The organism is Bradyrhizobium sp. I1.14.4 (genome assembly GCF_050435825.1).
Classification (GTDB): domain Bacteria; phylum Pseudomonadota; class Alphaproteobacteria; order Rhizobiales; family Xanthobacteraceae; genus Bradyrhizobium.
In genome coordinates this window covers 220,984-320,228 of record NZ_JBNDLA010000008.1, presented here as the reverse complement: position 1 = coordinate 320,228, position 99,245 = coordinate 220,984, and the positions used below count along the sequence as shown (strand labels likewise).

At 63.6% G+C, this 99,245-nt stretch carries 103 protein-coding genes, 2 tRNA genes, 2 pseudogenes and 1 riboswitch (1 of these 108 running past the window's edge); of the genes and pseudogenes, 66 read left to right on the top strand and 41 right to left on the bottom strand.

The features are described 5' to 3' along the window. Positions 1-116: 116 nt before the first annotated feature. A complete protein-coding gene (locus tag ABIB78_RS19360; RefSeq protein WP_429027399.1) occupies positions 117-464 on the bottom strand; it encodes a cupin domain-containing protein in 348 nt (115 codons plus the stop codon). Positions 465-717: 253 nt separating this feature from the next. On the opposite strand from ABIB78_RS19360, the gene ABIB78_RS19355 reads away from it, so the two are divergent. Then, the gene (locus tag ABIB78_RS19355; protein ID WP_429027397.1) at positions 718-1,011 is read left to right on the top strand and encodes a twin-arginine translocation signal domain-containing protein; all 294 of its coding nucleotides are present in this window, start codon (positions 718-720) and stop codon (positions 1,009-1,011) included. A 69-nt stretch (positions 1,012-1,080) separates the two neighbouring features. Here ABIB78_RS19355 and ABIB78_RS19350 read toward each other — a convergent pair whose 3' ends face one another. Beyond that, positions 1,081-1,347 carry a GCG_CRPN prefix-to-repeats domain-containing protein gene (locus ABIB78_RS19350; protein WP_194460875.1) on the bottom strand — a complete coding sequence of 89 codons (267 nt, stop codon included), beginning with the start codon at positions 1,345-1,347 and terminating at the stop codon, positions 1,081-1,083. A 321-nt stretch (positions 1,348-1,668) separates the two neighbouring features. Beyond that, on the bottom strand, positions 1,669-2,364 hold the full coding sequence (locus tag ABIB78_RS19345; protein WP_429027395.1) for an ArsR/SmtB family transcription factor: 696 nt from the start codon (positions 2,362-2,364) through the stop codon (positions 1,669-1,671). A 130-nt stretch (positions 2,365-2,494) separates the two neighbouring features. On the opposite strand from ABIB78_RS19345, the gene ABIB78_RS19340 reads away from it, so the two are divergent. The 3 genes from ABIB78_RS19340 (at position 2,495) to ABIB78_RS19330 (ending at position 4,154) form a co-directional block, all read left to right on the top strand. Beyond that, positions 2,495-2,803, top strand: a complete 309-nt coding sequence (locus ABIB78_RS19340) for an NIPSNAP family protein (RefSeq protein ID WP_429027392.1) — start codon at positions 2,495-2,497, stop codon at positions 2,801-2,803. Between the two features lie 31 nt (positions 2,804-2,834). Then, positions 2,835-3,185 (top strand): antibiotic biosynthesis monooxygenase family protein, encoded by a 351-nt coding sequence (locus tag ABIB78_RS19335; RefSeq protein WP_429027390.1) that lies wholly within the window; start codon positions 2,835-2,837, stop codon positions 3,183-3,185. A gap of 150 nt (positions 3,186-3,335) precedes the next feature. Next, positions 3,336-4,154: an isocitrate lyase/PEP mutase family protein gene (locus tag ABIB78_RS19330; protein WP_429027387.1), complete on the top strand. Its 819-nt coding sequence runs from the start codon at positions 3,336-3,338 to the stop codon at positions 4,152-4,154. 64 nt (positions 4,155-4,218) lie between these two features. Here the strand turns inward: ABIB78_RS19330 and ABIB78_RS19325 are convergent, their stop codons facing one another. Next, positions 4,219-4,647: a hypothetical protein gene (locus ABIB78_RS19325; protein ID WP_429027385.1), complete on the bottom strand. Its 429-nt coding sequence runs from the start codon at positions 4,645-4,647 to the stop codon at positions 4,219-4,221. Between the two features lie 145 nt (positions 4,648-4,792). Here ABIB78_RS19325 and ABIB78_RS19320 point away from each other — a divergent pair, with 145 nt between their 5' ends. Beyond that, positions 4,793-5,434, top strand: a complete 642-nt coding sequence (locus ABIB78_RS19320) for a trimeric intracellular cation channel family protein (protein ID WP_429027383.1) — start codon at positions 4,793-4,795, stop codon at positions 5,432-5,434. A 4-nt stretch (positions 5,435-5,438) separates the two neighbouring features. On the opposite strand, the gene ABIB78_RS19315 is transcribed toward ABIB78_RS19320, so the two are convergent. Then, entirely contained in the window at positions 5,439-6,665 is a 1,227-nt protein-coding gene (locus ABIB78_RS19315; RefSeq protein ID WP_429027380.1) for a cytochrome c, read from the bottom strand. Positions 6,666-6,899: 234 nt separating this feature from the next. Between ABIB78_RS19315 and ABIB78_RS19310 the strand changes: the two genes are divergently transcribed. The 10 genes from ABIB78_RS19310 (at position 6,900) to ABIB78_RS19265 (ending at position 21,298) form a co-directional block, all read left to right on the top strand. Further along, positions 6,900-10,394: an indolepyruvate ferredoxin oxidoreductase family protein gene (locus tag ABIB78_RS19310; protein WP_429027378.1), complete on the top strand. Its 3,495-nt coding sequence runs from the start codon at positions 6,900-6,902 to the stop codon at positions 10,392-10,394. Positions 10,395-10,672: 278 nt separating this feature from the next. Continuing rightward, entirely contained in the window at positions 10,673-11,830 is a 1,158-nt protein-coding gene (locus tag ABIB78_RS19305) for a thiolase domain-containing protein (protein WP_429027376.1), read from the top strand. After that, a complete protein-coding gene (locus tag ABIB78_RS19300) occupies positions 11,830-12,219 on the top strand; it encodes a Zn-ribbon domain-containing OB-fold protein (protein ID WP_429027374.1) in 390 nt (129 codons plus the stop codon). Before ABIB78_RS19305 ends, ABIB78_RS19300 begins: the two co-directional genes overlap by 1 nt. Before the next feature lie 204 nt (positions 12,220-12,423). Continuing rightward, positions 12,424-13,284 (top strand): MaoC/PaaZ C-terminal domain-containing protein, encoded by an 861-nt coding sequence (locus ABIB78_RS19295; protein WP_429027371.1) that lies wholly within the window; start codon positions 12,424-12,426, stop codon positions 13,282-13,284. 190 nt (positions 13,285-13,474) lie between these two features. Beyond that, positions 13,475-14,353 (top strand): SDR family oxidoreductase, encoded by an 879-nt coding sequence (locus ABIB78_RS19290; RefSeq protein ID WP_429027369.1) that lies wholly within the window; start codon positions 13,475-13,477, stop codon positions 14,351-14,353. 155 nt (positions 14,354-14,508) lie between these two features. Continuing rightward, a complete protein-coding gene (locus ABIB78_RS19285; RefSeq protein WP_429027367.1) occupies positions 14,509-15,468 on the top strand; it encodes a dihydrodipicolinate synthase family protein in 960 nt (319 codons plus the stop codon). Continuing rightward, a complete protein-coding gene (locus ABIB78_RS19280; RefSeq protein WP_429027365.1) occupies positions 15,468-16,268 on the top strand; it encodes an NUDIX hydrolase in 801 nt (266 codons plus the stop codon). Before ABIB78_RS19285 ends, ABIB78_RS19280 begins: the two co-directional genes overlap by 1 nt. 184 nt (positions 16,269-16,452) lie before the next feature. After that, positions 16,453-17,364, top strand: a complete 912-nt coding sequence (locus ABIB78_RS19275; protein ID WP_429027363.1) for a DMT family transporter — start codon at positions 16,453-16,455, stop codon at positions 17,362-17,364. 137 nt (positions 17,365-17,501) lie between these two features. Then, positions 17,502-18,473, top strand: a complete 972-nt coding sequence (locus ABIB78_RS19270; RefSeq protein ID WP_429027361.1) for a Bug family tripartite tricarboxylate transporter substrate binding protein — start codon at positions 17,502-17,504, stop codon at positions 18,471-18,473. A gap of 143 nt (positions 18,474-18,616) precedes the next feature. After that, complete coding sequence (locus ABIB78_RS19265; protein ID WP_429027360.1) at positions 18,617-21,298, top strand: PAS domain S-box protein; 2,682 nt, start codon at positions 18,617-18,619, stop codon at positions 21,296-21,298. A 34-nt stretch (positions 21,299-21,332) separates the two neighbouring features. On the opposite strand, the gene ABIB78_RS19260 is transcribed toward ABIB78_RS19265, so the two are convergent. Next, positions 21,333-21,650, bottom strand: coding sequence for a PAS domain-containing protein (locus ABIB78_RS19260; protein ID WP_429027358.1), 318 nt, complete (start codon positions 21,648-21,650; stop codon positions 21,333-21,335). A 45-nt stretch (positions 21,651-21,695) separates the two neighbouring features. After that, positions 21,696-22,046, bottom strand: a complete 351-nt coding sequence (locus tag ABIB78_RS19255; RefSeq protein ID WP_429027355.1) for a GrlR family regulatory protein — start codon at positions 22,044-22,046, stop codon at positions 21,696-21,698. Positions 22,047-22,362: 316 nt separating this feature from the next. Here ABIB78_RS19255 and ABIB78_RS19250 point away from each other — a divergent pair, with 316 nt between their 5' ends. After that, positions 22,363-22,713 carry a hypothetical protein gene (locus ABIB78_RS19250; protein WP_429027354.1) on the top strand — a complete coding sequence of 117 codons (351 nt, stop codon included), beginning with the start codon at positions 22,363-22,365 and terminating at the stop codon, positions 22,711-22,713. 16 nt (positions 22,714-22,729) lie between these two features. Here ABIB78_RS19250 and ABIB78_RS19245 read toward each other — a convergent pair whose 3' ends face one another. Further along, positions 22,730-23,113 (bottom strand): VOC family protein, encoded by a 384-nt coding sequence (locus tag ABIB78_RS19245; RefSeq protein ID WP_429027426.1) that lies wholly within the window; start codon positions 23,111-23,113, stop codon positions 22,730-22,732. Between the two features lie 267 nt (positions 23,114-23,380). Between ABIB78_RS19245 and ABIB78_RS19240 the strand changes: the two genes are divergently transcribed. Next, a complete protein-coding gene (locus ABIB78_RS19240; RefSeq protein WP_429027352.1) occupies positions 23,381-24,010 on the top strand; it encodes a hypothetical protein in 630 nt (209 codons plus the stop codon). 217 nt (positions 24,011-24,227) lie between these two features. Then, positions 24,228-24,776, top strand: coding sequence for a hypothetical protein (locus ABIB78_RS19235; RefSeq protein ID WP_429027351.1), 549 nt, complete (start codon positions 24,228-24,230; stop codon positions 24,774-24,776). A 159-nt stretch (positions 24,777-24,935) separates the two neighbouring features. Here the strand turns inward: ABIB78_RS19235 and ABIB78_RS19230 are convergent, their stop codons facing one another. Further along, positions 24,936-25,355, bottom strand: a complete 420-nt coding sequence (locus ABIB78_RS19230) for a hypothetical protein (RefSeq protein ID WP_429027349.1) — start codon at positions 25,353-25,355, stop codon at positions 24,936-24,938. A 213-nt stretch (positions 25,356-25,568) separates the two neighbouring features. Beyond that, positions 25,569-25,648, top strand: a riboswitch (ZMP/ZTP riboswitch). Positions 25,649-25,663: 15 nt separating this feature from the next. Between ABIB78_RS19230 and ABIB78_RS19225 the strand changes: the two genes are divergently transcribed. The 5 genes from ABIB78_RS19225 (at position 25,664) to ABIB78_RS19205 (ending at position 28,307) form a co-directional block, all read left to right on the top strand. Beyond that, on the top strand, positions 25,664-26,524 hold the full coding sequence (locus ABIB78_RS19225) for a bifunctional 5,10-methylenetetrahydrofolate dehydrogenase/5,10-methenyltetrahydrofolate cyclohydrolase (protein ID WP_429027346.1): 861 nt from the start codon (positions 25,664-25,666) through the stop codon (positions 26,522-26,524). Positions 26,525-26,658: 134 nt separating this feature from the next. Beyond that, on the top strand, positions 26,659-27,111 hold the full coding sequence (locus tag ABIB78_RS19220; protein ID WP_429027344.1) for a MaoC/PaaZ C-terminal domain-containing protein: 453 nt from the start codon (positions 26,659-26,661) through the stop codon (positions 27,109-27,111). A gap of 25 nt (positions 27,112-27,136) precedes the next feature. Next, positions 27,137-27,259 carry a hypothetical protein gene (locus ABIB78_RS19215; RefSeq protein ID WP_429027342.1) on the top strand — a complete coding sequence of 41 codons (123 nt, stop codon included), beginning with the start codon at positions 27,137-27,139 and terminating at the stop codon, positions 27,257-27,259. 236 nt (positions 27,260-27,495) lie between these two features. Next, positions 27,496-27,789 carry a hypothetical protein gene (locus tag ABIB78_RS19210; protein WP_016846480.1) on the top strand — a complete coding sequence of 98 codons (294 nt, stop codon included), beginning with the start codon at positions 27,496-27,498 and terminating at the stop codon, positions 27,787-27,789. Between the two features lie 146 nt (positions 27,790-27,935). Next, entirely contained in the window at positions 27,936-28,307 is a 372-nt protein-coding gene (locus ABIB78_RS19205) for a hypothetical protein (protein ID WP_429027341.1), read from the top strand. Between the two features lie 24 nt (positions 28,308-28,331). Here ABIB78_RS19205 and ABIB78_RS19200 read toward each other — a convergent pair whose 3' ends face one another. Further along, positions 28,332-29,468: an alkane 1-monooxygenase gene (locus ABIB78_RS19200; RefSeq protein WP_429027339.1), complete on the bottom strand. Its 1,137-nt coding sequence runs from the start codon at positions 29,466-29,468 to the stop codon at positions 28,332-28,334. A 195-nt stretch (positions 29,469-29,663) separates the two neighbouring features. On the opposite strand from ABIB78_RS19200, the gene ABIB78_RS19195 reads away from it, so the two are divergent. Both ABIB78_RS19195 and ABIB78_RS19190 read left to right on the top strand, forming a co-directional pair. After that, a complete protein-coding gene (locus ABIB78_RS19195) occupies positions 29,664-30,638 on the top strand; it encodes an AraC family transcriptional regulator ligand-binding domain-containing protein (RefSeq protein WP_429027337.1) in 975 nt (324 codons plus the stop codon). A gap of 365 nt (positions 30,639-31,003) precedes the next feature. Beyond that, positions 31,004-33,898, top strand: a complete 2,895-nt coding sequence (locus tag ABIB78_RS19190) for a G8 domain-containing protein (protein ID WP_429027424.1) — start codon at positions 31,004-31,006, stop codon at positions 33,896-33,898. Between the two features lie 994 nt (positions 33,899-34,892). On the opposite strand, the gene ABIB78_RS19185 is transcribed toward ABIB78_RS19190, so the two are convergent. Next, positions 34,893-36,101 (bottom strand): tyrosine-type recombinase/integrase, encoded by a 1,209-nt coding sequence (locus ABIB78_RS19185; protein WP_429027336.1) that lies wholly within the window; start codon positions 36,099-36,101, stop codon positions 34,893-34,895. Beyond that, positions 36,085-36,540 carry a hypothetical protein gene (locus tag ABIB78_RS19180; protein WP_429027334.1) on the bottom strand — a complete coding sequence of 152 codons (456 nt, stop codon included), beginning with the start codon at positions 36,538-36,540 and terminating at the stop codon, positions 36,085-36,087. Before ABIB78_RS19180 ends, ABIB78_RS19185 begins: the two co-directional genes overlap by 17 nt. Positions 36,541-36,659: 119 nt before the next feature. Here ABIB78_RS19180 and ABIB78_RS19175 point away from each other — a divergent pair, with 119 nt between their 5' ends. Then, a complete protein-coding gene (locus tag ABIB78_RS19175; protein WP_429027333.1) occupies positions 36,660-36,857 on the top strand; it encodes a hypothetical protein in 198 nt (65 codons plus the stop codon). Between the two features lie 118 nt (positions 36,858-36,975). Here ABIB78_RS19175 and ABIB78_RS19170 read toward each other — a convergent pair whose 3' ends face one another. Continuing rightward, complete coding sequence (locus ABIB78_RS19170; RefSeq protein WP_429027330.1) at positions 36,976-37,281, bottom strand: hypothetical protein; 306 nt, start codon at positions 37,279-37,281, stop codon at positions 36,976-36,978. Positions 37,282-37,328: 47 nt separating this feature from the next. On the opposite strand from ABIB78_RS19170, the gene ABIB78_RS19165 reads away from it, so the two are divergent. From ABIB78_RS19165 to ABIB78_RS19120, 10 genes are all read left to right on the top strand, one after another. Beyond that, positions 37,329-38,759 (top strand): AAA family ATPase, encoded by a 1,431-nt coding sequence (locus ABIB78_RS19165; RefSeq protein ID WP_429027329.1) that lies wholly within the window; start codon positions 37,329-37,331, stop codon positions 38,757-38,759. Between the two features lie 176 nt (positions 38,760-38,935). After that, the gene (locus ABIB78_RS19160; protein WP_429027422.1) at positions 38,936-40,159 is read left to right on the top strand and encodes an IS701 family transposase; all 1,224 of its coding nucleotides are present in this window, start codon (positions 38,936-38,938) and stop codon (positions 40,157-40,159) included. Positions 40,160-40,485: 326 nt separating this feature from the next. Then, the gene (locus ABIB78_RS19155) at positions 40,486-40,680 is read left to right on the top strand and encodes a hypothetical protein (RefSeq protein WP_429027328.1); all 195 of its coding nucleotides are present in this window, start codon (positions 40,486-40,488) and stop codon (positions 40,678-40,680) included. Further along, positions 40,677-41,018: a hypothetical protein gene (locus tag ABIB78_RS19150; RefSeq protein ID WP_429027327.1), complete on the top strand. Its 342-nt coding sequence runs from the start codon at positions 40,677-40,679 to the stop codon at positions 41,016-41,018. Before ABIB78_RS19155 ends, ABIB78_RS19150 begins: the two co-directional genes overlap by 4 nt. A 311-nt stretch (positions 41,019-41,329) precedes the next feature. Then, a complete protein-coding gene (locus ABIB78_RS19145) occupies positions 41,330-42,289 on the top strand; it encodes a hypothetical protein (RefSeq protein ID WP_429027325.1) in 960 nt (319 codons plus the stop codon). Positions 42,290-42,554: 265 nt separating this feature from the next. Further along, positions 42,555-43,073 (top strand): hypothetical protein, encoded by a 519-nt coding sequence (locus tag ABIB78_RS19140; RefSeq protein ID WP_429027323.1) that lies wholly within the window; start codon positions 42,555-42,557, stop codon positions 43,071-43,073. A gap of 124 nt (positions 43,074-43,197) precedes the next feature. After that, the gene (locus tag ABIB78_RS19135; protein WP_429027321.1) at positions 43,198-43,941 is read left to right on the top strand and encodes a hypothetical protein; all 744 of its coding nucleotides are present in this window, start codon (positions 43,198-43,200) and stop codon (positions 43,939-43,941) included. Then, positions 43,934-46,492: a hypothetical protein gene (locus ABIB78_RS19130; protein ID WP_429027319.1), complete on the top strand. Its 2,559-nt coding sequence runs from the start codon at positions 43,934-43,936 to the stop codon at positions 46,490-46,492. The genes ABIB78_RS19135 and ABIB78_RS19130 overlap by 8 nt, the downstream gene beginning before the upstream one ends. After that, positions 46,492-46,893: a hypothetical protein gene (locus tag ABIB78_RS19125; RefSeq protein ID WP_429027316.1), complete on the top strand. Its 402-nt coding sequence runs from the start codon at positions 46,492-46,494 to the stop codon at positions 46,891-46,893. Before ABIB78_RS19130 ends, ABIB78_RS19125 begins: the two co-directional genes overlap by 1 nt. Next, positions 46,874-48,427: a hypothetical protein gene (locus ABIB78_RS19120; RefSeq protein ID WP_429027313.1), complete on the top strand. Its 1,554-nt coding sequence runs from the start codon at positions 46,874-46,876 to the stop codon at positions 48,425-48,427. The genes ABIB78_RS19125 and ABIB78_RS19120 overlap by 20 nt, the downstream gene beginning before the upstream one ends. A gap of 272 nt (positions 48,428-48,699) precedes the next feature. Here the strand turns inward: ABIB78_RS19120 and ABIB78_RS19115 are convergent, their stop codons facing one another. Then, positions 48,700-49,053 carry a hypothetical protein gene (locus tag ABIB78_RS19115; RefSeq protein WP_429027311.1) on the bottom strand — a complete coding sequence of 118 codons (354 nt, stop codon included), beginning with the start codon at positions 49,051-49,053 and terminating at the stop codon, positions 48,700-48,702. Between the two features lie 869 nt (positions 49,054-49,922). Between ABIB78_RS19115 and ABIB78_RS19110 the strand changes: the two genes are divergently transcribed. Then, on the top strand, positions 49,923-50,180 hold the full coding sequence (locus tag ABIB78_RS19110; RefSeq protein ID WP_429027309.1) for a hypothetical protein: 258 nt from the start codon (positions 49,923-49,925) through the stop codon (positions 50,178-50,180). Between the two features lie 368 nt (positions 50,181-50,548). Here the strand turns inward: ABIB78_RS19110 and ABIB78_RS19105 are convergent, their stop codons facing one another. Both ABIB78_RS19105 and ABIB78_RS19100 read right to left on the bottom strand, forming a co-directional pair. Then, positions 50,549-50,803 (bottom strand): hypothetical protein, encoded by a 255-nt coding sequence (locus tag ABIB78_RS19105; protein ID WP_429027307.1) that lies wholly within the window; start codon positions 50,801-50,803, stop codon positions 50,549-50,551. A 317-nt stretch (positions 50,804-51,120) separates the two neighbouring features. Next, the gene (locus ABIB78_RS19100) at positions 51,121-51,534 is read right to left on the bottom strand and encodes a hypothetical protein (protein WP_429027304.1); all 414 of its coding nucleotides are present in this window, start codon (positions 51,532-51,534) and stop codon (positions 51,121-51,123) included. Positions 51,535-51,768: 234 nt separating this feature from the next. On the opposite strand from ABIB78_RS19100, the gene ABIB78_RS19095 reads away from it, so the two are divergent. Beyond that, positions 51,769-52,371, top strand: coding sequence for a DUF433 domain-containing protein (locus tag ABIB78_RS19095; protein ID WP_429027302.1), 603 nt, complete (start codon positions 51,769-51,771; stop codon positions 52,369-52,371). Positions 52,372-52,390: 19 nt separating this feature from the next. Further along, a complete protein-coding gene (locus ABIB78_RS19090) occupies positions 52,391-52,774 on the top strand; it encodes a DUF5615 family PIN-like protein (RefSeq protein ID WP_429027300.1) in 384 nt (127 codons plus the stop codon). 15 nt (positions 52,775-52,789) lie between these two features. Here the strand turns inward: ABIB78_RS19090 and ABIB78_RS19085 are convergent, their stop codons facing one another. Next, positions 52,790-53,275, bottom strand: coding sequence for a PH domain-containing protein (locus ABIB78_RS19085; RefSeq protein WP_429027299.1), 486 nt, complete (start codon positions 53,273-53,275; stop codon positions 52,790-52,792). A 159-nt stretch (positions 53,276-53,434) separates the two neighbouring features. On the opposite strand from ABIB78_RS19085, the gene ABIB78_RS19080 reads away from it, so the two are divergent. Further along, positions 53,435-54,187 (top strand): hypothetical protein, encoded by a 753-nt coding sequence (locus tag ABIB78_RS19080; protein WP_429027297.1) that lies wholly within the window; start codon positions 53,435-53,437, stop codon positions 54,185-54,187. Position 54,188: 1 nt separating this feature from the next. On the opposite strand, the gene ABIB78_RS19075 is transcribed toward ABIB78_RS19080, so the two are convergent. Then, on the bottom strand, positions 54,189-54,620 hold the full coding sequence (locus ABIB78_RS19075) for a hypothetical protein (RefSeq protein WP_429027295.1): 432 nt from the start codon (positions 54,618-54,620) through the stop codon (positions 54,189-54,191). A gap of 609 nt (positions 54,621-55,229) precedes the next feature. Between ABIB78_RS19075 and ABIB78_RS19070 the strand changes: the two genes are divergently transcribed. The 3 genes from ABIB78_RS19070 to ABIB78_RS19060 all read left to right on the top strand — a co-directional run bounded on the left by ABIB78_RS19070 (position 55,230) and on the right by ABIB78_RS19060 (position 56,286). Further along, a complete protein-coding gene (locus tag ABIB78_RS19070) occupies positions 55,230-55,682 on the top strand; it encodes a hypothetical protein (RefSeq protein WP_429027293.1) in 453 nt (150 codons plus the stop codon). Further along, positions 55,679-55,957, top strand: a complete 279-nt coding sequence (locus ABIB78_RS19065) for a hypothetical protein (protein WP_429027291.1) — start codon at positions 55,679-55,681, stop codon at positions 55,955-55,957. The genes ABIB78_RS19070 and ABIB78_RS19065 overlap by 4 nt, the downstream gene beginning before the upstream one ends. 125 nt (positions 55,958-56,082) lie before the next feature. Beyond that, positions 56,083-56,286 carry a cold-shock protein gene (locus ABIB78_RS19060; protein WP_429027289.1) on the top strand — a complete coding sequence of 68 codons (204 nt, stop codon included), beginning with the start codon at positions 56,083-56,085 and terminating at the stop codon, positions 56,284-56,286. 446 nt (positions 56,287-56,732) lie between these two features. Here the strand turns inward: ABIB78_RS19060 and ABIB78_RS19055 are convergent. Next, a tRNA-Arg gene (locus ABIB78_RS19055) sits at positions 56,733-56,809 on the bottom strand. 85 nt (positions 56,810-56,894) lie between these two features. Further along, positions 56,895-57,179 (bottom strand): hypothetical protein, encoded by a 285-nt coding sequence (locus ABIB78_RS19050; protein WP_429027288.1) that lies wholly within the window; start codon positions 57,177-57,179, stop codon positions 56,895-56,897. A gap of 212 nt (positions 57,180-57,391) precedes the next feature. On the opposite strand from ABIB78_RS19050, the gene ABIB78_RS19045 reads away from it, so the two are divergent. After that, positions 57,392-57,838 (top strand): hypothetical protein, encoded by a 447-nt coding sequence (locus ABIB78_RS19045; protein ID WP_429027286.1) that lies wholly within the window; start codon positions 57,392-57,394, stop codon positions 57,836-57,838. 33 nt (positions 57,839-57,871) lie between these two features. Here the strand turns inward: ABIB78_RS19045 and ABIB78_RS19040 are convergent, their stop codons facing one another. Further along, positions 57,872-60,154: a cation:proton antiporter gene (locus ABIB78_RS19040; RefSeq protein WP_429027284.1), complete on the bottom strand. Its 2,283-nt coding sequence runs from the start codon at positions 60,152-60,154 to the stop codon at positions 57,872-57,874. 232 nt (positions 60,155-60,386) lie between these two features. On the opposite strand from ABIB78_RS19040, the gene ABIB78_RS19035 reads away from it, so the two are divergent. Then, positions 60,387-60,509: a hypothetical protein gene (locus ABIB78_RS19035; protein WP_274613371.1), complete on the top strand. Its 123-nt coding sequence runs from the start codon at positions 60,387-60,389 to the stop codon at positions 60,507-60,509. Between the two features lie 387 nt (positions 60,510-60,896). Here the strand turns inward: ABIB78_RS19035 and ABIB78_RS19030 are convergent, their stop codons facing one another. The 3 genes from ABIB78_RS19030 to ABIB78_RS19020 form a co-directional block, all read right to left on the bottom strand. Then, positions 60,897-61,199, bottom strand: a complete 303-nt coding sequence (locus tag ABIB78_RS19030; RefSeq protein WP_429027282.1) for a plasmid stabilization protein — start codon at positions 61,197-61,199, stop codon at positions 60,897-60,899. A gap of 20 nt (positions 61,200-61,219) precedes the next feature. Continuing rightward, positions 61,220-61,438, bottom strand: a complete 219-nt coding sequence (locus ABIB78_RS19025; protein ID WP_429027280.1) for a hypothetical protein — start codon at positions 61,436-61,438, stop codon at positions 61,220-61,222. A gap of 82 nt (positions 61,439-61,520) precedes the next feature. Further along, a complete protein-coding gene (locus tag ABIB78_RS19020) occupies positions 61,521-61,748 on the bottom strand; it encodes a hypothetical protein (protein WP_429027278.1) in 228 nt (75 codons plus the stop codon). A gap of 159 nt (positions 61,749-61,907) precedes the next feature. On the opposite strand from ABIB78_RS19020, the gene ABIB78_RS19015 reads away from it, so the two are divergent. Next, positions 61,908-62,213 (top strand): hypothetical protein, encoded by a 306-nt coding sequence (locus tag ABIB78_RS19015; RefSeq protein ID WP_429027275.1) that lies wholly within the window; start codon positions 61,908-61,910, stop codon positions 62,211-62,213. Between the two features lie 366 nt (positions 62,214-62,579). Then, positions 62,580-63,143, top strand: coding sequence for a hypothetical protein (locus ABIB78_RS19010; protein WP_429027273.1), 564 nt, complete (start codon positions 62,580-62,582; stop codon positions 63,141-63,143). Positions 63,144-63,257: 114 nt separating this feature from the next. Here the strand turns inward: ABIB78_RS19010 and ABIB78_RS19005 are convergent. From ABIB78_RS19005 to ABIB78_RS18985, 5 genes and pseudogenes are all read right to left on the bottom strand, one after another. Next, a pseudogene (locus ABIB78_RS19005) lies at positions 63,258-63,533 on the bottom strand (L-2-amino-thiazoline-4-carboxylic acid hydrolase); the annotation flags it as partial. A gap of 173 nt (positions 63,534-63,706) precedes the next feature. After that, a complete protein-coding gene (locus tag ABIB78_RS19000; RefSeq protein WP_429027421.1) occupies positions 63,707-64,852 on the bottom strand; it encodes a radical SAM protein in 1,146 nt (381 codons plus the stop codon). Positions 64,853-64,984: 132 nt separating this feature from the next. Then, positions 64,985-65,212 (bottom strand): annotated as a pseudogene (locus tag ABIB78_RS18995) (SPASM domain-containing protein); the annotation flags it as partial. A 383-nt stretch (positions 65,213-65,595) separates the two neighbouring features. After that, positions 65,596-66,498 (bottom strand): GNAT family N-acetyltransferase, encoded by a 903-nt coding sequence (locus ABIB78_RS18990; protein WP_429027270.1) that lies wholly within the window; start codon positions 66,496-66,498, stop codon positions 65,596-65,598. A gap of 30 nt (positions 66,499-66,528) precedes the next feature. After that, positions 66,529-67,725, bottom strand: coding sequence for an acyl-CoA dehydrogenase family protein (locus ABIB78_RS18985; RefSeq protein ID WP_429027268.1), 1,197 nt, complete (start codon positions 67,723-67,725; stop codon positions 66,529-66,531). Between ABIB78_RS18985 and ABIB78_RS18980 the strand changes: the two genes are divergently transcribed. Both ABIB78_RS18980 and ABIB78_RS18975 read left to right on the top strand, forming a co-directional pair. After that, positions 67,708-69,387, top strand: coding sequence for a winged helix-turn-helix domain-containing tetratricopeptide repeat protein (locus ABIB78_RS18980; protein WP_429027266.1), 1,680 nt, complete (start codon positions 67,708-67,710; stop codon positions 69,385-69,387). The two genes, ABIB78_RS18985 and ABIB78_RS18980, sit on opposite strands and share 18 nt — an antisense overlap. Before the next feature lie 330 nt (positions 69,388-69,717). After that, a complete protein-coding gene (locus tag ABIB78_RS18975; RefSeq protein ID WP_429027265.1) occupies positions 69,718-70,590 on the top strand; it encodes a DMT family transporter in 873 nt (290 codons plus the stop codon). A 171-nt stretch (positions 70,591-70,761) separates the two neighbouring features. Here ABIB78_RS18975 and ABIB78_RS18970 read toward each other — a convergent pair whose 3' ends face one another. Further along, positions 70,762-71,421 carry a peroxiredoxin gene (locus ABIB78_RS18970; RefSeq protein WP_429027263.1) on the bottom strand — a complete coding sequence of 220 codons (660 nt, stop codon included), beginning with the start codon at positions 71,419-71,421 and terminating at the stop codon, positions 70,762-70,764. A 376-nt stretch (positions 71,422-71,797) separates the two neighbouring features. Here ABIB78_RS18970 and ABIB78_RS18965 point away from each other — a divergent pair, with 376 nt between their 5' ends. Further along, a complete protein-coding gene (locus ABIB78_RS18965) occupies positions 71,798-72,379 on the top strand; it encodes a hypothetical protein (RefSeq protein WP_429027260.1) in 582 nt (193 codons plus the stop codon). Between the two features lie 60 nt (positions 72,380-72,439). Here ABIB78_RS18965 and ABIB78_RS18960 read toward each other — a convergent pair whose 3' ends face one another. The 5 genes from ABIB78_RS18960 to ABIB78_RS18940 form a co-directional block, all read right to left on the bottom strand. Then, the gene (locus tag ABIB78_RS18960; RefSeq protein ID WP_429027258.1) at positions 72,440-74,281 is read right to left on the bottom strand and encodes an alkaline phosphatase family protein; all 1,842 of its coding nucleotides are present in this window, start codon (positions 74,279-74,281) and stop codon (positions 72,440-72,442) included. A 138-nt stretch (positions 74,282-74,419) separates the two neighbouring features. Continuing rightward, positions 74,420-77,644 (bottom strand): efflux RND transporter permease subunit, encoded by a 3,225-nt coding sequence (locus tag ABIB78_RS18955; RefSeq protein WP_429027255.1) that lies wholly within the window; start codon positions 77,642-77,644, stop codon positions 74,420-74,422. Further along, positions 77,637-78,860 carry an efflux RND transporter periplasmic adaptor subunit gene (locus ABIB78_RS18950; RefSeq protein WP_429027253.1) on the bottom strand — a complete coding sequence of 408 codons (1,224 nt, stop codon included), beginning with the start codon at positions 78,858-78,860 and terminating at the stop codon, positions 77,637-77,639. The genes ABIB78_RS18955 and ABIB78_RS18950 overlap by 8 nt, the downstream gene beginning before the upstream one ends. Positions 78,861-78,973: 113 nt before the next feature. Then, a complete protein-coding gene (locus tag ABIB78_RS18945) occupies positions 78,974-79,342 on the bottom strand; it encodes a hypothetical protein (RefSeq protein WP_429027251.1) in 369 nt (122 codons plus the stop codon). 74 nt (positions 79,343-79,416) lie between these two features. After that, a complete protein-coding gene (locus ABIB78_RS18940; protein ID WP_429027250.1) occupies positions 79,417-79,644 on the bottom strand; it encodes a hypothetical protein in 228 nt (75 codons plus the stop codon). A gap of 216 nt (positions 79,645-79,860) precedes the next feature. Between ABIB78_RS18940 and ABIB78_RS18935 the strand changes: the two genes are divergently transcribed. The 4 genes from ABIB78_RS18935 to ABIB78_RS18920 all read left to right on the top strand — a co-directional run bounded on the left by ABIB78_RS18935 (position 79,861) and on the right by ABIB78_RS18920 (position 84,163). Next, positions 79,861-80,397 carry a hypothetical protein gene (locus ABIB78_RS18935; protein ID WP_429027248.1) on the top strand — a complete coding sequence of 179 codons (537 nt, stop codon included), beginning with the start codon at positions 79,861-79,863 and terminating at the stop codon, positions 80,395-80,397. A 116-nt stretch (positions 80,398-80,513) separates the two neighbouring features. Beyond that, entirely contained in the window at positions 80,514-83,225 is a 2,712-nt protein-coding gene (locus ABIB78_RS18930) for a bifunctional diguanylate cyclase/phosphodiesterase (RefSeq protein WP_429027245.1), read from the top strand. A 76-nt stretch (positions 83,226-83,301) separates the two neighbouring features. Next, positions 83,302-83,748 carry a PPC domain-containing DNA-binding protein gene (locus ABIB78_RS18925; RefSeq protein WP_429027243.1) on the top strand — a complete coding sequence of 149 codons (447 nt, stop codon included), beginning with the start codon at positions 83,302-83,304 and terminating at the stop codon, positions 83,746-83,748. A 118-nt stretch (positions 83,749-83,866) separates the two neighbouring features. Next, a complete protein-coding gene (locus ABIB78_RS18920) occupies positions 83,867-84,163 on the top strand; it encodes a septal ring lytic transglycosylase RlpA family protein (RefSeq protein ID WP_429027241.1) in 297 nt (98 codons plus the stop codon). A gap of 19 nt (positions 84,164-84,182) precedes the next feature. Here the strand turns inward: ABIB78_RS18920 and ABIB78_RS18915 are convergent, their stop codons facing one another. Together ABIB78_RS18915 and ABIB78_RS18910 are read right to left on the bottom strand one after the other, a co-directional pair. Next, positions 84,183-86,651 (bottom strand): PAS domain-containing protein, encoded by a 2,469-nt coding sequence (locus ABIB78_RS18915; RefSeq protein ID WP_429027239.1) that lies wholly within the window; start codon positions 86,649-86,651, stop codon positions 84,183-84,185. Between the two features lie 79 nt (positions 86,652-86,730). Further along, entirely contained in the window at positions 86,731-87,510 is a 780-nt protein-coding gene (locus ABIB78_RS18910; RefSeq protein ID WP_429027237.1) for a thermonuclease family protein, read from the bottom strand. Between the two features lie 328 nt (positions 87,511-87,838). Between ABIB78_RS18910 and ABIB78_RS18905 the strand changes: the two genes are divergently transcribed. From ABIB78_RS18905 to ABIB78_RS18890, 4 genes are all read left to right on the top strand, one after another. Beyond that, positions 87,839-88,045: a hypothetical protein gene (locus ABIB78_RS18905; RefSeq protein WP_429027419.1), complete on the top strand. Its 207-nt coding sequence runs from the start codon at positions 87,839-87,841 to the stop codon at positions 88,043-88,045. A gap of 160 nt (positions 88,046-88,205) precedes the next feature. Then, positions 88,206-90,221 (top strand): acetyl-CoA carboxylase biotin carboxylase subunit, encoded by a 2,016-nt coding sequence (locus ABIB78_RS18900; RefSeq protein WP_429027235.1) that lies wholly within the window; start codon positions 88,206-88,208, stop codon positions 90,219-90,221. A 108-nt stretch (positions 90,222-90,329) separates the two neighbouring features. Further along, positions 90,330-91,196 (top strand): isocitrate lyase/PEP mutase family protein, encoded by an 867-nt coding sequence (locus ABIB78_RS18895; RefSeq protein ID WP_429027233.1) that lies wholly within the window; start codon positions 90,330-90,332, stop codon positions 91,194-91,196. Further along, on the top strand, positions 91,193-91,492 hold the full coding sequence (locus ABIB78_RS18890) for an acylphosphatase (protein ID WP_429027232.1): 300 nt from the start codon (positions 91,193-91,195) through the stop codon (positions 91,490-91,492). Before ABIB78_RS18895 ends, ABIB78_RS18890 begins: the two co-directional genes overlap by 4 nt. Before the next feature lie 9 nt (positions 91,493-91,501). Here ABIB78_RS18890 and ABIB78_RS18885 read toward each other — a convergent pair whose 3' ends face one another. Next, on the bottom strand, positions 91,502-92,314 hold the full coding sequence (locus tag ABIB78_RS18885; protein WP_429027230.1) for a class I SAM-dependent methyltransferase: 813 nt from the start codon (positions 92,312-92,314) through the stop codon (positions 91,502-91,504). A 245-nt stretch (positions 92,315-92,559) separates the two neighbouring features. On the opposite strand from ABIB78_RS18885, the gene ABIB78_RS18880 reads away from it, so the two are divergent. The 4 genes from ABIB78_RS18880 to ABIB78_RS18865 are packed head-to-tail and all read left to right on the top strand — an operon-like array spanning position 92,560 to position 95,681. Then, a complete protein-coding gene (locus ABIB78_RS18880; RefSeq protein ID WP_429027228.1) occupies positions 92,560-93,117 on the top strand; it encodes a GbsR/MarR family transcriptional regulator in 558 nt (185 codons plus the stop codon). Between the two features lie 26 nt (positions 93,118-93,143). Beyond that, positions 93,144-93,809, top strand: coding sequence for a DUF4166 domain-containing protein (locus ABIB78_RS18875; RefSeq protein WP_429027226.1), 666 nt, complete (start codon positions 93,144-93,146; stop codon positions 93,807-93,809). Next, complete coding sequence (locus tag ABIB78_RS18870) at positions 93,806-95,245, top strand: TIGR01777 family oxidoreductase (protein WP_429027224.1); 1,440 nt, start codon at positions 93,806-93,808, stop codon at positions 95,243-95,245. The genes ABIB78_RS18875 and ABIB78_RS18870 overlap by 4 nt, the downstream gene beginning before the upstream one ends. A gap of 10 nt (positions 95,246-95,255) precedes the next feature. Next, positions 95,256-95,681, top strand: coding sequence for a hypothetical protein (locus tag ABIB78_RS18865; protein ID WP_429027223.1), 426 nt, complete (start codon positions 95,256-95,258; stop codon positions 95,679-95,681). A gap of 19 nt (positions 95,682-95,700) precedes the next feature. On the opposite strand, the gene ABIB78_RS18860 is transcribed toward ABIB78_RS18865, so the two are convergent. Further along, positions 95,701-96,558, bottom strand: a complete 858-nt coding sequence (locus tag ABIB78_RS18860; RefSeq protein WP_429027417.1) for a LysR family transcriptional regulator — start codon at positions 96,556-96,558, stop codon at positions 95,701-95,703. Positions 96,559-96,673: 115 nt separating this feature from the next. Here ABIB78_RS18860 and ABIB78_RS18855 point away from each other — a divergent pair, with 115 nt between their 5' ends. Continuing rightward, positions 96,674-97,099, top strand: a complete 426-nt coding sequence (locus ABIB78_RS18855; protein ID WP_429027221.1) for a tautomerase family protein — start codon at positions 96,674-96,676, stop codon at positions 97,097-97,099. 3 nt (positions 97,100-97,102) lie between these two features. Here the strand turns inward: ABIB78_RS18855 and lipB are convergent, their stop codons facing one another. After that, positions 97,103-97,831, bottom strand: a complete 729-nt coding sequence (gene lipB, locus ABIB78_RS18850; RefSeq protein WP_429027219.1) for a lipoyl(octanoyl) transferase LipB — start codon at positions 97,829-97,831, stop codon at positions 97,103-97,105. A 61-nt stretch (positions 97,832-97,892) separates the two neighbouring features. On the opposite strand from lipB, the gene ABIB78_RS18845 reads away from it, so the two are divergent. The 3 genes from ABIB78_RS18845 (at position 97,893) to ABIB78_RS18835 (ending at position 98,757) form a co-directional block, all read left to right on the top strand. Next, complete coding sequence (locus tag ABIB78_RS18845; protein ID WP_429027217.1) at positions 97,893-98,138, top strand: FliM/FliN family flagellar motor switch protein; 246 nt, start codon at positions 97,893-97,895, stop codon at positions 98,136-98,138. A gap of 91 nt (positions 98,139-98,229) precedes the next feature. Beyond that, positions 98,230-98,314 (top strand) — tRNA-Leu (locus ABIB78_RS18840). A 212-nt stretch (positions 98,315-98,526) separates the two neighbouring features. Continuing rightward, positions 98,527-98,757 (top strand): hypothetical protein, encoded by a 231-nt coding sequence (locus ABIB78_RS18835; protein WP_429027215.1) that lies wholly within the window; start codon positions 98,527-98,529, stop codon positions 98,755-98,757. Between the two features lie 8 nt (positions 98,758-98,765). Here ABIB78_RS18835 and ABIB78_RS18830 read toward each other — a convergent pair whose 3' ends face one another. Further along, on the bottom strand, positions 98,766-99,245 hold the 3' portion of the coding sequence (locus ABIB78_RS18830) for a polysaccharide deacetylase family protein (protein ID WP_429027213.1). Its footprint extends 891 nt past the window's final position; the window shows 480 of its 1,371 coding nt (coding positions 892-1,371); the start codon falls outside the window, past its right edge; it ends in the stop codon at positions 98,766-98,768.

Below are 99,245 nucleotides of genomic sequence, written 5' to 3'. Positions count from 1 at the left end.
GCCGGACATATGGATGCAAGCGATCCGATCTACTCAAAAAGCTCTTGTGCCACGGGGGCCGTCCACATATGGGTCCCTGCTTTCGCAGGGACGACGAGCGGAGAAAGCGCGCACCCTCACTGCGCCAGCGGAACGTAGTCGTATTCGCCGACGCCTTGCAGGATCAAAAAAGTCAGCGACGTCGTGCCGGCGTTGGTAACGAGGTGAGGCCGGGTTGGCCTGACGGCGTAGACCTCGCCTGGCTTCAGGTTCACTTCCTGCTTCGGCTCCTGCAGGAACAGCCGCATCTGGCCTTCCAGCACATAGAACGTGTCGGAGATGTTGCTGTGGGTGTGCCACGTCACCTTCTGGGTCGGCGAGAGTTGCAGCTCCATGATGCGGAAGCCAGGGCGGGCGGCGTGCTGGGCGCGGCGCTCGACTTCGTAGAGGTGGCTGGCATCCTTGATCGGTTGTCCTGGCTTCACGGCGGCCTCCCGGAGATGTTCTTGTGGTGCGATGCTAGTCCTGTTCCCTCCCGTGAGACATCGGCGGAATTGGCATGACGGCCAGAATGCAGCAGCGTACGCAGGAGCGTAGGGCAGCCGCGACGCGTCGAATTTCCTGAAACGTGAACGCGCGGTTCAGCGAGCGTTCAGGTCGCTGCGAAAAAACTGGCTGACGCAGTTGGTCCAACTCAGCAACGCAGTTGGTCCAACTCAGCAACAAAAGGAAACTCTCATGGAACGCCGGGATTTTCTGAAGATGGCCTTCGGTGTCGCCGCTGGCGCCACGTTCGCAGCGACGGCCCAGGCGGCGCCGCTCGCGCCGCTTCCCCTCAACCAGGATGCACGGTCGCCGGTGGCCCCCGATGCGCATCCGGCCGTCACCACGGGCGACGAGGTCGGCCACCTGAAGCCCGAGCAGGTGCGCTGGCATTACGGTCACCGGGGCTGGCATCATCGGCACTGGCACCGCAGGCATTGGGGCTGGCGGCGTCGCCATTGGCGTCGTCATCACTGGCGCCGCTGGTGATAACAACTCCGGGCCGAAAAAGAAAAACCCCGCGCGAGGCGGGGTTTTGTTTTGAAGGATCAGCCGCGATCAGATCGGGCGGCAGCGGCCGTAGCGCCAGGCAAAACCGTAAGGGCAGGCGCGAACGCGCGGCGCCACCACGACGGGGCGCTCGACCACGACCGGCGGGCGCACGACAACGGCGCCCGGAGCGACGACGACGGCGCCGCGATTCCTGACGCAGCCGCCATAGGGCCCGCGATGCCAGCCGGGTCCGCAACCGCCGGCAGCATCAGCGGCGCTGATGCCGGCGAACGCGGTCGTCACCAAAACGGCTGCTGCAAAAAGATACTTCATGTCTTCTCCTTTTTATTTGGGCCGCGCTGCGGCACCGCAACAAACTTTCGTCTACCGATTCGCCCGGCCGGATCATTGCAGAAGCCGTGCCCGATGTCGCCGACCGTAATGTTGCGGCCTGAATGCGACATGAATGTTGCAGGTCGCAGCAGGTCGCAGCTGCGTCAGGGCGCTGCAAGCAGGCGCAGCATCAATTCGAAATATTTCGCTGGCGAGCAGGGAGGAGCGCACCGTGGCGAAGGGCGCGAAAATGTATCGGAGCGCGAGGCAAGTAAGAGGGTTCGCGAATGACCGCGCCGGGGCTGACTGGAAGCCGCGATTTTACTCGCCTGCGCCGAACAACGCTGCGAACCGCTTCTCGCCGTGTCGAGAGAAATTGACCACGCGGCTTCCGGGCGTCGCGTCGCGCGCGGCCCATTTCAATTCCGTGAAGCGGCCCATCATGGCAGCGCCCAGCGTGCCGGCGAGATGGTGCCGCCGCTCGCTCCAGTCGAGGCAGGCCTTGCACACCGGACGGCGCGGATGCGTCAGCGCATCGGCGTCGATCTGCAGCTCTTCGGCCATGAAACGCTTGCCTTCGCCGGTCAGCTCGATCGCCTGCTTGCTCTGGCGGACCAGCTTCTGCCGCTTCATGCTGTCGAGCATCTGCACGCCGAGATCGCCGGCGAGATGGTCGTAGCAGATGCGGGCGCGGCGCAGCGCCGGATCCTTCGGCCCGGTGCGCACGCGCATATGGCCGGCGCGGGCGGCGATCCCCTGCAGTCCTTCGAGCACATCGGCGACGTCGGGATCGCTGAGGCGATAGTAGCGGTGGCGCCCTTGCTTCTCTGGCTCGATCAGGCCGCCGGCCTCGAGCTTGGCGAGATGCGAGCTCGCCGTCTGCGGCGTGATGCCGGCCTCCTGTGCGAGCTCGCTCGCGGTCAGCGCTCGGCCGGTCATCAGCGCGGTCAGCATGTTGCAGCGTGCGGGATCGCCGACCAGAGCGGCGATCCGGGAGATGTCGGGTCCTGCTTTCATAGTTCGATGATAGCCGAAGCATCGAGGTCGGGCAAGCGGGTAGTATGCGTGAAGTAGGATCGTCGCTCCGGCGCAAGTTGCTTTGCAATTTTGTCGCGAGCTCGCAGTCGCGGCGAACAAGGAGGCCCAAATGACCGTCACCGTCTTCATCCGCTACCAGCTCGACCCGTTCAAGCGCGCGATGTTCGAGGAGTATTCGAGGAACTGGCTCTCGATCATCCCGCGCTGCGGCGGCGATCTCATCGGCTACTGGATGCCGCACGAAGGCACCAACAACATCGCCTTCGCGCTGATCTCGTTCGAAAACCTTGCCGCCTACGAGGCCTATCGCGCACGGCTGCGCCAGGACAAAGAGGGCATGGCGAACTTCAACTTCGCGGAAGAAAACCGTCTCATCCTCGCCGAGGAACGAACCTTTCTGCGCAAGGTCGAGCTATAATGGCTCCACAACATAATTTGCGGAGGCACCCATGATCGCCGTGATCTTCGAAGTCTGGCCGAAGCCGGAGCACCGGCAGCTCTATTTCGACCTTGCCGCCGAGCTGAAGCCGATCCTGCAGGAGATCGACGGCTTCATCTCGGTCGAGCGGTTCGAGAGCATCACCGAGAAGGGCAAGTTCGTGTCGCTGTCATTCTTCCGCGACGAGACCGCTGTAGAAGCCTGGCGCAACACGATCGAGCACCGCCGCACACAGGCCAAGGGCCGCGCGCGGATCTTCGAGAATTATCGGCTGCGCGTTGCGAGCGTGATCCGTGACTACGGCCTGAACGAACGCGATCAGGCGCCGAAAGATAGTCGCGCGGTCCATGAGCCGCATTGAAGCGTTTTCAAGCGAAGTGGATACCGGTTCGCGTGAAGAAAACGTCTCAAGACGAGAATCCAGAGCTTTGGTTTAATCAGAACCAAAGCTCTAGCAGCGCGAATTGCGCGTGCCTATCTCTGCGCGGCCAATGATTTTAGGGAGCGTCCAATGCCACTGCCAACTGCTGACAAACGCGCCGCCTTCAAGAAGCTGCACGAGAGCGGATGCTTTATCATTCCGAACCCGTTCGATGCCGGCAGCGCCCGCGCCCTGCAACATCTCGGCTTCAAGGCGCTGGCGTCGACCAGCGCGGGCTTCGCCTGGACCATCGCCAAGGCCGACAACCGCGTCACCGTCGACGACGTCTGCGACCACCTGACCGCGGTATGCGCGGCGGTCGATATTCCCGTCAATGCGGACTATGAGGGCGGCTTCGCGATCGAGCCCGAGAAGGTTGCGGTCAATGTCGCGCGCGGTATCAAGACAGGCGTCGCAGGGCTCTCGATCGAGGACTCCACGGGAGACGCAGCCAATCCGCTGTTCGAGCACAAGCTCGCGGTCGAGCGCATCAGGGCGGCGCGCAAGGCAATCGATGCCGACAACAGCGGCGTGCTGCTGACCGGCCGCTGCGAGGCGTTCCTGTGGGGCAAGCAGGACCTCAATCTGGTGATCGAGCGGCTGCAGGCCTATTCGGACGCCGGGGCCGACGTGCTCTATGCGCCCGGTATCAAGACAAGGGAGGAGATCTCGGCGGTCGTGAAGGCGGTGGCGCCGAAGCCGGTCAATCTCCTGATCGGCGGTGCGTCCGAGCTGACGCTGCAAGCGGTCGCCGACCTCGGCGTGCGCCGGATCAGCGTCGGCGGCGCGCTGGCGCGGATGGCCTGGACCGGCGTCATGAAGGCGGCGAAGGAGATGGCCGAGAAGGGCACCTTCACCGAATTCGCCGATGGCTATCCCGGCGGCGAGCTCAACAAGATGTTCAAGTAGACCTCACAAAAAAGCACCGGGCCGCTGGGGCCCGGTGCTCGCGCCTGGTCAGGTTCGTCAGTCGTTACTTCGAATTCTCGGCCGGCGGGGCGGCCGGCTTGTTCATGTCTGACTTGTTCATGTCAGACGGGGGGGTCGACGGGTTGGCCGGCGCCGCCCCCGTGGTCATGCCGGGTTGGCTGTTCGGCTTCGGCGTCACGTCCCGCATGCCCGGAGGGGCCCCGGCCGGATTGGTCGGCTGCGTCTGCGCGGTCTGCGCCGACGGCGTCGTGCCCGCCTCGTGCACCGACGTGTTGTTCAACCCGTAGAACAGCGCGCCGAGCACCACGGCAACCGCGACTGCGAACATGGCGATCTTGGTGGTGCTGGCCGGTCCGTCCCGGAGTTCCGGATCGGGCTGCAGCTCGTTGTCCAGGCTGTTGAAGCGCGCCTGACGGCGCATTTCGTCTTCGGTCAGGTTGGCGCGATACGGATCGTCAGGGTTGTAAGCCATAGCAAAGTTCCTCCGTTAGCACCTCAAAGCTAATCGTAGGGGACAATAGCTGGCGCGTGAGGATGTTCCGCGCCAATGTTGCAACCTGTTCATGCGGGAACCGCCGATTCCTTAGGTTCCAAACCTGTTCCATGAGGCCTTTTCAATGTGGACCATGCCGCCCACCGATTCGGTGCTGCACGTGCTCTCGTTCATCGCCGTTGCGGCGCAGTCGATGACGGCGGCGCTGGCGGCCGGCAGACGCAGCATGGATTGGGCCGGCGTCTGCATGCTCGGTGCGATCACCGCGCTCGGCGGCGGCACCATCCGCGACGTGCTGCTCGGGCATTATCCGCTGCTCTGGATCGCGCAGCCGATCTACCTTGCGATCGCCGCGGCTGGCGCCTTCGCCACCATCCTGCTGGCGCGGCTGGTGCACCGGCTCAACCTCGCATTCTTGGTGCTGGATGCGATCGGACTTGTGGTGTTCACGATGGCCGGCTGCGACGTGGCCTGGCAGGTCGACGCCTCGCTGCCGATCGTGATCGTCGCCGGCATGATCACCGGCTGCGCCGGCGGCGTGCTGCGCGACATCCTCTGCAACGAGGTGCCGCTGCTGTTTCGCAGCGAACTCTACGCCAGCGTCTCCGTAGTGACCGGACTGTTCTATGCGACTGCCTTCGGGCTGAACCTCAACCCACCGATCTGGACCGTGCTGACCTTCGCACTCGGCCTGAGCTTCCGACTGCTCGCGATCCGCTACAAATGGGAGATGCCGAAATTCGTGTTCAGCGGCGGGGAGCGGTGAGCCGCTATTTCGCCGTCCGCGCCTTCGCGACCTCATCCGCCGTCACGGCCGGTGCCGCATTGCCCCAGGCATTGCGGATGTAGGTCGCGACGTCGGCGACCTCCTGGTCGCTGAGCTTCGGATAGGCCGGCATCGAGCCCGCGTTCGGCGCGCGCGGCGTGGTCACGGTCTGCGCGCCGTCGAGAATGACGCGCAGCGTGCTCGCTGGATTGGCCGATTGCAGATTGGCGTTGCCGGGCAGCGGCGGATAGATCCGCGGCGCGCCCGAGCCGTCGAGCTCATGGCAGGCGACGCAGGCGCCGCGATAGATGTGCTCGCCGTTGCTCATCTGCGCGGGCGAGGGAGGGGCGACCTGCGGCTCCGGCGCGCCGGCGGGCAGGCTCTTCAGATAGACCGCGATCGCGTGCACGTCGGTGTCGCTCATCTTCGCGGTCGAATTGACCACCACCTCCGACATCAATGGGCCAGCATGGCTGTGCCCGTTACGGCCGCTCTGCAGATATTCAGCGATGTCGCCGGCGCTCCAGGACTTCAGCCCGCTGCGCTCGGCGCCATCGAGCCTCGGTGCGAACATGCCCTGCACCAAGTTGCCGCCGAACGCCCGGTCGCGTCTGTCGGCGCCGAACGCGTTCTTCGGCGTATGGCAGGCGCCGCAGTGGGCGAGGGCCTCGACGAGATAGCGCCCGCGATTCCATTCAGTGCCCTTGCTCTGGTCCGGCTGGATGATGCCAGGCGCAAAGAACAGGGCGTTCCAGGCGCGCATCAGCACGCGATAGTTCAGCGGCCAGCGCAGCTCCGGCGGCGGCGCCTTGTTGCTGACCGGCGCAAGCGTCGCGAGATAGGCGCGGATCGCCAGGATGTCGTCGCGGATCAGTCTTGTGAAATAGGGGTAGGGGAAGGCGGGATAATAATGCGCACCGCTCGGGGAGACGCCGCTACGCAGCGCGCGGAGGAAATCGTCGTCGCTCCAGCCGCCGATGCCGGCATCGCGGTCAGGGGTGAGGTTCGGCGAGAACAACGCGCCGAACGGCGTGTCGATTCGCTTGCCCCCGGCGAAGGGCTTTGCCGGGTCGGCCGTGTGGCAGCTCGCGCAGTCGCCGGCGATCGCGAGCGCCTTGCCGCGGGTGACAACGTCGTCGGTTGGGGCAGCGGCGCATTCGCGGGCCGCGAACGCACCGCACAACAGCAGGGGGACCAGAATCGCATCGGTCGCTCGACGTTGTCGCAGCATCCATTCACCTTCCGGTCCACAAGACGCGTTACGCCATTTCGCCGCGGGCCTGTCTTGCGACAGAAACCGAAACGGCCCTGCAATATTCCCGGCACGAAGTTGCGATTTTCGAGCGACGGGCCTTGTCGCCCAGAATTGTGCTGCGCGGGCCGAAAAATCCGACATAGACTGGTTCTAACAAGCTCGGATGACCAGCTAAAAGCAAGTCGTCGCGACCAGCGCAAAGAGGGCTAAATGGGAATCAACCAAGGGCCTATCAGCCTCGACCAGAAATACACCCAGGGCACCGGCCACGTCTTCATGACCGGGATCCAGGCGCTGGTCCGCCTGCCCATGGCGCAGATCAGACGCGACCGCGCCGCAGGCCTCAACACGGCGGGCTTCATCTCCGGCTATCGCGGTTCCCCCCTCGGCGGCTACGACCAGCAGCTGTTCGCCGCCCGCAAGCATCTCGAGCAGTACAACATCAAATTCCAGCCCGGCGTGAACGAGGACCTGGCCGCGACTGCGATCTGGGGCTCGCAGCAGCTCGCCCTCTCGCCCGGCGCCAAATATGATGGCGCGGTCGGCATCTGGTACGGTAAGGGCCCCGGCGTCGACCGCTGCGGCGACGTGTTCCGCCATGGCAATGCCGCGGGCTCCGCCAGGCATGGCGGCGTGCTCTGCCTTGCCGGCGACGACCACGGCGCAAAATCCTCCACCGTCCCGCATCAGTCCGATCACGCTTTCATCTCCGCGCTGATGCCCTACCTCTACCCCTCCAGCATCCATGAAATGATCGAGATGGGCCTGTTGGGTATCGCGATGTCGCGCTACTCCGGCTGCTGGGTCGGCATGAAGGTGATCACCGAGACGGTCGAGACCACGGCCGAGATCGACCTCACCGACGAGATGACGCCGTTCGTGATCCCGACCGATTTCGAGCTGCCGCCGGGCGGGCTGAACATCCGCTGGCCCGACGACCGTTTCGAGCAGGACCGCCGGTTGCAGGACTACAAGGGCTTTGCCGCGATCGCCTTTGCCCGCGCCAACAAGGTCAACCGCATCACCATGGATTCGCCGAACGCGCGCTACGGCATCATGGCTTCCGGCAAGAGCTACGAGGACATCCGCCAGGCGCTGCGCGAGCTCGGCATCACGCCGGAGATCGCCGCCAAGATCGGCATCCGCCTCTACAAGATCGGCATGCCCTGGCCGCTGGAGCCGGAAGGCGTCCGCAACTTCGCGGTCGGCCTCGAGGAAATCTTTATCGTCGAGGAGCGCCGCGAGATCGTCGAGAACCAGGTCAAGCAGGAGCTGTTCAACTGGCGCGACGACGTGCGTCCGCGCATCGTCGGCAAGATGGACGATCACGACAAGCGCTTCCTGACCTTCGCCGCCGAGCTCAGCGTGGCTTCGCTTGCGAGCTCGCTCACCGAACGGCTGCTTCGACTTAATCTCAATCCTGAAATCGCCGAAATGCTGCGCGCCAAGGCCGACTGGTTCAACGGCCGCCAGTCGTCGCAGATGCAGGCGACGGCACCCGTCAGCCGCACGCCGTATTTCTGCTCGGGCTGCCCGCACAACACCTCGACCAAGGTGCCGGAAGGCAGCCGGGCGCTCGGCGGCATCGGCTGCCACTTCATGGCGCTGTGGATGAACCGATCGACCGAGACCTTCACCCATATGGGCGGCGAGGGCGTGCCGTGGGTCGGCATCGCGCCGTTCACCAACGAGAACCACATCTTCGCCAATCTCGGCGACGGGACTTATTTCCACTCCGGCATTCTCGCGATCCGCCAGTCGATCGCCTCCAAAGCCAACATCACCTACAAGATCCTTTACAACGACGCCGTCGCCATGACCGGCGGCCAGCACCACGACGGCGATCTCTCGCCGCAGCAGATCACTTTCCAGCTCCACGCCGAAGGCATCCGCGAAATCTATTTGGTCTCGGAAAATCCGGGTTCTTATCCGGCCGATACCATCGCGCCCGGCGTCAAGCTGTTCCATCGCGACGAGCTCGAAAACGTCCAGAAGATGTGCCGCGACACCAAGGGCACGTCGGCGATCGTGTTCGTACAGACCTGCGCCGCCGAAAAGCGACGCCGCCGCAAGCGCGGCCTGATGGAGGATCCGGCGCGCCGCGTGCTGATCAATCCTGCGGTCTGCGAAGGCTGCGGCGACTGCTCGGTGCAGTCGAACTGCATCTCGGTCGAGCCGCTGGAGACGGAATTGGGGCGCAAGCGCACCATCAACCAGTCGACCTGCAACAAGGACTATTCCTGCGTGAAGGGTTTTTGCCCGTCCTTCGTCACGGTCGATGGCGGAACCCTCAAGCGTCGCGCGCCCACCGAGCTCGGCGATATCGGCGTCTTGCCGGAGCCGGCGTCGAAGCCGGCACTCGACCGGCCCTACAACATCGCGGTCGGCGGCGTCGGCGGCACCGGCGTGCTGACCATCGGCGCGCTGCTCGGCATGGCCGCGCATATCGAGGGCAAGGCCTCGATGATCCTCGACATGTCCGGCCTTGCGCAGAAGGGCGGCGCAGTGCTCAGCCATGTCCGGCTCTCCGAGCACACCGCCGACGTCACCTGCTCGCGCATCGTGACCGGCACGGCCGATCTCGTCCTTGCGGCCGACGAAGTCGTTGCGGTCTCAAAGGACACCATCACGCTGTGCGATGCGAGCCGCACCGTCGGCATCATCAACAGCCACATCATCCCGACCGCGGACTTCATCCTCGACCGCGACTTCAACTTCCAGAGCCGCAAGGTCAACAGCGTGCTGGAGACCGAGCTGCGCAAGGACTCCGCCTTCTTCGACTTCACCAAGCCGGCTGAAGCGCTGCTCGGCGACAGCATCGCCACCAACATCATGATGATGGGCTTTGCCTATCAGCGCGGGCTGCTGCCGCTGTCGGCCGAGGCGATCCAGCAGGCGATCGAGGTCAACGGCGTCTCGATCAAGATGAACACGCAGGCGTTCCAGCTCGGGCGTCTGGCCGCCGCCGATCCGACACGGCTCGCCGCGATGATGAAGGGGCAGGATGACGACGTCGCGCCGGTCAAGTCGCTGGATGCGATGTCGCTCGACGAGATCATCACCCATCGCATGACGCTTCTGACCGGCTATCAGAACGCGCGTCTGGCAAAACGCTACCGCAAGCTGGTCGATCAGGTCCGCGAGGCCTCCACCAAGGGCGGCCATGGCGAGGCGCTGCCGCGCGCGGTCGCGATCAACTACGCCAAGCTGCTCGCCTACAAGGACGAGTACGAGGTGGCGCGGCTGTTCACCGACGGCCGCTTCGAAAAGCAGTTGCGCGACCAGTTCGAGGGTGACTTCAAGTTCAGCTTCAATCTCGCGCCGCCGATCCTCGGCGGCGGGCTCGATGCGCAGGGTCGTCCGAAGAAGCGTGCCTTCGGTTCGTGGATGATGTCGGCCTTCAAGGTGCTGGCGAGATTCCGCTTCCTGCGCGGCACGCCGCTCGACATCTTCGGCTACAACGCCGATCGCAAGCTCGAGCGTGATCTGATTGCGGGCTACGAGAAGGATGTCGCGACGGTGCTGGCTCTTCTCTCGCCGCTCAATCACGACATCGCGGTCGAATTGCTGTCGCTGCCAGATCGCATCCGCGGCTACGGTCCGGTGAAGGAGAAGGCGATCAGCGAGGCAAAAGTTCGCTACGCGCAACTCGCCACCGACCTCGCCAACCCGCCGCCCGCGCCGCGGCAACTGGCGGCGGAGTAAGTCTAGCTACATATTCAGTGTCGTCCCGGGCAAGCGAAGCGTGACCCGGGACCCATAACCACAGGGTCGTGTTGTTAGATCGAACTGTGGCCCCAGCGTTGCGCAGAGACGAACATCGGTGGTTATAGGTCCAGGCCTTTGCCGGGACGACATCTCTTTTGGGGCACGCACATTGCGCGCTCGCCGCAGTCTCGCCTGACGGAATATTTCCGCGCTTGCCAAGGTCGCGCCGTCGGTTCAGAAAAACGCTGGAGCCAGGAACGCCAGCGGAGAAAGATTTGACCATCAAGGGCAAGGCCTACATTGCCGGGATCTACGAACATCCCACCCGGCACGCACCCGATAAATCAACAGCACAGCTTCACGCCGAGGTCGCCAAGGGCGCGATCGAGGATGCCGGGCTTACCAAGGACGACATTGACGGCTATTTCTGCGCCGGCGACGCGCCGGGCGGGCTGTGGCCGATGGTCGACTATCTCGGCCTCAACACCAAGAAGCTGCGTCACATCGACTCCACCGAGACCGGCGGCTGTTCCTATCTGATCCATCTCGGCCACGCCGCCGAGGCGATCGCCGCGGGCAAATGCTCGGTCGCGCTGATCACGCTGGCGGGCAAGCCGCGCACCGGCCCGATGCCGCCGCGCGCATCCGGCGCCGAGGCAGATTTCGAATCCGCTTACGGGGCTACCACGCATAATGCCTACGGCATGTGTGCCATGCGCCATATGCACGACTACGGCACCACCTCCGAGCAGCTCGCCTGGATCAAGGTCGCGGCCTCGCATCACGCGCAATACAATCCGCATGCGATGCTGAAGGAGGTCGTCACGGTCGAGGACGTACTGAACTCGCCGATGATCTCCGATCCGCTGCACCGGATGGATTGCTGCGTCGTCACCGACGGCGGCGGCGCGATGATCGTCACCACGCCGGAGATCGCCAGGAGCCTGAAGAAGCCGCTGGTGCGGCTGATCGGCCATGGCGAGGCGGCGAAGGGCCCGCGCGGCGGCAAGGACCTTGACCTGACTTATTCGGCCGGCGTGTGGTCCGGCCCGCGCGCCTTCGAGGAGGCGGGCGTGACGCCGAAGGATATCAAATACGCCTCGATCTATGACAGCTTCACCATCACCGTGCTGATGCAGCTCGAGGATCTCGGCTTCTGCAAGAAGGGCGAGGGTGGCAAGTTCGTCGCCGACGGCAATCTGATCTCGGGCGTCGGCAAGCTGCCGTTCAATACCGATGGCGGCGGCCTGTGCAGCAACCATCCTGTCAATCGCGGCGGCATGACGAAAATCCTCGAGGCGGTGCGCCAGTTGCGCGGCGAGGCGCATCCGAAGGTGCAGGTGAAGAACTGCGATCTCGCGATTGCCCACGGCACCGGCGGTCTGCTCGGCGTTCGCCACGCCGCCTCAACCTGCATTCTGGAGCGTGCGTGATGTCTGAAGCGAAGAAGTACAATGCCCCGGTGACCAATCCGGAGACAGCCCAGTTCTGGGAAGCGGCGAAGGCGGGCAAGTTCATGATCAAACGCTGCACCACCTGCGGCGAGGCGCATTACTTCCCGCGCGCGATCTGCCCGTTCTGCTTCTCCGACAAGACGGTGTGGGAGGAGTCGAGCGGCGAGGCCACGGTCTACACCTACAGCCTGATGCGCAAATCGCCGACCGGCCCCTATGCGATCGCCTATGTGACGCTGAAGGAAGGTCCGTCGCTGCAGACCAACATCGTCGATTGCGATCTGGAGCAGGTGAAGATCGGCCAGAAGGTCAAGGTGGTGTGGAAGCCGACCGACGGCGCCCCGCTGCCGTTCTTCACGCCGGCGTAAGAAGTATCTTTCCCCCTTGCGGGGGAAGGTGGCAGCCGAAGGCTGCCGGAAGAGGGGTGTCTCTCCACGAATAGAGTCTTTCCGCGGAGGCAACCCCTCTCCCAAGTGAGCTTGTTGCGCGACCGGTGCAGCCCTCTCCCGCAAGGGGAGAGGGCACAATGACGGGCAGCGCCGAAGAAAGAACAGTTCGGGGAGAAAACAACAATGCCAATCGTGTACGAACAGCTGATGGCCCTGAAGAATCTCGGCCAGAAATACAGCTACACCGATCGCGACGTGATGCTCTATGCCTATGGCATCGGCCTCGGCGCCGATCCGATGGACGAGAAGGAGCTCGCCTTCGTCAACGAGGGCGTGCTGACGCCGCGCCCGCTCAGGGTGGTGCCGACCTTCGCGTCGGTCGCGGCCTGGGGCGCCGGTCCCGGCGAGATGAACCTGAACCGCGTGATGGTGGTCGACGGCGAGCGCGACATCACCTTCCACAAGCCGTTCGCGACCGCAGCCCACATCACGGCCGACTCGACCGTGCTCGACGTGTTCGACAAGGGCAAGGACAAGGGCGCGGTGATCCGCCACCAGACCGTGCTGAAGGACGAAAAGGGCGATAAGCTCGCCACCCTGGTCGCCTCGCGCTTCGCCCGCGGCGATGGCGGTTTCGGCGGACCGTCCGACGGCCAGCCCGAGCCGCACAAGGTGCCGGAGCGCGCACCCGACAAGATCGTCGACATCACGACGCGGCCCGACCAGGCGCTGGTCTACCGGCTCTGTGGTGACCGCAATCCGCTGCACTCCGATCCCGAGTTCGCCAGGAAGGCCGGCTTCCCGCGGCCGATCCTGCACGGCATGTGCACCTACGGCATCACGTGCCGCGGCGTGCTGCAGACCTATGCCGACTACGATCCGTCCGCCTTCAAGCAGCACGTGGCGCGGTTCTCCTCGCCGGTGTTTCCCGGCGAGACCGTGACCATGGAGCTGTGGAAGGACGGCAATGTGGTGTCGTTCGAGGCCAAGGTGAAATCGCGCGGCGTCACCGTGATCAAGAGCGGCAAGACGGTGCTGGCGTAAGCGGCGAGGGCGGTGCGCTCCCTCGCCCCGCTCTTGCGGGAGAGGGTTGGGGTGAGGGGCTCTCACCGCGAACTGCGACAGTGGTGAGACCTGTACCTCCTCACCCGGATCGCATCTGGCGATGCGATCCGCACCTCTCCCCGCAAGCGGGGCGAGGTGAACAAGAAAGAACAACAACGGAGAAACGACCATGGGATTACTCGACGGCAAGGTGGCGCTGATCACAGGCGCCGGCGGCGGACTTGGCGAAGCCTACGCAAAGCTGTTTGCGCGCGAGGGCGCGGCGGTGGTGGTCAACGATCTCGGCGGCCCGCGCGATGGCTCGGGCTCGGACAAGTCGATGGCCGACAAGGTGGTCGACGCGATCAAGGCGGAAGGCGGCCGTGCGGTCGCCAACGGCGCCGACATCTCGACCTTGGCCGGCGGCCAGTCGGTATTCGATGATGCCATCAAGCATTTCGGCCGCGCCGACATCCTGGTCAACAACGCCGGCATCCTGCTCGACGAGACCTTCCACAAGGCCAAGGAAGCCAACTGGGACAGGGTGATCAAGGTGCATCTGAAGGGCACCTTCTGCTGCACCCAGCCGGTGTTCAAATGGATGCGCGACAATGGCGGCGGCGTCATCGTCAACACCTCCTCGACCTCGGGCCTGATCGGCAATTTCGGCCAGACCAATTACGGCGCCGCCAAGGGCGGCATCTGGGGCCTCTCCAACGTGCTGGCGATCGAGGGCCGCAAGTACAACATCCGGATCTGGACCCTGGCGCCCGGCGCGCTGACCCGCATGACCGCGGACCTGCCGCGCTACAAGGAGAATCCCGGTGCGGCGCTCGGACCGGACGGCATCGCACCGGCCGTGCTCTACATGGTCAGCGACTTGTCGGGCGACCAGACCGGCAAGGTTCTCGGCGTCTCGGGCCCGCGCGGCGTCCGCGAGATGCGGATGATGGAAATGCAGGGCTGGAAGCCGCCATTTACCGGGTGGAAGGCCGAGGACATCGCCACCCACGCCAAGGAGATCTTCTTCTCCGAGGAGCAGATCAAGATGGGCGCGCGGCGGTTTTAGATGATAAACGTCGTTCCGGGGCGATGCGCAGCATCGAATCCCAATGCGCAATTGCGCATTGTGGAACTTCGAGAATCCCCGGTGCGCGATTGCGCACCTGAGGTCCGATGCTGACGTATCGCCCCGGAATGACGGACGAGAGGATAGACCCGCCCATGACAAAACTCACCGCCCAGGCCGCAGGAACCTTTGCGATCGCGCCGACCCCGTTCCACGACGACGGCCGCATCGACGAGGCATCGATCGATCGGCTGACCGATTTCTACACCGAGGTCGGCTGCGACGGCGTCACGGTGCTGGGCATTCTGGGCGAGGCGCCGAAGCTCGATGCCGCAGAGGCGGAGCAGGTCGCGCTGCGCTTCGTCAAGCGAGCTAAAAAGCTGCAGGTGATCGTCGGCGTCTCGGCGCCGGGCTTTGCGACGATGCGCTCGCTGGCGAAGAAGTCGATGGACGCGGGCGCCGCCGGCGTCATGATCGCGCCGCCGCCGCATCTGCGCACCGACGACCAGATCATTGGCTATTTCAAGCAGGCGCAGGAAGCGATCGGCGACGATATTCCCTGGGTGCTGCAGGACTATCCGCTGACGCTGACGGTGGTGTTCACGCCCGCCGTGATCCGCAAGATCGTGATGGATTCGCCGTCCTGCGTGATGCTCAAGCACGAGGACTGGCCGGGCCTGGAGAAGATTTCGACGCTGCGCAACTTCCAGAAGGACGGCTCGCTGCGGCCGCTGTCGATCCTGGTCGGCAATGGCGGCTTGTTCCTCGATTTCGAGATGGAGCGCGGCGCCGACGGCGCGATGACGGGCTATGCGTTCCCCGAGCTCCTGATCGACGTTGTCAAGCTGTCCAAGGCCGGCAAGCGCGATGCCGCTCATGATCTGTTCGACGCGCATTTGCCGCTGATCCGCTACGAGCAACAGCCGGGCGTCGGCCTCACCGTGCGCAAATACGTGCTGCAGAAGCGCGGCATCATCTCCTCCAGCGCGCAGCGCAAGCCAGGGGCGGTGATCACGCCGCAGGCGAGGGTGGAGGTCGACTATCTGCTCTCCCGCGTCGCGCGCGTCGACCGCCGCGCCAATCTGCAACCGCAATCCAGCGCAGCAGGCCAGTGATGACCGAGATCGTTGCCCCGCGCCTTGCGTCGACCGTGCTGTTGCTGCGTGACGGCACATCATCGGGTGAGATTGAAGTCTTCATGATGGTCCGCCATCACCAGATCGAGTTCAACTCGGGTGCGCTGGTGTTTCCGGGCGGCAGCGTCGACAAGAACGACAAGGAGATCGCGGCCAATCCCGCGCTCTATTCGGGCGCGCAAGCGCTCGACGGCGACGCGCTCGGCTTCCGCATCGCGGCGATCCGCGAGACCTTCGAGGAGAGCGGCATCCTGCTGGCACGGTCGCAGGGGGCGACGGATCTGGTCGACGCCAAGCGTGCGAACGAGATCGCGACCGCACACCGCGCGGCCTTGAACGAAGGCAAGATCACCTTCCACAAGGTGCTCACCGACAACGGCATGGTGCTGGCGCTCGACGAGCTCGTGCCCTATGCGCACTGGATCACGCCGGAGGGCATGCCGAAGCGCTTTGACACCTGGTTCTTCCTGGCCGCGGCGCCGCCCGAGCAACTCGGCGCCCACGATGGCAAGGAATCGACCGACTCGATCTGGGTGTCGACGCGCGAGGCACTGGAAGGCGGCGAAACCGGCCGCTTCAAGCTGCCGTTCCCGACCACGCGCAACCTGATCAGGCTCGGCAAGCAGCCGAATGTCGGTGCCGCGCTCGCCGACAGCAAGGGCAAGTCGATCGTGGCCGTGATGCCTGTGATGACCAAGACCGCCACCGGCCGCCAGCTCCGCATCCCCAAGGAAGCGGGCTACGACGGCGAGGTGTTCGAAGTCGGGGCGATGGGGTAGTTCCGCCATCCTAAGAGATCGAGAGGGCATGACGCACGGCGGCGCAACACACTCGATGTCGTCCCGGCGAAGGCCGGGACGACGATGGGAAAGAGAATCGCCCCTCCATATTTCGGCCTATATCGAAATATCATCACTTCCGGCGATGTAGTTTCGTCTCAATCATCGAGACGGAATCCCTGCCATGACCGCCACGACGCCGCACCAGCCGAACATTGGCTTTGAGCTGGCTCTGCTGCTCGCGCTCGCCGCCCTCTGGGGCGGCTCCTACACCTTCATCAAGCTTGGCGTCGCGACCATCCCGCCGATCACGCTGATCGCGGCGCGCACTGCGATCGCAGGGCTGCTGCTGCTTGTCATCATGCGCATGCGCGGCGTGACGATGCCGACGGATGGCGCGACCTGGCGCCGCTTCATCTTCCAGGCCGGCCTCAACAGCGTGATCCCGTGGACGCTGATCGCCTGGGGTGAGCGCTTCGTCGATGCCGGGCTCGCCACCATCCTCAATTCGGCCTCGCCGATCTTCACCTTCCTGTTTGCCGCCGCGATCACCCGACATGAGGCCGCGAGCCCGCGAAAGCTGTTCGGGGTGATCGCTGGCATGGCCGGCATCTGCCTGATCGTCGGCGTCGACGCGTTCCGCGATCTCGGGGAGGGGATCGTGGCCGAGGTCGCGATCGTGGCCGCCACGATCTGCTACGCCTGCGCCGCGATCTTCAGCCGCGGCTTCAAGGGGCTCGATCCGATGGCGCCGGCCGCCGGTTCGCTGATCGCGGGCGCCGCGATCCTGATTCCGCTCAGCCTCGCCGTCGAACGGCCCTGGACGCTGTCGCCGTCGACCAGCTCGCTGCTCGCATTGCTGGCACTGGCCGTGTTCTCGACCGCGATCGCGTTCGTGATCTACTTCCGCCTGATCCAGACCCTCGGTTCGGTCGGCACCACCGCGCAGGCTTACTTGCGGGTGCCGATCGGGGTTGCGCTCAGCGTGACCTTCCTTGGCGAACGGCTGAGCCCGACGGCGTGGATCGGCCTCGCCGGTGTCGTGATCGGCGTCGCCGCGATGACGATTCCGGCCCGAAGGATCTCTACGGCCTGAGGTCATCGCCGCGATGACAATCCCAGCGCCGAAGACCGCAACCGCCCGAAGTTTCGCCTGCCGAAACCGGCGCCTTGCTGCCGCCGGGCAAGCCCGGCATCCTGTCGGCAACGAGATCACAGGGCGGGAACAGGACGATGCCGCGGCGGATCAGCCTCATTGCGGGTGTGTGCGTGGCGTTGCTGGCGATGGCCGACGTGGTGTGCGCGCAGGACTTCCCGAGCCGGCCGATCCGCATCGTCATTCCCTATGCGCCGGGCAGTGTCGCCGACGTGTTCGCGCGCATCATCGCGCAGGACATGCAGGAGCGGTGGAAGGGCACGATCGTCGTCGAGGCCAAGTCCGGCGCCAACGGATCGATCGCGGCCGAGGAGGTCGCCCGTGCCGCCCCCGACGGCTACACGTGGCTGCTGGTGACGACCTTCTTCACTGCAAGCCCGGCGCTGAACACGCAGCTGCGCTGGGATCCGGTCAAGGACTTCGTGCCGGTCGGGCAGATCTGTCTCGCCCCGAACTTCTTCATCGTGCCGACGTCGTTGCCGGTGAAGACGGTCGCCGACTATGTCGCGCTCGCCAAGGCCAAGCCGGGCACGCTGAACTACAGCCATCCCGGCAAGGGGTCGACCGGCCATCTCGGCTTCGAGCTGTTCAAGCGCCTCGCCGGGATCGACGTCACGGCGATCGGCTACCGCGGCTATCCGCAGATGGTGCCCGATATTGCGAGCGGCCTGATCACCTCGAGCTTCCTGTCGGCCAACCAGGCGTTGGCGCAGGTGCAGTCCGGCAGCATCAGGATCATCGCCGCGATCAGCGACGGCCGCTCGAAGTATTTCCCCGACGTGCCGACCATGGCCGAGCAGGGCTTTGCGGAGGCGCAGGTGACGCCGTGGTTCGGCTTCGTGCTGCCCGCCGGCACGCCGCAGCCGGTGATCGAGCGCATCAGCACGGCGCTGGAAACGGCGCTGGCCTCCGCGGAGGTGCGGAAGAAGCTGGATGTCGCCGGCTGCGACGCCAGGAGCGCGCCGCTCGGGCACTTCGCCGATATCATCAAGGCGGACGTTGCGCTCTGGGCCAGGCTGGTCAAGGAGGCCGGCATCCCGCCGGACTGAATCCCGCGGCCTTGTGCCGGAATCGGCCACCGGCGGTTGCCAGGGTGACACCGGTCACACCGCCGGCCCGGTCCTTCAGCATGTTTCCCCAAAGCCCGTAATTTCCCGTATATTGGGGCGCATTGGACCCCGGCCTTGATGACATGACCGCTGAATTGCCGCCGAATTCGCAAGCGCCGCGTGCGTTCTCCCTCTCGATTGGCCAGCTTACGTTCGGCAGCTTCCTGCTGGTGCTGGCTGTGATCATCATCACATCCACGGCCAGCGTGATCGCGATCCGCCACATCGATACGACCTTTGCCGAGCTGCAACGGCTGCAAAGCGTCGGCGACATCGCCGAGGATATCGACCGTCGCACCAACGATCTGCGGCTGGCGGCGCGGGACTTCGTCACCGAGCCCGGCAACCAGTCGGCCCAGGTCGCGCAGGCGGCCCAGTCGCTGAGCGAGATCCTGAAAAAGACCCGGATCGAGCTGGCGCCCGAGCAGCAGGACATGATCGACGGCGTCACGCAGCGGCTGGCCACCTATCGCGGCGGGATCGAGCGCATCTCGGCGTTGCTCAGCCGCCGCGCCGAGATTGTCGCCGGGCTGCCGCCGTTGCGCGACGCCTTCGACAAGGCGGTCGCCGACAGCAATGATGCGGCGCTCGCCAACACACTGTCGCAGATCCAGAGCCGCGTTGCCACCGCGCTCTTGGCGCACAACACGTCCGCCGCCGAGCAGGCGGCGCAAAGCATGCGGGCGATGACCATCGCCGATCCGACCCTGCGCAACGCCGTCGATGATTATGCCAAGGCGATCACCGCGATTTCGGTGCGCGAGGGCCAGATCGCCGACATCGACCGCGAGGTGCTCGGCGCCGAAGGCCGCCTGATCCAGAAGGTCACCGAGCTGTTGCGCGAGCTCAGCTCGCGTCGCGGCCATGTGCTGTCGCGCGATTTTGCGCGGACGCTGGCCGAAGCAAAGTGGCAGAGCATCGTGCTCGGTACGGCGGGTGTTCTGATCGGCCTGTTCGCCTCGGTGCTGGTGGTTCGCCGCACCGTCCGCCCGCTCGCCAGGATCGCCGGCTCGATCCGCAAGGTCGCGGGCGGCGAGAAGAGCGCGTTCATCCCCGGCGCCGATCTCGACAACGAGATCGGCGATATCGCACGCGCCGCCGAAGTGTTCCGCCAGACCCTGGTCGACGCCGACAGCGCGCGCGAGGCGGCATTGCGCGCGCTGGCCGAGCAGCGGCTTGCCGAGGAGAGTTACCACAAGCTGTTCGAGGCGTCGGTGGAAGGCATCTACGTCACGACGCCGGGCGGCGCGCTGCTCAACGCCAATCCGGCGCTGGCGCGGATGATGGGCTATGCCACGCCGCAGGACCTGATCAAGGGCATCGATGACATCGCCTCCACCGTCTATGTCGATCCGGCTGCGCGGGAGCAATACCAGCAGCTGATGCAGCGCGATGGCACGGTGCGCGACTACGAGTATCAGGTGCGCTCGCGCGACGGCACCGTGCTGTGGCTGTCCGATTCCGCGACCGTCGTGCGCAACGACGAAGGCGAGGTGATCCGCTATGAGGGCACGGTGCGCGACATCACCGACCAGAAGCGCGCGGAAGATGCGATCGCCGAAGGCCGCCGGATGTTGCAGATGGTCATCGACACGGTGCCTGCCGTCATCAACGTCAAGGAACGCAACCTGCGCTACGTGCTGATGAACCGCTACATGGCCGGAATCTTCGGCATCGAGCCGCAGGACGCGATCGGCCAGACCACCGCCGAGCTGATGTTGCGGTATGGCGCAGCCAAGACCGATGAGAACGACAAGCGCGTGCTTTCAGCGCGGCGCGAACTTGGCTTCTATGAAGAAGAGTACAAGGACGCCGCCGGCAACATGCGGCAATGGCTGGTCAACAAGCTGCCGATCCTCGACGCGCAAGGCGAGATCGAGAACATCGTCACGGTGGCGCTCGATATCGGCGACCGCAAGCGCTCCGAGCAGGAGATGCGCAAGGCGAGGGATTCCGCCGAGGCTGCACTGCGCAATCTGCGGGAAACCCAAAACTCGCTGATCGAGGCCGAGAAGCTCGCCGCGCTCGGCCGCCTGGTGGCCGGCGTCGCCCATGAGGTCAACAATCCCGTCGGCATCAGCCTGACGGTGGCGTCCGCGCTGGAGCGCAAGACCGCGAATTTCGCGACCCAGGTCGAGCGCGGCGACCTGCGGCGCTCCAGCCTCAACGATTTCCTGAATACGGCGCGGGACGCGTCGTCGCAGCTCGTCGCCAATCTCAACCGCGCCGCCGAGCTGATCCAGTCGTTCAAGCAGGTCGCCGCCGACCGCAATTATTCGGACCAACGTACCTTCGATCTCGGCGATCTCACCGAGCAGGTGGTGATGAGTTTGCGGCCCGGCCTGCGCAAGCACAACCTGACGCTCAACGTCGATTGCGAGCCGAACTTGATGATGAACTCGTATCCGGGACCGTATGGCCAGGTCCTGACCAACCTGTTCCTCAACGCGGTCGCGCATGCGTTCCCGGACGGCAAGGCCGGCGAGGTCGATATCCGGGTTCACCCAGCCGGCGGCGACAATGTCGAGGTGATCTTCGCCGACAATGGCTGCGGCATGAGCCTAGACGTGCGCCGCCGTGCCTTCGATCCGTTCTTCACGACGCGGCGCGATCAGGGCGGCACCGGGCTCGGGCTGCACATTGTCTACAGCATCGTCACCACGCGTCTCGGCGGACGGCTCTCGCTCGATTCTGCGCCGGGCAACGGCACGCGCATCCAGATGATCCTGCCGCGCGTCGCGCCGTTGGAGCAGGCCGCGGAATAGCAAATTGCGCGTCTGACGAAGCAGTGGCGTCGCTTCAATCAGCGAGCATCAGGCCTTCCACTCCAACGATCGCTCTCCGATCGTCTCGCATTGCCGTGGTGGAAATCCGAAACTTGACGGGTTGACCGTTCTTGTGTCGGCCGACCGCGGTGACCGTGTCCGGCAGTGTCTTAGTTCCCGACGCGACATACCTCGCGAAGCCATCTCGATGGCAAGCATGAGACGGCTGCGGGATGATTAATTCCAGCGAGCTTCCGATGGCCTCAGGCTGAGTGAATCCAAAGAGATGCTCGGCGGCGCTGTTCCAATGGCTGATGATCCCGTCTCGATCGACCCTGACGACTGCCGTCATTTCGTGTTGCCTCAGAGTGTACTTCGCCTGTTGTTGTCCAGCGCGCTAATTGATGTCCGCGAGCTTGTGCAGGGTTGCGCCGAAGATCAGGCTTGCCTTGCCGACCAGCGCGGTCCCACTCATGGTGCCGCGGGTATCGGTGAAGGTGCCGGAGACGCCGATGCCGACCGGCGCGGGCCCGCCGAACAGCGGGTTGTCGGTGTCGCGCGGCGTGGTGTGGCGTTGCACAAGGACCTCGCCCTTGAACGCGTCACCCTTCACCGTGTAGCTGCCAGTGTAGTATAGATAGGCGTCGCCGCCCAGAATCTGGCCGTCGCGGAAAAGAATGACGCCGCTGCCCTTGCCGGCGCGACCGTCCAGCAGGGTGACGTGAATTGAGTAAAGCCCGTTCTTCATGACGTCCCGTTTGCCGGCCGCCGCGCCCACGGCAAGCCGGTCAGGTTTTTATGCCAAAGCGAGCAACCGAGCGCAACGCGGCAGGTTGTTCAGAGTTGTCTGAAGTTGGCGCGGACCCTCGGTTTCCGCCAGCTAGTGTGACGGCGCGATGACAGTGGGCCAAACGCGCGAATCAAAGTGGCCCGCGAAATGCATGGCTCTGGTTGCACTGGCTGGTGAGTGCTGGAGCAAACATATGTCTGACTGGATTGAATCCGGCGGCCGTTGGGCGCGCCCTCGCAATTCAAGTGGAACTTCGGCCCGTCGTGCGGGCCATATGATCGCGTCTCTCGGATTGATGACGTTGGTGTTGGCCGCGGGCATGCCAATCGCACAGGCACGCGATCCCGACGGCCGCTACGCCAATTCGCCGCTCAAGGAATGGTTCGACAGCCTGCGCAGCGGCAAGGGGCCGTGCTGCTCGGATGCCGACGGCAGCGCGGTCAGCGACGTCGATTGGGAATCCAAGGACGGGCACTATCGCGTGCGCCTCGATGGGACGTGGATCGACGTCCCCGATGAAGCCGTGGTCACCGAGCCCAACCGGGCCGGCCGCGCCATGGTCTGGCCGATCAAGAGCTACATGGGCGTGACGATCCGCTGCTTTATGCCGGGCAGCATGACATAGCGCTGCGGACCGTCGTTCACGCGTACTTCTTGTCGCGCTCGAGCAATTCGATCGAGATGCCCTGCGGGCCGCGGATAAAGCAGATCCGTACGCCGGGGCGGATCGTGGTCGGCTCCTTGGTGAATTCGACGCCCTTGGCCTTGAGCTCGGCCGCGACCGCGTCGATGTCCTTCACCGTCAGCCCGAAATGATCGAGCCCTTGATAGGGCGTCACCGGCGGCGCATTGACGCCGTCGCCCTGCGTCACCTCAGCGATGAACACCTTGGCGCCGCCGAGTTGGACGTCGATGCGGCCGGGCCCACGGATGATCTCGCCGCCGAGAATGTCGCGCAGCCAGGTCGCGGTGGCGTCGGGATCGGGACTGCGCAGATGGACGTGGTCCCAGGTGACGACAGGCATTGCGATCTCCTTGTTGTTCTCGCGCCGCATGGATGCGCGGCACTCGCTCTCGGGCGGCGCGAATTTAGCGAGCGGCCAGCCGTGATGCCATCCCTCCATGCTGCCTGCCGCAAGATTGTCGTCCCGGAATGAAACCATTCAGGCCGTCAGCGATTGTTCTTGCGTGGCCGCTCGACCTGCGGCCGTCCCGGAAGCCGCACGGTGTAGCGCCTGTGGCTTCCTTGGTGTGTGGCGGCCTGATCAAGCTGCCAAGGTGAGGGCACGACGATGCGGATCGGCTTGGCGTCGTTTCGGAGGATGGCCGCCGGACGTCTCGGTGAGGGCGGCCTCTACGCCAGCCTGCTGCTGCCGTTGATCGCGCTCGCGGGGATCGGCGCATGGTTCATGCTCCCTGAGCCGAGCGACGCTGGAGACCAGGATGTCTGGCCGGTGTCTTCCGCCGTCGTCCGCACCGCGCAGAATGCCGCGACCGGTGCGCAACCTGCCGAGCCTACAAAGGACGTGGCGGCCGCACCCGCCGATGAGCCGGCCACGGTCGGGGTGGCGGCCGCCCCGCCGGCCGAAGAGGAGGCCAAGCCCTCGGAGCCAGGCTCCGAACGGTTGTTGCCCGTCGACAAGCTGCGGATCGCCTCGCAATCGTGGCGGCGCGGCGGGCTGGGGTCAAAAGTGCTGGTCACCATGACGCTGCGCAATGCCAATGATTTCGCGGTGAAGGACATCGAGATCGCCTGTGCCTTCATCCGCAGTGACGGCAGCCCCCTGACCGAGCGCAAGCGGCTGATCCCGGACACCATTGCCATGAAGAGCCGCAAGACCTACTCGCGGATGTTGATCGGGTTCGTAAACGTTAACGCAGACAAGGCGAAATGTTCGGTCGTGACGGCCAGCCGCCTCTAAACCCTCATCCCGAAAAAGTGACCGGGAATTGACTTGCCGGGTGAACCGTAACGACCGGGCAGGAACTAACTAATAAGCCGACCGTTAGTGAACGACCCGGGAGCGCGGATGGCGACTATCCGGGTGATCATGCGCAGACGATGAATTCGCTGCGCGATGGCTGATGTCATCGCGCAGAAATGAACCGCGCCCGCTGCGCGCGGGGGGAGCCACCGAAATGCCAGTAGCGCGTTATTTCCTATTCGTTGGTGGCGTGCTGCTTGCGCTGCTCTTCGTCGTCAACGCCATCGTGCCGCAGGAGGGCGTGGTCACCGGCCAGAACCAGAGCCTGTCGTCGCCCGACGTCGGCAAGACCCCCGACGTCGGCAAGACCATGGTGCGTATCAAGTCGACCCAGAAACTGCCGGAGCGGGTGGTGTACGACACCAACCTGCCGACCATCGTTCCGTCCCAGGTGAACGCCGTTGCCGCTGTGGTTCCGCCGGCCGACCGCGCCGCGTCGGCGCAGGCCCGCGTCCGCAATACGTTCGCCCAGTTCATTCCGCCGGAAAAGGCTGACGCGCACAAGGGCGCGGTCGTGGCCGAGGCGAAACCGTCCGAGCAGCCGGCGGCCCAGCCGCAGGCGCCGAAGAAGCGCAAGGTCGCGCGCTACCACGTCCATCCCCAGCAGCCGATGCGGCTGGCACAGCCCGGCATGTATCAGCCCTATCGCGTCGCGCAGCAGCAGCCGCGCATGGGCTTCTTCGGCGGCTTCGGCACCTGGTAAGAAGGGGCCGCCGCAGTCGGCAATCGATATACCGCCGCAAACGCTTGCGGCGGCATTTTCATGTCCGCGATGCCAGGCGGGTCGCTGGATGCGTGAAGCAAGCGCGTCAAAACAAGAATCTGGAGCTTCGGTTCGGATCGAACCAGAACCGAAAATGCGTTAGCGCGGCAGGCGCGGAATCTTGTCGGCGAAGCCGTTGTAGCAGGTCAGCCGCTCGTCCTCTTCCTTCACGAACCGGCATTCGCTGACGCCCTTGGCAGGAGCGGCCTTCGGCTTGGGCTGCGGCTTGAAGATCTCGTCGTAGCAGATCAGCCGCTCCTTGGTGGCGTCGTCGATGTCCTGGCAGGCCTGGAGCTTCTGGGCGACCGATTGCGGCTTGCCCGGCGCCGGCGGCTTCTCGCCCTTCTTGGCCGCCGACTTCTTGCCGACCTGGACCAGCGGCTTGTCGCCGACCATCGGCTGCGAGGCCGCCGGCGGCTTGTCGGCGGCGGGGGGTGGAGGAGTGGTGGCTGGAGTGGTGCCTTGGGCGAGCGCGGCAGCCGGGCACAAGAGCGCCAGCGCGAGGATGATATGTCTCATGTCGAAAATGTCCGAAATGGCGTGATGACCGGAAGGATGGCGCCGGGGATCGGAAAAGTCCGGCAAGTGCCGAGGCTTATCGCAAGTCTTGTCCGAATCCTACCCCCAGAGATGGCCGCCCGGCACCGATCCACCGGCAAAACCAAGGGCAATTCGTCGCCGTCGACCGCAAGGAGCGTGATTTGCCTTTGGCGGGCCCGGCGGCTATGACCACGGCATCTGCGCAACTGGCGCTTGGATGGACCACCATCGGGGAGCGCAGAGACTGAACGCCGCGCGCCTGGGCACCGCTTCGAAACGGAGGTGCCATGACGGCGAACATTCTCGATGGGCATGCACTTGCCCAGATTGTCCTCGACAAGGTTGCTAGCGAACTGGACCGGCTGCCTCGCGCGCCGGGACTTGCGGTCGTGCTGGTTGGCGACGACCCGGCGAGCCAGATCTATGTGCAGAGCAAGGTCAGGATGGCCGAGCGGCTTGGCCTGCGCGGCGAGGTCGAACGCTTGCCGGATGACGCCAGCGAGGCCGACCTGCTTGCCAGAGTAGAGGCGCTCAATGCGCGCGGCGACATCGACGGCATCCTCGTCCAGCTGCCGCTGCCGGCGCAGATCGACGCCTTGCGGGTGATGGTGGCGGTCGATCCGGCGAAGGATGTCGACGGCCTGCACGCGCTGAACGCAGGCCGGCTGTTTCACGGCGACGACGCGCTGGTGCCGTGCACGCCGCTCGGCTGTCTCAGGCTGATCAAATCGATCCGGCCGGATCTCACCGGCTGCCATGCCGTGGTGATCGGCAGCTCCAACATCGTCGGCAAGCCGATGGCCGCACTGCTGCTGCATGAGCAGGCGACCGTGACCCAGACCCACATCCACACCCGCGGCATCAGCAAGATCTGCCGCCAGGCTGATATCCTGGTGAGCGCGGTGGGCAAGGCTGGCCTCGTGCGCGGCGACTGGATCAAGCCGCAGGCCATCGTCATCGACGTCGGCACCACGCGCGTCGAGAAGCCGGAAGGCGGCTACGCCGTGTGCGGCGATGTCTCCTTCGACGAGGCGGTGCAGGTTGCGGGTGCGGTCACGCCGGTGCCGCGCGGCGTCGGCCCGATGACGATCGTCTGCCTGATGGACAACGTGAAAGCCGCAAAGGCAAGGGCGGCCCGGCTGCAATAACTCGCCTGCAGCGGACGCGGGCGGCCGGTGCCGCGCGCGTCTCTTCGCGCCCGAATGCGTGAAGTTCATGACCCCAAAGGTAATGGAAAGCCCACAGCATTCGGCTATCGTCGCCCGGCAGAGGGAGGCGCGCGATGCTGTACGCGGAAGATCTCACCGAGGGCCAGACATTCAAGCTTGGCAGCTACACGATCGGCGAGGCCGAGATCCTGGAGTTCGCCGGCAAGTATGATCCGGTGCCGATCCATACCGATCCCGTCGCGGCCGCTGCCGGCCCGTTCGGTGGCCTGATCGCAAGCGGTTTCAACACCATTGCGATCTATCAGCGGCTCGTCGTGGAGGCGATCTGGACCAAGGTGGCGGGCATCGTCGGGCGGAGCTTCGAGATCCGTTTGCCGAGTCCGGTTCGTCCGGGCGCCACGCTCACCGGCCAATCCCAGATCCAGAAAATCACCATCAGGCCGGAGCGGCGCGACGCCGTCGTGATCTTCAAGACCGAACTGGTCAACGACGAGCAGCGCCCCGTTCTTGTCCTCGTGCTCGATGCACTGATCCACATGCGACCGGCGGAGCAGGCGCGGACGTAGAAGGAAATCCCCGTGGTCGCTCTACGTGTTCCCCGGACTCGACCTCGTCGTCGCGCAGTGCTGCGGCAATTACGACAAGCCGGCGGCCGAACAGCGGCACATCAATGACGCGATCATCGACAAGGTCGTGCTGCCCGGCACTGCCTGAGTGCGGCGAGGAACGGAATTCACTTCCCGCGCTTTCCTATGATCCATGGCGTCAAATCACGATGCCAAGGGAACCCGCACACGCGCGCGGTCAATGCGTCGCGGGCAGGGAACGTTTCGATGCCGGATCGGTTCGAGAGTTCGACGCTCTACAAAGGGCGAGCGGGGAGAAACCAGCCAGGGAAAACCAGCCACGGAAAACCAGCGAAGGCCGGAACCGAATAGAAGGAACAGCGGATGAAGCTTAATTCCACGCAAGTGAAGCAGACCATGACGCAACTGAACGCCCAGGTGCTTCCGGACGATCATCCGGCAGTGGCGCAACTGAACAGCGTGTTTGGCGAGCACACATTCTTTGTCGACACCAGCGGACTCAAGGTCCTCGAACCCGCCCAGACCTCCGACATGCCGGGGCAGACCGGCGAGGTGGTAAGCCTCGCCGAGTGGAGTGATCCGGAGCTGACGTCGCTTCGGCCACACGAGCCCGAGCCGACCGGCGTGCTCATTGCGCTTGAACCCAGCAAGCACTGAGTGCCGCAACGTTCGGCACCGCGATCGGCCCTCTTGATGGCGACAAGCCCCAACGTCACATCAAGAGGTGCCGAAAGTCACATAGCAAATCAGCGCCGCCTGCGTATGCATCGGTTCGAGGTGGGTATCCAGGCGGTGAGGGGCAGATGGGGATCGTGCGGCGCTGGAGCTCTGACGAGGACGAGAAGCTCAGAGAACTCGCCAGGGCCGGCAAGAACGCTCTCGAAATCAGCAACGAACTGACCCGCAGCGCTTCGGCGGTGCGTCGGCGCGCCGAAGTCCTGTCGGTCCTCATCATGGCGAAGGCGTTTCGCGCGCGCCCGTCGCATGTCGCTACCCATCTCGAAAGAGTCGCGATCGACGCGATCCGGAACCGCCGTCCGTTTCCCGCGGGCGTGGGCCCAAGCACCATTGCCGGGATGATCGAGAAGGGCTGGATCGTGCCGGAAATGGGGCGGAGATATCGCGTCACGGACGCCGGCGTGGAGGCGGTGCGCCGGAAGATCCCGAGCGGCTGATAGGCCGCGGCTTTGATCACGAATTCACCGTCGGCCGGCGAGATTCAACTTCCTCTTGTCGCCGCCGGCCCAGGCCAGTGTCTTCGGGTCCATCACGCGGAACCAGAGCGGCGGGATCGCAGCAAGCCCGAACATGCCGGTGTATCCGTTCGGCAGCCGCGGGATATCGTCGAAATCGCGCAGCGACTGGTAAGGGCGCATCGGGTTTGCGTGATGGTCGGAATGGCGTTGCAGATGGAACGTCATCAGGTTCGAGACGATGTGGTTGGTGTTCCAGGAGTGGCGCGGCTCGACCGCCTGGTAGCGGCCATTCGGAAGCTTCTCGCGCAACAGCCCATAGTGCTCGACATAGTTGGCTTGGGTCAGCGCGTACCAGCCGAGGAAATGATGCGCGACGATGAACGGCGCGACTTTCCAGCCGAATAGCGCAATCAGGATGGCCGCGACGACCAGCGTCAGCGCAAAGCCCTGCAGGATTTCATTGTTGATCGACCAGACGGGCTCGCCGCGCCGGGTCAGCCGTTCGACCTCATTGCGCCAGCCGCGCTTGAAGGCGCCCGGCAGTTCGCGCGTTGCGAAGGCATAGATCGATTCACCGAACCGCGCGCTGGCGGGATCCTCGGGGGTTGCGACCCAGGTGTGATGGCCGCGATTGTGCTCGACGCGGAAATGGGCGTAACCCACCGCGCAGTTGGCGAGCATGCCGAACAAGATGTTGAGTCTATCCGCCTTGTGGCCGAGCTCGTGCCCGATCAGCAGTGCGCCGCCATTGATGGTGCCGACGCCGAGCAGCAGGGCGACGTAGGACCACCACGGCAAATCCTGCGTGCCGAAGAAGGCAATCAGGGCAACGTAGTTCACCCAGGGAAACACCACGGTGACGCGCGCCAGCCGCAGGTAATACGGATCGGCCTCCATGGCCGCGACCACTTCCGCCGGCGGATTGTGGGTGTCTTCGCCGAACAGGACATCGAGCAGCGGGATCAGGATGAAGATGAAGACAAAAGGAATCAGCGTCACCAGCGGATTGTGCGTCCGCAGGAAGAGCCAGTAGGACAATAGCGGGATCAGCGGCGGGATGAACGAGAACATCCACAGATAGCGCTTGCCGTCCCGATAGGTGATCGTTTCGCCAGCAGCATTGGTGCCCGTGAAGATCATCGCATTCCTCCAGCAGCTCTTTCGAGGCGGCGTTCGCCGTTGTTGCTCCAAGCATGCCGTTAGGCGGGCCTGCACCGCCAGTTCCCAACAGGCCAATTTTGTGGCATTTTGCGCCAAAACCTGTTCGGCTGGACGTTTGTGAGGGAGGGCGCCAACGCAATGCAGGGATCGGAGGCGGATGCCCTTCGCACCCCAGTGTCCGCGAGCTATGCGCGGGCGCTGGTGCGGGCGTTCGGCAAGACGCGGGGCGAGCGCGACGAACTGCTGAAGGGCACCGGAATCCAGCAGGACGCGCTCGACCAGCCGGGCGCGCACATGCCGGTGTCCTCGCTGGTGGTGCTGGCCGCCAACATCACCCGCCGGCATGGCGAGCTGTGGCCCTTGTCGGCCGCGGCGGTCTGGTCGACATCGCTGCAGGGGGCGCTCGACGTCGCGACCCGGACGGCGCCGACCATCGCGGATGCGTTGACCATCGGTGCCCGCTTCGGGTCGACCCGCGCGCCGTTCATTCGCAACCGGCTGCGCAAAACCTCGCGCTCGGTCCAGATTGAAATCTCGCCTGCGGTGGCGATGGATGGCGCGCTGTGGCGCGCCGTGGCACTCGCCGTCAGCCTCAACGTGCACGCGGTGTATGTGCAGTTGCTCGAGGATTTGATCGACCAGGCGACGCTGCAATTTCCCTGGCCGCCGCCCGCGGGCGCGGAGCGGCTCATGCAGCATTATTCCTGCACCGTGAAATTCAACGCGGCTGCCTTCATCTTCGAGGTGCCGAAACACCTGTGCGCGCGGTCGTCGCCGTTTGCCGATCCGGAATTGCATGCCAAGGCGATCGAAGCCCTGGAGGCGATCGAGAAGCCGCGTTCGGACAACGCGGCGCTGGCGCGGACGGTCGCGAGCCTGATTGCAGCGCGGCTGCCGCAACGCCTCGGCGAGGAGGAGGCCGCGCGCCTCGTCGGCACCTCGCAGCGCACGCTGGTGCGGCGGCTGGCGGAGGCGGGCTACGCCTTCCGGCCGCTGCTCGACGGCGTGCTGCGAGAGCGCGCCCGGACGATGCTTGCAACCGGCACCCAATCGCGGGACGAGATGGCGGCCGCGCTGGGCTACACCGATGCGACCAGCTTCAGCCGCGCCTGCCGGCGCTGGTTCGGCGACAAGAACGTGCACAGCTAGTCTAGCAGATCGGAGACGCCGTCGCCCTCAGGCCCGCGCGTTGTTGGCCCCATCGGGCGTGTGCCTGGCCGGCGTTTGCAGATTGCCGTCCTTGCGACCCGGGCCCGTGTTGGTGGACCTCAAGACACAGCAACATGACACCGCGATGTCGGTGACGACTCCTGTCCATCGCGTGTTGCGACGCGCTGGGAAGAAGGATTGGCGCTCCCGCAGAGATCGAGCTTCAGGGTGGCGGGACACATCTCGAAACAAATCAGTTTGATGGATGGCGTGCACGGCGGCCTGGAGCGACTGGCTGTTTCATCTTGACTCGGGTGACAACTACAGGACAATCGATTCTAACGTTTCCATCTGAGGCTTTGGCCATGGGCGACATTGTGCGTGCATGCTGCGGATTGGTGCGTAAGTCTGCTTGCCGGCATATTTCGATCTTTCTGTTGTCGATTTCGACGCTCTTTATGACGCCGGCACCGATGCAGACGGCGTCCGCGCATGAGCATGATGCCCATGAGCATCATTCCGCACATGCGGCCGCGATGGCGGCGCATCCCGACGATGCGGTGAAGCGCGATGAGCACGCCGCCATGCTGGATTTGGCTCCCGTCGCGGAGGCGACGTTCACGGCCAGGCAGAGCGGTCGCTGGCTCGACACAGCGACCTGGATCGGGAACGAGGTGCCCACGGACGGCGCGCGCGTGCTGATTCCCGCTGGCGCCGACGTTGTGCTCGATGGCCGGATCGCCGACCGCAGCTTCGAGTGGGTCCATGTCATGGGCGGCCTGCGATTGTCGTCGGAGAAATCCACGCTGTTGCGGGTGACAACCCTGCTGGTCGACGTCGATGGTCGGCTCAACGTCGGCGATTCCGCGAACAGGGTCGCGTCAGTTGTGGCGGCGGAGATTTGCTTCATGCCGCGAAAGGGGCGTGATCGCAACCGCGATCCGCTCGATATGGGCGGCGGTCTGTTGTCCCACGGGTTCATGCAAATCCATGGTGCGGCCAAGACGCCCTATGCCATCGCTTCGGCGTCGTTGAACAAGGGTGACCGGTGGCTCTCGCTCGATCGGCCCGTCGACGGCTGGGCGTCGGGTGACAGGATTCTGTTGCCCGGCACGGAAGCGGACGTGAACCACGACGAGATTTTGGAGGTCGCCGAGGTATCGGCGGAGCACACGCGGGTACGCCTCGACAAGGCGCTCGCATTCGATCATTTCTCGCCCTTCGGCCGATCGATCCCGGTTTCCAACCTGACGCGCAACGTGCGCTTCTATTCCGCCGAGACGACGCCGCTGGCCGCGCGCGGGCATGTGATGATCATGCACCGGCAGACGGGTACGGTCATCGATGGGGCATCCTTCGAGGGGCTCGGGCGGACCGATGCCGCCCGGGCGCAGACCATCCCGCAGCTCGATGTCGACGGAAAGCTGAAGCCCGGCAGCGATGACAACACGATCGGCCGCTATGCCGTCCACTTCCATCTGCGCTCTGGTGCGCGGGTCGAGGTTCCCCCGCATATCGTGCGCAACAGCGTGATCATCGATTCGCCCAAGCTTGGTCTCGTCAATCACGGCGGCAATGTCATAGCCGAGCAGAACATCGGCTATCGTATCGTAGGCTCGCACTTCTTCGCCGAGAACGGGAGCGAGATCGGCGCCTTTATCGGAAACGTGGCGGTTCGCTCGTCGGGTTCGGGTGATCGCATTCGTGCACGCGACATGACGTATGATTTCGGCCATGGCGGCCACGGCTTCTGGTCACAGAGTGGCGGCATCAGGATGTCCGGAAATTATTCCTTCGGCCACGCGAGCGGCGCTTATGTGATCTTCGGCTACCCGTTCATTGAAGAAGGCCGCACGGTGTTTTTCGACGGACACAATATCGGTGATCCCAAATATGCCGACGCCCTGGGGCACGTGCTGATTTCCAATGTCAATTTCGTGTTTGAGAACAACGTCGCGGCAGGCTCGCAAAATGGATTGGAGATCTGGAATCACAAGATCTACAACAATCACGACGAAGTCAGCCGGGTTGACGGCTTCAAGGCGTGGGGCGTGCGCGACTACGGCGTCTTTCTCCCGTATGTGAAGAACGTCACACTGCACAATCTTGAACTCGTCGCCTGGCCCCAGCCCAGCGCTGCCGTTGGAATTGCCGGCAATACGCTCAGCGAGAATCTGGCGTTCGACGATATCAAGGTCAGCGGCTTCGCGCTCGGTATCGGCCTGCCGCGTCGCGGTACGGTGTCATTGCGCAATGCCAAGCTGGAAAACCGGCAGAACGTAGAGATCGCCAACGCCAACAAGCCGGGCCGGCTCATCGAATTGTCGGATCTCAAGCTGGGACCGCCGCCAGCCTTGCCCGTCGTAGCGGTGTCGTGGCGCAAGGCATTGAGCAATTGGTGGCATGGCACGAGGAGCTTGCCTCCCACGGAGCATGTCGACATCAACCTTCGCGATCGCATGCTGCCGGAGAACGGCGACATCGCGATGCTGTTCGAACCCGATCGCATCTACCTCACGGATGATACCGGGCGTCATCGGCTGTATTTCGAGACGCAGCTGGCGCAAACGGTCGTGCTGCGCGACGATGGGCCGACGGCGTTGCTGGGCCTCACGGCGAAGCAGGTGTTCGACAAATTCGGTCTGTCCGTCGGCGGTCAGCTGGCGCCTGATAATGTTGACCGGCTTGCGGGCTCCACCGGCTGGATCGGCCGGTCGACGGCCATGGCGGAGGCGCCGGCCGCGAGGCAGCGTGGCGCTGCCGACGAACTCTACCCGATGTCGTCGGAGCATTTCCTGAGGGCCAGCAGCAACGTGACCGATCTGTGGAAGGTGGTCGAGGGGCAATCCAACAAGATTGTGTTCGTCGATCGCGAGCCTCCAAGGTTCTGGTTTCTGCCCGGCCTCAAGCCATTTGAAATCCATCCGGATGACGTGCAGTACGGCTACCGCATCATGGGTATGGTAGCGGATCACGTCGGAAAGAAAATCACGGTGCGGGCCTTTGCCAAGGAGTTCCACGATCTGAAGGTGGACCCCGACGGATATGTGCGCGTGTCGTTCACCGTGAGCGATATGGCGGGAAACGAGACCAAGGAGGATGTAGCCCTGCTCGTCACGGAAAAGGCGGTGCGGCGCGGCGCCAATATCAATTTCTTTGTCCAGAAGGCCTACTGCGGCGAGTGCGGTTACGACACGTTGTACCAGGACATCGCGCGCATGTTCGACGTCGGCGATGACGCTACATTCATCGTACAATGACTCCGTTAGCGCTCATGCCGACGGCATGACGGGCGAGCCTTCCGCAGCCAGCCGTCTGTGGAATCTGGTCTGCCTGTCGCCGGTGCTGAATGCTCCGCTGCGTCGCTTGAGGGTAGATCGCCGGTCGGTGACGATCGGCCCCGAAGGCGCGAGGGCAACGCATCTGGCCCGTGCGATTCAGATCGCACCCCATCTGACAAGGATGGAACTCAACCAGCTGACGGACGAGGAGCTCGATACCACGCCGGCCTGGTTACTCCATCGCCCTCTACGCCATCCCAAGGTTCCCAGACGCGTTTTCGCCAATCGACCTCGTGATACGTCTCGCATCGGCGATAAGCGCTATATCGATTCGGGGAGCGCTTCTGTCCGTGTTGACGATCGACTCGCCAGGCCGCGGCTCGCGTTTCGCTTGGGAGACGGCGGCCGGCCATTGGCCAGCATCGACACGCCGGCGTGGGACGGCGGTAGCGGACGCTGCGCAATTGATCAGGGTGGATGGGCGCGGTGCCTGAGGGCCGTCGAGCTCCTGCTATCCAATCAGGTCCCGCAAGACGAGCAATTCGAAGCCAGGATAGACCGCCGATCAATCGGGAAGCGCCGCGGCGCAACGGAGCTTAAGCTCAGCTCGTGCCGATCCCGTCAATGCGTATGCAGGGCGTCGTATGCGTGGGCAAAAAAGACAGCAGCGCTGAGGAGCAGCAGCGCGATGATCGTCGCTTCCATCATGACACTTCCCCTTATTGTTTGGGGAGAAGGTAGGAGCCAAATGTTTCGGCCCGGTTTCGTGCGCTGGTGAAAATGGTTTCGTGCCGCCTTTGGGACGTCTCGCTTAACACGTCGTTACGGTCGCGCTTCATGCCCCTGGCCGTAAAGATATCTGAAACGATGGCGCGCTCGGAGAGATTCGAACTCCCGACCCTCGGAATCGAAATCCGTTTTACTATGAGGTAAGTCAAAGGCTTAGCTGCCCGGTGTTGCGCTGGCGTTGCGGCTAGCTTCCGAGCAGCCTTGCCTGGATGTCCTCAGCCGCGCGCTGGTCGGCATCGACGTCCTTGAAGAGGTGGCCGTAGGTGTCGAACGTCATCTGGATCGTGGCATGCCCCATGAGCGCCTGGATGCGCTTCGGATTGAGGCCCTGTTCGATCCACAGGGAGGCCGCGGCGTGGCGTAGGGCGTGCAGGCCGTACTTCGGCTCCGCAGATACCTTAGGCGCACCGGTCTCGTCGTTGACGGGGTTGCCGGCGGCATCCAGCACCGGCCGGATTTCAGTCACGCCCGCCGCCACCTGGATGGGCTCGAAGCCCCGTTGAGCGATATTGCTGTGGGACTCGCATCTGCCCTTTCCGGAGGGGAAGACGAGGTCTAGGACCGCTATGGGCTCGCCGGCCGCGTCCTTTTTGCCAGTGTCCAGTCGGGGGCAGGTCAACTTCCATTCGCGGAGCGCGTTGGTCACGATCGGCGGCATCGGGATAGACCGGTAGCCGGACTTCGACTTGAGCCGACCAATCTTGTGGAAGGCGTCGGCGCGCTGCCGGACATGGATTTCGCGGGCCTCGAAGTCGACGTCGGCCCAACGTAGGCCGCGCAGCTCGCTACCGCGCAGGCCGCAGAAGATGGCGACCAGCACCAAGGGCCGCCAGCGGCCCGAGGCCTTCCCGATGATGGCTTGCAGCTCAGCCTTGGTCGGAATGACGGGCCGCGGGTCATCGCGGTCGGGGAGGTGCAGATCGATCCCGCCAGTCGAGTCAACCGAGCACAGGCCGCGCCGCTGGGCCTCCCGGAAGATCCCGCCGAGAGACCGGATTACCCGGCGGACCATTTCCGGCGACCGTCCTTTTTCGCGCAGCAGATCGGCATAGGCATTGATCGCGGGTGCGGTCATCTCGATGAGCTTTTTGGCACCCACGAAAGGCTTGATGTGCAGGTCGACGTGCTCCTCATAGCTCCGTGTGGTGGAGCGCTCGAGGCCCTTCTCGTTGCATCGCTTTAGCCATAATGCGGCAGCGTCTGAGACGCTAGGGGATAGCGTTGCCGGCGTGTGGAGGCCTCGCGCAACATCATGGCGGGTGTCGACGAGCCATGCCTCCGCGTCACTCTTGCGCTCAAACAGTTTCGCGCGGCGCTTGCCGCCGCCGTCGACGTAGGAGGCCTGCCAGCGGATCAGGCCAGAGGGAAGCTTGCGCTTACGGATTGTCGCCATGCAATCTCCACCTCAGTTGGCCCAGATTGATCACGATGTGCGCCTCAACCACCATGCTGTTCGCAATAAATTTTCCCAAGGTTTCCGGCCGGTGCAAGCTGACATACGAGTCGGAACGCATGTCGCGGCCGATCACAAGCAAGGTGCTAGTCTTGGATTGAGACTTTAGAAATTCGCGGACTGTCTCGAAGAGATCCTTGAAGGTATGGACCTTCACAGCTTGGACGCCTACCGACTCGGTAATCGCCGACAGGACCATTGCTTCAAACATAGCAGTTTCGGGATACTGGCGGCTCCGGCCAGTCCCAGGGTTCTTTGCCCCGACCGGCTTGAGCAATCCTTCGCGGGTCCAATTGCGGATCCTGTCACCAACGACCCGCATATCCTCGCCTGGGCGACGTATCTTTTCGGCGATCTCACTAACTGAATAGGTTTTCAACAGATCGATCCTCCTGAACAGGTTTGTTGAGGATAACGAAGCTTCTCCACTTGATCAATGAAATTCGTCGTCTTACAAGAAAATAGTGAATACGCTTCGTTATCCAATGGAGAGGGTCGATGAGCGTCGAAATTGCCGACGACATTTTGCGCGGTGTGAAGACCATCGCGGATTTCATCAACGAAGATGCGCGGGCCACCAATCATAAGTTGGCTACGGGCGCTTTGCCGGGCGGGAAAGAGGGCAACCAGTGGGTTGCGTCGAAGCGGGTGCTACGCGAGCACTACGCCAAGATCACCGCTGGGAAGGCCGCGTAGAGGTGACCCCAAAGCAAAACCCCACCACGCTGGCGGCGGGTGGGGTCTCGGAAATTGATCTGGCTGTCGCTTCGATCGCCGGGGAAACTAAATCGCCTCTCTCAAAACTGCAAGCCGTTCATCTCACACGGCGCTGCGCCATTAGCTTCGCAATGGCTTCTATCATCGCGCCGTTGGTGCACGGGGAGGGGCGATGATGAGCCGCCGACGCCTTCCTAACAAGCGCCTTTCCATCGCTTTTAATTTCGAGTTTGAAGGCCACCATTACCGCGCCAGCGCGACCCGCTTTGCCGACGGTCGGCTCGCCGAGGTCTTTCTCGACGCAGGTAAGTTTAACAGTCCTTTGCAGCAGCATGCCGAAACCGCTGCTGTCCTGGTCAGCTTGCTGTTGCAGCACGGAGTGGGAGTCGACGTAATACTGCATTCGATCCGCGGGCCAATCGCGACAGCACTTCAAATGGCGGAGGCGCCATGATTGCGCCTTCGCCGATTAGCGAAGCCCAGCTCGCACTGAGAAACATTGCGCGCGACGTTGCCATCGTGCCTCGCGAGCAACGTCTCTCGGCATTGCGGACCTCAGCGCTCGGTCTGCGGCCGCTCGTCGCTGAGGGATGGATCCATCCGGCCCAAGCCACCGACAAGATATTTGAAGTTGCGCGCTTGCATGGCCTGGCTGGAGAACCAGGCAGCGACGAGGAGATTGTGATCGGCGACATCGCCTACGAAACGACCGCTCCGCCGAGCCTGCGAGACCCCGAAGAGCCACCATTTGCTGACGGCCCGGAAGCCTACGGCCTGCCGCGCGAACCAGCCGGCGAACCTCCACAGGCCGCGCCGCTCCGCTTGATTTGCCCGCCGGCATGGCGCGACGTGCCCCTTGAGGATATGCGCTGGCTGGCGACCAATCGGATCCCCGCAGGGGACGCAACGATCCTGTCCGGAGACGGCGGTGGTGGCAAAACTACTGTAGCCCTACAACTCGCCGTCGCGGTCGAGCGTGGGCTTGGCGACTGGCTTGGCACGACCTGCTTGAGCGGTCCGGTCATCTTTTTCAGCGGCGAAGAACCAGAACCGGAAATGCGCCGGCGGCTAGATCGCGTGGCGCGCAAGCGTGGCCTCGAGCCGTCCGAGGTCGCCGGCCTGCATTTTCACTTCGCTGATCCTGACGGTTGTCTGCTTGGCTTGTCACGGCCGAATGGTCCGATCGTGCCGACGCCGCTATTCGAGCGGCTATGTAACGCCGCGCTCGAAATCCGTCCGGTGCTGATCGTGGTCGATAGCATCGCCGCCGTATTTGGCGGTAACCAGAACGATCGCGTTCATGCCCGTTCATTCGTCGGTATGTTCCGCCGGTTGGCGCGCCAGGCCGATTGCGCCGTGCTGCTGCTCGACCACCCGTCGCTGTCCGGCATCACCAGCGGTACCGGCAGGGGCGGCAGCATGGACTGGCAGAATGCCACCCGAGCTCGCCTGCATCTCGAAACGGTCTCTGACGCCGAGGCCGGCGTTGATCGCGTTCTAGAGGTGAAAAAGATCAACTACGGTGCCCCCGGCGAAAAGGTGAAGTTGCGCTGGGAAGATGGTTGCTTCGTGCCGGAGGGCAGCACCCCGGCACCGACGCACGCCGCTGCGCTCAACGCCGTCGACCAGATGTATCTTGCCTGCCTCGATCGCCTGACCATGCAAGGCCGCGAAGTCCGTGAGCATCCAGGCCGCGGTTACGCGCCAAAGGCGTTTGCCGACATGCCCGAGGCCAACGGAATCACCCCTCGCGCCTTCAGGGCCGCCCAAGAGCGCCTATTCAGCGCCGACTTGATCCACAATGTCACCGAGGGCCCGGCCTCAAAACGCACCAAGCGCATCGCTCGCAAGGCGACCGAAAGCACGAGCGAGGAGGGGTGAATGAGCCTTCGATCGCCCTTCTATCCCCAATTTTTAGCCTTCGATCGCCCTTCTATCCGGTATGCGATCTACCTTCGATCAGCCTTCGATCGTCTTCGATCACCCTTCCTTCTATCCCCCTATAACCCTAGCATTACAGTTGCAATTGATTGAGGGTTCTGAATCCATGGGTGACCATGATTCGGGATCTGATGATTGGTGGTGCGTCGGTTGAAGATACGCTGACGCTGTGGGCTTCCTCGTTGCGAGATGCCAAGCAACGCATCCGTCCGCTGTTTACGCAGGAGCGGGTCGCGGCCTCGGCGTGGCAGTTTCTCGACGGACTGTTGGGTAACGAGCCGCGCAAGACGGGTTGGATGCGGGCGGAGGCGGCTGGCGATCCAGGCCCGTGGCGCCAGCAGGCGATTCTGGGCCGAGGGCATTGGGATGCCGACGCGCTGCGCGACATTGTGCGTGAGTACGCACTGGAGACGCTTGGCGATGAGGACGCGGTCCTGGTCATCGATGAGACCGGCTTTTTGAAACAGGGCAAGGCCTCGTGCGGGGTCGCACGCCAGTATACTGGCTCGGCGGGCAAGATCACCAATTGCCAGATCGGAGTGTTCGGCTCCTATGTGTCGCGGCATGGCCATGCCTTCATCGACCGGGCGCTCTACCTGCCAAAGGAATGGACGGACGAGCCCGCTCGCCTGAAGGCAGCGCATGTGCCGAGCAATGTGGGCTTTGCGACGAAGCCCAAGATGGCGCATCAAATGATCGCTCGCGCAATCGCCGCAAAGGTGCCGTTCTCGTTCGTGGCGGCGGACAGCGTGTATGGCACGGGAGCGACTGAAACCCTACTGCGCAAGGCGGGCAAAGGCTATGTTCTGGGCGTTGCTTCCAATCATGTGTTCCGTTCCTGGGGCAAACAGCAGCCTGTCGCCGACACCGCCTCCGCGATCGCGCAGAGCCTTCCCAAAAAGGCCTGGCGCCGCCTGTCGTCCGGCGGAGGGACCAAAGGACCGCGCTGGCACGACTGGGCCTATCTCGAATTGGCCGACCTTGAAGCCAGTGAATACAACGACGAGCTTGCCGGGGAATGGACGCGGGGTCTTCTGATCCGCCGCAACATTGCCGACGGCAGCTTGGCCTTCTTCTCCACATGGTGCCCCAAGGGCACGTCCATGCAGAAGCTGGCGTCGGTGGAAGGCCATCGCTGGGCTATCGAGGACAGCTTCGAAACCGCCAAGAACGAGTTCGGCCTTGATCACAATGAAACCCGCTCCTGGCATGGCTGGCATCGCCATGTCTCACTCGTCATGCTTGCCTTCGCCATGATGGCTGCCATCCGTCACCGGGCCAACACCGGGCCATCGCTCAAAAAAACGCGACCGCGGCCCCGACCGAAGCATCGTTCTTGATCCGCTGGTCGGTCCAGGAAATCCGGCGCCTCGCCGTGAAGCTAGACCAGCGACGTATCCCGCACGCCCGCGTCCTCGCATGGTCGTTTTGGCGCAGGGCTCATCAGGCAACTGCGCGCAAAGCCCATCTCAAGAAAAAAATGCAACTGTAATGCTAGGGCGGATCGAAGCGCCCGCCGCGGCCTTGAGGGCCGCTGGCGCTCTCCTCGCCCGCTCAAGGAAACTCCGCTGTTTGCGCTGTGTCCGCTATGGCTGATGGTTCCGTCGGCGAACCAAATGTGCCTCGCGAGAACATTTCCGACCTGCACCGTCTCGCGGAGGCCTGCATGACCGAGCGTGGTCACCTCGAAATAGAGCTCCTGGCTGATCAAGCGGCGATCATCTGGGTTACGCCGTGCGGTGCCTGCGGCGGCCACCGCGTGATGGTCTGGAGCGGCGACGCCGATGCTGCGCGACGCCGAGCAGCACAATGGGCAGACATTCTCGGCTTGGCGCTGCTCGATCCGGAGAGGCTCAATTGAACGGCCATCTGGACATCGAAGCAATCGCGGCCGCGCTCGAGGCCAACCGTGACGAGCTGAGGCGGGAGCGAGCGGAGTCGATCGCTCAAATCGTAACTTTGACGGCCCGGGTTGAGCGTATAGACCGTTTGCTCGACGAAGCGATCGAAGACGGCCCGACTGTCGGGGATGACGATCTGATATCGAGTGCGGAAGCTGCAGAGCGAGCAAATCGAGATCAGCAAACCATCCGCCGCTGGTGCGAGGTGCACGGAATCGGCGTCAAGGTGGCCGGGCGTTGGGAAGTCTCGACCCGGCGGCTTCATGACTTTCAGCGTCGATCCAAGAAACCTGTGTGATGTGGGTTTTGTTGGATATGAGCGTTTGCCGGTATTGGTTTCGCCCGCGACACAGGCAGCATGACATACCGACCGCTGCCATTTCCCGCTCGATACGTTGATCGCCTCGTGGTCTCAGCACCGCAGGCTTTCGGTCGTGCTGTGCGCGAGGCAGCCGCCAAACAGGGGTTGTCGACCGCGGACTTTGTTCGTCTGGCCGTCGCAGAGCGCGCCGCCGATGCCGGCATCGCATGCCCTCGATTGCCCGTTTTGTCCAATTCCACATTTACGCTCGATCGCATCCAGCGACGGGTCAAATAGGAGCGCGCCCAATGAACTTGCCTTTTGCACGAGGATCACAAGTAGCGAAGTGCGAAACCACCTTGGCAGCAGACGTCAAGGCACTGGAGACGTTCGAACAGGAGCTCGTGATGGCGTCGGCCGATCTCGAGACTCCCGACGTCGACCTGACGGACGACGACCTGAAGGCCATGATCTCTAAGCGGGACTTGGCCAAGGCGCGCGTCGACCAGGGACGCAATCGCGTGCGCAAGAGCGAGCAGGCCCTGAATGACGCACGGGCGGCCGCGGCCGAAAAGGAACTGAAAGAAGCGTTGGCCCGGGTCAACGCCTTGTGCGCCAATGCGCACAAAGTGCTGGAGGCGTTTGTCGTTTCCTCGAACCGGGAAGCCCGGAAGGTGCTTCGCACAGTAGCGGAAGCCGACCTTGCGCGCGAGGAACTGAACCGCAAGCTGCCCGAAGACCAGCGCATCGCATCGTTCGAAGCGGCCGTGCTGATGTCGCCCACGATCCCCCGGCAGGACATCTCCAGAACTCGCGAATTACATTGGATCAACCCGCACGGCGGCCGGCCCTATGCTCCAGAGTTCGCCCGCAAGATCCGAGACAACGGCAATGGCACGGCGTCGCTGTCCAGCGCAGGAGGGGAATATAGCTCGGCGCACACCGTGAACATCACGAGGCGTCAATATTTCGACCGCGTCCGTTATTCGGACTGGGTGCACGGCACTGGCGCGTCTTCGTTGGCCGAGGTTCTGGCTCTCCCGGGCTTTCGCGGTGGCGTCCCAGGCTGGGAGCCCATGTCCCGGCCGTCGCCCGAGAGCATTCTTCAGGAGCTTAACCGGCTTGAGAGCGCCGAGGCGCCAGCGGACCGAGAGCCTGAGGTCAAGGAGCTGCTCGAGCCCATCAGCCCGGCCTTCAGCACCGTCGAGGACCTGCAGGCATGGGAGGCCCAGCAGGCAGCCCAGCCCAAAGCCGACGAAGCCGCCTGATCACCAGCACCATGATGAAGGGAACGATGATGACAATTCAGCAGATGCCTTCGGCGCGTGAGATCTACGCTCAGAGGCGAGCAGCCAGAGAAGCCCGAGCCACCAGCAGCAGCCTCGACGTTGCGCTCGGCAGCGCCCAGCAGGCGCCGGCGCCGTCCAGGACCGGTCTCGACCACCAGTCGATCTACGCCAGGCGAAGGCAGGAAGCTCAGCGCGGTCAGGTCCGATGAGTGCTTGGGTTGGGAGTCATGGTGCGGGCGCGCCGATGACTTCCGACCTGCGCGGGGTCGGCGCGTTGTGGTGCCGTCGGTCCCCGCGCGAATTCCGGTCGACGTCCATCGTCGTCGATCGACAGGGCCGCCGGGCGCTGGTGGTTGGTCCGGTGCTCGGCGGCCATGAGGAACAATTGAGGGAAAACGTGATGCACAAGATTGATCAGAACGTAAGCCGGGGCTGGCTGCGCAGCATGACCCAGATGCGGTGGCATCGAGGCCAAAGCCTCAAGGCGGCCATCTCGTCACAGACGGCGGAGCGTCTCATCAAGGCAGGCAAGGACCGCGAGATCTACTCGTCGGTCAAGCGGCATGGGGTGAGCTTGGCCGACGCCATCAAGCGGGTTCAGCAGATCGTCGCCGTCAAGCCTCGCTCGGCAGCCCCGACCCGATCAGCACCACCGAGAGCCAATGTGGAGTTGGTCACCACCCCCCATCCGGTCGAGGACAGCGGCGGATGGGACCGGGCCATCGCCAAGGTCAACGCTGAATTCGGGGTGTCACCCAGATGATCGCGGGTCCTCCCTGGCCCAAAAAACCATACGGGATACAAGTGCGCTCGACCTCGCTAGCGCCAGACCTCAAAACTTTTTACGCACCCGCGCAATTGCGCAGACAACCAAGGCAACAAAGACGATGGGACTGAGCCGGCGAGAGTTCGCGAAGCGGGAGGGTTACACCGAGGGCGCGGTGCGAAACGCCTTGAAGGGCGGGCGTTTGGTCGCGTTGCCGGATGGAACGCTTGATCCCTCTCAGCTTGGCGGCGACTGGTTTCGGCAGGTTGCGACCAATGGCAAAAGGCGCGTAAAGGCCAAGGCCTACGCTGCGCATCTTGAGCAGACTGCGCAGGTGCTGGCGGATATCCCTCCCGACGCTGCGTACAGGTACGGTTGGGACGCTTCCGAATTTGACGAAGAGACGACAGACGCCCTGGCCGTGTTCCTGGCGATAGGCGACGCGTACCGGCAGGACCTCGAGACGATCGGGCTCGCGACCGCTTTCCACGGAAGCGGTCTGCTGGAGCGTGAGGCCTACCGGGTTGGATGGCGGGGCGGTGGTGACCATCCGCCTGACCTCGGTTTGTCGACGATGAGCGATGCTGATCCGATTGGCCCGAAAGACATCTACGACGACCTCAACGCCCAATTGCTCAATTTTGGATTGGTTCGCAGGTTCGGCCGCGCGATGGCGCCGGACACTCCCGGCGATAAGGACGCGGTCCCCTTGGACATCAACGACCCGATCGCGGTCGCCGGCCGGATGATCCATTTGGCGATCAGCTTCTACCAGGAAGACCTGAAACGCCGGCGGCGAGCCCTTGGGATTGTGAGCCCGAGGGACAAGAAGTTCCTCGTAAAGAAGGAGGCCACTGATGGCTAAGGGGAAGAACGAAATCCTGCTCTCGATCGCGATTGAAGGCGACCAGGACGTCAAGAGCAAGCTGCAGGCCGTCGGTGAGGCCAGCAAGAAGTCGCTTCAGGACATCGAGAAAGGCTTCTCTAATGCCGGCAACGCCTTGGGTAAGGTGCCGGAAGGCAGCGGGCTGCAGAAGGCGCTCGCACCGATCTTGGAGACATCCGGCATCCAGGGCACGCTTTCAGGCGTCACGGGGCTGCTCAGCCGCTTCGGCGGCGTGATCGCTGGCGGCGGTTTGCCGGCGGCGCTGGCGGCGATCGGCGCGCATCTCGCAAAAATCAACCAAGAGACCCAGCAAACCGAGACGCGGTTGAAGGCCCTCGGTGCAAGCGAAGGTGCGGCCGGTAGACTGCGCCAAAGCGCCCGGGCGATCGACGCCGAGCCGAAGGACTTGGCCGGCGGGTTTGAGGAGTTCCTCCCGTTTAAGCGGCGTCAGGAGATCCAGTCACCGTTCGGCGTCGCCGACGTGAGCGAAAAGCAATTTCTCGCCGCTCAGCGCGCGCTGGTCGCGGGGGCCAAGGTCGACAACGTGCCGACCTCGGACGCCATAGCAAAGGCCGGTGGCTTTCTCAGCCGGCTATATCAACCCCACGACATCGGCGACGGCACCTCGGCCCAAGGCCTCGCGGCAGGCGGCCTTTCAGGTCTTTCGCCGAGCCAGGCCAATCGGGTCGCTCGCGCCGTCGGTGGAGAGGTGGGCGTCCCCTTCCGGAATGCCGACGAGTTGTCGCTCTTCCTGGAGCAGAAGGACAAGCAGGGTCGCTCGCCGGTCATCTCGACCCGCGCTGTGTTCGATGCGTTGCAGCGGGACGAGCCGGCCGCGCTGTCGGAGGCCGAGAAGCATAGAACCCCCGGCGACGCCAGTGATCGTCTGAGGGGACGGTTGAGCGGCATTCAGGACTCCGTTTCCGACATCCTCGGGCCGCCCAGTGGCAAGGCCGCGACCGGCTTCACCGATACGGTGTCAGAAGGGTTCCGTCATATCCAGGAACGGATCGATGCCAACGCGCCTACCGCGAAAGCATTTGGTGAGAGCGGCCGCGACCTCGGTGAACGCACGCGCATCCCGGGCGCGGCGCGTGCTGGTGAGTTGCTCGGCACGACGGAGGGCTTAGGCTTCGGCATCCTGCGCGACGCAGCCAAGGGTTATGGCGTGCTCGGAGGCCAGATCGGGGATGCTCTTGGCCTCCGCCCTGGGACGCAGCCGCAAGTATCCCCCGATGCACCGTATGGATTTCTAAAACCTCTTCAGGAACGTGAACTTGAGCAGCAGCGGATCCGGGATCAGATGCAGCAGCCCGTCCCGCAGCAGCCAGTAGTGCAGCCTCCAACACCGGAGCAGCCAGCTACGCACGGTCCGCGCAGCGAGGCGACGCCGCTGCAGCAGACCGCGGACCTGTCCGGCGCGCTGATGCGCGTCCTTGAAACCATCTCGGCCGCGGCCAACAACGCGAATAAGCCTGACCTGAAGGTTGATGAACCAACCAGCGGCGGCATCCGCGGCGATGCCGGCGACGCGGCAAAGGGAGGAATTGGCGAATTCCGGGAGGTGGCCGCCATGCTGTCGTCTGCGATCGCTGAAGCGGCGGCTGAGATCAAGAACAGCACACAGGGTGGCGCGCCGGTGCAGGTGCAGGCGGCAGCTTGGGGTGGCCTGATCCGGCGGCGCTTGGATGTCGGAGGCGGCGTCAGCGGACCCGGCACGTCGACCTCCGACAGCATCCCGGCGATGCTTTCCGACGGCGAATACGTCATCAGGGCGAGTTCAGCCCGGAAGATCGGCCGCCGCGGGCTCGATTGGCTCAACTCCGGTGCTCCGGGACTTGCTGACGGCGGGGATGTTGCGGAGAAGGCGAAACGGTTCGCTGATGGTGGTGATGCCGAGGATGATGGCGATACTGGTGTTATCGGTCGCACGCTCGCTAATGCGAAGACGCTGGGCCCGGGCGATCATCAGATTACGTTCGATCCCGGCACCGGTGGTGCGTGGATCGATGGCATCCTCCACACTCCAGGCGATCCATTGCTCGACGATCCGCTGGTTAAGTCGGCGATGGCGCAATCTCGAGCCGGTATGAACGCGCAGCCCTCCAAGAGCAAATACAAATCTCAGTTCGTCGGTCGCTTCGGGCATAGTGATGATGCTGACACTTACGTTGCAGGTGGCGGCCCAATTGGTGACTGGAGCGGCCGTTCGGCAGGCGGAAATCTGCGGAGCTTCGCTTCCCGACACTTTGTGAATGGAGGAATGGTTTCACTCGCTCCGATGCTCCATCTCGCAGACGGGGGCGGCGCCGGTGGAGTGAGTGGGGCCGCTCCAACTATCGATGGCGGCGCTCTTGCGGCTCCCTCCGGCAGTCTCGGTCACTACGACGTTGATCTCCGCACCAATCACGGCGACTTCAAGATGATGGCACCGGAAGACGTTGCGCGCGCGATGACTCGTGCGGCCGGTGATGCGTCGCTGGCGCAGACTGGTCCCCGACCGGGTTGGTACTTTGGGAGCAAAGGATGATGGAACGTCGCGACGAGATTATCCTGAACGAAATGGTTGCAATGATGCGACAGTCGGCGAGCGCAAATCGAGCGCGGCCCTTGACGCTTGCGGACATCAACGACGCTCTTGTGAAGTTCATCGAGGGCCACGATACCTACGTCGTCTTCTGGACTGAAGGCGAGACCGAGCGGAGGCTCGTAATCCGCTGGTGCGGTCGCGAAGATGACCGCGAGTTTCGCGGCAATGCGGCCTATGTCGAGGACTTCGCGACCGCTCTCGTGCTCCGCGTTGCTTGCCGAGCGGACGACAACATGGCGCCTGATGTCGAAGTGGTCGAGATGGCCTTGGCGCAGTCATCAGGCAAGCCCCTCATCGAGGCGGAATTTGAGATGGTCTTCGATGCCGACCAACGCGCCTGAAACCCGTAAGACGCACGTCACGCGCATCTTCGGGACGAACAAGAATGGCGACCGTCTTGATTCTATGTGGGCTGATGTCGAACGCATGGAAGTCGTGAAAAGCGCCTCGCAGGAAGCTCCGGACAAGCAGTGGCAGGGCACGCAGCGCAAATTGAAGTGGAGCGACGACCCTAATGCAGATGACTACTCGCCTGACGGCACGCCGTCTCGCCTGTTCGACACGGTGAAACTCTGCGATCCGACGGGCGACGTCAACGATCCTGACGAGTGGATACCGATCAAGGTCATCCGATCAATGAGATCGCTCGGGGGCGATGGAATAGGTCAGGGATTTCAGGACAGATTTCTAAACTCGGCCGAGGATGATGATGCCAAAACTGCCCGCATTGTGGAGGTCCGCAGGATTGTCCACTGCGACACCAATTGGGACAGCATTGTTCAAGACGCAGCCGATGCTGATCCGAGCCTTCGCGAGTATGTTATCCCGAGCAGTGATTACAACAAGGACACCTCGACCAAGGACACGGACCAATACGCCGAGCACGAGATCATCACCTACTTGAAGCACAAAGGTAATGTGGACGAACTAAGCGGCCTGGGCCGGCAAACGAAACTGCTCAATCAGTACATGATCGATGAGAGTGAGGATGCGACGCAGAAAGTGGTCGGGGCCAATGGCATCAATCCGCCGTATCGGCTCGATCCTTACCAGAACATCGTCAACGTCCAACTCACCCCGACGGTGATCGTTGTGTTCATCGATTGGGTCCAAACAGTGCCGAGCAAGTATTCAACGCGCTCGATCATCGACGACAAAGCGATATTTCTAGATCAATTTGAAATTCCCATCGTGGACAATAGCATCGGCGCCGCTCGGGGTTTCGCGTACAAAGTGAGCGCCGCCGCTGGCGAATTCATCACCAGCTTTGGCGCTCCGTTGACGGGCCCTGCAGCGAAGATCGGACAAGACATCTTGGCGTTGGTTTTCGCCATGGACGGAGACATCGACAATAGCTTGGCCCGAGCAAAAGCTGGCGCAAAATTGGTAATGCCGGCTGCTTATCTCGAGGCTCACGGATCGAACGCGCTTGCGTCAAAGGTCGATCCGCCGGGATTGCTATGGAGTGTGAGTGCAACGAAAGTGCCGCCCGGAAAGCCGATCACCTGGAAAATCAAGTGGCAAAAGCACAGGGCGGGCCAAGCCACAAAGCCGCCGAACGTCATGGTTCAGTGCTATCCGCTTAGCGCACCCTACATAAACAATCTTACCGACCCGGCCTCCGTATTCACCGGCTACGTCATCCGCGTGTATAGGCTCGATCGCAAAGGCACAGGACAGTCCTACGGTGGCGATCTCAATCCGGCTGCACTTGTTGTTGCTGGCGGCAATCCCGCGCCTCCCGGCTCGCGCATGGACCCGGCTTGGCATCAAATTATCGGCTCGGGGAATGGCGTGGCGCGGGATGGAAAATTCAGGGGCATCCCGTTTGCCGATCCACCGCCGCTGATCGGCGGCGACAACCCATCAGGATGATTGCCCCGGCTTCGATCTCTAGAGCATCGATCATCAGTTTCGCGGCCAACTGTGGAGCGGCTGTTCGGGCGGCAAGGGCGGCGAATCGGCTATGGCCCTTGTTTCAAAGACTCGATATGTCCGCTTTCGCATGAGCGCCACGCCATGGTTGGTATTGCCGTCAGGTCGAGCCGCCGCGAAGTATGGTGCCAAGGTCTGGGCTACCGGATCGAATGCGATTGTGATGCCGGGCTCCTGGAAGAGTATTTTCTCTCAACCAGAAAGCCCAGGTCTCACTTCTCTTTCGCCCATCTATGCAGGGGCTGCTCGGGTTGAACTGGCACTCCGACGGCCGCCGCAAATCGCGGGTAGTCCACAAAGCGAACTGTCGCACCTTGCATGACGGCCTCGATCGATCCGTCGGACAGCGATCGATAGGGAATGCCGGCGAGCACTCCGTCAGCCTGGAAGGCGGCACCTTTGGCAGGCTGAGAATCTTTGCGCTTCATCACCAACACCAACAGGAGCGCAATCACCGGCGTGAGGACGATCGCCAACACAAACCACCCGAAGCCGTCGCGGCCGCGAGCGTTGGCAGCAACTCCGACGACGATCGACAATGCAAACCAGAAAAAGAAAATCTCCATCTGCCCATTCCTAAATTGAAAGGGATAGCGTCTCGCAACCGTCGGTGGAGTGCAAGCGGGTTTTTACGGGGCCGCTTTAGGCTCCAATTCTGCAAGCGCTTTTGCGACTGCGGGTCCGAGCCAATTGAGAATTTTAACTGCTTCTTGTTCAGTGCGGCCGTGGGCGATCATTCTCAAGTCGATGGCGTAGGCGTCAGTGATTTCCCAAAGCCACTTTAGCGGTTCTACGATCAGCTCGAAGCTTACCGGACACTGCTTCGTAAAGCGGACCGCGCTGGGGGATTTCAGGGGCCCAGTATACAGGGCGCCGTCGGGACAGCTCATTTCGAGCCCGGCGGCGTAACTTTTTCAGCCGAGTTAGCGGCGGTCGCGCCTGCTGAACATACTTCGAAACCCTCGTGGCAACCGCGGGAATGGATCGTCCGGCTTCGGCCTGTTGCACTTCGGGCAGGGAGCGCCAGCACCACCGCATCTGCATGCGTGATTGCCCGTCCAAGGTTGATCCGGATGGTTTTCGCAGACCCATCCCGTGTCATCGCAAAGGATGCATGCCGGCTCAGTCATCGGCATCAGCTCGAACAGTTCGAGGACATCGGCAAGCCGCAGCTTAGTACCCTTCGGCATGTGCTCGAGGAGCAGGTGCCTGGTGTCCGCGGCGATCTCGTCCCGCTTGAGCGGATCATACTCGTCATGGAAGCGGCGCATGTTGGCCGCAAACGCCCGGGCGACCTCCGGCGGGATTTCGAGCGGCTTGTGAGTGATCGGCATGCCCGGGAGATAGGTATCCGGGGCCGGATTACGAATCCGCAGCGGAGGCCGCCGTGGGGTTTCTACGGAGCCTCGCGCCTTGCGCGGTAAGGGTTCTCGGCATGGAGAAAGCCGAGAAGGTAAATCAAGCTCCCTTCGGAAAATCCGTCAAGACTGGAAAAAGCGGCAATTTGTCCCGCCGAGATTCACACGAGTTAATTCCGGAACGGGACCTCGTTTGGCATGATCCCACCACAGGGCAGGTAATTTTCATTTCGTATTTTTTCAGCCCTCGCAACGACGACCGCTGCTTCCTGGCGGACAGCGGATCGGCGATCCAACTCGGCCCCAGCATGATCCGGATGCTGGGGCCTTTTTGATTAGGAACGAAGTGGATGCACTGGCATTGGCTTCCCTGTTCGGTGCCGCATCGCTACCGGCACTCAGAACGCCCAGCTAGTAGCTTGGCCCCAGCTTCCGCGGTCGCTGGGGCCTTTTTTATGGCAGCTAGGAACGAACGTGGCCGAGCTTTGTTCGTCTGTCATCCGAATGCAGCTCTCACCATCCCCCCCCCGACCAAACCGCATTCGGACAGTGTGAGTGGAAAGCCGATGGCCCCAGCGTGCTCCCGAGCGCTGGGGCCGTTTCCGTTCGGGAACAACTTGCAGTGAGCGCAGTTGAGATCGGTACGACGAGGAGTGGGACTAACCTATCGGCCTCAGCGTTCTCCCCGGGCGCTGGGGCCGTTCTACGCGAACAGGTCTTTGCCGGCCTGCGTCATCCGCACGAACGTCCCGCTCTCGTGGTACTCGAGCCAGCCCTGATCCTTGGCGTACTCCAAGCCGGCCCAATACTCTGCCGGCGTCGCCTTGTCCTGGTAGATCATCGGATAGTTGATCTTCTCGATGTAGATCCGGCCATCCTGGATCGGCTCGAAGGCGCGGGCGTGCTCCAGGAGCCTGCGGGCGGCTTTTTCAGGGTCCGCCCAAGTGCTCTTTTCCATCTCCACCATGCCCCACCCGTTTCCAGTCGGTGTAATTATAGATTCCCGACCAATGATGGACGGGCTTGCCGCATTGTAGGCAGCTAAAAAGGCCTGAGCTGATCACAGGAGCGCCGCCCCGTTCCTGGACCGCTGAATAAAGAGTGCCGCACCCGCGGCATAAAAAATAGACCCTGATATCAATCTCCCTTTGTTAGGTCCGAAACTTATTCTTGGAAGCACCCTCAGTGTCGTCTGTTCGAATCGAGCCGTCGGGAAGCTGCTCTGATCTCGCGCAACTTGCTTTTGGCGTCCTCCAGATCAAGCGCCGCGAGCAGCTAGCGTTCCCCAGGCCACCACGTCGACGGAGGGTGCATGGCGGAAATCTTGTTCGTCCGCAATGCAACGAGATGGCTGCGCTTGAATGGGTGACCTTGCTGGCGTGAGCAATCCTTGCACCGCATGTACCGCTCGAGCTCGTGGATAGGCGTCCACTTCGGCCGCCTGACGATGTCGAGCGCCACCGTCTGATGCGTTTCGCAGCCGAGGCATTTCACTTCGAGGTAGCGGAAACCGGCGTTGAGCGCATCGCCGAGCGCGGGTGACGGAGGGGCCGGCCCCTGGAAGGCGAGCATGCGGGCGTTCCATGCCTGGCAAGCCACTGCGTCGGCCTCCAGCCGCGCTTCCTTGGCCCGCTCGGCGAGATGCCGGACGGTGGCGCCGAACATGTACTCGCGTGACTTGGATCCCATCCCCCATGATCGCGCCCAATCCCTCCAGGGAGAAGCCGCTAGGGCTATCGGGCAACGTGCGGCCGCTCACAAGGACTAGGTCAATGGGTGGGCGGCCGGCTCGATCTGCCGGCCCGTCTTTAAAGCGTTTGATAACGTGAGCATGGCACCTATAATACGCTCAACTGGCGACTTGGCCATCATCAGGTAAGCGGTTGATTTGTGGCCTTAATTCAAGCATTCGGCGAAGAACATGTGGAGAAGCTTACCGGGCTGACCAAATGGCAGCTTCGCCGGTGGGACAGGCTTGGATTCTTTGAGCCTCAGTATGCGTATGAGGATCGGCACGTTCCCTATAGCCGCATCTATTCGTTCAAGGACGTGGTCGGTTTACGCACGATCGCAGTGCTCATGAAAGAGCACGATGTATCGCTTCAAGAGCTACGCAAGACTGCCACGGAACTTGTTCGGCGCGGATACGAACATTGGGCCGATCTAAAGCTGTATGTGCTTAAGAGAGAGGTCTACTTTCAAGAACCTGGGTCGCAGGATGTCGAGGGTGTCCGGAGTGGGCAGCTCGCTATGATCCCGGTGATCAATGTGATTGAGGATGTGGAAGATCGTGTTGCTGCGATGCAAAAGCGCGACGCCTCCCAAATTGGGCATATTGAGAAGCGAAAGCACGTAGCTCGCAATTCCAGCGTGATCGCGGGCACCCGTATCCCCACCGCAGCCATCAGACGTTTCAGGGAAGCGGGCTATTCGAGAGAGCAAATACTCGAGCAATACCCCACTCTTTCAATCGAAGATGTTGACGGGGCGCTTGCATACGAAGAAGGACTCGCCCAAAGCGCCTAATTCGCCATAATCATGGCCTATGCGTTTTATGCTGGATGAGAACGTCCCCGTCGATATGGCCGACATGCTAACCCGGCACGGCCACGAAGCACAATTCATCAGGGAATATGTCCCGCCGGGCTCGGCGGATCTAATTGTCGCAACGGTTGCCGAACAGCAAAATAGTGTGTTGGTCAGCTTCGACGGCGATTTTGAATCCATAGCCCCGCGTATCCCGATTGGCCATCGGGCAAGATTTCGACGGCTAAGCCGCATCTGGATGCGATGTTTCGAGCCGGACGGTGCTTCCCGCTTGCAGGGTGCGCTCGAACTGGTCGTGTCCGAGTTTGCACTCGCGCAATTTCGTGCCGATAAGCGGCTCTGGTTTTGGGTAGGGCGCGAATACCTGAGAACGCATCGGTAGGTGCTCGTAGGCGGCCTAGACTTGATCAGTCCCAATCGCGTGCGGTGTCAAATCCCCGAACGCAGCCTTGCGGAGCTCGATCGGAGCGGAAACGTCGCGCATCGGCTGTAGACCTACTCCAGTGCCGCGCACGACGACCGTGCCAAAATCAAAAATGCGACCCAGGACTGTCTGCTTGACGTCCAGTCCTTCGATGCGGTTGAAGTTGATTTCGATAGTGTCGCGGGCAACGAGACCTCTCTTTAAAACGATGCGATGGGTGGTGACAGCAATTTCCGTAGTAGCCCAACGGATGAACGCTTTCACAAGGGCGATGACACCGACTGTACCGAACGCGAAGAACACAAAACCGGCAACAGTGCTCTTTCTGACGCCTAGGTCGGCTGCGGCGAACGCGGCAATAGCTAAGACTGCCATGGGCGTCGCGAATACTATCCAATGTAGACCCGTCTCGTAGAGGATCTCTTCTTTAGGCCCTAATACGCGATCAATATATTTCATTTGAGACAGCGCCTCCAACTCGCAATCCAATCGCAACCGGTGAGCGAGCGCAAGTAAAGGTATCCGACTTCAGTGACCGGTGGTCACATTTCTGGCCACCGAAGTGTCTTGCCTAAGGGCGCCCGTCGCGAGAGGATCGACCCTCCGGGGAAGGGCAGAATGCGAGATTTCAGGGTCATCGAGGGCGACGGTCCCGACAAGGAAGAGCGCGAGAAGCAAGAGCGCGAATTCGAGAAACAGCGCGCGCGCGACTGGGCTAAGCGAGAGGTGGAGCGGACGCTCTCCGGATTCTCTGCGGCGCTGCTTCGTACAATGGCCGGCAGCGAGACCGAGTCGGTCTACCTCATGCGGCGGCTTGCCGACTTCATCGATGCGCTCAACAAGTTTCACGAAGAGATGGGCCGCGGCACAACAGTAGCGGAGTTCCAGGAAATACTTCGTATCCCCACGACAGAGATGGACTACTCGGACGATGATTGGCGTCACCGTTCATGGCTCCGAGAACATGGGATGGATCTGATCGTCAAAGGCGCGCTGCGCTTGGCCGCGCACAAGATCCTAGGCGAAGAACCGCACTTCGGCGGGAAGCATTCCGAAGAAGTGATCAAGGACGGGATCAGGACGCTGGAGGAATTGAAGCGGCCACCAAAGCCGCAGCCTCCTCTGAAAAAAGGGCTCGCCAAGTGGGATGATGTGGACCTTGGCCCCTCCAAGCCTAACGAAGCTCTCAAGCCAGCGCCGGATCAGCGTGTTGGGCGTACTGAGCCGACCATCCGATCACGAAAGCGCCCAACGGACCAGGGGTTCAGCCATGGCGATCTGGTAGAGCTCAGGAAAGCGATCAAAGAAAAAGACAATAAGAGGATTGCCGAGCTTACCGCGAAGATTGGGCGACGACCGATCAGGGAGTAGATCAGCCCTTTCGAAACGGCAGCACGCTTGCAGACTTTCTCGTTCGGACTGGCTTAGGCGGCGGCTCAGGCTCTGGTGTCTCGGGGTCGATGCCGTACAGATCTTCTAGGCTAACGTTGATCTTCATCCACTTTGATCCGGCGCCACCATACAGGAAGTTGCTCCAGGTTTCGGTGCTTCGAGCGCCGCCCCATGGCACCAACACCTCGTTTTCCGGGTCCTCGTCCGGATCGTCATCATCACCGGCTGCCTCGATCGGAACGCTCACCGCGCGCGAGTCCCACACGATCCCACCAGACGGGAGCCGCTGATACTCGCATCGATCAGGATCGAGCACTTCATCTATGAGGAAGGCGAGGTCCATCACGTTCGGCGCTGCGAAGATGCCGACGAGATCGCGCTCTTTAATGGTCCGCACCAAATAGATCGGCATCGGCGGCTCCTCGGACAGGAGCCGGCACTTTATGGGACTACTTTTTGACCTTCAACCCGATCTCGACCAGCCCGGCGGAAGCCCCGGGTTAGTCCAGCTTCAGATACTTGTTTTTCTTCAGGTAGTCGGTGAGCAACTTCTCGATGAAGGACGAGAGCGAGCGTGTGTCCGCGGCGGCTGCCTTCTCAGCAGCATCCTTTACCGCCGGCGGAAGCCTCATAGAGACGGGGAGCGTTTTCGGATTCTTAGAGGGGGGCCTGCCCATATCGCACATTAAATGTAGTTGACAAACCGGATAATCTCAACTACAATTAATACACTAAACTTTGCGGCCCGCCAAGGTGGTTGTGACACCGAGACGGGCCCAGCCCAAGCCACACAGGAGTGGAAATCCAAATGACCCAGGCTGATCGCGTGCTTAGCACGCCACGGACGAACTCGTCTTCTCGGACCGACAAAAGCGCCGCCGGCGCCGTTCAATTTTCGTCACCTCAAGCGGTTTCGGCCAGCCTTCCCGGCGCATGTCAGGGGTTCGACAGCGAGGCAGAACCGAACGCTGCTCCTACGACTTATGCCGACCGAGCAGGGGGCATGAGCAGGAGGTCTCTGATGAACGTGATCACTTCAACCGCAGTGTTCGCCGGCGCGAGCGCTGTTGCGCCTACCCTCGCGTCCAACATCGCGGGGGATGCCGACCCGATCTTTGCCGCGATCGAGCACCACAAGGCGGCACGGGCGGAGTTTGCCCGGTGGGCTGACCTTCAAGGTGAGCTCGAGATCGCAAACGTGCGCAGTACCGATCCGCGTTGGATCGAGGCTGACGAGGAGGTGACCCGGTCAATGAAGGCTGACGATGCCGCCGCCATTGAACTCCTCAACATTCGGCCGACCACGATGGCCGGCCTCCTGGCGCTGCTCAAGCACGCAACCGAGTTCGACACCGACGGGCAGGGCTTCCCTGAGGATCTTCACAGCAACGATGAGCGGGACATCTCGCGATCGTGGCAGTTCTTTCTGATCGAGAACGTCGCAGGCGTCTTGGCCGAGCGGTTGGCAGCATGAGGACCACAACCCGCCGTCGCGCGCCGCAATGCCTGGCCACCACGATCCGCAAGGTCGAGCCCATGGGCTCGGGCATGGTCCGGCTGTTCTTCGCAGTCGAGAGTGCCGGCGCCTGGGAAGACAGGGCGGTGATCGAGATGCCCTGCGCGGTGGTCGCCCAAAATTTCGCCTTCGCCGTCGACGCGGTGCGAGCGATTAACGAAGCAAAGGGGGAGGAGAGCCGTTCGGACTTGGTCCCTGTCGCGGCCATCCCGTATCGAGGGACGGTCAACTGAAAGCCCTGGATGCCCGGGCCGATTCCCGGGCATCTCCAAACGGCACATCGCCGCTCCAGTTCGCCTTGCGATGTACCGCACTGCCGATCTACGCTGTCGACCTTGTTTCAAATGGGAGAGACGACGTGGCGACAGGTACTGTGAAGTGGTTCAATCCGGTCAAGGGGTTTGGATTTATCCAGCCCGACAACGGCGGCAAAGACGTATTCGTGCACATTTCGGCGGTCGAAAAGGCCGGTCTGAGCAGTCTCAATGAGGGTGCAAAGGTAAGCTACGAAGAGCGGGAAAATCGCGGCAAATCGTCCGCCGAAAATCTGAGAGTCGGCTAACGAACCGTGGTTGTGATCGAGCCCGCCGGTTTAGTTCGGCGGGTTTTTCTCCGGGCCTTGATTGGAGCGGTGAGGGGTTGATCCAGCTGTTCAGATTGATGCTTTTCGAGCCGGCGCGCTTCCACCGGCCGCGCAAATCTGGCGGCCCATCGCTGTTCGAACTTTCTTTGAATATCCCGAGGAACGTCGCACATAACCCCACCTCCGGGTTTAGCCCCTCGATGGGGCCTCAACGCGCGAGACGCTCTAAAGGATCCTAAGCAGCCACACCGTAGTCAGAACAAATCGCGAAGCCCCATGTTGCGGCCGTGTTGCGCGGAGTGATTTGTAGCGTTTGGTAACGTGTTGATTTTGCTTGGTGCCGTTGGAATTAGCTCGCAACACGAAACCGCTCACACAGAACAAAACGAGCGCGCCTTAAGTCATTGTGCCGTCGATAAAATTGCTGGCGCGCTCGGAGAGATTCGAACTCCCGACCCTCGGAATCGAAATCCGATGCTCTATCCAGCTGAGCTACGAGCGCGTTTCGGGTCGATTATCAGACTTGGGCTGCCGGAGCCAGCCGGGACGGCGCGGCGTCCGCATGTCCCGGCGACGTTCGGCGGACCTCAGAAGCAGGGATGCCGGCGATGGTCCTGGCCGATATAGGCGGCGGCGCCCTGGTAGCACCTGTTGCTCGAGGGGCCGTCGTAATAGGCGAAGGTGCCCGGGGCCAGGCCGGGGCCGTAATTGTGCAGATAGCTGATGTGGTAGGGCAGGCCCCAATGGGCGTGCCGATGGTGGTGCCGGTGGTGCGGATAGGCCGTGAGGTCGGCCGCGGCAGCCGGGGTGAGGGCCGTCACGGCCAGGGTCGCAGTCACGGCTAGAGCGGCGAAAAGCTTGGTCTTGGTCATTGGCGGCCTCCGGGCATTCACGCTGGAATCGGCTTTCCTAGCCGGTCCCAGGTTCATTTAACCCAGAATGGCCGCCAAAAGCTGCGGGAAATCCGTCACAGCGCGCCAAATTTTGCCTTTTTGCGGATGCTTAACGGATTGCCAACACAGTCCGGCCAGAGTCTTGCGGTCAGGTCCGCGCGGGCCGCCTTTCCCTCGGTTTCGAACATTTCATGCGCATCACGCCCCTTGCCGCCTTGTTGCTCTCGGTTCTGACTGCGACGCCCGCGCGGGCCGTGCTGCACATCACGCGCGACCATGGCGGCTATGTCGAGGAGTACAAGGCCAAATACAAGCAGATCCGCGAGCGCCGCGAGCGCGTCGTGATCGACGGCATCTGCAATTCGGCCTGCACGCTGGTGTTCGGCATCGTGCCGCTGAACAAGATTTGCGTGACGCCGAAGGCCAGCATCGGCTTCCATCAGGCCTATTACGACAAGGCATTCACCTTCGGCATCAAGGTCACTAGCCTCGAGGGCACCTCCGACCTGATGTCCTACTACCCCGATACGGTGAAGGACTGGATCCGCCGCAACGGCGGGCTCACCACCGAGATGAAGAAGATCAAGAACGGGGCCGATCTCTGGAAGATCGTCGATCCTTGTCCGGAAGAGTGGTAGGGCGCGCCGTTCCGCCGCGTATGGTCCCGCGCGTCAGGTTTTGGGCCTGACGTCGCCGTCCGACACCAGCAGAACTGACGCCTTCGACTTGCCGAGCACGGCGGCCGCGACGCTGCCGAAATTCAGGCTGTCGCCCTGGATGCGGTCGACGCCAATCACGACGAGGTCCGCCCGGCTTGCCGTGATCTCCTGCAGGATCGCCACCTCCGGCGCGGCGTTGGCGCGCAGCCGCGTCGCCACGTTGACGTCATAGCGTGCAGCGGTCGCCGCGATGTCCTTCAGGATCGCTTCCTCCGATGCCAGCGACATGCTCGGGCTGCTGCGGCGGGCGCCCTTGTCACGCGTGGTCGAGACATAGATCACCTGCAGCGGTTCGCTGGAGAGACGCGCCAGCACGATCGCGACCTCGGCGCCGCGCCGCGAGACGTTGCTGCCCGACACCGGTACCAGGATTTTCCGCGCGTTCGCCGTCGGCTCGCTCTGGTGCACGCCCTTGGCGGCTGCGATCGCCAGCGGGCCGTCGAAACCGGAGGTCAGGTCGTCGATCCGACTGTCGAAGCCGCCATCGGGGCCCGCGACCTCGTCCATGCCAACCACGAGCAGGTCGAAGCCCTTCCTGGCTTCCTCGGCGATCGCCTCAGCCGCCGTCTCCTCGCGGGCGCGGCTGATGACGTCGACATTGCCGCCGCCGTCGGCATCGGCCTCGGCGCTGGCCCTGGCCCTGGCACTGGCTTTGGCCGCATTGATGACCGCCGCCTCGGGGCTTTCCTCGTCGTCGCGGTTCTTTTCCTGCAGCTTGGCGTCGGCGCCGACGTGCAGCACGGTGATCGGCAGGCCGCGGCTGCCGGCGAGCAGGCCGGCGAGATGGGAGGCGAATTTCGCGTTGCTGCTCTCGTCGACCGCGAGCAGCAGCCGCTCCAGATTGGCGACGAAGCCGCGCTGCTCAACTTCCTCGCGCTCCAGGCGTTCCTTCTCGTCCTTGCCGAGCGGCAGCCGCGCCAGCGCGTTGCGCAGCATCGGCGGCATCGTCATGGTGGTCAGGATCGCCATGGTCACGATCATCGAGAACATGGTCTGGCTCAACACGCCCATCGACAGGCCGATGGTGGCGATGATGACCTCGGTCGAGCCGCGCGCGTTCATGCCGCTCGCCAGCGCATAGGATTCCGGCCGCGTCAGCCCGCCCAGCGCGCCGCCGACGAAGGCGCCGCCGAACTTGCCGATGCTCGCGATCAGGATCAGCGCCGCGGTCAACAGCAAGAGCGACGGGTCTTTCAGCACGGTGAGGTCGGCGCTGAGGCCGGCGAGCCCGAAGAACACCGGCATGAACAGGCTGGAGATCAGTCCGCGCAGCCTCTCGTCGATCTGCCGGGTCAGGATCGGGGACTCCCCGACCAGCACGCCGGCGATGAAGGCGCCGAGTACGGTATGCACGCCGATCAGGTGCGTGATCATCGCCATCACGCTCATCAAGAGCAGGATCACGGTGATCACCGCGGCCGAACTGACCAGATTGTCATTGGCCCAGCGGATCAGCCGGAACACCAGCCGCCGGCCGATCGTGAAGCTGACCGCGAGGAAGGCGAGGGTGCCGAACAGCGCCTGCGCGATCGAGAGCAGGTCGAGGCTGCCGCGCGAGGCAAGGCTGAAGATCATGGCGATGATGATCCAGCCGATGGTGTCGTCGATGATCGCGGAGGCGACGATGATCTGGCCGACATTGCGGCGCATGAAGTTCATCTCGCGCACTACGACGGCGACGATCTTCACCGACGAGATCGACAGCGCAGTGCCGAGGAACAGCGACGCGATCAGCCGCGCTTCGGGATGCGGCAACAGGCTCTGCGGCAGGAATTCGCCGAGCGCAAAGCCGCAGACGAACGGCACCGCGATGCCGGCGACCGAGATCGTCGTCGCCGCGCGGCCGACCTTGCGCACCAGCTTGAGGTCGGTCTCCATGCCTGTCAGCAAGAGCAGGAGCAGGATGCCGAACTGCGCGATGCCGTCGATCAGCGCCTTCTGCTCGCCGGACGGTGGAAAGACGACGCTATGCGCCGACGGCCACACCCAGCCGAGCAGCGACGGGCCGAGCAGCAGGCCGCCGAGCAGTTCCCCGATCACGGAGGGTTGGCCGATCCGCTGCATCAGTTCGCCGAGGCCGCGCCCGACCGCGATCAGCAGTGCGATCTGGGCGAGCAGGATGAACTCGGAAGGCTTGCTCGCTTTGTCGCCTTCGGCGTCGGCTACCGTGACGGTCGCAAGCAGGATGATGACCGCCCAGATCGTCGGTTGAAGCCGCCTCCAGCGGATCACCATTGCGTCTCCGATTGCCAAATTCCGGCGCGGCTCGGCCCGCTTGCCGCATGCGGTCAACGTTCGGGTTCCGAAAGCGATCCACAAGCGGCCAGATTTTGGAACCGAGGCGCGGACCGTTCGTTTCGCTCATGATGCGTTCATCGTCATGATGCGATTGTCTCCATGAGCGGGCCTGACCGCCGGAGCGGCTGCGTCATATCTCCCCCTTGGCTCGCACGCACAGGAGGCTGCGATGGCAACCAGATCCAATCTTTCGAAGGCGGAACTCGCCCGTAGCGTTGCCGGCGCCACGTCAGCGCTGGTGCTGAGCGCGCTCGCTCTGTTCGTCGCCGCACATCATCTGAGCGGCGGCTAGCGCGGGGCGGCGCGTCCGCCACCTCAATTTCAGCAGGCTATACGTCAAAGCAGGCCGGACATCAGAGCAAGCAGACATCAAAGCAGGAACGTCCCGATCAGGAGGCCGGCCGCAAATGCCCAAAGCCCCAAGGTGCAGGCCGATATGACCCGGACGAGATTGCGCAGATCCCCGTCCTGCCAGTTGCTGTGGGGTCGATACGACAATTGCAGGCACCCCCTGCGGCGGCCGCCCTTGCTTCCTGACTTGACAGCCTACGTGCCCAAATTGTTCCGGATAGGTGCCCAAATGAAGGCAACCAGCGGGGACGTCCGATCACGCATTTGCGAGCAGCCACCTCAAATGCCCGGTATTACCTTCCTGCCGGCGAGGTAACGCCGGTGCGGATCAGGCGGCGTGGCGCTTGCGCGTCCGCGCGGCCTTCTTGGCCGAGCGCGACCGCGCCGCCGCTGGACGGTTTGCGGCCGCCTTGCCGCCGAGCTTGCCGCCCTTGCGCGACGGCGAATGGTCTTCGCGCGTCCCGCGGCCGGAGCCGCTCTTCTTGCCGCCGTGCGTCTCCTTGTTGACGGTCGCCCATGCGCGGCGCTCGGCTTCGCCGGTGGAAACGCCACGCTTCTCGTAGCCTTGCTCGATGTGCTCAGCCTGCCGCTTCTGCCTGTCGGTGTAGCTCGACTTGTCGCCTCGGGGCATTGTGCTCTCCTGTCTATTGTCTATCTCGATCGAGGCCTTCGCCGGACCTCGGCTTTGTCATCGTTCGACTCTACGACCTCGAATCTCGACCGGCTGAAGCGGCCCAATCCGCCGAGCTCGTAATAGCCGTCACGCTCGTTATCCCGTGTCACTTCGTAGATGCGCCCGAGCGAGAGCGTGTCACGTTGCAACGTATTGTCGACGCAGCGAACGCGGAAAATCCTGCCGGTTTCGACCATGCATTCATCCTGAATAGTTGGTGGTTCGGTACGTGCCAGCCTGCCGTGTGACGATTCGATCGCTGATCCCGCCGTGAGCCGATCACGAAATCTCGTTCGGCAACTTCCACTCGGGGGCCGGTTCGAACACCTCGCCGTCGCCGGGAATCTGCTTCATGTGATAGCCGGCCGGAAGCACCTGGCCCGGTGCCTCGTCCGCGACCGGAACATCGAAGATCAGGCCGGAGACCAGTGCATGTTCCCACGCTTGCTTTTCCGTCGGAAAAGCTTTGCCGATTTGTCGGTCGTGATCGAACAGCGCGTAGGGCATCCGGAATCCTCGAGCATGGGCTTGGTGCACGCGGCTCGCATGTCGCTCGCCCGGCACCTAAAAAACGCTCATTGCCGCCTGGCGTTCCTAAATTCGGGCGCCGGTAAGCAGGTTCGCGGCGTGCATCACGCCGCGAAGGCCGGGCCGCCGCCTTGAACGATGTCGCTGAGATATTTCGCGGGCGGCTTGCCGAGCGCCTTCGCGCTGGTCGGCTTCGGGGCGGGAGCGGCCTTCATCCTCGGTCTGACATTCGTCAGCTTGCGAACCGCGCATGGCCATCAGGCGGCCGCGCTGTCAGGCATGGCCCAATGCCTCGGCTACACGCTCGCGGCTGCCGGCCCGCCGCTTGCCGGATTTGCCCGTGATGCGACCGGGGGCTGGGAGGTCGCGCTGGCGTGTTGCGCTGGTGTGACTGTGCTGATGGCAGTCCTTGGCAACTTCGCCGGACGCGCGACAACGATTTGATGCTCGTCTGGTGTTGGCGGCATGTGCCGAACGGCCGAGGTTGCGCGTTCTCCGTCGTCATGGAGCAAGGGGATTGGATAGGATAGGTGTTTGGCAGGAACGGTAACGTGAAACGCGAGAGGTAGAAGCAAGCTACGCTCGGAACCCGGTCGAAACCGCCGAGCGCCCACGGAAAGGGCTGTCCGGGCTGCTGGACCTTCCTTCGAAGGCGGGCCGGAAATTCTCGTGCGCTCTCCACGAGGATGCCGCATTAGGTCGACTAGATGAAGCTCTTCGGCAACCGGCGCCGCGCGGGGATGCATGTCGATCCGCTGAACCGCTGCGCTAGTTGACGATCAATGTCGTCACAACCATTGGCGTCGCCGCATGCTGACCGCGTTCCTCGTCGCTTTGGGTTTGGTTCTGCTGTTTGCCTTATGTTGGTGCATATCCTATCAGATCGGCTTTCGTGAAGGACGCGAGCAAGGCTTGACCGATTCCTATCAGCTCTATGCGACGAAGGCGCGCTCCTCGGGAGAAGGGGGGAACGGCAGGCCAGGTCCCGAGAAAGCCTCGTTTAGGATATCGGCCAACGCGCGCATCGTGATCGGATCGACGCTTTTTGCGTTGGCGTCGAGTGCATTCCTTTATCTGCTTCCTCCGAGTCCGATCGACAGAAACCTGCTCCGCGGCAGCTTCTACTTTTTGAAGGGACATGCGTACCAAATTCCCGTCAAGTATCTGAACGGCGAGCTCAACGCTGCTCGATTGTACGAGGATGACAAGCTGCTCGGCCCGGCAAATAGCGACCCGCAGGACATCGCCGCCAAGGGTGGCGGCCGCTTCCAGCTTTTCCGGGACAGCAGTAACTTTTTCGGCCCGGTCTTGCTGCTTTCGACAAGTGATAATACCAATCCGAATACGAACGGCAGAAAGTATCACCTGGAATGAGGTCTCGGCGTTGCCGAATGGGCCCTTTTCATCACTGCGCATTTTGCAGTCGCGGACATGCAGGGATCTTGTCAAAAGCGACGCGATCGACTCGAAGCACACACCGACATCGTCCTAGTCCGGCGGCAGCCGCGAGAATCGGAAATTGCAGTGGTTGGCGCCGCCGGCCAACGTTTGTCTCCTTTCCAGGTGGATGCCTCGCGTCGCATAGGCGTCGAAATCAAGCCCACAAATGTTCAGCAGGATCTCCTTGTCTCCGTGGCGAGCCGCGAATTTGCAAAAGCCGCAGGCTTTGTAGTTGATGCCGAATTCAAAGCTGTCACCCGCGCGCGGCTCGACGAAATCGTAGACGAAATTCTCTGGAAACTCTTTCTGATGGCTTTTCGTAGCTTACTCGCACAGCAAGGTCCGATTCTCTGACGACCTGCTGATAACACGCGGCCTTGGCCACCATCAGGGCTATCGCTGCGGAAGTGACGATCATCGGGCAGGGCACCTAGTACATCGAGCGCGGCCACCGCAAGGGCGCGGCCGCAGCGCTTTATGAGCACACGCGCTGGTGCTTACCCTTCCGTCACTCGGTCGAGCATCCGGCGCGCGCGCCGCATCACGCCAGCCGCCACGCGCCGGGGTGAGTAGCGATGGGTCGGCGCTTGCACAGGAATGGGTGCGTCATCAGGCTGATGATCGCCGACGTCGAAGAAACCTCCGTTGCCACCGGTCGCGGCCCATTTGGTGGAAACGCCGACGCTGAACGCGCCGTCCGGCAGCGAGACTTCGCAGCGCCCATCCTTGATGGGCCCCCAATAGCTGACGCCGTCTGTTGTCCGTTGCGGGAATATGTAAGCAACCAGCGGCGCAACACCATGCGCGGCCGCAGCGCGCATCATCAGCTCATCGGGGATGTCCAATGTCACTCGTTTGTGCGGGACATCAGCCAGATCGAGCGGGATTTGCGCACGCAACACCTCAAACAGGTTGCGCCATGTCTCCTGCGTCTCGTCCGGGACACTCTGCGATCGCCAGACCACGGCGAGCGAAGGGAAATAGCTGTCGAGTTCGGCCTTGGCGGCGTCGATCGCATCTGCCCAGCCAGCCATATCTTTGACCGGATCATTGAAGCATCGCAACGATTCGTCCGGCGGCCTCGTAATGACAGGCGACATGCCGAATTGCAGGACCTCGTCGCGCGCAAACCGCACAAGGTTCGGCAAGTCGAGAATGTTGGATTTCATCACGCACATCGAAATCCCGATATTCGCCTTGGGCGACGGGGCGGCCTTCACCACCTCCTTGAGCCGGCGAATGTTGGCGCGCACCTCGTCGAACTTCGCGCCGACGCGGACGCGCTCGTAAGTCTCTCCCGTGCCATCGAGTGACACGTTGATGGTCATGTTCTTGAACCGCCGAAGGCCGGCGAGGACCGGTTCGGTGACGATGGTGGCGTTCGTCGAGGTGCCGAAGTCGAGATAGGGGTTCTTCCTGGTGTCGAAATTCGCCAGGAATCGCCGCCAGATCGGCAACAGAAACGGTTCGCCGCCGCCGGCGATCAGCCGCACCAGATACGGCGCGAGGCGCTCGATCTCGTCGGCGGCGTCGGCGCGCTTGATTTCGGCGTCGCGGGTCTCCTCCTGGTAACAGTGAGTGCACCGGATGTTGCAGCGGTGCGACGGCGTGTAGGAAATGATAGTCGGCTTGGCCTCGAGCACGGTTGCGCCGCGGGCGATCTCATCCTTGAGCACCGCGATGTTGCGCCCATGTGGCGTCTCGGTATCGCCATCGGCGTCGCTGTCATAGTCGAACCCCAGGCCCATGCCCTGCCTGACGGCGTGGCACTTGGCGCAGCCGGCCGCAGCCAGGTCGCCGCTCGCCATGCCGGCGCGAAGTTTCTGGTAGGCCGGGCCGTTCCAGATTTCCTCGATCGATTGCTCTTTGACGTTCCCGACCGGACTGTTCAGGTTCTCATACGCGCCCCAATAGCAACACGGCGCGGCGGCCCCGGTACTGTCCACAATCATCTGCTGCCAGGGGATATGGCAGCGCGGTGTTATGGTGTTACTCTCAGTCATTCTCAACCCAAGTTAAGCGATGTCCCTTTAACGCGGGCTGCACGCGGCTGCTACCGCTCATCAGTGATATGCATGTGTGCGTTAGTTGGGGCAGCGAATTGCCGCACTCAGTAGTTGAGCACGGGTATGTCGATTTTTCAATTGCCTTGCGCAACTCGCTTCGGCGTCATTCGTTCCCTGGCAGTTCCAAATTGTTGTTGGGGTCTGGCTCGTCGCGGATCAGCGCAAAATTGCGGACGATCTCGGCGGAGGTATGACGCTCTGGAGCGCGCGCCTTGAACTCTGCCGGAAAATCAAACAGCGGGCCGGGAGGAAATTCCCATGCTCGTTCTTTTGCAGCACCACGAAATTCTTGCTGAGGCCGAAATCGAGATTCGCTCCGGTCACATGTAGCCCGGGTTACGCGGCAGATATTGGGCCCAATTGCCGAATTCTCGCGACGACATCAGCAGCATCGGACACCTGATTCGCAGTCCGTGCTCCATCGCGGTGTCAAGAGCCGCCTTGCCTGCGCCGGGCAGGAATGCCGATATCCGTGAGGAGCCGCTCTCGACCGCCAGGTGCAGCGCTGTTCTCAAGGCGGGAGCGACGGCGTGGGGCTCCATCACTGCAAGCGGTCCGATATGACCGCCGGCGTCCACATAGGCGTAGCCGGCCCAATCGTTTCCATCATGGAGATTGAACCCGGTCGCTGCGCCGTCATTGATCAGATAGCGGTGATGCTTTTCGCGCGAGACACCAAGGGTCTGCTCGTCCGCTTGCGCGAGGCGGCGTAAGGTCGAAGCCTCTGCCTTGAGCGGCGTGACGTCGTATCGCGAGCCGTGCAAGTGAACGATCAGCTGTTCGCGCGATACACTGACACTGTAGATGGGAAATCGCGGAAGCAGTCCGTGACGGATGTAGAGCCCTTGCGATCCCGTGTTGAAACTGAAGGTGATGAGCACCTTGTTGGACGCGCCGGATTTCTCGGCGTGCTCGATGGTCCGCTTGATCAGTTCGTTGCCGATGCTCCGCCCCTGCTGATCTGGCGACACGAACAGCTGCGCCAGAAACCACATGTCGCCGCAGACCCAGCTCCAGGCGAAGCCGAGGATCCGCTCGTTCTCCTCCGCCACCCAGAGACCGTCGGGATCGTCCCTCATGGAAAACAACTGGAACTTGGGAGGAGACGAAGCGGCCATTGGACCGAAGCCGTGCCGTTCCGTGAGATCGTTGATGCTGGAGACCACGAGGGCATCGGCGAACTCCAGATCCTGTGCGCGTGCCGGCCGGCAAACCACTGACATCGGGCAACTCCGTTGGTGGTCGGACCACGTTCAAAACCTCACCGTGCCGGGATCGAGCCCAAGCGCCAGCCGGCCGGCGATGATGTAGTTGTTCGGACTCATCGCGATATGCTTCGCGGCGGCGCGCGCGTCGCGATCCGCGCGCTCCACGGCGCAGGTCTCGAAGATGGCGGCGGCGCCCGCGCTCGAAGCCAGTTCATCGGTGATCGACATGGCAGTCTCGGCCCCATGTGCACTGGCGATTCGAACGTCCGCGCGCGCTTCCACCAACCGTTCGCCGCCCGTCTCGGCCGCGGCCATCAATTCCGTCATCGCATCGATGATGAAGGCGCGGGCAGCGCGAAGCATCGCTCGTGTGCGGCCGACCGTCGCCTGGACGATCTCGCGATCGCGAAGCACGGCCCGGGTGCCTTGGCGGCCTTTCCGGCCGGCGAGCTCCGCGAATGAGGTCATGGCGCCGGCGGCGATGCCGAGCGGCACCCCGCAAATGCTCCACGCGAACACCGACGATGGCGGCATGCGATAGAGCCGTCCGGGCTGGGTCGGCTGCAGCCCGAGAAACGGATGGGCGTGAGCGGCGGGCACGAAAACATCCCGTGCCTCGAAATCGCAACTTCCGGTACCGCGCAAGCCCGACACATGCCAATTGTCGAGGATGGTCACGTCCGCCCGGCCCAGATAGCAGCAGAGAAGCGGCGAATCCGGATCTCCGGGACCGGCGCTGGCCAGCACCATGAAACGCGTCGCGTGATGCGCGCCGCTAGCGAACGGCCAGCACCCGGAAAGGCGATAGCCGCCCGCGACGGCGGTCGCGGTGCCGACCGCTCCGGTCGAACTGGCGACGAAGGCGCGCGGGTCGGCGAACCACTCGCGAGCGACGGACTCACCGAGATAGCCCCCGATCCGGCTCATGCCGCCGCCGTTGCCGACCAGCCAGCCGACGGAGCCATCGAGCGCCGAGGCGGCTTCGACGACGCGCATGAACTCGAAGGGAGACAACTCTGGTCCGCCGAGCCCGCTCGGCAGCCAAAGGCGGAACAGGCCGGCATCGGCCAGCGCGGCGAAAACCGCGTCTGGCAACCTGCGCCCGTTGTCGAACTCATTGCGCTGCGCGGCGATGAGCGGGGCCAGCGCCTGGACGGCCTCGAGCACGCGGCAAACGCGGGCCGGGGCAGCAGCATTCACCACCGGACCGTCCGCTTCCGCCGCATGGCCTGGATCGCGCATCGGGCTCTCCTCGAAGTTCAGCACCGCCGCAGCATGATCGTCCGCTTCCCGGAGGTCCTGAATCCGTTCCGAAAAAGTTGCAAAAAATGTAGTCTCCTGGCCATGGCGACGATCCACGAATTCGGTCCATACCGCCTCGACGCCGAGGCCGAGATGCTGTTCCGGGGGTCCGAACCCGTCGCGCTCGGCCGGCGCGCGGTGGTGCTGCTTCGGCTGCTTGTCGAGCGGGCCGGAACGCCGGTGTCCAAGGACGCGTTGATGCAGGCCGCGTGGCCCGGGCTTGCTATCGAGGAGAGCAATTTGACGGTTCAGATCGCCGCCTTGCGGCGGGTGTTTGCCGACCTCGACGGAGGCGCGACCTGGATCGAGACGCTGCCGCGCCGTGGCTACCGTTATGTCGGACCGCCGCTCGCCGCCGAAGCCGGGCTGCCGACGTCACCATCGCCGGCAGTGTCCGATAGGCCGTCGCTCGCGGTACTACCGTTTCTGAATCTGAACGGCGATCCCGGGCAGGATTATTTTTCCGACGGCATTACGGGAGATATCATCGCCGAACTGTCGCGGTTCAGGTCGCTGTTCGTCGTCGCCCGCCATTCGAGCTTCGCCTATAAGCATAAGACGCCCGAGATCAAACGGGTCGGCCGCGAACTCGGCGTCAGGTATGTCGCCGAGGGGAGCGTGCGCAAGGCCGACAACCGGGTGCGGGTGAGTGTCCAGCTTCTCGACGCCACAACCGGCTACAGTCTCTGGACCGCGCGCTACGACCGCGACCTGGAGGACATCTTCGCGTTGCAGGACGAGATCGTCCGGGCGATCGTCGCCGCCCTGCCGGGCCGTATCGAGGACGCCGGCCGTGAAATCGCCCGACGCAAGCCGACCTCCAGCTTCACCGCCTATGATCTGGTTCTGTTGGGCAACGAGCGATGGCGCCAGTTGACCGTGAAAGCCATGGCGCAGGCGAGGGAGTATTTTCGAAACGCCGTCGCGCTTGACCCGCAATATGCCCGCGCCCACGTCAACATCGCCTGGACCATCGTCTGCGACGCGTTTCTCGAATCGCCCTCTACTGCGACGTTGGGCGATGCGTTGCGCGAGATCGAGACCGCGCTCGATATCGACGACGGCGACGCCTGGTCTCATGGCGTCTTCGCACAGCTGTTGTTTCTGTTGAATGAAGACGCCAGGGCCGAAATCCATTTCGGCCGGGCGCTCGCGCTCAATCCAAACGATGCGGACGTCGCCGCGGTTTTTGCCAACATCCTGGTCTACTGGGGACGATGGCGTGAGGCGCTAACATGGATCGGGTCAGCCAAACGGCTCAACCCCTTTCCGCCCAATCTGTACCATTGGTATCACGCGCTCGCATTATATTCGGGGCGTGCGTACCAGCCGGCGATCAAGGCGTTGATGGAGGCGCGATCGTTCGATAGGTGGACGCACGGCCTTCTCGCGGCTTGCCATGCCCAAATGGGGCGGCTCGCCGAGGCGCAGTTCGAAGCGGACGCATTCGTAAGCGAGCGCCGCCGTGAACTGAGCGCGCATGGCGAAGCCGTGCCCGCGAAGACTCTCGACTTCGTTCGGGCCCGCGCCGAAAGATACCGCGATCCTTCCGACCGCGAACATTTCCTCGACGGATTGCGCAAGGCCGGTCTCACCAGTTGACGGCGCACAGCCGTTCACTCTCGAACCCGCGAGTTGATGGGCGGTGCATCTAGGTGCGGTCACATCGACTCGCATCGGCCGGGAGCAGGGACGTCGTGGCCGCTTGGTCGGCGAGCCGCTGTCCGGCGCGACAAAACAGCCCGACGTCGGGCAACTCAGCAAAAACCTGTTTGCACGCGAGCGCAAATTCTGCTGCGACGCTGGGGCTCTCGTCTCACTCAATCACGTGTCCTATCCCAAGACCCCCGCAGCACCTGGCGCGGCCACTCCGCAACCCCACAAAAATTCGCGATTGCCGGCTGCCTCATCTTCAGGCAATGACGGCCTGCAATGAACAAGAGCTTCGAGGAAACTGCCGCTCGTCTGGCGCCGGCGATCTTTGTCGTGCTGTGGAGCACCGGATTCATCGGCACCAAATACGTCGTCAACAACGCGGAGCCGCTGACCTATCTGGCGATCCGGATGGCGTTCGTGGTGGTGGTGATGGCGGTGATCGCAGCGATCGCACGGCCGAAATGGCCGGACCGGACAGGCATCTTTCACAGCGCGGTGGCCGGCATTCTGGTGCACGGCTTCTATCTCGGCGGTACCGCGATTGCGATCGCGCATTCGATTCCCGCCGGTCTGTCGGCGCTGATCCCGGGCCTGCAACCGATCCTGACCTCGACCATTGCCAATCGCTGGCTCGGCGAGCGCGTCACGCCGCTGCAGTGGGGTGGGCTGGTGCTCGGCCTCGCCGGCGTCGTGCTGATCCTGCACAATCGGCCGATGACGGGCGAGGCGGGGTGGGGCTGGCTCGCCTCGGGCGTCTCGCTGGTCAGCATCACGCTGGGTACGCTCTATCAGCGCCGCTACTGCAACCAGATCGACTGGCGCGCCGGCAATCTGGTGCAGTACATCGCGGTCACGATCTTCTTCGGCATCGGGGCCTGGCTGTTCGAGACCAATGTCGTGCATTGGACCAGCGAGTTCGTGCTGGCGCTGGCGTGGCTGGTGTTCGCGCTGTCGATCGGCTCGATCGGACTGTTGTATTGGCTGATCCGTCACCACGCCGCGACCTCGGTCGCGAGCCTGTTCTATCTGGTACCGGCGGTGACCGCGCTGATGGCCTATGTACTGTTCGGCGAGAAGCTCGACTATGTCGCGATTGGCGGCATGGCCGCCTGCGCCGCGGCGGTGCTGCTGGTCAACCGCCGCGCTTAGGCGCAGTTCTTGTCACGACAGAGTGCGGCTCGGCCGGGTGTCGAGATGTCATTCCGGGGCGATGCGGAGCATCGAACCCGGAATCTCGCGTTGCGCATCTGCAGTATGGTGCCCGCACACCATCCCGGAATGACCTTTGCGATTGCGCGCTTCGCGTGCAATCGCGGCCGGTCACTTCGGTTGCGGCACGATGCGGATGTAGGGCTTCGGTTCTTTCCACCCCTGCGGATAGATCGTCTTGGCCTCGTCGTTGCTGACCGAACCCGCGATGATCACGTCCTCGCCCTGCTTCCAGTCGGCGGGGGTGGCGACGCGGTGTTTGGCGGTGAGTTGCAGCGAGTCGATGACGCGCAGGATCTCCTGGAAGTTCCGCCCAGTGGTCATCGGGTAGACCAGCACCAGCTTGATCTTCTTGTCGGGGCCGATGATGAAGACGTTGCGGACCGTCTGATTGTCCGCCGGCGTGCGGGCGAGGGGATCGCCGGATGTCGAAGCCGGCAGCATCTCGTAAAGCTTGGAGACGTTGAAGTCGGTGTCGGCGATCAGCGGATAGTTCGGGGCAGCCCCCTGCGTCTCCAGGATGTCCTCGGCCCATTTGGCGTGGCGATCCGCGGGGTCGACCGAAAGGCCGATGAGCTTGATGCCGCGCTTGTCGAACTCCGGTTTCAGCTTGGCCAGCGCGCCGAGTTCTGTAGTGCAGACCGGGGTGAAGTCCTTCGGATGGGAGAACAGCAGCGCCCAGCTGTTGCCGATCCAGTCGTGGAACTTGATTTTGCCCTCGGTGGTCTGGGCCTCGAAGTCCGGTGCGGTCGCGCCAATCGGAAGTGTCATGACTTTACCTCATCTCATTGATGTTGCAGGTTAATTTATATTTGACGCCGTCTGTTCCAGTATAGGACGGAACAAGGCTTAAGTGAACGGGTTCATGAAAAAGGTGAGATTGTTCTCACAGCGGGGGAATTCCAAGCAACTTGTTTTGATCCATATCCCTGCGGCGAAATATCAAAGGCTTGGAAATGCCCAGATAAAGCCGCTTATCGCCGTCATCACGCCTGGCCCGGCTGCTATAGGACTGAACCGTGACAGCCTATAAAGCGACGAAATAACAACCATCTAAAAATCTCGGAACGCAAGTTCCGAATCATTAACCACTCGTTTACGCCCGCGTGGAAAAGCTGGGCTAAGATAGGAATTGAAAGCTCCCACAATGTCTGCCCCAAGTACCAAAACCGCTGAGGCTCTCAGCGGTGCGTTGCATCCATCCTGCCGCAAGACCGCCGCCCATGCGCTGACCATCGTGCGCGACGGCGTGATCACCGGCGAAGGCCCGACCACCAAGGGCCGCATCCATTTCTCCCGGTCACTCGATGCCGATGACGCCGCCTGGTGCGCGCGCATCCTGACGGCGGCGGCGGTCGAGCATCAGCCGGTCAGCCGCGCCGAGATCGAGGCGCTGTTCGCGATCAACGAGGCCGCTGCCGAGCGTAGCGATGGCGGGCGGTTCGACGATCTGCTCGCCAAGGCGATCGCCCATCATGCCGCCTCCGAGTCCGGTCTGCCGGTGCCGCCGCGCACGGTGGCGCTGTCGCCCGACACCGAGATCGATCGTTGGGCGCCGACGCAAGGAGCGAAGATCGACACCAAGGTTCTGGAGTGGATCGCGGGCCAGATGCGCGGCAAGCGCCGCGCCAGTCGTGCGCTGGCGGCGATGGTGGCAACGCTGGTCGGTGCGGCTGCGCTGCCGCTTGCGGCCCAGCTGCCCAACGTGCTCGACATCGGGATGATGTGATCGCCCGGGATGATGCGTGCATCATCCCGAACGAACGGGTTCAAGCGATGGCGGCGGGGATTACTTCCCCGCCGTTGTGCGTTTGCCGTCGGTCTCCTCGAGCCCGAGCGTCCGCCCCGGGAATCCGGCGACGTCGAAATAGCGGGTCGAGAGCACGCGCTGGAATTTCAGCACGGTGCGCAGCCCGTTGGCCGAAGGCTTCTTCGACATGATGGTGCCCTCGGCCATCTTCGGCACGATGCCGTTCGGCAGCGCCTCCGCCGTCACCCGGCCGATCAGCCCGCCGTTGTTTGGCGCGCGCAGGCCGAGCAGCTGGGCGGCGGTCATGCCGACATCGGCGTTGCTGACCGGCAGCGGATCGACATAGCCCGCCTTGAAGTCGGGGCCGATCGCCGCGGTGAAGTTGAATGTGTCGCCACGGCTGAAGCTGCCGTGCATGCCCTGGCCCTGGCGCAGCACGGTGTCGGCGATCTGCACCGAGCAGTTGGTCGGGATCTCGCAGCCGCTCGACCAGGAGCGGAAGTTGACCACGATCGACGGGTTCGGCGTCACCGCCTTGCCCTTCAGATTGAGGTTCGACATCGGCAAGGTGCCGGGGAAGGTGCCGAGCTTGTCGTCGACGAAGAGGCCGCTGACATAGTCCTGCTCGAGCAGCGCCTTGACGACGCGGTCGGCGAGCTTCTTGTCGCGGTTCGGCAGATAGATCAGGTCCGAGCCGCCATTGGTCGCGATCACGACATCAGGCTTGGCCGAGTCTTGGCCGAGCACGCCGTTGCCGGCCTTTGGATGGGCATTGTCGGCGACCTTGGCGTTCTTGTCGTTGGGGTCGTACAGCGGCAGGTTCAGCGCCTTGGCGAGATCGATCGCCAGAAAGCCCATCGGGAGGAAATCCTTCGGCGTGTCGTCGTAGGAGATCTTGGCCGAGGGGCTCGTCTTGGTCTCCTTCGAGATCGTCGAGAAGCCGTGGTCGGAGGAGACCATGATGTTGGTGTTGGCGGAAAGCCCGAGTTCGTCGAGCGCCTTGCGGAGCTGGGCGAGGTTGTTGTCGGCATTCTTGATGCCGGCCATCGAGGTCGGGCCGTTGATGCCGGGGGTGACGGTGTTGAGGCTGTCGCCGGTATTGTGCTGGCTGCCATCCGGATCGCGCGACCAGAACACCAGCACGAACGGCTTGTTGCGCGCCTTGAACATCGGCAGCACGACCTTGGTCGCGACATCGGCCATGTAGGCCTGTTGCGCAACATTGGCCACCGTTGTGCCGGGCGTCTTGGCATCGCCCGCCTTGGCGTTGTCGCCGCGGCTCGGGGTGGCAAGCGGCAGGCCGGCCTTGGTCAGCGCGTCCTTCATCTCGTCGGAGAGCGGCACGCCGGTCTTGCCGCCGGTGGAATCGTCGACCACGATCGTGTTCTTGCCGCGATCGGTGTGGTCGAACAACAGGGTCGGGCCGACCTTGCCGATGGCGGCGGTGCTAAAACCCTGGCCGCGGGCCATCTTCAACAGCGTCTCTTCGTTGAGATAGTCGCCATTGAAGTGATCATCGACGTCGGCGAGCACGGCGTCGTTCTCGATGAACGGCACCACGGTGTCGCCGGCCGGCACCGAGGTATAGCCGGTGTAGATCGTATTGGAGAAGGTGCCGGTGTCGCCGAGATAGTGGCCGGTCGACAGCGCCGAACTGTTCGCCATCGTGAAGGTCGGGAACAGCGAATGCGAATTCTTGAAGTTGACGCCCTTGTCGCGGATATCGGCCATCGTCGGCGCCGTCTGTGGCGTCACGATGCCGCCGCGCAGGCCGTCGGGAACGAACAGGATGAGGTTGCGCGGCTTGGCGTTCTGCGCCGCGGCGGCGCCCGCCGAAAGCGCGATCATGCTCGCGGACAACAGTGTGATGGCTCGACGCATGCTTTATTCCCCCAGATGAAGCCCGCGGCAGGTCGCCGCTCGCCTTCGTTTAGTTTTGCCATATGACAGAAATGTTACAGCGCTTGCTTGGCGCTGTAACCGTCGGATTTTTGCTGCGGACCGCTGGTCGACATGCCGTCATTCTGCGGGCTGAATCGCGGTTCTCTCATTGCGCGTAGCGCTGCCGGCATGCCCGTACCGTGCATAGAGCGCGGGCAGTACGGCGAGCGTCAGCAGGGTTGCGCTGATCAGGCCGCCGATCACGACGGTGGCGAGCGGCTTCTGCACCTCGGCGCCGGTGCCGGTGGCGAACGCCATCGGCACAAAGCCGAGCGAGGCCACCAGCGCCGTCATCACGACCGGCCGAAAGCGGGTGAGGGCGCCTTGCTCGATGGCGTCCTGCATCGGCACCCCGCGCTCGCGCAATTGCCTGACGAAGCTCAGCATCACGAGCCCGTTCAGCACCGCGACGCCCGACAGTGCGATGAAGCCGACGGCCGCCGAGATCGAGAAGGGCATGCCGCGCAGCCACAACGCCGCGATGCCGCCGGTCAGCGCCAGCGGCACCGCGCTGAACACCAGCAGCGCATCGCGCGCCGACCCCATCGCCGCCAGCAGCAACAGGAAGATCATCGCAAAGCAGGCCGGCACGACGACGGCAAGGCGCTGGCGCGCCGCGGCGAGATTTTCCGACTGGCCGCCCCAGGTCATCCAGTAGCCCGGCGGCAGCTTCACCGATTGCGCGACCCTTGCTTGGGCTTCCTCGACCACCGAGCCGAGATCGCGGCCGCGGACATTGGCCGTCACCACGATGCGGCGCTTGCCGTTCTCGCGGCTGATCTGGTTCGGCCCTTCGGTGAAGGAGAACTGGGCGACGCGGTTGAGCGGCAGGCTCTGCACCGGCGAACTCGGCGTCGCCTTCGGCAATGCGACCGGCAGGTTGCTCAACGCCTCGAGATCGGAGCGCACGCTCTCCGGCAATCGCACCACGATGTCGAAGCTGCGATCACCCTCGTAGACGACGCCGGCATCCTGACCGCCGACCGCGGCACCGATCACGTCCTGGACCGCGGAGACGCTTAGGCCGCGCCGAGCGATCGCCGCCTTGTCGACCTTGATCTCGAGCACGGGGAGGCCGCCCGCCTGCTCGACCTTGACGTCGGTCGCGCCGCGCACGCTGCGCAGTGCGGCCGCGATCTGGTTGGCGGCCTTCTGCATCGGCTCGAACTCGTCACCAAACACCTTGACCGCGACGTCGCCGCGGACGCCGGCGAGCAGTTCGTTGAAGCGCATCTGGATCGGCTGGGTGAATTCATAGACATTACCCGGCAGACGCCCGACCGTCTTCGAGATGTCCTCGATCAGCTGCTCCTTGGTCAGCGATGGATCCGGCCACTGCGCACGCGGCTTCAGGATGATGAAGGTGTCGGACGCGTTCGGCGGCATCGGATCGCTTGCCACCTCTGCGGTGCCGGTCTTGGAGAAAACGAACGACACCTGCGGAAACCGGCTGACGGCCTTCTCGACCGACAGCTGCATCGCCTGCGACTGCGACAGCGCCGTGCTCGGAATCCGCAGCGCGTGCATGGCAATGTTCTTCTCGTCGAGCGAGGGGATGAATTCCTGGCCGAGGCGGAAGAACCCGAACAGGGCGGTGGCGAACAGCACGACCGCCACCGCGATGACGGGAACGGGCGTTGCAACCGCGTGCCGCAGCAGCGGGCTGTACCAGCGCTTCATTGCGGCAACGAGCCAGTTTTCCTGTTCCTGCACACGGCCGGTGATGCCGATCGCGATCAGCGCGGGAACCAGCGTCAGCGACAGCACGAAGGCGGCAGCGAGCGCGAGGATCACGGTCAGCGCCATCGGTTCGAACATCTTGCCTTCGACCCCGGTGAAGGTGAGGAGCGGCACATAGACCAGCAGGATGATGGCCTGGCCGTAGAGGCTCGGCTGAACCATTTCGGCGGCGGACGCGCGCACCGTTGCCAACCGGTCGTCGCGTGTCAGCACGCGGCCGAGCGCGTGCTGCTTCTCGGCGAGGTGACGTAGGCTGTTCTCGGTGATGATGACGGCACCGTCGACGATCAGGCCGAAATCCAGCGCACCAAGGCTCATCAGATTGGCGCTGATCCGCCCCTGCCACATGCCGATCGCGGTCATCAGCATGGCGATCGGGATCACCAGCGCTGTGATCAGCGCCGCCCGGAAATTGCCGAGCAGCACGAACAGCACGGCGATCACGAGCAGCGCGCCTTCGGAGAGGTTGCGTGCCACGGTGCCGATCGTCGCGTCGACCAGCTGGGTGCGATCCAGCACCGTCTCGACCTCGACGCCCGCGGGCAAGGATGGCGTGATCGCGCGCAGCTTGGCGTCGACCGCGGCCGACACCGTGCGGCTGTTGGCGCCGATCAGCATCAGCGCCGTGCCGACCACGACCTCGCGGCCGTTCTCGCTGGCGCTGCCGGTGCGCGTCTCGCCGCCGATCGAAAGCGACGCGAGGTCGCGGATCCTGACCGGGACGCCGCCGCGGGTGGTGACGACGACGGCGCCGAGTTCCTCGATGTTCTCGAGGCGCCCGCCGGACCGCACCACGAACCCTTCGCCGTTGCGCTCGATATAGCGCGCACCACGGCTGACATTGTTGCTTTCGATCGCCTTGGCGACGTCGGCAAAGGTGAGGCCGAGCGCGATCAGCTTCGCCGCATCGGGGTGGACCTGGTACTGCTTGAGGTAACCGCCGATCGAATCGACACCGGCGACGCCCGGCACCATCTTGATCTGCGGCTTGATGATCCAGTCCTGCACCGTGCGCAGATAGGCATTCTTCTCGACCTCGGTTTGAAGCACCTGGCCGTCCGCCGTGAGGAAGCGGCCATCGCTTTGCAGGCCCGGCGCGCCGTCGGTCGGCACCTTCTGCCCGGAGTAATGGACGGTCCACATGTAGATTTCGCCGAGGCCGGTCGAGGTCGGGCCGATCCGCGGCTCGATGCCTTGCGGCAGGCGCGCGCGAACTTCGGTCAGCCGCTCGCCGACCTGCTGGCGGGCGAAATAGATGTCGGTGGCTTCACTGAACACCGCCGTGATCTGCGAGAAGCCGTTGCGGGAGAGGGAGCGCGTGCTCTCCAGTCCCGGCGCGCCCGCCAGGGCCGTTTCGATCGGGAAGGTGATCTGCTTCTCGATTTCAGCCGGCGACAGCGCCGGGGCCACGGTGTTGATCTGGACCTGCTTGTTGGTGATGTCGGGCACCGCGTCGATCGGCAGCTTCGTCAATGCGAGGCCGCCGAGGAACATCAGGATTGCCGCCAGGGTGACGACCACCCAGCGCCGCTGGATCGCAAGACCGATGATGCGCTCAATCATGGCCGTGCTCCGCCTCGTCCTTGTCGAACTCCGCCTTCAGCGTGAAGGTGTTCTGCACCGCGACGGTCTCGCCGGCTGCGAGACCAGCGACGATCTCGATATCGTCATCGTCTTCACGGCCGGTTCGCACGGACCTCGCCTCGAAGCCGTCGGCATCGCGCACGAACACGGTCGGCGTTCCCTTGATGGCTTGAATCGCCTTCTTCGAGACCATCACGGTCGACGGCGCACCCGAGAGCGGGACCTCCGCGGTGACGAAGGTGCCCGGCTTCCAGCGATGATCCTTGTTGGGCATGGTTGCGATTACGCGGGCGTTGCGGGTCTCGCGGTCGAGCAGGGGGCTGACGAAGATCACGCCGGCATTGGCTACATCTTCGGTGCCGATGGCGCGGATCTTGACCGAAACGCCTTCGCGGACCGCGTTGATGTCTTCGGGCGAGACCGCCAGATCGACCCAGATGCCGTCGAGATTGACGATGACATAGAGCTCGCTCTCCTGGCCCTCGCGCCCGATCAATCCGCCGAGGTCGACGCGCCGCTCGGACACCCGGCCGCTGATCGGCGCGCGCAAGAATTGCGTCCGCAAGCTTTCCGGGGGCTGATTGGGCAAATCTGCGATCTCGCCGTCCGACAGGCCCAGCGCAAACAGCTTCTGCCGCGCGCCGTCGAGCTTGATCTGGGCGTCGTTCGCGGTCAGCCGCGTGCGCAGGAACTCATTTTCCGAGACGATGCGGGTCTCGGCCAGCGTCTTCTGCCTGGCGTAGAGGGTCTGCTGCAGGTCGTTGGTCAGCCGTGCGGCGAGGTATTCGCTCTTGGCGTCGGCCACCTCACGACTCTCGATCGCCGCGACGATCTCGCCCTTCTCGACGACGTCGCCGAGGCGCTTGCGTAGTTCGGTGACCGTCGCGAGCACTCGCACCGAGACGCGGCCGATATGGTCGGCGTCAGGAATCAGCGATCCCGGCGCCAGGAAATGCCGCTTCAGCATGCCGCCGCTGGCCTGCGTGAACGTGATGCCGGCTTCGCGAATCTGGTCTTCGCTCAGCGCGATATGCCCGGGGGCCTCATGTTTGGCTCCGGATTTCTCTGGATTCGCGATCGCAGTCTCCTGCGTCGCGGTCGGGAACTTGACCGGCCAGCCGATCCATCCGGCCGCCAGAACGACCAGTGCGATGCCGGCGGTCACGCCGGCGAAAAATAGAACAACCCGTTTCATATGCGCCTCTCCGCAGCGCAGGCCGATGGCCATGCGCTGTCGCGACATCGATCTGTGCGGAAGCGTGCGTGCGGCCCAATGGCAGCGGCACGCGGCCGGTCATGTCGACCGGATCAGGCGCGGGGTGGCTTGAAGGGAGAGAGGCGGTCGGCCGATGCCGGCAGCTCAATGCTGCTGTGGCCATAGCTATGCGGCGCATAGGCAATCGGGAACGCAGTTTCCTGCGAAGCTACCGAGGCGACGTGTGTCAGACAGTGATCGCCATGCAACGACGCCGGATGCACTGGAGCCTTGCCGCCGGTGTCGTTGGTCGACTGTGCGATCGAGAAGCCAGGAACTGCATCGTCGTCACCGTCGAAGGCCCAGCCGTGGAAGAACGACAGCACCAGCGCAAGCGAAATCAATCCCGCAAGCAGGCTCCGCCAGCGGCGCGATCCCGTTGCGTGAGGGTAAGACTGAATCACGGTGCGCGAAGCGTCCATGGGCCCTCATTAGCGCTGTGGCCGCGCGCATTCAAGTTCGAGTCCGCGACAGAATTGCCGCGGATACTATAACGTTACAGGCCGTCCGCGCTTCGACGCGTCAGCCATCGCCGCGCCGCGACGACGGCCCAGATCGCCTCAACCAGGCCGAACGGCCAGGCACCCTGCAGGAAACCGTAGGCCGAACCGAGCGCGCAGGAGACGGCGAAGGCCAGGATGAACCAGGGGCTGCGATCTTCGGCCGCATAGCAGACGAGCATCATGGTCACGGCGAACAATCCGAACATCGTAAGTGCGTCCATCGCGTGGTGAGGTCCTCTTGATCGCGAAAACGACTTCTGGCATTCCCGGGACGAAATATCCATCTCGCGCAGTTCGACCATCGGGGCGGTCGCGCATGCTGAGTGCAAGAGGTCGCCCGGTAGCCGCCACAGCCGGCTACCGCTGTAAGCAAAGACTTAATGCCTGCGACATATTATCCAGCGACGATTCCCCTCCGTGCTAACAGCCCCCTAACCATGCTGCTCTTGCCAATCAAGGACCCCGAGCGGTCCTGGCGTCACATCAAGGCACAATGGAAGAAGGACGCTGAAGGCGTCGGCGAGGATTTTGCCACCTTTGGCGGCATCGCTGCCTTTGAAGCGCTGACCGCCAGGGATGGCGATAGTCAGGGGCTGTACCACCTGACTGACGGCGAACGGGTCCACGCGGTGTGCCAGGTCAAGCGTCTCCTGATGAGCCGATATACGTCGCCGGCCCTCAGTGCGCGTTTCGTCAACGTGTCTCCGATTTACGATCTCGGCCTCGCCGATGTCAGCGACTATGCGCAGATGCTCGTGGCGCTGTTCTCCGGCGTCGTCTGGCTGTCGCGTGATGCGCTGGCGGCCAGCCACATCCGGTTTCTCCTGAAGAGCCCGGGCGACTCGCAATTCTTCGCTGCACTCAAGGCCGTGACGCCGTTCTCACCATTCTCGAAATTCACCATCGAAGGCGCGTTGATCGGGTGCAGCCTGAAGGAGGCGACGGCGGCGTCGCCGGTGGCGGTCGCTTCCTGAGGATTCCTGTACCGATCGTGTTCAGGTACGCATTCACCTTAACCGTTCGATAACTGATTTTCCTAACGACCCCTTGGGTTGTGTTCCCCTACAAGGGCACCCGCAGGGGCAGGAAAATGTCGGTTATCTCAACGAACAGCGTGAAGCCGGAGCGCCGGCGGCTGTCGATTAAAGGTGTGTTGCGCGCTACCAGGATGGGCGCCATTCAGTGGCTCATCCTGAGTGCCGCGCTGTTGGTGCTCGCGATCACGCTTGGCACCGGCTATCTCGCGCTGCAGTTTCGCGAGCGGGCGCTGGAGATGTCCGAGCGCGAGCTCAACAACACCGCGCTGCTGCTGTCGCGGCATTTCGACCAGCAGCTCACCGACCTTCAGCATGTCCACGACGACATCGTGAATTATCTGCGGTCGGAGCAGGTCGAGACCGCCGATCAGTTCGAAAAGAACATGTCGCTGCTCAGTGCGCACGAGATGCTGCGCACGCGGCTGGCCGCGCTGCCGCATGTCGGCGGGCTTAATCTGTTCAACGCCAAGGGATGGCTGATCAACTCGTCCGAGATGTGGCCGGTGCCCGACATCAGCATCTCCGACCGGCGCTATTTCCAGGAGTTCACCTCGGGACGGCCGACTTCGCCTGTCATCGTCGAGCCCGCGATGAGCAAGGTGACCGGCAACTGGACCACGATATTTGCGCGCAAGATCACCGGGCGCAACGGCGAGATCATCGGCTTTGCGAGCCGCGGCGTCGAGCCCAGCCATTTCGAGGATTTCGTCGCCTCGCTGGCGCTGAACGGCGACACCGTGATTTCGATGATTCATCGTGACGGCACGATCATCGCGCGCTATCCGCAGGATGCGAGCCTGGTTGGCAGCAACATCGTCGACCAGCCGCTGTTCCGGAAGATCATCGGTCTTGGCGGCAACACGTCGGGGCGGTTCGTCGGCGCTGCCGGCGAGGAGAATGTCGGCGCGGTGAGGTCGCTGTCGCACTTTCCGATCCTGATTCTCGCCACCACCAGGACCTCCAGCGCACTGGAGGATTGGCGCGCCCAGACCAAGCTGCAGTTCTGCGCCGCGGTGCTCGCGGTGCTGATCGTCGTCATGACGATCTTCCTGATCGTTCGCCAGTTGCAGCGGCAGCACGATGCGGCGCAGCGCCGGCTGTCCGAGAAGGGCCAGCATCTCGACACCGCCATCAACACCATGACGCAGGGGCTCCTGCTGTTCGACGCCTCGGCGCGGCTCGTGATTTGCAACCAACGATACATCGACATGTTCGGCCTCTCGACCGATGTCGCCAAGCCTGGATGCCATCTGCACGATCTGATCCTGCATCGCCAGGCGCTCGGTTCATTCGTCGGCGATGTCGATGAATACTGTGCGCGGTTCACCAATCCCAGGGGTGACGAGGTCCGGGACTCGGTGATCGTGACGCCCGACGGCCGCAGCATTCGCCTGATCTACAAGCGCGCGCCCGACGGCGGCTGGGCCACCACGCTCGAGGATGTCACCGATGGGCGGCGAGCGCAGGCGCAGATCGAATATCTCGCGCATTACGATGCTCTGACCAATCTGCCGAACCGGACGCTGTTCCAGCGTCACGCGGAAGAATTGTTGCGCGAGGCGACCGTTCGCGAGTTCGCGATCCATTACATCGATATCGACGAGTTCAAGCGGATCAACGACACGCTGGGTCATTCGATAGGCGATGAATTCCTGAGGCGCGTGGCCGAGAAGCTGCGCCAGTCGGCCGGGTCGAACAACTTCATCGCGCGGCTCGGTGGCGACGAGTTCGCGATCGTCCAGCATGACATCACCTCGGACGACGAGGTCAGCGATCTGGTGGCGCGCATCTATCAGTCGCTGCGCACGCCGTTCGACTGCCACGGTCATTGGCTGTCGAGCGATGCCAGCATCGGCATTGCGATTGCCCCGCGCCACGGCTCCGACCTGTTCGGCCTGCTCAAATGCGCCGATCTCGCCATGTACGCGGCCAAGGCCGCCGGCCGCAGGACCTATCGCTTCTTCGATCCGGCGATGGAGAAGCAGGCCAATCTGCGCCGCGCGCTGGAGGCCGATCTGCGAAGTGCGTTGGCGGAGGACCGCTTCGAGCTGCACTATCAGCCGCTGGTCGACCTGCGCAGCGACGAGGTGACCGGCTGCGAGGCGCTGCTGCGCTGGCGCCATCCGGTGCGCGGCATGATCTCCCCGGCGGAGTTCATACCGGTCGCCGAGGAAACCGGGCTGATCGAGGAGATCGGGCAGTGGGTGCTGCGCACCGCCTGCATCGAGGCGGCGGCCTGGCCGGCGCATGTGCGGCTTGCAGTCAACGTCTCGCCGATCCAGTTCAAGTCGGAGACGCTGGCGCTCAAGGTCGCGAGTGCGCTCGCCGAGAGCGGGCTCGACCCGCGCAGGCTCGAGCTCGAGATCACCGAGGCGGTGCTGATCGCCGACGATGATGCGGCGCTGGTCACGCTCGGCCAGCTGCGCGCGCTCGGTGTCCACATCGCACTCGATGATTTCGGCACCGGCTATTCGTCGCTGCAGTATCTGCAGCGCTTCCCGTTCGACAAGATCAAGATCGACCGCAGCTTCGTCAAGGAAGTGACCCGCAACAGCGGCTCGGCCTCGATCATCCGCGCGGTGGTCTCGATCGCCGCCGACCGCAACATGATCACGACCGCCGAGGGCGTCGAGACCGATCAGCAGCGCGACACCGTGCAGATGCTCGGCTGCACGCAGATGCAGGGCTACCTGTTCAGCAAACCGGTTCCGGCGCAGGATGTCCGGACGCTGCTCGCGGCCGATAGTGTCGAGGACGCCGCCTGAGCGGCCACCGTCCGTCAGGAACAATCCGCGCCGCCGCCGCTTGAGAGTGAAAGCTCTCGAGAGGCGAGGCGGCTCAATGAAAAGCAAGCTCGTGTCGAATGCACCCGGCGCGCAAGTTCACGTCGTCGTGCTCGATGGCGGCGAGGAGGCGTTCGGTGCGCTGACCAAGTTCGCCAATGATGCGAGGCTGACGGCGGCATCGCTCACCGCGATCGGCGCATTCGAGCGAGCGACGGTCGGCTGGTTCGATTTCGCGTCAAAGAGCTACCGGAAGATCGAGGTCAACGAGCAGTGCGAGGTGTTGTGCGCGGTCGGCGATATCGCGACCGGTGACGACGGCAAGGCCAGCTTGCACACTCATATTGTGCTCGGACTGTCCGATGGGTCGACGCGCGGCGGCCATCTGCTTGCCGGCATCGTGCGCCCGACGCTGGAGGTCGTGGTCACGGAAGCGCCAGCCAGCCTTCGGCGCCGGAAGCGGCCCGAGCTCGGCATCGCCCTGATCGATCCCGCCGCAGGATAACCCGACCGCCTTCGCTTCCCGCCGAAAGGCTCCAGAAAATCGACCTGCCAACGCGACGGACGCGGAACCGAAATCGTGGAACCGCGTTCCATTGCGGGGCTCGACCGGCAGGCGATCAATGAAAACCGCAGTAACGTCCGCGGCCATGCTGCTGTTTGCCTCGTGCATGGCAAACGCAGAGAGTGGCCTTGCGTCCTATTATCGTGGCATCGGCAGGAGTGGCGAGATGACCTGCGCGCATCGCAGGCGGCCGTTCGGCAGCATGGTCACCGTGTCGTATCACGGGAAGTCGATCCGGTGCCGGGTCAACGACCGCGGCCCGTTCATGCGCGGGCGGATCATCGACGTCTCGACCACCGCGGCGCGGGCGCTCGGCATCCTTCAGCTCGGCGTCGCGCATGTCGTGATCGAATAAGGCTCGGCCGGCGGCGGGATCAGGGCTTGGAAGCGGTCGCCCGTTGCTCGGCGATCGCCTTTCGCAGCGTGCGCGACAGCGCCTCGACCGAATAGGGTTTCTGGATCAGCTCGAAGCCGCTGTGCGCGTTCTCGGCGAGCACGTTGCTGTAGCCGCTGGTCAGCACCACCGGCAGGCCGGGAAACCGATCGCGGATGACACCGGCGAGCTCGACCCCGTTCATGCCGGGCATGATCACGTCGGAGAACACCAGATCGGCGGCGAACTCGTTCTCCGAGAGGATCGCGAGTGCCGCATTGGCATTCGCCGCGCGCTTGACCGAATAGCCGAGATCCTCGAGCAGTTCGGTGGAGAACTGGCCGACATCATCGTTGTCCTCAACCACGAGGACGCGATAGCCGCGGCCGATAGAGATTTGTTCGGTGCCCGCGCCAGCTGCAACCTTGGGGTCCGCCGGACGCATGGCCTGCGGCAAGTAGATGGTGAAGGTCGCACCGTGGCCGGGCGTGCTGGTGACCTCGATATCGCCATCGGATTGCTTGACGAAGCCGAAGGCCTGGCTCAATCCGAGGCCGGTTCCCTTGCCGACCTCCTTGGTGGTGAAGAACGGTTCGAAGATCGCGTCGAGATTTTCCGGCGAGATGCCGGTGCCGGTATCCTGGATCGACACTGTCACGAAATCGCCGCTGCGCGAGGCCTGGGCGCGGAGGGCAGGGATGTTCTTGACCTTCCTGACGCCGATCGTCAGCCGGCCTTCGTCGTTCATGGCGTCGCGGCCGTTGACCGCAAGGTTGATCATCGCGGTCTCGAACTGGCCGATATCGGCGATCGCAAAACAGTCAGGATCGTCGATCCTGACCTCGATGTGAATCCGTGCGCCGACCAGCGGCCGGATCAGCTGCGCCACGCTATCGACCTGCGTCCCGACATTGAAAACTTCCGGATTGAGCGGTTGCCGGCGCGCAAACGCCAATAGCTGTGCGGTGAGCTTGGAGGCCCGCTCCACGGTCTCGGAAATCGCGTCGATGTAGCGGCGGCGCCGTTCATCCGGCAGCTCGCGGCGACGCAGGAAGTCGGTCGCGGAGCGAATGATGGTGAGCAGGTTGTTGAAGTCGTGCGCGACGCCGCCGGTGAGCTGGCCGACCGCTTCCATCTTCTGCGATTGCCGCAGGGCTTCCTCGCCGCGCCGCCGCTCGGTGATGTCGACGGCCTCCGGCACCGCGCCGACGATGGTGCCGTGCTGGTCCTGTAGCGGCCGCATCGCGAAATCGAAATAGCGCTCGCCGATCGGCAGTCGCAGTTGCATCTCGATCTTGACCTCCTCGCCACGCATCACGGTCGCAAAGGCATTTTGGATCGCGCGCGGCATGCCTTCGGTCGCGGCGAACCAAGGCGTGTCCCAGAACGGCTTGCCGACGACGTCAGTGGCATCAGTGCGGATGCCGGCCAGCGCGGTCTGGTTGGTGTAGAGCAGGCCGCCGTCGCGGTTGAGCAGCATCTGATATTGATGGCTGGTCTCCAGGATCGCGCGGGTCTGGGCTTCGCGGGATTCGAGCTGCGCGGTGCGCTCCAGGATGCGCCGCTCCAGCGACTCGTTTAGCTTTCGCAGCTCAATCTCGGCTTCCTTGGCGGCTGTGATGTCGTGGGCGACGCCGATGAAGCCGATATGCTTGCCGTTCGGGTCCCAGCGCGGCTGCGACTCCGAGCGCAGCCAACGCCAATCGCCGGCAGCGTTCCGGTAGCGTGCCTCGAGTATGAACGGCTTGAGCGAGAGCTCGCCCGTAATCTGCTCCTGCAGGATCTGCGGCAGGTCGTCCGGATGCAGCGCCTTGCGCCAGTCGAACACGATCGCTTCCTCGAACGGCAGTCCGAGGAAGTCGAGATAGGCCTGGTTGGCAAAGGAGCGGGTACGGTCGAGCTTGGTCACCCAGATCGGCACCGGCGCGCTGTCGGCGATCAAGCGGAAGCGCTCTTCGCTTTCCCGCAACGTCTCCTGCGCCAGCATCTGATCGGTGACGTCGAGATCGGCGCCGACCAGCCGCAGCGCGCGGCCGCTGCGGTCGCGCTCGATCTTGGCGACGACGCGGATCCAGCGGCTCTCGCCGTCGTTCGGGCGGATGATGCGGTATTCGGCCGTGTAATCCTCGCCGCCAGCCTTGAGCACGCCGAACAGATGCCGGATCGTCCGTTCGCGGTCGTCGGGATGGATGCGCGCGACCCAGTTCTCGTAGGTCTCGTTGACCTCGTCAGGCGGCAGGCCGTGCACCAGCAGATATTCGGGAGAGCGGCGGTTGCGCACGCCGTCGCGGAAATCGATCTCGAGCCCGCCGACCCGCGCGATACGCTGGATCCGTGCCAGCTCTGCCTCGCGCTCCTGAAGCTCGCGATGGGCGCGATCGCGTTCGCGCGCGATCTCCTCAAGGTGCTGCCGCAGCCGTTCGGCTGCCGCAGTTTCGGGAAGCACATCAGCAGGATCGGGTGGGGTCATACGCGCCGGCAACCTCTTGGCGCAGTTTCACACAGGACGTGGCGGCTTTGCCAGCGTGATTTATGCGATCACTTGCCGATCACTTGCTCTTGGGCGGACGGCAATTATAGGCCCGGCGGAACCCGGCGGCCTGCGCATCCTCCTCGGAGCAGAACCAGCGATCCGGATTGCCGAGGCCCGGGTAACTGCGGCAGGCCTGCAGGTGATAGATGCCGACATTGCCGGTGACGCGGGCGCGCACGGCGTACTTGCCCTTGATGTTGCAGCTTGCCGGCATCGGCAGATCGTCGGGGAAGAGCGCATCACGGATCTGCTTGTCGCGGTCGGCCGGGCATGCGTTGCCGCGCAGGAGGCCATCCTTCTTGCCGAGACGAAAATCGCGCGGCGCCACGAAGCAGCCCTTCCAGAGCCCGGCGCGATTGTCCTTGGCGGTGGCTTCATCCGGCTTGAATCGGCCAGTGGCCGATCCCTCGACATTGAGGGCGTAACCCTTCTGGACCAGCACCTGGCTGAGGCTGGTCGGATCGCCCTCGATCTTGCAGACGCCGAGGCGGCGCCTCTTGAAGGTCGGATCGACGCCGATATCGTCGCAATGGATTGGTTTGCCGCCGATCAACTTGGTCAGCTGGTCGCGCGCTTCGATCCCGCAGGTCCAGACGTCGGCATGCTCGTCGACGCAGAGCTGGTCGACCGCCGGCGCGTCGATGCCGTCGAGCCGAAACGTCGTGTTGCCGAGCTGAATGGTGCCGGCGTCCTTGATGACCGCGGTGGCCGCGGGGCCAGCGGTCGCGGACAAACCGGGGATTGCAGACAAGCAGGACAGGAGAAGCGTCGTGACGACCAGATTTCGAAACCGCATTTTCTCACTTCAGATCTTTGGCGGGCCGCCGAACTTCTAGCACAGGCAGGTACGATCCAACCAAGGACTGTTCGCACGAGCCGCGTGCGCGCCGTCACATCCCGGCCGGTGGCGGACAGCCTGGAACGGCCGGCACTGCGATTTGAGGGATGTGCATGGCCGAGTTCATTATCAACGTGCTCGTCGAGGTCGTCGCCGGACCCGGCAATGTCTCGCGCGCTGGCGGCGGAGAAGAAGGCGGCTCAGGAGACGGCGTCGATCAAAGATCCGATTGACTTCGTTAGAACAAAATAGGAACATGATGCACCAGCTGAATCCCGGATACCCTATGATGTCTGCACGGCCCGAATCTGACGACGATGACGGGCTGGAAGCGGCTGTCGATCAGGCCATTACCGCCTGCGGCGGGAATATGCGCGCGACTGTCCGGGCGTTGATCGTGGCCAATGAATTCCTGGAGAGCGAGGTCAGCGAGCTGATGAAAGCCGTTGCGAGGGCCCATTCCCGCGGCCGCTTCAAGACCTATTCGGGCTGAAATACCTCTCAGGCTACCGTCATCGACCGGGGCAGGTCTGCATTAGACCGTTGCCTCCGGAGCAATTTGCTGTACCACGGAGGAGTTACGCCAATCGCCCGTGCCGAATTGCGCGGGGAGGAATCCTGCCAAGTTCGAAAAAAGCCCAAGCAAGAAGAGCATGTTCAAACGAATCCTGATCGCCAACCGCGGCGAGATCGCCTGTCGGGTCATCAAGACTGCGCGCCGTATGGGGATTGAGACGGTCGCCGTCTATTCCGAGGCCGACCGCGACGCGCTGCATGTCGAGATGGCCGACGAAGCTGTGTTGATCGGACCGCCCGCAGCGGCCGAGAGCTATCTTTTGATCGACAAGATCGTCGACGCCTGCCGCAAGACCGGCGCGCAGGCCGTGCATCCCGGATACGGCTTTCTGTCCGAGCGCGAGGCGTTTCCGCGCGCGCTGGAAGCCGCCGGCATCGTCTTCATCGGCCCGAACCCCGGCGCCATCGCCGCGATGGGCGACAAGATCGAATCCAAGAAGGCCGCGGCCAAGGCCAAGGTCTCGACCGTGCCGGGCCATCTCGGCGTCATCGAGGACGGCAAACACGCCGTCCAGATCGCCGACGAGATCGGCTACCCCGTGATGATCAAGGCCTCCGCCGGCGGCGGCGGCAAGGGCATGCGCATCGCGCATTCGAAGGCGGAGGTCGCCGAAGGCTTCAATCTCGCCAAGGCCGAGGCGAAGTCGTCGTTCGGCGACGACCGCGTCTTCGTCGAGAAATTCATCGTCGATCCCAGGCACATCGAAATCCAGGTGCTCGGCGACAAGCATGGCAACGTGATCTATCTTGGCGAGCGCGAGTGCTCGATCCAGCGCCGCAACCAGAAGGTCATCGAGGAGGCGCCGTCGCCGCTGCTCGACGAGCAGACCCGCCGCAAGATGGGCGAGCAGGCCGTCGCGCTGGCCAAGGCGGTGAACTACGATTCGGCGGGCACCGTCGAATTTGTCGCCGGCCAGGACAAGAGCTTCTACTTCCTGGAGATGAACACCCGCCTGCAGGTCGAGCATCCCGTCACCGAGCTGGTCACCGGCATCGACCTCGTCGAGCAGATGATCCGCGTTGCGGCCGGCGAGAAGCTCGCGATCGCGCAGAAGGACGTGACGCTGACGGGCTGGGCGGTGGAGTCCCGCGTCTATGCCGAGGATCCGTTCCGCAACTTCCTGCCGTCGATCGGACGCCTGGTGAAATACCGTCCGCCGGCCGAAGCCAGCCAAGACGGCATCACGATCCGCAACGACACCGGCGTGCAGGAGGGCGGCGAGATCTCGATCCATTACGATCCGATGATCGCCAAGCTCGTCACCCACGCTCCATCACGCGCCGCCGCGATCGAGGCGCAGGCAACCGCGCTCGACGCCTTCTATGTCGACGGCATCAGGCACAACATTCCGTTCCTGTCCGCGCTGATGAACCATCCGCGCTGGCGCGAGGGCCGGCTCTCGACCGGCTTCATCGCGGAGGAATTCCCCAAGGGATTCTCGGCGCGCGCGCCCGAGGGCGAGATCGCGCGCCGGCTCGCGGCGGTCGGTGCCGCCATCGATCACGTGCTCGGCGAGCGCAAGCGGCAGATATCCGGCCAGATGGGCGGACGCGTGGTGCTGCGCGAGCGCCGCCGCGCGGTGTGGCTCGATCGCGCCGAGATTGCGCTCGACGTCGCACGCGAGGATGACGCCATCGCGGTACGCTTCATCGGCGCCGACAGGCTGCCCGGCAATCCGCACAATCTGGTGTCGAACTGGGTGCCGGGCGAGCCGGTCTGGCACGGCACGATCGACGGCAATTTTGTCGCCGTGCAGGTGCGGGCCATCAATAACGGCTTCCGCCTCGCGCATCAGGGTTTTGAGGTGCCGGTCTACGTCTTCACCGAGACCGAGGCGACCTCGGCGCAGCTAATGCCGGTGGTCTCGGCGGCCGACACCGGCAAGAAGTTGCTGTGCCCGATGCCTGGTCTTGTGGTGTCGATCGCGGTGGCCGAGGGCCAGGAGATCAAGGCCGGCGAGACCTTGGCGGTCGTGGAAGCCATGAAGATGCAGAACGTGCTGCGCGCCGAGCGCGACGGCACGGTCAAGAAGATCCACGCCGCCGCCGGCGCAACGCTCGCGGTCGATGCGCTGATCCTGGAGTTCGCATAGACGCAATCCCGTCATTGCGAGCGTAGCGAAGCAATCCATGGCGCGGCGTCGAAACTGCGGATTGCTTCGTCGCTATCGCCGTCGCAATGGCGAATGAGGAGCCTTGTTATGGCCTTTCGTCAACGTCGTGAAGCCCTGCGATCGATTCTCAACGGATCAACCTGCATTCGCCCGGGCTCGGTCTATGATGCGACCTCGATCCGGATTGCGGAGGATCTCGGTTTCGAGCTCGGCATGTTCGGCGGCTCGGTGGCCTCGCTCGCTGTGCTCGGCGATCCCGATATTGCGCTGATCACGTTGACTGAACTGGCCGAGCAGGTGCGCCGGATGTCGCGCGCATCCACGCTGCCGGTGCTCGTCGATGCCGACCATGGCTACGGCAATGCGCTCAATGTCCGCCGCACCGTGCAGGAGCTGGAAACCGCCGGCACCGCTGGCCTCACCATTGAGGACACGTTGCTGCCGCAAGCGTTCGGCCAGGCAAAGACGCAGCTGATCTCGCTCGAGGAAGGCGTCGGCAAGATCAAGGGCGCGCTTGACGGCCGCAGCGATCCGTCGCTCGTCATCCTGGGCCGGACCGGGGCCGTCTCGATCACCAATCTCGATGACGCGATCACACGCGCCAAGGCCTATGAGGCGGTCGGCGTCGATGGACTGTTCTTCACCGGCATCAAGTCGCGCGGCGAGCTCGAGGCGCTCTCGGCTGCGACGACGCTGCCGATCGTGCTCGGCGGCGCGCCGGAGGAGATGACCGCGCTGGATTATCTCGCCAGCCAGCGCGTCAGGATCGCGCTGCAGGGCCACGCGCCGTTCGCGGCCGCAACCCAAGCCGTCTACGAGACGCTGAAGGCGCTGCGCGAAGGCACCTCACCGAAGAACCTCAAGGGCATCGCTTCGTCCGAACTGACCGGCCGCGTGATGCGCGAGGCGGAGACCAAGGCGCGTAGCGGCGAATTTCTCGGCCTGAAGCGGTGAGCGGCGTGATCCGCCACGTCACCATCAGCGGTCGCGTACAGGGCGTCGGCTATCGCGCCTGGGTCGACGACCAGGCGCACGCACGTGGCCTCGAAGGTTGGGTCCGCAACCGCCGCGACGGCAGCGTCGAGGCGGTGTTCGCCGGCCCCGATGATGTTGTCGCCGAGATCATCACGGCGTGCGGCCGCGGTCCGTTCTCGGCGAGCGTCGATGGCGTGCACGTCGTCTCAGGCAGTTCCGATCTTTTGAACCGGCGCCGGGCTGGGGAGCGGTTCTCGGTCCTGCCGACGGTCTGAGGCGCGGTGCTACGCGGCCGCCGAGATCACCAACGCTTGAATCCGGCCTTCGATCGCGCCGTCGCCGAAACGGCGAGCGAGAGCCGTTGCCGCGTGCTCGGTCGCCGCGTCGAGACCGATACCGCCGCGCGCCTCGATCTCGCCGCGCAGCGGTGAACCCTGACAAAAGCCGATCGCCGGATCACGAGCCGCATTCGCGCGGCTTTGCAGCCGCACGTCGTCGATCTCGATCTTGCTGAAGCCAGCGGCTGCAAGATCGGCCCGGATCGGGTCGGCGGCGTGATGGCCGTAGGGCGTGCGCGCCAGGAAACGCGGCGGATCGTCTGGAAAGACCTCCGCCAATGCCTGGGTCACGACGTCGGCAAACTCGTTGTCTTCGATGCGACCCCACATGTTGAACAGCAAACGGCCGCCGGGCTTCAGGACACGGCGAGCCTCCGAATAACCCTTGGGTTTGTCGGGGAAGAACATCGCGCCGAATTGGCAGGCGACGACATCGAAGCTCGCATTGTCGAACGGCAGGTTGAGTGCGTCCGCCTGCCGCCAGGCAATATCGGTTCCGCCCGGCATCTGCGACTTCGCCCGTTCGAGCATCGGTTCGTTCAGATCGGTCGCTACGATCCTTGTGTCGCGGCCGAGTGCTGACGACAGCGCTCGGGTGACGACGCCGGTGCCTGCGGCTGTTTCAAGCAGATCGCGTGGGCGAAGGGCCTTGGCGCGTTGCGCCAGATCGCGTGCGTAGGGTTCAAAGATGATCGGCACGAGGAGCCGGTCGTAAAGCTCCGGAATGGACCCGACGAACTCCTTGTCGGACGCTGTCATCGCTGATCCTCCTCACGACAATAGACCGGGTAGGCGTCCCACATTTCGGATCGTCGCCCTAGAGTTTTCTGTCCGATCAGCCTGGACGAAGGTTCGGTTGTCACAAGGAAAAAGGCTGCCGCCTGCGACTCGTTTGAACTCACACTCTTGTCACACTCACAGGGTGGGCCGGCCTTGCGCGCGCCCCAAAAGCGGCTCTTCCGGCGGCTCTTGACTTTCACTCCGTACGGTCTGATATTTCTGTTATGACAGAAATAACCGCCAAGAAGAAACTTCCCGCCGTCGTCGAGCGCTTCATCCTGCATTGGGGCGACATGGGCGACGAATGGGGCGTCAACCGCTCGGTCAGCCAGATCCACGGGCTGCTCTATCTCGCCGAAGCGCCGATGACGGCGGAGGACATCGCCGATACGCTCGGCATGGCGCGCTCCAACGTCTCCAACTCGATCAAGGAATTGCTGTCCTGGGGATTGATCCGGCGGGTGCCGATCCTCGGCGATCGCCGCGACCACTTCGAGGCCGAGACCGACATCTGGGAGGTCGCCGCCAGGATCGCGGCGGGACGCAAGGAGCGCGAGATCGATCCCGCGCTTGCAGCACTGCGCGCCTGCGTCTCCGACGCGGCCGGCGATCCCGCCATCAGTCCGCTCGCCAGCAAGCGGCTGAAGGAGATGCTGACATTCACCGAGCTGGTCGACCGCTGGTACATGCAGATGCTCAACGTCCCGCGGCCGCGGCTGGTCGCGCTGGTCAAGCTCGGCGAGAAGATCGTGAGTTTCCTGCCCACAGGCAGAGCCAAATAGGGGCGGCGGCGTAACGGGAGTGTGCGATGGCGTCAGCAAGGATATCCACCTTAAAGAAGGCGCCGGCTTCCGATACAAAACTGCTCGACGATCACCGCTTCCGCGCATTGCTGTCGGACGAGGATTGGGGCCGACTGCCGGTTGCGATCTGGCGGCGCTTCTCGAAGCGGTTCGAGGACGGCAACACCGTTGTCTATGTCGGCGAGGTCGAGGAGGCCTCGAGCAGCCGCGTCGGGTGGTGGCTGGCGCAAGCCGCGCGGTTGATCGGCGGACCGCTCCCGACCGGCACCGAGACGCGCGTGCCGATGGTCGTCACCGTCACCGAGGATGCCGCAAGCGGCGGCCAGATATGGACCCGCATCTGCGCGCGCCGCGACGGCTTTCCGCAGGTAATTCACTCGGCAAAGCGTTTCGCCGGGCCGACCGGGCTCGAGGAATACGTCGGCTTCGGCGTCAGCATGGCGCTGCGGATCGCTGTCGAGCAGGAGGCGCTGGTGTTTCGTAGCGTCGGCTATTCGCTGCAGTTCGGCCCGTTTCGCCTGCCGCTGCCCGAATGGCTCACGCCCGGCGATCTGACAGTCACCCATTCCGATCTCGGCTGCGGTGACTTCCGCTTCACACTTGAGATCATCCACCCGCGCTTCGGCCGGCTGATCCGTCAGTCTGCCGTCTTCAGGGAGGCATCATCATGACGCCGCTGCTTTGGACCCTGGTCGCCATCCAGATCGCGATGGGCGCCTTCGACACCTTCTATCACCACGAATTCACCGAGCGGCTGGCCTGGCGTCCCTCGCAGCGCCATGAGCTTCAGCTGCACAGCGTGCGGAACATGCTCTATGCGCTGCTGTTCCTCGTGCTCGGCTGGCTGGAGGTGCACGGCATTCTGGCGAGCGCTATCATGGCCGTGCTGGTCGTCGAGGTCGTCATCACGCTGATGGATTTCGTCGAGGAGGATCTGAGCCGAAAGCTGCCGCCAAGCGAGCGGATCAATCATACGCTGCTGGCGATCAACTATGGCGCCATCCTCGTCCTGCTGGTGCCGGTCCTGGCCAGTTGGGCAATGCTGCCGACCGCCGTCGCGCCGGCCGTGCATGCGGGTGCCTTAAGTCTGTTTGCGACGGCGGCGGCGTTCGGTGCCGCGCTGTTCGGTGCGCGCGACTTTGCCGCGGCCAGACGTCTGGGACGGATGGCAGCCGCGCCGGTCGTAACCCTGGTCCGGAGTTTGCCGGCCCGGCAGACCGTGCTGGTCACCGGCGCGACCGGTTTCATCGGCAGCCGCTTGGTCGCAAGCCTCGCCGCGTCCGGCCATCAGGCGATTGCGCTGATCCGCAATCCGGCGAAAGCCGAGATGCTGCCGCCGCCGGTGACGCTGATCACGAGCCTCGACCAGTTGCCCGCCGACTCTCGGATCGACGCCATCGTCAATCTCGCGGGCGAGCCGATCGGCAATGGTCTGTGGACCGAAGCCAAGCGCCGCAGCATCATCGCCTCGCGTATCGACATGACCGCCGATGTCGTCAGGCTGATCGCGCGGCTCGAGCGCAAACCGGCGGTGTTGGTGAGCGGCTCCGCGATCGGCTGGTATGGGCTCTGGCAGGATCAGGTGCTGACGGAATCGGCGAAATCCCACGCCTGCTTCAGTCATGAACTGTGTGAGGCCTGGGAGAATGCGGCAAAGCCGGCCGCCGATCACGGCGTGCGCGTGGCATATTTGCGGATCGGTCTCGTGGTCGGCACCGATGGCGGCTTCATCACGCGGATGCTGACGCCGTTCGAGTTCGGTCTCGGCGGACCGCTCGGCTCCGGCAAGCAGTGGATGTCGTGGATCGAGCGCGACGATCTGGTGCGCCTGATCGCGCATGTGATCGCCAAGCCCGTACTGTCCGGTCCGATCAACGCGACCGCGCCGATCCCGGTCACCAATACCAAGTTCACCGAGGAGCTGGGGCGCCGTCTGCACCGGCCGGCGATCTTCCGCGTGCCTGCCGCGCTGCTCCGCGCCGTCGGCGGCGACTTCGCCAACGAGCTGTTGCTCGGCGGCCAGCGCGTGCTGCCGAACAAGGCGCTGAGCAACGGTTTTGTGTTCCGCCACGAGACGCTGCGCAGCGCGTTCGAGGCGATCTTGTGAGGAGGCCAGGATGTCCAGCACTTGTTCGCGTGCATTCGGAGGTTGGCTTGCGGGCTGTGGCGCCGCAACTGCGGTGATCTCCGCCGTCGGTCAGACCTTTCTGATGGTGACTTCGCACGGCGATGTCGCGCGGCTGCTATGCGGCATCGTCGTGCTGCTGCTTCCGTCGGCTGCGGTCTTCGTCATCACCTGTCTGCTCACCGCAATTCCCGCCGCGATCGTCGTCTGGCTCACTGAGGAATTTCAGATCCGCGCTGCTGGCTTCTTCGCCTGCGCTGGCGCCACGATCGGCGCGTTGAGCATCAGCGTGCTGATACGCTCGCCGACTGTCTGGACATCCGGTCTGGTTTTCCTATTCGTCGCGGCAGGATTTATCGCGGGCCTGACCTACTGGTTCGTCATGCGCGAATTGGCGGGCCGCGAGGACTTCATGTGAACGGCACGGCATGCTCATACTATGCTGCAGAGGCCACGCTGCGGAACGTCGCAGCCAGCGTCCGCAATGCCGCGAGCTTGGCGGAATCGCTGACCTTCGAATGCAGCATCACCTTTGACGCACCTAGTCGCGGCAGCTTGTGGGCGGGACCGACATCGATCAGGCCCGGCGGCGCGATGCGGCGGACGAGCGGAGCCACGGCGAGCCCTGCGAGCGCGGCTGCCGCCACTGCAGTGACGCCGCCGCCGACGAAGCTTTCGGTCCAGGCGATGCCGGCCTTGTCGAGCGCCCGCACGGCGAGGGCGCGCACGCCGCAGGGCGGAGCGAGCGTTGCAAGCGGCAGTGCATAGCCGCGCGGCCAGACGAAGCGCTTCGCGGCGAACCAGCCGAATTCGTCCTCAGCCAGTTTCTCGCCGCCGCGCCGGCTGCCTTCCTGGCGCACGATCACGGCGTCAAGCTCGCCTGCGTCGTAGGCATCGAGCATCGCGCGCGAGAACCCGATGGACACGGAGAGTGCAAGCTGCGAGGCCATTGCCTGCAGCCGCTCCAGCAGCGGCACCAGCTCGGGGCCTGCGGCGTGATCGCTGATCCCGAGCGTGAGCTGCTGCCGCGCCGGTTTCTCGCCGGACAGCGCACGGTCATGCACCTCGATCAGCGCGCGGGCGTGGTGCAGGAAGGCCGCGCCGTCAGCGGTGAGCCGCACCGCGCGCGGCGAGCGCTCGACCAGCCGCTTGCCGAGCACGGTTTCGAGCCGCTGCAATTTCATGCTGATCGCCGCCTGCGTGGTGCCGAGTGCTTCGGCGGCGCGGGTGAAGCCCTGCAGCTCGGCGACCAGGAGGAAGGCCTGCACGGTATCGATATCGAGCGTCGTCATCATGATCAACAGATGTTATCATTGCTATCCATAAAGATAAGATACCAAGATGGTGACGAAAGGTCTAGCTAGGGGAGGCGCGATTGACCCGCGCCAACCGAATTCAAGGAGACCGATCATGCCGCTCATCACCATCACCTACGCGACTTCGCGCGAGACGTCGTCGCTGAAGTCCGACATCGCCGCCGCCGTGTCGGAGTTGACCGCAAGGATTCTGCACAAGGACCCCAAGGTCACCGCTGTTATCGTGAAGTCGACGGACGCGGCCTACTGGTTCGCGGGCGGCAAATCGCTCGCCGAGCAGGGGCTCGCGAGCTACTGGCTCGACATCCACGTCACCGAAGGCACCAACACCAAGGACGAGAAGGCGGCCTATCTCGCGGCCTTGTTCAAGCGGATGGGCGAGTTGCTCGGGCCGCTCCATACCGAGAGCTACGCCCATGTCGATGAGGTGAAAGGCGACGCCTACGGCTTCGGCGGGCTGACCCAGGAGCGTCGCTACATCGCCGGAAAGCTCGAGGTCGCACCGCAGAAGGCGGCGTAAGTCCTACGCGGTCGCTTCCGGCAGGCGCGCCGCGAAGTCGCCGAACACCTCCGAAAATGTCTGCCGGAGCGCGATGTCGACATCGGCCATCGTGACAGGCAAGCCGAGATCGACCAGCGAGGTGACGCCGTAGCGCGGATCGATCACGCCGCAGGGCACGATGGCCTGGAAGTGCGACAGGTCGGGCTCGACATTGATCGCGATGCCGTGGAACGAGACCCAGCGGCGCAACCGCACGCCGATCGCGGCGATCTTGTCCTCGAAGCCGGGTCCCTTGTCGGGGCGCCGCACCCAGACCCCGACGCGGTCCTCGCGGCGCTCGCCGCGGACGTTGAAGGCGGCGAGGGTGCGGATGATCCATTCTTCCAGCGAGGCGACATAGGCGCGCACATCCGGCCGGCGCCGCTTGAGGTCGAGCATCACATAGGCAACGCGCTGGCCCGGGCCGTGATAGGTGACCTGGCCGCCGCGGCCGCTCTGGAAGGTCGGGAAGCGCGGATCGAGCAGGTCGTCGGCCCTGCCGCTGGTGCCGGAGGTATAGAGCGGCGGGTGCTCCAGCAGCCACACCAGTTCGGGCGCCAAGCCAGTCGCAATCTCCGCCACCCGAGCGTCCATCGCGGCGAGAGAATCGGGGTAGGGCACCGGGCGTTCCGAAATCCGCCATTCGACCGCGCCGCCGCCCGAAGGGCGCGCAAAGGTCGTCAAATCGAGGCTTTGGCGGTCGTTAACCATTAGCTAACCCTAACGTGGTCAGGTGAACCCCACAATTTAGTTCCCGTTCGGCGGTTCAGAAGTGCCCACCCTCGATAAAGTCAGCGTTGATCTCATGGTGGTCCTCGGCACCACCACCATGCCGATTCACCAGGTCATGCGGCTATCCCGTGGCGCCATCATCGAACTGGATACTACCGAGGCCGACGAGGTCAAGATCCTCGCCAACAACCTGCCGGTGGCCAGCGGCGTGGTCCTGGTCGACCGCAACCGAATCGCGGTCGAGGTCAAGCAAATGCTGCCGAAATCTCCCGGCGTTCGCAGTTAATTCGCGCATTAATCGCCTTGTCCCTGCATCCATGATTTGTTACATCGCCCCGTCGATGCGGCGGCGCCTCAGGGTTCCAACCGGCATCCCAGCGCTCGTGGCGGAATTGGTAGACGCGCTGCCTTGAGGTGGCAGTGGGTAACACCGTGGGGGTTCGAGTCCCTCCGAGCGCACCACACCTCAGCTGATCCTTGAAATCGCTGAACTTTTCGAAGGATGGCCGTTCGCCGGCCGTGTCGGCCCCGTCCTGTGGCTGGTCCCGACAAGAGCCGACTGCTGACGTGGAGGTGCCGGTCGATGCGGTCCTGTAACACCGGTCGGGTAGATTCAATACGAGCAGCGCGCGACGGTCGCGATCCTGATCCTGGTCTATGCGACGATGCATGCCTTGTCCGGCCTGCGCTCGTTCTACTTCTTCCAGCGGGTCGAGCGCCTTGAGGGCGAGACACGGCGGTTGGCCGCTGCGGCCGGCGAGGGGCCCAATGCGGCAGCCTCGCGCAAGCAGATCGTCGCCGATGTCACCGAGCTCAGGCATGCCGGCGAGATCAAATCCTATGTCGACATCTTCTTCCTGGCGCTGGTGATCCTGCTCTGCGTCGCCAAGATCGTGGCCAGCTAGACCGCGCTCTAGTCAGGCACGCGCTTGCTGGCCGCCGAGGCCTCGGCGCGCGGGGTGCGCTTGGCGACGTGGACCGACGCGTTGTTCGCGGCCGGCGGTGCGACATGCAAGGGGGCGCCGTGGCCTCGGCCGTGAGCCGCAGCGGGCGGCTGATGCGCGGCCTGCTTCGGGTGCCCGGCCTGGCGCGCGGAGAACGCCTGCGCGCGCGGTGCGCCGACGCCTGAACCAATCGCGCGCTGTGCGAGGCGCCGACTGGCCGCCGATCGGGCCGCGAGCAGGGTCAGGTCCAGCGCTTCGGGAATGCGAAACACGTCAGCCGCCGGTATCGGCAATGTCGAGACCGATGCGAGCTGGGTCAGTTGCGGCTGCGGCCACAGCGTGCGGACGGACGCAGCGACACGCGCGCGCTGCGCGTGATCGAGAATGTCGGCATCGCGCCAATCCATGTCGGCAAGCATCGGAGCCGGCAGCGTCCGCGTCGCGGTGAA

Excerpts from the sequence above, each read along its gene's own strand:
- ABIB78_RS19345 (WP_429027395.1), bottom strand. The coding sequence starts at position 2,364 with ATGAAAGCAGGACCCGACATCTCCCGGATCGCCGCTCTGGTCGGCGAT.
- ABIB78_RS18990 (WP_429027270.1), bottom strand. The coding sequence starts at position 66,498 with ATGTCAGTGGTTTGCCGGCCGGCACGCGCACAGGATCTGGAGTTCGCC.
- ABIB78_RS19140 (WP_429027323.1), top strand. The coding sequence starts at position 42,555 with ATGACTTCCGACCTGCGCGGGGTCGGCGCGTTGTGGTGCCGTCGGTCC.
- ABIB78_RS19185 (WP_429027336.1), bottom strand. The coding sequence starts at position 36,101 with ATGGCGACAATCCGTAAGCGCAAGCTTCCCTCTGGCCTGATCCGCTGG.
- ABIB78_RS18870 (WP_429027224.1), top strand. The coding sequence starts at position 93,806 with ATGACGCCGCTGCTTTGGACCCTGGTCGCCATCCAGATCGCGATGGGC.
- ABIB78_RS19320 (WP_429027383.1), top strand. The coding sequence starts at position 4,793 with ATGTGGACCATGCCGCCCACCGATTCGGTGCTGCACGTGCTCTCGTTC.
- ABIB78_RS19220 (WP_429027344.1), top strand. The coding sequence starts at position 26,659 with ATGCTGTACGCGGAAGATCTCACCGAGGGCCAGACATTCAAGCTTGGC.
- ABIB78_RS18905 (WP_429027419.1), top strand. The coding sequence starts at position 87,839 with ATGATGTCTGCACGGCCCGAATCTGACGACGATGACGGGCTGGAAGCG.
- ABIB78_RS19130 (WP_429027319.1), top strand. The coding sequence starts at position 43,934 with ATGGCTAAGGGGAAGAACGAAATCCTGCTCTCGATCGCGATTGAAGGC.
- ABIB78_RS19295 (WP_429027371.1), top strand. The coding sequence starts at position 12,424 with ATGCCAATCGTGTACGAACAGCTGATGGCCCTGAAGAATCTCGGCCAG.
- ABIB78_RS19330 (WP_429027387.1), top strand. The coding sequence starts at position 3,336 with ATGCCACTGCCAACTGCTGACAAACGCGCCGCCTTCAAGAAGCTGCAC.
- ABIB78_RS18950 (WP_429027253.1), bottom strand. The coding sequence starts at position 78,860 with ATGAAACGGGTTGTTCTATTTTTCGCCGGCGTGACCGCCGGCATCGCA.
- ABIB78_RS19250 (WP_429027354.1), top strand. The coding sequence starts at position 22,363 with ATGATCGCGTCTCTCGGATTGATGACGTTGGTGTTGGCCGCGGGCATG.
- ABIB78_RS19355 (WP_429027397.1), top strand. The coding sequence starts at position 718 with ATGGAACGCCGGGATTTTCTGAAGATGGCCTTCGGTGTCGCCGCTGGC.
- ABIB78_RS18860 (WP_429027417.1), bottom strand. The coding sequence starts at position 96,558 with ATGATGACGACGCTCGATATCGATACCGTGCAGGCCTTCCTCCTGGTC.
- ABIB78_RS19315 (WP_429027380.1), bottom strand. The coding sequence starts at position 6,665 with ATGCTGCGACAACGTCGAGCGACCGATGCGATTCTGGTCCCCCTGCTG.
- ABIB78_RS19045 (WP_429027286.1), top strand. The coding sequence starts at position 57,392 with ATGCGCATCACGCCCCTTGCCGCCTTGTTGCTCTCGGTTCTGACTGCG.
- ABIB78_RS19075 (WP_429027295.1), bottom strand. The coding sequence starts at position 54,620 with ATGCCGATCTATTTGGTGCGGACCATTAAAGAGCGCGATCTCGTCGGC.
- ABIB78_RS19015 (WP_429027275.1), top strand. The coding sequence starts at position 61,908 with ATGTCGCTGAGATATTTCGCGGGCGGCTTGCCGAGCGCCTTCGCGCTG.
- ABIB78_RS19155 (WP_429027328.1), top strand. The coding sequence starts at position 40,486 with ATGACCGAGCGTGGTCACCTCGAAATAGAGCTCCTGGCTGATCAAGCG.
- ABIB78_RS19335 (WP_429027390.1), top strand. The coding sequence starts at position 2,835 with ATGATCGCCGTGATCTTCGAAGTCTGGCCGAAGCCGGAGCACCGGCAG.
- ABIB78_RS19125 (WP_429027316.1), top strand. The coding sequence starts at position 46,492 with ATGGAACGTCGCGACGAGATTATCCTGAACGAAATGGTTGCAATGATG.
- ABIB78_RS19285 (WP_429027367.1), top strand. The coding sequence starts at position 14,509 with ATGACAAAACTCACCGCCCAGGCCGCAGGAACCTTTGCGATCGCGCCG.
- ABIB78_RS18885 (WP_429027230.1), bottom strand. The coding sequence starts at position 92,314 with ATGACAGCGTCCGACAAGGAGTTCGTCGGGTCCATTCCGGAGCTTTAC.
- ABIB78_RS18925 (WP_429027243.1), top strand. The coding sequence starts at position 83,302 with ATGAAAAGCAAGCTCGTGTCGAATGCACCCGGCGCGCAAGTTCACGTC.
- ABIB78_RS18945 (WP_429027251.1), bottom strand. The coding sequence starts at position 79,342 with ATGGACGCTTCGCGCACCGTGATTCAGTCTTACCCTCACGCAACGGGA.
- ABIB78_RS19120 (WP_429027313.1), top strand. The coding sequence starts at position 46,874 with ATGCCGACCAACGCGCCTGAAACCCGTAAGACGCACGTCACGCGCATC.
- ABIB78_RS18920 (WP_429027241.1), top strand. The coding sequence starts at position 83,867 with ATGAAAACCGCAGTAACGTCCGCGGCCATGCTGCTGTTTGCCTCGTGC.
- ABIB78_RS18875 (WP_429027226.1), top strand. The coding sequence starts at position 93,144 with ATGGCGTCAGCAAGGATATCCACCTTAAAGAAGGCGCCGGCTTCCGAT.
- ABIB78_RS19040 (WP_429027284.1), bottom strand. The coding sequence starts at position 60,154 with ATGGTGATCCGCTGGAGGCGGCTTCAACCGACGATCTGGGCGGTCATC.
- ABIB78_RS19135 (WP_429027321.1), top strand. The coding sequence starts at position 43,198 with ATGGGACTGAGCCGGCGAGAGTTCGCGAAGCGGGAGGGTTACACCGAG.
- ABIB78_RS18980 (WP_429027266.1), top strand. The coding sequence starts at position 67,708 with ATGGCCTGGATCGCGCATCGGGCTCTCCTCGAAGTTCAGCACCGCCGC.
- ABIB78_RS19325 (WP_429027385.1), bottom strand. The coding sequence starts at position 4,647 with ATGGCTTACAACCCTGACGATCCGTATCGCGCCAACCTGACCGAAGAC.
- ABIB78_RS19265 (WP_429027360.1), top strand. The coding sequence starts at position 18,617 with ATGACCGCTGAATTGCCGCCGAATTCGCAAGCGCCGCGTGCGTTCTCC.
- ABIB78_RS18970 (WP_429027263.1), bottom strand. The coding sequence starts at position 71,421 with ATGACACTTCCGATTGGCGCGACCGCACCGGACTTCGAGGCCCAGACC.
- ABIB78_RS19050 (WP_429027288.1), bottom strand. The coding sequence starts at position 57,179 with ATGACCAAGACCAAGCTTTTCGCCGCTCTAGCCGTGACTGCGACCCTG.
- ABIB78_RS19085 (WP_429027299.1), bottom strand. The coding sequence starts at position 53,275 with ATGAAATATATTGATCGCGTATTAGGGCCTAAAGAAGAGATCCTCTAC.
- ABIB78_RS19210 (WP_016846480.1), top strand. The coding sequence starts at position 27,496 with ATGAAGCTTAATTCCACGCAAGTGAAGCAGACCATGACGCAACTGAAC.
- ABIB78_RS19025 (WP_429027280.1), bottom strand. The coding sequence starts at position 61,438 with ATGGTCGAAACCGGCAGGATTTTCCGCGTTCGCTGCGTCGACAATACG.
- ABIB78_RS19175 (WP_429027333.1), top strand. The coding sequence starts at position 36,660 with ATGAGCGTCGAAATTGCCGACGACATTTTGCGCGGTGTGAAGACCATC.
- ABIB78_RS18900 (WP_429027235.1), top strand. The coding sequence starts at position 88,206 with ATGTTCAAACGAATCCTGATCGCCAACCGCGGCGAGATCGCCTGTCGG.
- ABIB78_RS19065 (WP_429027291.1), top strand. The coding sequence starts at position 55,679 with ATGAGGACCACAACCCGCCGTCGCGCGCCGCAATGCCTGGCCACCACG.
- lipB (WP_429027219.1), bottom strand. The coding sequence starts at position 97,831 with ATGGTTAACGACCGCCAAAGCCTCGATTTGACGACCTTTGCGCGCCCT.
- ABIB78_RS19235 (WP_429027351.1), top strand. The coding sequence starts at position 24,228 with ATGCCAGTAGCGCGTTATTTCCTATTCGTTGGTGGCGTGCTGCTTGCG.
- ABIB78_RS19145 (WP_429027325.1), top strand. The coding sequence starts at position 41,330 with ATGAACTTGCCTTTTGCACGAGGATCACAAGTAGCGAAGTGCGAAACC.
- ABIB78_RS18960 (WP_429027258.1), bottom strand. The coding sequence starts at position 74,281 with ATGCGTCGAGCCATCACACTGTTGTCCGCGAGCATGATCGCGCTTTCG.
- ABIB78_RS19290 (WP_429027369.1), top strand. The coding sequence starts at position 13,475 with ATGGGATTACTCGACGGCAAGGTGGCGCTGATCACAGGCGCCGGCGGC.
- ABIB78_RS18865 (WP_429027223.1), top strand. The coding sequence starts at position 95,256 with ATGTCCAGCACTTGTTCGCGTGCATTCGGAGGTTGGCTTGCGGGCTGT.
- ABIB78_RS19270 (WP_429027361.1), top strand. The coding sequence starts at position 17,502 with ATGCCGCGGCGGATCAGCCTCATTGCGGGTGTGTGCGTGGCGTTGCTG.
- ABIB78_RS19255 (WP_429027355.1), bottom strand. The coding sequence starts at position 22,046 with ATGAAGAACGGGCTTTACTCAATTCACGTCACCCTGCTGGACGGTCGC.
- ABIB78_RS18975 (WP_429027265.1), top strand. The coding sequence starts at position 69,718 with ATGAACAAGAGCTTCGAGGAAACTGCCGCTCGTCTGGCGCCGGCGATC.
- ABIB78_RS19160 (WP_429027422.1), top strand. The coding sequence starts at position 38,936 with ATGATTCGGGATCTGATGATTGGTGGTGCGTCGGTTGAAGATACGCTG.
- ABIB78_RS18895 (WP_429027233.1), top strand. The coding sequence starts at position 90,330 with ATGGCCTTTCGTCAACGTCGTGAAGCCCTGCGATCGATTCTCAACGGA.
- ABIB78_RS19300 (WP_429027374.1), top strand. The coding sequence starts at position 11,830 with ATGTCTGAAGCGAAGAAGTACAATGCCCCGGTGACCAATCCGGAGACA.
- ABIB78_RS19110 (WP_429027309.1), top strand. The coding sequence starts at position 49,923 with ATGGAGAAAGCCGAGAAGGTAAATCAAGCTCCCTTCGGAAAATCCGTC.
- ABIB78_RS19275 (WP_429027363.1), top strand. The coding sequence starts at position 16,453 with ATGACCGCCACGACGCCGCACCAGCCGAACATTGGCTTTGAGCTGGCT.
- ABIB78_RS19200 (WP_429027339.1), bottom strand. The coding sequence starts at position 29,468 with ATGATCTTCACGGGCACCAATGCTGCTGGCGAAACGATCACCTATCGG.
- ABIB78_RS18855 (WP_429027221.1), top strand. The coding sequence starts at position 96,674 with ATGCCGCTCATCACCATCACCTACGCGACTTCGCGCGAGACGTCGTCG.
- ABIB78_RS19260 (WP_429027358.1), bottom strand. The coding sequence starts at position 21,650 with ATGACGGCAGTCGTCAGGGTCGATCGAGACGGGATCATCAGCCATTGG.
- ABIB78_RS18880 (WP_429027228.1), top strand. The coding sequence starts at position 92,560 with ATGACAGAAATAACCGCCAAGAAGAAACTTCCCGCCGTCGTCGAGCGC.
- ABIB78_RS19030 (WP_429027282.1), bottom strand. The coding sequence starts at position 61,199 with ATGCCCCGAGGCGACAAGTCGAGCTACACCGACAGGCAGAAGCGGCAG.
- ABIB78_RS19080 (WP_429027297.1), top strand. The coding sequence starts at position 53,435 with ATGCGAGATTTCAGGGTCATCGAGGGCGACGGTCCCGACAAGGAAGAG.
- ABIB78_RS19280 (WP_429027365.1), top strand. The coding sequence starts at position 15,468 with ATGACCGAGATCGTTGCCCCGCGCCTTGCGTCGACCGTGCTGTTGCTG.
- ABIB78_RS19010 (WP_429027273.1), top strand. The coding sequence starts at position 62,580 with ATGCTGACCGCGTTCCTCGTCGCTTTGGGTTTGGTTCTGCTGTTTGCC.
- ABIB78_RS19230 (WP_429027349.1), bottom strand. The coding sequence starts at position 25,355 with ATGAGACATATCATCCTCGCGCTGGCGCTCTTGTGCCCGGCTGCCGCG.
- ABIB78_RS19245 (WP_429027426.1), bottom strand. The coding sequence starts at position 23,113 with ATGCCTGTCGTCACCTGGGACCACGTCCATCTGCGCAGTCCCGATCCC.
- ABIB78_RS18955 (WP_429027255.1), bottom strand. The coding sequence starts at position 77,644 with ATGATTGAGCGCATCATCGGTCTTGCGATCCAGCGGCGCTGGGTGGTC.
- ABIB78_RS19115 (WP_429027311.1), bottom strand. The coding sequence starts at position 49,053 with ATGGAGATTTTCTTTTTCTGGTTTGCATTGTCGATCGTCGTCGGAGTT.
- ABIB78_RS19170 (WP_429027330.1), bottom strand. The coding sequence starts at position 37,281 with ATGCAGTATTACGTCGACTCCCACTCCGTGCTGCAACAGCAAGCTGAC.
- ABIB78_RS18915 (WP_429027239.1), bottom strand. The coding sequence starts at position 86,651 with ATGACCCCACCCGATCCTGCTGATGTGCTTCCCGAAACTGCGGCAGCC.
- ABIB78_RS18965 (WP_429027260.1), top strand. The coding sequence starts at position 71,798 with ATGTCTGCCCCAAGTACCAAAACCGCTGAGGCTCTCAGCGGTGCGTTG.
- ABIB78_RS19310 (WP_429027378.1), top strand. The coding sequence starts at position 6,900 with ATGGGAATCAACCAAGGGCCTATCAGCCTCGACCAGAAATACACCCAG.
- ABIB78_RS19105 (WP_429027307.1), bottom strand. The coding sequence starts at position 50,803 with ATGGAAAAGAGCACTTGGGCGGACCCTGAAAAAGCCGCCCGCAGGCTC.
- ABIB78_RS19340 (WP_429027392.1), top strand. The coding sequence starts at position 2,495 with ATGACCGTCACCGTCTTCATCCGCTACCAGCTCGACCCGTTCAAGCGC.
- ABIB78_RS18985 (WP_429027268.1), bottom strand. The coding sequence starts at position 67,725 with ATGCGCGATCCAGGCCATGCGGCGGAAGCGGACGGTCCGGTGGTGAAT.
- ABIB78_RS18935 (WP_429027248.1), top strand. The coding sequence starts at position 79,861 with ATGCTGCTCTTGCCAATCAAGGACCCCGAGCGGTCCTGGCGTCACATC.
- ABIB78_RS19165 (WP_429027329.1), top strand. The coding sequence starts at position 37,329 with ATGATTGCGCCTTCGCCGATTAGCGAAGCCCAGCTCGCACTGAGAAAC.
- ABIB78_RS18940 (WP_429027250.1), bottom strand. The coding sequence starts at position 79,644 with ATGGACGCACTTACGATGTTCGGATTGTTCGCCGTGACCATGATGCTC.
- ABIB78_RS19190 (WP_429027424.1), top strand. The coding sequence starts at position 31,004 with ATGGGCGACATTGTGCGTGCATGCTGCGGATTGGTGCGTAAGTCTGCT.
- ABIB78_RS19020 (WP_429027278.1), bottom strand. The coding sequence starts at position 61,748 with ATGCCCTACGCGCTGTTCGATCACGACCGACAAATCGGCAAAGCTTTT.
- ABIB78_RS19070 (WP_429027293.1), top strand. The coding sequence starts at position 55,230 with ATGAACGTGATCACTTCAACCGCAGTGTTCGCCGGCGCGAGCGCTGTT.
- ABIB78_RS19035 (WP_274613371.1), top strand. The coding sequence starts at position 60,387 with ATGGCAACCAGATCCAATCTTTCGAAGGCGGAACTCGCCCGTAGCGTT.
- ABIB78_RS19240 (WP_429027352.1), top strand. The coding sequence starts at position 23,381 with ATGCGGATCGGCTTGGCGTCGTTTCGGAGGATGGCCGCCGGACGTCTC.
- ABIB78_RS19090 (WP_429027300.1), top strand. The coding sequence starts at position 52,391 with ATGCGTTTTATGCTGGATGAGAACGTCCCCGTCGATATGGCCGACATG.
- ABIB78_RS18910 (WP_429027237.1), bottom strand. The coding sequence starts at position 87,510 with ATGCGGTTTCGAAATCTGGTCGTCACGACGCTTCTCCTGTCCTGCTTG.
- ABIB78_RS19350 (WP_194460875.1), bottom strand. The coding sequence starts at position 1,347 with ATGAAGTATCTTTTTGCAGCAGCCGTTTTGGTGACGACCGCGTTCGCC.
- ABIB78_RS19225 (WP_429027346.1), top strand. The coding sequence starts at position 25,664 with ATGACGGCGAACATTCTCGATGGGCATGCACTTGCCCAGATTGTCCTC.
- ABIB78_RS19205 (WP_429027341.1), top strand. The coding sequence starts at position 27,936 with ATGGGGATCGTGCGGCGCTGGAGCTCTGACGAGGACGAGAAGCTCAGA.
- ABIB78_RS19100 (WP_429027304.1), bottom strand. The coding sequence starts at position 51,534 with ATGGGATCCAAGTCACGCGAGTACATGTTCGGCGCCACCGTCCGGCAT.
- ABIB78_RS18930 (WP_429027245.1), top strand. The coding sequence starts at position 80,514 with ATGTCGGTTATCTCAACGAACAGCGTGAAGCCGGAGCGCCGGCGGCTG.